The following is a 115,343-nucleotide window of genomic DNA, read 5'->3' as shown; positions in this document are numbered from 1 at the left end:
GTCCCGGCATTCCAGACACGCTGGTACCCCATGTCTTTACCGCCTTTAAACGCTCACAGGAAAGCGAAACAACAGGCAGCGGTTTAGGGTTAGCTGTAGTTGCTGCAATAGCAAGAGCACATGGTGGCGACGCCAGCTGTCATGCAACCGAACAAAGTGGCACTCGTTTTGAAATGCGTTGGCCATACAAAAGCATAATTTAGAGAATAAAAAAACCTCTTGTACCCAGTAGCACAAGAGGTTCTTAATAATCGTCCTTATCGAACGCTAAATACTAAAGCTCGCCCCACACCCACAAGTTGATGTGGCATTAGGATTGCTGACAGTAAACCTTGAACCTTCTAGGTTTTCCTTATAGTCCACTTCCGCTCCAACCAAATATTGAAAGCTCAAGGGATCCACTACTAGAGTGACTCCGTCCCGATGAACCTTAGTGTCATCCTCTTGAAGCTCTTCATCAAATTCAAAGCCATATTGAAAACCTGAACAACCACCTCCTGTCACATATACTCGCAACATCAGACGATCATTTTCTTCTTCTTCAATCAGAGTTTGCAACTTAGCTGCTGCTGCCGATGTAAACTCGATGGGGTTTGCCGATTCAACAACGCTCATCTTGATACCACTTTACAGAATAATTAATTAGGTGAATTATCCTCTTAACCTAGTATTTTAGTCAAGTATAGATCAGTGTTCACGAGTTGCACGGAAGGTCACTTCAGGCCACTTCTCTTCCGCCATCATCAAGTTAACGCGGGTTGGCGCCAAATAGGTTAAATGCCCTCCGCCATCAATTGCCAAGTTATCTGCACATTTACGCTTAAATTCTTCAAAGCGTTTTGGATCATCACAATCCACCCAACGTGCGGAGTTCACATTCACCGCCTCGTAAATACACTCGACTTTATATTCGTCTTTTAAACGGTAGGCCACCACTTCAAATTGTAGCTGCCCCACCGCCCCTACAATCAGCTCATTGTTACGCTGTGGCATAAACAACTGAGTAGACCCCTCTTCAGACAACTGCTGTAAGCCTTTTTGCAAGGCTTTCATCTTCATTGGGTCTTTTAAACGTACGCGGCGGAACAGTTCTGGCGCGAAGTGAGGAATACCCGTGAATTTCAAATCTTCACCTTCGGTAAAAGTGTCACCTATTTGGATCGTTCCATGGTTATGCAGACCAATAATGTCGCCAGAAAAGGCTTCCTCCACACCTTCACGATCACCGGCGGTAAAAGACACCGCATCGGTCACTTTAACGTCCTTACCCAAACGGCAATGGCGCATTTTCATCCCGCGAGTATAGGAACCGGAGCAAACACGCATAAAAGCGATTCGATCTCGATGCTTTGGATCCATATTGGCTTGAATTTTAAAGACAAACCCTGTGAACTTTTCTTCCGTCGCTTCTACCTTACGTGTATTGGTTTCACGATCAATTGGCGCGGGCGACCACTCAACAAAACCATCTAACATTTCACGCACACCAAAGTTAGATAACGCCGTACCAAAAAATACCGGCGTTAGCTCACCCGCCAAATACGCCCCATGATCAAACTCATGACTTGCGCCACGAACTAACTCGATTTCATCAACATAAGCTTCCCAATCATCCCCGAGCAATGCTTTGGCTTCATCTGATTGCAAACCTTCAATACGAATATCGTCCATTAAAGTATGACCACGGCCACGCACAAAAACATGAATTGTATCCGTGTATAGGTTATACACGCCTTTAAAGAAGTCGCTCATACCAATAGGCCAGGTAATGGGTGCCGCCGCAATTTTTAGCACCTCTTCTACCTCATCTAACAACTCAATGGGATCTCGAATATCTCGGTCCATTTTGTTAATAAAGGTCAGAATGGGCGTATCACGAAGACGACAGACATCCATCAACTTAATTGTGCGATCCTCTACCCCTTTAGCACCGTCAATGATCATTAAGACCGAGTCAACAGCGGTTAAGGTGCGGTAGGTATCTTCCGAAAAGTCTTCGTGTCCAGGGGTATCCAGCAAATTCACCATGCGATCTTTGTATGGAAACTGCATTACAGACGAGGTAATAGAGATACCACGCTGTTGTTCCATCGCCATCCAGTCAGAAGTGGCATGTTTATCGCCCTTGCGACCTTTAACGGAACCAGCGGTTTGAATTAATTGCCCTAAAAGCAACAACTTTTCCGTAATCGTCGTTTTACCAGCATCAGGGTGCGAAATGATCGCAAAGGTACGACGTTGTTCAACTTGCTCAAGTAACTCTGTATTTGACATGGGTAAGAATCTTCTAATGTAACGCAGACTGGTGACACCTACTTTCAACAATAGGCAAGACACAAAGCTGGAAGGTTAATTTTCAATGGTGCTATTTTCACCGATCTTAGCGCCAGACACAATAAAGCCATCGAAGATTCCTTTAACCTCACATAAATCTCTGTAGACCCAAGCATAAAAAAGGAGCCATGTAGGCCCCTTTTTGACTTATTATTTTGCTATCCGTGAGTTATGACTCAATCACCTTTTGCTCATCGGATTGATCACTATGACCCTCAAACTGCTTACGCTTAGGAAACACTCTTCTCACCAAGACAAAGAACAAAGGCACAAAGAAAATGGCCAAAACAGTGGCAGTCAACGTGCCTCCAACAACACCAGAGCCAATAGACTGGCGACTATTTGCACCAGCCCCGGTAGACATTGCCAGTGGTAAGGTACCCATAATAAATGCGGCAGAGGTCATCAAAATAGGTCGTAAACGCAACCTCGCCCCTTCTATTGCTGCATCCCAAGCACTCTTACCTCTACTATAAGCCGCTTCCGCAAACTCAACGATCAAAATAGCATTTTTAGATGACAGACCAATGGTTGTCAGCAACGCCACTCGAAAATACACATCGTTTTCCAGATTCATTAAGTGGGCAGCGATAGTCGAGCCAATGACTCCCAGCGGAACCACAAGAATCACAGAGAAAGGCACAGTCCAACTTTCATAAAGTGCAGCCAGACATAGGAAGACCACCAAGATGGAAATCCCGTAAAGCATCATCGTTTGTCCGCTAGACGCTTTCTCTTGATAAGATAGGCCACTCCATGATCCAGTAGCCCCCGGCGGCAATTGACTAACTAGCTTAGAAATCTCATCCATTGCCTGACCAGAGCTTACCCCTGGCGCCCCTTGCCCCTGAATCTCATAAGAAGCCAAACCGTTAAAGCGGTTCAAACTTTGAGGACCATAAGTCCATTTTGCATTGGCAAAGGCAGAAAATGGCGTCATGGTATTATCCTTACCACGCACATACCAATGGGCTAAATCAGAAGGCGTACTACGATATTTTGCTTCCCCTTCGACATATACCTTTTTAACGCGCCCACGATCAATAAAGTCATTCACATACTGACCAGACCAAGCAGCGCTGAGCGTTTGACTAATGTCATTCAACGACAGCCCTAATGCCGACGCTTTAGAACGATCAATATCAATATGCAATTGCGGTGTCTCAGGCTGCGAACCTAAACGAACACCGACAAGAATTTTGCTGGCCCTCGCATTCGCTAACAACTCATTACGTAATTTCAGCAGGGTTGCTCGGGAGGTTCCCGGAGCCGCCTGTAACTCAAAGGTAAAGCCATTACTTTGACCTAGGCCACGAATGGAAGGAGGGATCAAAGTATAGATTTGGGCATCAAGGATACCAGCAAAAGCAGGATACGTTCTCGCCGCAATCGCCGACGCACTATCCCCTGGGCCTGTCCGTTTTGACCAATCTTTCAACGCAACAAAGGCTAAGCCCGCATTTTGCCCAGACCCGGAAAAGTTGTAGCCGGATAGAGTAAACACATATCTAACATCTTTCTTTTCATCCACCATAAAATGATGCTCAATCTGTTTCATCACATCATTCGTTCGACTGATAGAAGCTCCTTGAGGTAAGTTTACCAGTACCATAAGATCTCCCTGATCTTCGGTCGGAATAAAGCCCGATGGTAAATTCATCATCAAGTAAATCAAGCCCGCAATAATGGCAAAATAACCCAGCATCCAACGAACAGGCTGTTTTACCAAACGCGTTACTCGGTTTGAATAACCTGTCGTAGCACGATCAAAGTTACGGTTAAACCAGCCAGCTAATCCTGTACGTTTTACATGGTGATTTGACTTTAACAGCGTCGCACAAAGTGCCGGAGTTAGCGTCAAAGCAACCACAACAGATAATGTCATTGCCGACACAATGGTGATCGAAAACTGTCGGTAAATAACCCCTGTTGATCCTGAGAAGAAAGCCATTGGCAAAAACACAGCCGATAACACAACCGCGATACCAATCAAAGCACTGGTAATTTCCCCCATCGATTTGATCGTGGCTTCCTTCGGAGACAGTCGCTCCTCTTCCATTACCCTCTCGACGTTCTCCACCACAACAATCGCATCATCCACGAGGAGACCGATCGCCAGCACCATGCCAAACATTGTCAAGGTGTTAATCGAGAAGCCAGCCAGCTCCAGCACCCCAAAGGTACCCAACAAGACGACAGGAACGGCAATAGCAGGAATCAACGTTGCACGCCAATTTTGCAAGAAGATAAACATGACGATAACAACCAGAGCGATGGCTTCAAAGAGCGTTTTCACCACTTCTTCGATAGACAGCTTAATAAACTCTGTATTGTCGACGGGATAGGCTAACTTGTAACCATCAGGCATCGTACTTTCGAGGCCATTCATTACCTTTTTCACTTTTTCAGATGTCGATAATGCATTCGCTCCTGGCGACAACATGACCGCTAAACCAGAAGCAGGATGACCATTCAAACGTGAAATGTAAGAGTAGTTTTCACTACCTAACTCGACTTTTGCAACATCTTTTAAGCGCACTGTCGCGCCATTTTTATCATGAGTAAGAATGATATTTTTAAATTGCTTGACCGTGGTAAATTTAGACTGTGCAGTCACTGTCACGTTTAGTTCTTGACCTTTGACTGCGGGTTGATCCCCTAAACCACCAGCAGCAATTTGCACGTTTTGCGCTTTGATGGCATTTTCCACGTCCGATGGCATTAATTTATAAGAGGCCAACTTAAGAGGATCCAACCAAACACGCATGGCATATTGGAAACCAAATACCCGAACATTCCCCACTCCATCCACACGGGCAACAGGGTCTTGTATATTGGAAACCAAGTAATCGGAAATATCACCAAACGTATGCTTATTCTTACTGTCATAAACCGCAGCAACGAGCAAAAAGTCTGACATGGTTTTTTGCACCGTTACGCCATTTCGCTGAACGGCCTCAGGCAAACGGGATGTCACTTGCTGAATTTTATTTTGCACCTGAACTTGAGCAATATCAGGGTCTGTCCCTTGCTTAAAGGTCACCGTAATATCTAATCGACCTGAGGAGGAACTAGAAGAAGAGAAGTACAACAAGCCACTTAGCCCGGTTAACTGCTCCTCTAATATTTGCGTGACACTTTTTTCTAGCGTTGCAGCCGATGCCCCTGGGTAAGTAGCCGTGATACTTATCGCTGGTGGCGCTACATTAGGATACTCCGCTATAGGCAGCTGGGTAATGGACAAAATACCTGCGAGCATAATGGAAATGGAAATCACCCAAGCAAAAACCGGACGATTTACAAAAAAACGAGCCAACATAAATTCTCTTCCTTAATTCGATGAAGAATTGGTAGCAGCGTTTGCTGGAGAGACAGTATCTGTCTCACGGTTAAAATGAACGTTAACGGTCGTGACACTACTACCGGGATGAATTTTTGCTGACCCTTGCATAACCACCTTATCGCCAGCATTAATCCCTTTTGTCACTAACCACTCATTACCAATGGCTCGCTCTGTCGTAATAAAACGTTTTTCAATTTTACTGTTTCCATTCACAAGGTAAGCATACGCATTGCCTTTGACATCATGGAAGACAGCTTGTTGAGGTACTAGAATAGCCGCATCAAACGTCGCTTGATGAATAGTTCCTCGAACAAACATACCAGGAAGCAGCACATTATCTGGGTTCGGGAACACGGCACGTAATGTCACACTCCCCGTTGATTCATCGACATTAATTTCACTTGATTCCAGCACACCCGCGTGACTGTATTTTGAGCCATCTTCCAATACCAAGGTTACCTTATTAGTGCCTTTCTTCACGCCAGGCTGAGATAACAAGTTACGCAATTTTAATTGCTCTAAGCTGGTTTGCGCCAAATCCACATAAACAGGATTTAACGAACGAACCGTCGTCATGACACCTGCTTGATTGGCCGTCACTAAAGCCCCAACGGTGACTTGAGAAATACCAATTCTTCCACTGATTGGTGACGTGATTTTTGTATGGGACAAATTAATTCGAGCATTTTGCAGGGCAGCTTCTGCACCTTTTTGTGTAGCTTTTGCCTCTAAATAAGCCACATGAGCATCATCTAGATCTTGTTGAGACACGTTATTCTGTTTGCGCAGCAAGGTATAACGTCGATCTTTAAGCTCAGCTGATTTTAAACCCGCATTGGCAGACTCCAAATTAGCTTGCGACTGCCTGACAGTAGACAAATAAGAGGAGTCATCAAGTTGATAGAGTACTTGTCCGGCTTTGACATTCTCCCCTGCTTTAAACAAACGCTTCTCAATAATTCCCCCTACTTGAGGCCGAATCTCTGCCACTAAACTCGATGACGTACGCCCAGGAAGCTCTATATTCAATTCAACGTTTTTCTGAGGCTCGATAGTCAATACTCCAACCTCAACCTTTGGTTCCCCCTGATGTGAGCCAGAGGGAGCCGTTGCCTTTTCTTGGCAACCAGCAACAAATAATGCGATAAGTAACGCACCAGAAGCATATTTAAATTTTGACAACATCTAGGGTTTTTCCTTAAGATTCATTGAGAATGAACGTTCATTCTCACTATAATATATGCTAACCTTTCAATATACCGTGCAAAAGTGCAAAAAAATGACATTCAACTTTTCAAAATCTCTCAGTGATGAACGCCGTCAGCAAATTCTTGACGCTACAGAACAAAACGTTATTCATAAAGGCTTTCATAAAACCAGCATGCAGGCGATTGCCAAATCTGCCAAACTCAGTGTTGGGCAAATCTATCGCTATTTTAATGACAAAGATGACATTATATGCGCACTGGTTGAACAGACCACCAAAAGACACTTAAGTTTTATGTCTGAGTTTTTAAATAAAGAAAATTGGCTGACTCGGCATTTCAGTGAAGACAACGAAGAGATCCATTGCATTCGCATTATGACGCTTGAAATCAAGGCAGAGGCATCGCGCAATGCGACGATATCGAAGATCTGTAAAGAAATGAACCAACGTCTTCGATTAAGAGCCACTGATATCATCATGGAAAAATCACCAAGCCTAAGCAAAGCAGAAGCCGTTGCTCGAGTTGAAGCGTTATCCATCTTAGCAGAGGGCATGTTATCCGAATGGGATTACACAACCCGACCTTTTACTCAGGAAACGATTAAACTCTACAACACCCTGCTAGACAGCATTTTACCAGATTAGCCTTGAATTCTTTTCTAGGGCTAACCCTCTTCTTTTCTTGTAAAGCAAACTAGTCCGTTTCAATGGTTTTTAAATATCACCTTAATCTGCTGCCATCGGCTCACTAGCATCGCAACAAAGATCAAGAAACAACCAAACACCTGACCGACACTCATTAACTGTGCAAACCAGATAGAAGCAAATAAAGCGGTCCAAACTGGCTCTAAATTCATGATTACAGCCGCGTGACTTACTGGCGTCAAACTTTGCCCGTAGGTTTGTAGCAAAAATCGTAAACTTGTTGCGATTAAAGTACTCGCTAGAAACCAACCTACCACATTCGTCGGCAAAACATGAGGCACTGTTTCAGTAAGTAAAGAAATAGTGAGTAAAAACACCCCAGCTACTCCCAATTGTATGGCCGTAAGTACCAGCACAGACATTCGAGTGGACTGTCTGGATAACAGATTAAACTGAAATGCCGACATCACTGCCGTGGCCAAAAAAAACAACTGCCCCACTTCAAACTTCAGCCCACCGTCTAACGCTAAAAAGGCTAATCCAATTACCGCAATAGGAAGCGCAACCCAAATACTATTTGGAGGCTGCTCTTTAAATAAAAGCTTGGCGACGATGGGAACCAAAACCACACCTAGGCTAGCAATAAACGCACCAACTCCCAACTCTTGGGTTTTTGATAATCCTTCCACCCAAAACATCATCGTAAGCCCCATTACGCCACCAACGAATAGAGCCGGCCTAATGTCTCGCCATCGCATCCTAACAAAGTACTTACGCCCAGCAAGCACCAAAACAAAGCACGCAACTAAAAAGCGCATCCCCATAAAAAACAAAGGCGGCAGTCCCGTCAAGGCTTCTTTAGAAAAAATCCAACCAAAGCCCGCTAGAATAGTCACTAGGATCAAAATTAGCTCAGCCTTGAAATGCGCCCCTTGCTTCAACATATTGCCTTTTTAAAAAGATATAACATCTTAAAAACACGAAAAACCACCGATTAAGGTGGTTTTTCTCTTAAACATTGTAATGCCAGTCTACCTGCTATTTATTTCACATACGATAGAGGCAAGCCATTCTTTTTCTTAACATTTGGCCAAGCAAGTATGATGGATACTATCGCAGCTACTGCCAAAAGCCAGTTATATTGCACATAACCAATAAGAGATAATGGCGAGACTTTGGCAAGGGACGATGCCAATAAAATCTGTGCACCATATGGCAATAGCCCCTGCGCAACACAGGAAAAGATATCCAAAAGACTTGCACTGCGACGTGCATCCACGTTGTATCGTGTGGCAATGTCTTTGGCGACTGAACCATTAATCAGAATAGAGACCGTATTATTTGCTGTGCACAAATTTGTCAGCGCCACTGACGCACTGATACTAAACTCTCCGGCCCGTGTTGACCCAGGCTTAGCACCAAATACATGACTAATCTTCTCAATCATGCTCACCAGCCAATCCAAGCCGCCTTGCGCTTTCATAAGTGCCCCCATGCCACCAATCAGCAAAGAGAGAATCAGAATTTCCTGCATACTGGTATAACCGCTGTAAATCTCTTTAGCCCAAGTCGCAACAGTGAAATCCGGTAACATTGTTAGCCCAATCCCCCCAGCCAATACAATGCCACTAAATAGCACCAACATGACATTAACCCCCAGCACCGCCAAGGTTAAGACAACGACATAAGGTAGTACCTTGATCAACTCATAGTCCTTTACTTGACCAATATGTGCCACCCCACTTTGGAAATATAACAACACCAAAGTGACCAAGGCCGCTGGCAAGGCAATCTTGAAGTTCATTCGAAATTTATCGCGCATATCACACCCCTGCGTCCGAGTGGCAGCAATAGTGGTATCAGAAATAATCGATAGATTATCACCAAACATGGCACCACCAATGACCGTACCCACCGTCAACAGTAAGGACAAATCTGTTGCATGCGCCACGCCTATGGCAATCGGGCCAATAGCCGCAATGGTTCCCATAGAAGTTCCCATAGAGGTTGCAACAAACGCGGTAATAATAAATAAGCCAGGCAATACAAAAGCTGGCGGCACAACACTTAAGCCAAAATTAACCGTCGCATCGACGCCGCCAACCGCTTTAGCAACACTAGCGAAGGCACCAGCCAACAGATAGATCAACACCATGGTAATAATAGTGTTGTCACCGACCCCACTAATAAAAGTGTCAATACGCTTGTTTAGTGAGCCTTTGGCTAAGATAATCGCCAAAACAATGGCAGGCAAAATCGCAACAGGAGCGGATATTTGATAAAAGGCAAAATTCACACCTTGGGATTGGTACCAAAGCCCACTACCAACGAACAAAACTAGAAACAGCACTAAAGGTAAAAGTGCTAACGGAGATTTAGAAGTCATGTGATCGATCATTTCCATATAGAGATAAATTCCTGCGATGGATAATCGTAGGAAAGAAAATCGCTAATAGCACCCAACTCTCCACGATATGGATAAGATTAACTAATAACGAGATGAATTCGCTATTTATAACAAAATAAACATTTAAATTCATCACTTATACAAAAAAGGAATTAAAAAAACAAAAAAGCCCAGCAGATACTGAGCCTCTTTAACCAATAAAGTATTTAGTGAGTAGGACTTACTTTTTCATTTGTAAGCCTCTACACAATCCTCAAAGGTGACAAAAACGACGGCAACGCGTTAGAACTCAAGCAAAAAAACAGAGAACGATAACGTCTGATTCAATAACTAGGCAACGTCTACGCTTAAGTTATCTAAAATACCTTACCGTCAACACCAAGCAGCCGCCGCCTTTACTACATCATAACCGTATACCGGATCTAACTTACCTTGAATCGCACTCGGGACAAATTGCGACGCCACTTTAACGGCATTTAGCTTCATTTGTCCAAATAGTCCGCCGTGCATGTGATACAAGCCTGTATTGTCTTTAGACATATTCTGAATACGTACCGCTCTGGGTTTACGAAGAATTTCATAAGAAGCAAGAGCATCGGGTAACGGCTTACTCATCAGCGAGGCAACCAACACATACGCATCTTCAATCGCCATGGCCGCGCCCTGAGCCATAAATGGCAACATTGGATGACACGCATCACCAAGCAACACCACCCTTCCCTGAAACCAAGTTCGTAAGCTACTACGCCCATTCAGTGCCCACAAAAATGTGCTGTCAGCGGCTAACAAAAGCTCAGTCACTTCAGGGTGCCAACCCGCAAAAGCAGAACGCAGCTCGTTAATGTCCCCCTCTTCACGCCACGATTCTGATTGCCACCCTCCGCGCTCTTCTACTGCCACAAAGTTCACCCATTCTCCACCACGTAAGTAATACGTCACTAAATGGCGCCCAGGCCCAGCCCAGACACAGGCGTCAGGCTGAACATGAATCGCGTTTAGCTTGGAAACAGGAACCACCCCGCGCCAAGCTACTTGTCCCATAAAATCAGGGGCTTGCTTACCCAACATTTGTTCGCGAATCACCGAGCGAATACCATCCGCTCCTATGACTAAATCCGTTTCATATTGACTACCATCTTGAAGACATAACACTACGGAGTTTTGTTGATCTGACTTCTGATATCCGGTAACCGTAGCTCCTAATTGTATCGTTACCCCGGCCTTCTGGCAGGCTTCTACTAACACATGGTGTAAATCCGCACGATGCAAATGCCAATAAGGTGCGCCATAACGATCAATGGCAGCCTGACCTAAAGGAGCTTTTAAATAATATTCCCCCGATTTGAAATGACGAATAGTGGCTTGTTGTGGTTCAAAGGCGTACGGTCGAAGGGTATCCTCTAAGCCAAATTGGCGCAGCACTTTCATTGCATTTGGGCTCATTTGCAAACCCGCCCCAACTTCAGCCAATACACTAGCCTGTTCAAATATGGTTACGTCCACACCTTGCTGAGCAAGCCCTAAGGCAACAGTCAAACCACCAATACCAGCACCGGCAACTGCCACGTCTTTGATTTTGTTCACAAACCAATCCTTACAGTCATTAATAGAATCACTCAAAAAAAATAATAAACAATTTACAGGTTAATTAGTTGCGCTTTGTCACTGATTAGTGAACCAATAACAATAAATTACTTATTTATTGCTAAACAGCATGTTCATGGCGTGATCTTTGCTGTATTTCTTTTGTACTAATTAACGACTAATGTCATTAATAATAGGCAATAATTCTACTCTATTTGCCTAATAACAATAACAATCACATAGGGGGGTGACACCACAAAGTGCATAGGATCGCATACGCTTGAATCAGTTTTTCCCCAGATTAACGAAAGAACGAGGTTTAGATGGATAACTTGAGTAGCCAGTATCAGTCAAATGGCTTTTTTGACGAATTAATTGATAACAAAGGCAAGCCCAGACCCCCTGCCAAGCAATTACTTGGCTATCTAGATAGTTTATCAGAAGAAGAACTTGAAAAGAGAAAACTCATGGCCGAAGCCACCATTCAAGAAATGGGCATCAGCTTTACCGTTTACACCGAAGAAGGCAACATCGACCGAGCTTGGCCCTTCGACATCGTACCACGAACCATAGATGCAAAAGACTGGCGCGTTGCAGAAGCAGGCCTAAAGCAACGACTCAAAGCACTCAACCTTTTCATCGATGACCTATACCATGATCAACAGGTTATTAAAGATGGCATTATCCCAGAGCACATTATCAAAGACTCCAAAAACTTTCGCCCTGAATGTGTCGGAGTCTCACCCGCTTATGGAGTGTGGGCTCATATTTGCGGCACCGATTTGGTGCGCGATGAAGATGGCGAGTTTTATGTTCTCGAAGACAATTTACGCGTCCCTTCAGGCGTCTCTTACATGATCGAAAACCGCGCGATTACCAAACGTGTGCTTCCGGAACTATTTGAAAACGACAGTATTCTGCCAATCGACTCTTATACATCCCAGTTATTTGATACCTTAGCGGCACTATCCCCCAGAGACATAGAAGACCCAGAAATCGTCGTCATGACGCCGGGGATTTACAATTCAGCCTATTTTGAACATGCCTTTTTGGCTCAACAGATGGGAGTAGAATTGGTAGAAGGTAGCGATTTATACGTCGATAATCATGACGACTGCGTCTACATGAAAACCATTAATGGCCCAGCATTAGTCGATGTTATTTATCGTCGTATTGATGATTTATTCATAGACCCAGAAGCCTTTCACCCAGATTCCGTACTAGGAGTCCCTGGTTTGATGCGGGCTTGGAGAAAAGGCAATGTCGCTTTAGCAAACGCACCAGGTGCAGGAGTGGCAGATGACAAAGTGGTCTATGCCTATGTGCCAGACATCATCCGCTACTATCTCAAAGAAGAACCTATTCTTAAAAACGTTGAGACTTTTTTGTGCGAAGACCCAGAACAACGGGCTTATGTGTTAGCAAATTTGGACAGTTTGGTTGTTAAACCTGCCAACGAGTCTGGCGGCTATGGGATGTTAGTAGGACCTCACTCCACTAAAAAAGATCAAGCCATGTTTGCTGAGCTGATAGAAGCCAACCCTCGCAATTATATTGCCCAACCAACACTGAAACTGTCTACTTCGCCAACATTAATATCCAAAGGCAACTTAGAGCCACGCCACCTAGATTTACGTCCCTTTATTTTGCAAAGCAAAGACAGCTATGTGACCACAGGTGGACTCACCCGAGTTGCGATGAAAAAAGGTTCGTTAGTCGTCAATTCGTCACAAGGTGGTGGTAGTAAAGATACTTGGATCGTCGAAACAAAGGGGCGCTAATTATGTTATCAAGAGTCGCAGAACGTTTATTTTGGGCCGCTCGTTACTTAGAACGTGCGGAAAACACGGCCCGCTTAGTTAGAGTATACGATGAACTCCTTTTTGATCTACCAAGAGACATCAAAATTTCTTGGTATAACCTTATCGAAATCAACAGTGGCACCGAACAATTCGAACAACGCTACAAGGTAAAAGACGAACGTAACGTCGTAAAATTTTTATTAGCGGACGATACCAATGCAAGCTCTATGCTCTCATCACTGAAAATGGTTCGAGAAAACATTCGTACCACCCGTGATGTGGTACCCGAAGAAATGTGGGAACTAATCAACGAGCTGGACATGTATGCGCGTCAAAACATTAAGCAGGGCATCAATCGTTCTGGCCGCCATGACTTTCTCAACACCGTTATTGAAGGCTGCCAAAAAATCATCGGCCTACTTGCAGGCACAATGACTCGAGATTCAGGCTGGCAATTTCTCATCATGGGACGTTATTTAGAACGTGCCGATATGAACACGCGTATTATCGATGCGGCGGTCTCTTTAATGTTGCAATCCGAAGCAGAAGAAAGCGTGCGACTGGGCCAAGTAGTATGGGCTAAAGTATTGAAATCGCAAAGTGCGTATTTGGATTATCGCCGTACAGTGCGAACCTCAATCAATGGAGCCAAAGCCGTGACCTTTTTATTGCGTGGTCGGTTTTTTCCACGCACACTGTCATACTGTCTTGAGCAGATTCGTGAAGCAGCCTCCAAATTACCTCGCTCCGGCATCATTACCGCAAGAGTAGATAAGCTTTACGGCTACGAATACCCAATAGAACGTTCAGAAGATTTGGATGAAAAGTTTCATGACTATCTTAATGACTTTCAGTTAGATCTTATCGAAATAAACTACCAGATTACCGAGAACTGGTTTCATTTTCGGCAAGGAGACGCTGCATGACCATTCGAGTCGCAATACAACACAAAACGACCTACGAATTTGACCGTTTTATCACTGTGTCCCCCCATGTATTACGCTTGCGCCCTGCGGCGCATTCGCGTACAAAAATTCATGACTACTCGTTAAAAGTACTCCCTGAAACCCACTTTATAAACATACAGCAAGACCCATTTGGTAACTTTCAAACTCGGCTCGTTTTTCCAGAAAAGACCAATAAACTGGAGTTCATGGTTGAAGTGATTGCCGATATGACGGTCATCAACCCGTTTGATTTTTTCGTGGAAAGCTATGCCGAAGAATACCCTTTTGCCTATGAAAAATCGCTAAAACGCGAATTAGAACCCTATTTGCAGGTCACCGAATCCTGTCCTTTATTGGACAAATGGCTCTCCACAGTAGACCAAAAAAGCACTCCGATTAACGACTTTTTGGTCGCTATAAACAGCCGCTTATCCCGCGACATAGGCTACGGCATTCGTCTCGAACCAGGTGTGCAGACCTGTGAAGAAACACTTACCTTAAAAAAAGGTTCATGCCGCGACACATCTTGGTTACTTGTACAAATCCTGCGCAGCCTTGGACTCGCCGCACGCTTCGCCTCTGGCTACCTGGTACAGCTTACTGCCGATGTCAAAGCACTTGACGGCCCCTCTGGCCCAGAAGAGGATTTCACTGACTTACATGCCTGGTGTGAGGTCTATCTCCCTGGTGCTGGCTGGGTGGGATTGGACCCGACATCAGGCTTATTTGCGGGTGAAGGGCATATTCCCTTAGCCTGTACCCCTGAACCCGCTTCTGCGGCCCCCATCACTGGGTTTATTGATGAATGTGAGTGCGAATTCAGCTACAGCAATATTGTCACACGTATTCACGAAGACCCCCGCGTCACTAAACCCTACGCGGAAGGGGAATGGGAGACCATAAAAGCCCTTGGTTATGCGGTCGATAAGGAACTGGAAAATGGCGACGTTCGTCTCACCATGGGCGGCGAGCCAACCTTCGTCTCTATTGATGATATGGACTCAGAACAATGGAACACGGGAGCACTGGGCGCAGAAAAGCTTAAGTTAGCAAAAGATCTATTACTCAGGATGAAACAAGAGTTCGGTGCAAATGGCTTACTCCATTATGGACAAGGCAAATGGTATCCCGGAGAAGAGGTGCCAAGGTGGGCCCTTGGGTGCTTTTGGCGCACCGACGGTGAACCCCTATGGGGCGATCCAAAATACCTTGCCAGAGTTGATAAAGATTATCAGCACACTATCGCCGACGCACAGGCATTTGGCGAGTTACTGTGCGACAAGCTCGCGTTGGACAAACAGTACCTACAAAGCACCTATGAGGACACACTCTACTATTTGTGGATGGAGCAATCCCTTCCTGCGGATGCCGACCCCACCAAAGCAGACTTAAAAGACGACTTAGAGCGCCGCCGTCTGGCAAAACTACTAAGCCGAGGGTTAAGTACCGTAACAGGTTATATTCTGCCGCTCGAATTCGATACCCATAACAACCGCTGGAACAGCTCACGCTGGCCGATGCGCAGCGATGTGATCACCCTCATTCCAGGTGATAGTCCAATGGGTTACCGACTTCCCCTGAATTCTTTACCAGCTCAGGCAGAAGAAGATCGTATTCCAGAACGAGACCCATTTGACCCTCGCCAACCGCTGGCAAACAAAAAAGAGAACCCCGTATTAGACAGTGTTGCCAAACAACATTTTGCTAAAAAACCAGTGCAACTGGCGTCTGCAGCAGAACCGTCCACTGTTGAAAAAACACTGAAAAATGTAATTCGTACCACACTGTGTCTTGAACCGCGCAATGGTCGCTTGCATGTGTTCATGCCTCCTATGACCCATCTAGAACATTTTGTCGAGGTACTTGAGCACATTGAAGCGGTTGCCAAAACACTGGACTTACCTGTCGTTATTGAAGGGTATGAACCGCCCAAAGATCCACGCTTGCAAAAATTCTTGATCACCCCAGACCCAGGCGTCATCGAGGTGAACATTCATCCCGCCGCTAGCTGGCAAGAATTGGTTCACAATACAGAAACGCTCTATCATCAAGCCTACCTTTCTCGCCTTGGTGCAGAGAAGTTCATGCTGGACGGTCGGCACACGGGTACGGGCGGGGGCAACCACGTTACCCTTGGCGGTCGCACTCCTGCTGATAGCCCCCTACTACGCCGTCCGGAATTACTGCAAAGTTTAGTGACCTTCTGGCAACATCACCCTGGCTTGTCTTACCTTTTCTCAGGAATGTTCATTGGCCCAACCAGCCAAGCACCGCGCCCAGATGAAGGCCGTGACGAAGCCTTGTACGAAATGGAAATAGCTTTCCAGAATATGCCAGAAGGGTTTGTCGAAGAACCTTGGTTGGTGGATCGCTTGATGCGCAACCTGCTGGTAGATATCACAGGCAACACTCACCGTTCTGAATTCTGTATCGACAAACTTTATGCGGCAGGTACTGCCAGTGGTCGCCAAGGCTTACTGGAGTTTCGTGGTTTTGAAATGCCGCCCCATCCACACATGTCATTAGTGCAGATGCTGTTGTTACGCTGCTTGGTGGCACGTTTCTGGAAGGAACCCTACAAAAAACCATTAGCACGCTGGGGTACCAGCCTACACGATAAATTCATGCTGCCGCACTTTGTTTGGCAAGATGTCAAAGAAGTCGTAGAAGATCTACAAAATCATGGTTTCCCTTTCAAACTGGAATGGCTAGCGCCTTTTGAAGAGTTCCGCTTCCCACATTACGGACGCAAACGCATTGATGATGTGGAAATAGAATTGCGCTGGGCCATCGAGCCTTGGCATGTTCTTGGGGAAGAAATCACCGGATCAGGCACGGCTCGTTACGTTGACTCCTCCGTTGAACGTTTGCAAGTCAAACTCTCCGGTTTGACTGAAGGTCGTTACGTTCTCAGCTGTAACGGCCGTCGCGTACCGATTCGCTCCACAGGTCGCAAAGGTGAATTTGTTGGAGCTGTTCGTTATAAGGCGTGGGCACCACCTTCTGCGTTACACCCAACCTTAGGTGTCGATACTCCCTTAGTCTTTGATTTAATCGATACCTGGAATGGCTTATCCGTTGGCGGCTGCACCTACCATGTCTCTCACCCCGGAGGCCGGACTTATGAGACCTTGCCAGTCAATAGTAACGAAGCGGAAGCCCGACGTGTCAACCGCTTCTGGGATCATGGTTTTACTCAAGGTACCTTGTCGCCACCACCCGCCTTTAGTGCATTACGCTCCTTTTACCCAAATGGAGACGAACCGCGCCCAATGGCACCACCAGAGGAAGAGCCAATAAATGAATATCCGCATACATTAGACTTGCGTAAGCAGTATAATACGCTCTGATATTTTATTTACCTTAGGCTCAACGTATTATGCAATCTCAAACTGGTCTTCTTACCGCGCCAACAGTGGATGCTTCAAGCACCACTAAGGCGCCCACTTTTTCCAGCTATGGTCAACCGACCAATGCCTATGACGAGGCTTTTAAGGAAGATCGTCAACCACGTCCTCATTGGCAGGACGTACTTGCTAGCGTTGAAAAGTTGGGACCTGAAGGACGCATAGCAAGCGAACGACGCGTGCAACGCATACTTCGCGAAGATGGAGCGACTTATAATTTATCTAGCGACCCTCTCTCACCTAGCGTGTGGGAGCTAGACCTTATCCCCAACATCATCACAAGTACTGACTGGAGCGTGATAGAAACAGGGCTTAAACAACGCTCAGCCTTATTTGATTTGATTTATAAAGACCTCTACGGACCACAGGAACTTCTCAAAAACGGCACAATTCCTGCCGAAATTATTTTTGGACACCCTGATTTTCTTCGTCAATGCCACAACCTCACCACACCGGGCCAACACGATCTGTTAATGCATGCTGTTGATCTGGTGCGGGATAAAAATGGACTTTTCCAGGTCATTGGGGATCGTACTCAAGTGCCTAACGGTGCTGGCTATGCGTTAGAAAATCGGGCGGTGATTTCACGAGTTTTCCCGATACTCTTTCGCAATAATCAGGTGCAACGGATCTCCAGTTTTTTCCATGCATTCAAAGGCATGTTATCGAAGCTCACCAGTGCTTGGACGGATACCCCGCGCATTGTTGTATTGACGCCTGGCGCATACAGCAGCAGCTATTTTGAACAAGCCTATCAGGCCAACTATATGGGTTTTCCCTTGGTCCAAGGCAGTGACCTAACCGTTCGTAATGGGGCTGTCTGGATGAAATCCCTCAACGGCCTTGCCCGTGTTGATGTCATTCTACGCCGGGTTGAAGATGCCCGCTGCGACCAAGCAGAACTGCGTGCCGATTCCATGTTAGGCGTGCCTGGTTTATTGGAAGTGGCTCGGGCAGGCAATGTGGTCATAGCAAATCCTCTGGGCAGTGGCTTATTAGAATCGCCTGTTCTCTTGAAATACTTGCCTGCCATTAGTCAATTTTTAACGGGACAACAATTAGCCTTACCTTCTGTACCGACTTGGTGGGCAGGTGATCCCATGGATCTGGAGTATATTACCAACCATATTAACCAGCTTATTATCAAACCGATCGCCAGACGGGCAGATAAAAAAAGTATCTATGGCCACACTCTGGACGAGAAACAATGCCAAGAAACCATCGAAAAGATCAAAAAGACCCCTCACTTATATGTAGCACAAAGCTATATTCCCGGAGCCATGTCCCCTATTTTTGATAATGGCCAATTGCAAGCAGCGCCTACCATGCTTCGCGGATTTACCATGTCCGATCAAGATGGTTACAGCGTCATGCCCGGAGGCTTGTCCCGTGTCAGTCAGTGTGACGACGACATGATTGTCTCTAATTTGTCCAAGTCCAAATCAAAAGACACTTGGGTGCTATCAACGCAACCTCTATCAAATAAAGTCGCCAGTAACGACCAAGCCATTCTGCACGATGAAGCCGTACAAACCAACTTACCAAGCCGTGTGGTCGAGAATTTATTTTGGATGGGACGCTACGCAGAGCGTGCAGAAATCAGCATGCGCCTGTTAAGAACACTCTTTAAACAAATGAATGGCATTGATCCACTCCCCATCGAGAGTCGTCGCCTCTTACTGGAAATGGCTTCCAGACAGACAGGGTGTCTGCCAGGCTTTACCAAAGCCGATGATGAGATGATTACCAATCCGGATAAAGAGCTGATTTCTATCATTATTGATAACAAACGTCCGGGATCGGTTAAAGCGAACCTGCATGCCATGCTCAATTGTGGCGAACAGGTTAAAGAAATGCTCTCAGCGGATACTCGCATCATCATCAATGAACTGCGCGATCATATTCACGAGTTAGACCGTGCTTATACTAATGGCTTGCCCTCAGCACCGGAAGAGTCCTTAGACAGTTTGGTTACCTCTTTATTGGCTCTGTCTGGGTTAAATCATGAGAGTATGCTGCGCGGGTTGGATTGGACCTTCCAAGAAATTGGCCGCCGTACGGAACGGGCAATTCAAACGGCAACCTTGTTGCGCGCCGCCTTAACCAAGTCGCTACCTGAGCCGGAACAGCAGCAAATACTCGAGTCCGTGCTATTAAGCGTGGAAGCCTTAATCTCTTTCCGCCGGCGTTACCGTAATCGTTCACGGGTTGCTTATGGACTCGATTTATTGATGATCGATGGCACCAATCCAAGATCCTTGATTTATCAAGTGGATCAGCTACGCAAATACATTCAAGAACTGCCCCGTAACGATGTCCCCGCTGCGGGTCTCAGTCCGGAAAACCGCCTAGTCATAAAATCGTTAACCGATATTCAATTAGCAGATCTGGAAGTCATAGCAGCAGTGGATAGAACCACCAACACACGGACAGAACTTGAAAGCCTGATGACGCAACTTTTAGAACAACTTGAGCAATTTACCGTGTTAATCAGCGATAAATACTTTGACCATACAGAAGGACCGCAACCTCTTTCCATGGCAAATTGGGAAACCAGCTTATGAGATATCGAGTCAGACACATCACCACCTACACCTATGGCGCCCCCGTTAGCTTGTGCTATAACATGGCCCATTTGTTGCCACGGGACACTCATAATCAGCGTTGCTTAAACCAAAGAGTACAAATCAACCCACCACCAGTGTACCGCAACGAAGGTGAAGATTATTTTGGTAACCAGACCTTTTACTTTTCAATTCAAGAAGCCCATAAAAAGCTGGTTATCGATGTATTAAGCGACTTTGAAATTTTTCCAATTGATCTCACAATGTGGCAACAAAATAACACCACCACGTGCGGTCAGCTGCGGGCGAACTTAAAAATGCCCATGACCCCTCAAATGCGCATGGCAAAAGAATTCCTAATGGATTCTTCACAAATTCGCCGCTCGGAAGAGCTTAAGGCCTATGCACAAAGCACTTTTAGTGATGATAAACCACTGATAAAAGCCGCCTTGGAATTCACCCATAAAATCTTCACTGAATTTAAGTTTGACCCCTCCACCACAACCGTCGCGACACCACTTGAACAGGTATTAAAGCAGCGCAGTGGCGTCTGTCAGGATTTCGCCCACTTAGCCATTGGCTGCCTACGCTCCGTCGGCATACCAGCACGCTATATAAGTGGCTACCTAGAAACCTTACCACCGCCAGGGCAAGAAAAACTGGTGGGGGCCGATGCGTCCCATGCGTGGTTTTCCATCTTCGTTCCCGAACTTGGATGGGTTGAATTTGATCCCACTAATGATGTTATGCCAAACGACCAACACATCGTGACCGCATGGGGACGAGACTATGCAGACGTCACCCCACTTCAAGGTGTCATCTTTGAAGGCGGAGGCTCACAACAACTCGCGGTCTCTGTGGATGTGAAACGTCTTTTATAAGAAGATAAAGGCGGTACTTGCTGCGATTTTCATCAAGGTGATGTTTTTCACCCAAGAATGGCAAGCAAACGCATTGTTACAGGACTCTCATAGCATGTGAGACAGATATAGGGTAAGCTTCGCTCAAATTTGTCGAGCTTGAATGTCAGGCTCGCCCCCGCCTATGATCTAACATGAGTACATCTATGAGTTTCGATACACTTGGGCTTTCTGCCCCCATCCTTAAAGCCATTGAAGACCAGGGCTATACCAAGCCATCTGCGATTCAAGCTCAAGCCATTCCAGCCATTTTGGAAGGGCAGGATGTGATGGCAGCAGCCCAAACAGGTACAGGGAAAACCGCTGGCTTTACACTGCCACTATTAGAGCGTTTGAATCTTGGTCAACACGCGAACAGCAACCAAGTTCGTGCCTTAGTACTGACGCCAACTCGCGAGCTAGCCGCTCAAGTTGCTGCCAGTGTTCAAGATTATGGCAAACATTTGTCTCTTCGTTCCACTGTGGTATTTGGTGGTGTCAAAATCAATCCGCAAATGATGGCGCTGCGCCGTGGAGCGGATATTCTCATTGCCACACCGGGTCGATTGATGGATTTGTACAATCAAAATGCCGTGAAATTCGACAAGCTGGAAGTGCTGGTATTAGACGAAGCAGACCGCATGTTGGACATGGGCTTTATTCACGATATCAAAAAAATTATTGCGGTGTTGCCGAAGAAACGCCAAAACCTATTGTTCTCTGCCACCTTCTCGCCAGAAATTCGTCAGCTTGCCAAAGGCCTGGTTAATAACCCCGTTGAGATTTCTGTAACACCTCGCAATGCTGCTGCGGTTTCGGTTGAGCAGTGGCTTCATCCCGTTGATAAAAAACGTAAAACAGAACTCTTGATAGAGCTGATTGCCGAAGGCCAGTGGAAACAAGTGCTGGTATTCTCTCGTACCAAGCATGGTGCCAATAAAATCACCAAACAACTAGAAGACGCGGGTATTCGTGCCAGCGCCATCCATGGCAACAAAAGCCAAGGCGCTCGCACCCGGGCCCTATCGGATTTTAAAGAAGGCCGCGTTCGCGCCTTAGTCGCGACGGATATTGCCGCTCGTGGTTTGGACATTGAACAACTGCCCCACGTGATCAACTTCGATCTACCCGATGTGGCAGAAGATTACGTTCACCGTATCGGTCGAACTGGCCGCGCAGGCGCAACAGGCCAAGCGATATCCCTTGTTGCGGCAGATGAATTGGATCAACTACGCGCGATTGAGCGTTTAACACAAAAATTGATTGAACGTCGTTATGTGGATGACTTTATACCAACTCACATGTTGCCGGACACCACACTCGATACTCGTCCCATCAAACCTAACAAACCGAAAAAGCCAAAAGCGCCACGCGATCAAAATGGTGGCAAGCAAAACTTTGCGAATAAACCCGCGAATGCGGGTGGAAAAGGCAATGCCAATGGAAAGAATGGCGGGCGCCGCAATGACCGTAATGGCTCACCAAAAGCAGACGTCACACCAGGCCAAGGCATGCGTAGCAAGCCGCTAGCGCCAGCGCGTCGTAACCGCAGACCAGCCGCGTCAAAACAAGACTAACCTCTCTTCGCCCCTGTTATAGAGGGTGTATTGAACACTAAAAAGCGCCTTTTTTGTAAGAGGCGCTTTTTTATGCGAAACACACGTTAAAAATGGCACGATGCCTGCTTGCTAAATAAGTTGTACCCATAGCACATATCCACGCACCAGTATTGATACGACTTAGACCTTTAGTATAGGCGCTGGGTTACAACCTCATGCCTTTAATTGGTGCTCAAGCATCAATAGTGCACATTTTTTGCGCAGCGCGCTCACCTTATCGCACTCGGTCATAGGAACAACGAGAAACATCACCATGTCCGCTTCCCAAAAGATATTTAAGGTAAGACGCCATTACAATAAGTGGGTTGCCGACCAAACATTAGAAGATTACGCCTTGCGTTACACCGCTAAGCAAGGCCACAGCATGAGTATTGAGCGCGTTGCCAATACGGCCTTTGGCGCGACGGCGTTTTTAGCCTTAGAAGGCATTGCGGCGGCCATCACTCTCAATTACGGCTTTACCAATGCCATTAGCGCGATTTTTGTCGTCTTGTTGGTGTTCTTTATTACGGGCTTTCCGATTGCCTATTACTGCGCCAAACATGGCTTAGACATTGATTTATTAACCCGTGGAGCAGGCTTTGGCTACCTTGGCTCCACCGTTACTTCCCTCATCTACGCCACCTTTACCTTTATTTTCTTCGCCATCGAAGCGGCGATTCTCGCCTCGGCACTACAAGTCCTGTTTGGTATTCCTATTTTCATCGGCTATGCCCTGTCTGCCGTATTTGTCATCCCCATTGTGACGCACGGTATCCGCGCCATCAGTCGCTTTCAAGGAGCAACTCAATGGGTATGGCTGATACTGCAATTCACCGCGTTATTTGTCGTTATCGCCAATGAATACGATCGTTTCTCAGACTGGACCCACTATCAAGTGCCAGAACTACCGGAAAGCGGACATTTTAATATCGTGCTATTTGGTGCTGCCGCCTCAGTGATCTTCGCGCTGATGGGACAAATTGGCGAGCAAGTGGACTATCTGCGGTTTATGCCAGAAAAGACCCAAGCCAATAAAAAACGCTGGTGGTTTTGGCTGATCATGGCTGGCCCTGGTTGGGTATTTATGGGCGGATTAAAAATGCTGCTCGGTTCTTTTCTAGCCTACTTGGCGTTTTCCAATGGCGTGCCTTTTATCGAGGCAGCCGATCCAACCCACATGTATCAACGCATTTTTCAGTTTTTAACCAACTCTCCCTCCCTTGCTCTGATTCTAGCGGCCGTCATGGTGTTTATTTGTCAGATGAAAATAAACCTCACCAACGCCTATGCAGGTTCCATTGCTTGGTCAAACTTCTTCTCAAGGCTGACCCATAGCCACCCCGGTCGTGTTGTCTGGTTGGTGTTTAACGTCACCATTGCCCTACTGCTGATGGAACTGGGCATTTACCAAGCACTGGCGGCAGTGCTGGGTGTCTTTGCGATTACCGCCATTAGTTGGATTGGTAGCCTTGCAGCGGATCTGCTGATCAATAAACCACTCGGCTTAAGCCCCAACTATGTAGAATTCAAACGCGCTCATTTATACGATATTAATCCGGTTGGCACGGGCTCCATGCTGATCGCGACCACTCTTGGCTTCGCCAGCTACTTGGGCGTCTTTGGCGACACGGCCAAAGCCCTTTGCCAATTTGTCAGTCTCGCCAGTTGTTTTGTCTTTGTACCGTTAATCGCTTGGCTTACTAAAGGAAAATACTATATAGCAAGACAATCCCCTGAGCTTGTTCCATTGATTAATCTCGAAAACGCTAATCGAGAAAATGCCAGCCCAGAAACACCCAAAGCGCATACCCTAACCTGTGGCATTTGCGAGAATCCGTTTGAAGTGGCCGACATGAGCTTTTGCTCTGCATATATGCAGCCCATTTGCTCCCTTTGCTGCTCTCTCGACGTGCGTTGCTTAGACAGTTGCAAACCTAGGGCAAGAATCGCGGAACAAAGCATTTATTTCTTACGCCTGTTTCTACCGAAGAAAATCGTTCGTTTAATCAATTCCCGACTTGGCCGATTCGTCACCTTATTGGTTGTCATCAATATTCTCAATGGCGTCTTAATGGCGCTTGTTTATCGACAAATGGCACCGCAGACAGTGTCTGAGGCAGCGTTATTACAACAAACCATGTGGATGATTTTCTTTACGTTGCTAATCGTCTCTGGCGTGTTGTCTTGGCTGTTTCTCTTAGCGCATGAAAGCCGTGTGGTGGCACAAAAAGAATCCAATCGACAAACCCGAAAACTCACCAAAGAAATCGAAGCGCATAAAATCACCGACCAAGCGCTGCAATCAGCCAAAGAATTAGCAGAACGTTCTAATGCGGCCAAAAGCCGCTATCTAACCGGAATCAGCCACGAACTCCGCACACCGTTACAATCTATTATTGGCTACGCACAACTGCTCTCGGATCAATCCGCCTCCTTACCTCAACACCAACATGGTCTTGGCATCATCCAGCGCAGTGGCGAATATCTGGCCGATCTGATCGAAGGGTTATTAGATATTTCTAAAATCGAAGCCGGTCGATTGGATTTATATCGCAACGTGGTGGATTTGCCCGCTCTTATCGATCAACTGGATAATATGTTTTCCATGCAAGCCACCAGCAAGGGCGTTCTGTTCCACACGGACATCCGCGATCCCCTTCCCACCACTGTCATGGTGGATGAGAAACGCCTAAGACAAATATTGATCAATCTTTTGTCTAATGCCGTAAAATACACCAAGCAAGGTCAGGTGGACTTTGCTATTCGATACCGCAACCAAGTCGCCGAATTTATCATTAAAGACACGGGGGCAGGCATTCCAGCCGACCAGCTTGATCGTATTTTTGATCCCTTCGAGCGAGTACGTAATGCGGATACGGCGAACCTACCGGGTACTGGGCTGGGGCTGACGATCGTCAAACTCCTCACGGACATCATGGGAGGCGATCTACAAGCCACGAGCCTAGTGGGTTCTGGTAGCCAATTTAAAGTCAGCCTTATGTTGCCGTGGATTAACAAAGAACAAGCCCACAGTGAGAAGCGACAACATATTATTGGCTACCAAGGCTTTCAAAAGAAAATCTTTGTGGTGGACGATGATCCCGTCGTCCGAGGCTTGCTGTCGGATATTCTCGTACCTTTAGATTTTATTGCCTACGAAGCACACGATGCCAAGCATTGTTTGTCGCAATTGGAGTCCATCACACCGGATCTCTTTCTACTCGATGTCTCCATGCCAGGCATGAATGGATTAGAGCTTGCCAAAGCCTTGCGTCAACGTGGTATTAAAAACCCCATCGTCATGCTGTCTGCTGACGCGCAAGAACAACATCGTCAAGCAGATGAAAAAGCCGCCTTTGATGATTATCTTATCAAGCCCGTTAATAACCACACACTACTTAAAAAACTCGGCCAGCATTTGCATTTAACCTGGCTCTATCAAACACCAACAACCGAGGCCCTCAAGTCCAGTACCTTTAAAACCAATGATCTTAAAAACAATGCATCGCCTTCTACAATCGAGCAGTCAGTTGAAAAGCAACTTAAAAAACACACCACACCTGTATCCACTTTGCCCGATCATGACTTGATACGCGAACTCATTGCCTTTGCCGAAATGGGTTATCGAAAAGGTGTGAAGCAAACCCTTAAACAGATAGAAGACGGTCAACTCGTCCCAGCAGAAATGTTTCAGCGTTTGGAAAACTTCTCTAATGCCTTTCAATTTGATCTACTAGTAAACGACTTAAAAGCTCATGCCACAGGGACGGTTTCAGGTAAACAGGATTTGGATGATGACGCAAACAACAGCGACTCAGTAACAAGCAATGAGCAGACTTTGGAGATAAAACCTCATGACGCCAACTAAAAACGATATCGTTTTGGTCGTGGATGATTCTGCCGACGCTTTAAGCCTAATAAACGATACACTAGAAGCGGCCAATATGGATGTACTCGTTGCTCTAGAAGGTAAGCAAGCACTCACCATCGCCAAGCGGATTCGACCCGATATCATCCTACTCGACGCCATCATGCCCAATATGGATGGCTTCGAAACCTGCAAAGCACTCAAAGCTGATGCCAATCTGGCCAGCATTCCAGTGATTTTTATGACGGGCTTAAGCGACACGGATGACATCGTCCGAGGGCTAGAAGTGGGCGGCGTGGATTATCTCACCAAGCCGATAAAACCCAGTGAGCTGCTTGCGCGGATGAAAGTACATCTCAACAACGCTCGTCTAACGAACAGCGCACAGATCGCCCTAGACAGCACGGGGCAACATCTCATGACGGTTTCCGACAGCGGCCATATCCTGTGGGCAACCCCACAAACATACGCCCTGCTCGCCAAAGCCCGAGCCAACGACGAATGGCAACAAACCGACTTTGCTGAACAGCTCAGCCAATGGCTTGCTCACCAGCCAAATGAAGACAGCCACTTACCTCTCACAGGCTTAGATTACCCACTGAGTGTCCGAGTAATCAGTGCCAAAACTGGTCAAGAGCGCCTTCTCAAACTGGAAGATGGTCGCCGTCCAACCGGTCCACATCTGCTCAAACAAGAGTTAGACTTAACCGAACGCGAATCGGAAGTACTCCACTGGCTCGCCAATGGCAAAACCAATCGAGACATTGCACAAATATTGGAGATGAGCCCTCGAACCGTCAACAAGCACCTTGAGCAAATCTTTCCCAAACTAGGGGTTGAAAACCGCACTGCCGCTGCGGGTATTGCGTTAAAGATATTAGCGAGAAGTTAAAGAATATATGCATTACAATGCACATCATTAAATGGAATGAGCGCAGGAGAACAGGCATTGGGTATTACTACTATTCGTCGACTAGAGCCAACAGACCTTGAAGCATTGACTGACATTTATCGCTGTCCATCGGTCGCTGAAAACACTTCTCAGTTACCTTATCTTGACACAGGCACAATCAACGCCCTTTTCTCTGGCGCAAACCAATATACGTTAGTTGCTGAAGTGGATAACCAGCTCCTCGGCCATGTGACGCTTTTTTTGTCGACTAAGTTACGGGAAAAACACACAGCCTCCCTTGCCATTGCGGTGCACCCCGAAGCTCACGGACAAGGTATTGGCCGGCGCTTAATGGAAGAAGCTTTATCTCAAGCGGATCATTGGCTCAATCTTGTTCGCATCGAGTTAGACGTCCATGAAGACAACTCGGGGGCTATTGAACTCTATAAGAAAGTCGGCTTTGAACCAGAAGGAACAAAACGCCTCGCTACCTTCAAAGCGGGCAAGTATATTAACTTGCTCCTCATGTCACGTATCAATCTAGGCTCTACCGACCCGACTTAAAGACAATTCAAGAAAACTAAACAAAACTAGTAAAAAACGATCCTTACTATGATTCTGATCTGCGACAATATGAGATTATGCTTTGGGGTAAGGCACTGAATAAAGACATTCTTCTGTGAATCACTCAGGAAAAGACACTACAATGCAAGCGGTTATCTTCGATATGGACGGTCTTCTTATTGACTCTGAGCCAATGTGGAAAGAGGCTGAACAAACAGTCTTCTCTGCCGTTGGAGTGAAAGTCAATGAATCACTCTCTGCGCAAACGGCCTCGATGACGACACAAGAAGTGACGCAATTTTGGTATCAACATTTCCCCTGGACAGGAAAAAGCCTGCAACAGGTAGAACAAGAAGTGGTTGACCTGGTGGAAAAGCGTATTTCAACACAGGGTATAGAAATGGCAGGTGTAACGGAGACCTTACGTTTTTTTCAGGATAAAGGGTTCAAAATTGGTTTATCAACCAATGCCCCCGCACGTCTCATTCCAGTCGTCCTACATACCTTAGGCATTGCCGATTACTTCCATGCAACCTCTTCATCAGAACAGGAGGTTGAAGGTAAACCACACCCAGCGGTGTACCTATCTACCGTCAAGAAACTAAATGTTGATCCCGCTAACTGCATTGCCTTTGAGGATTCCGCCTCAGGCATTATGGCCGCCAAAGCTGCCGGATTAAAAGTCGTTGCTGTGCCTGCCGAAATGGATTTTGATCACCCAAAGTACGATAACTCGCATCTAAAAATTCGTTCATTAACAGACTTTAATGAGTGCCATTTAGAAAAGCTCCTTCAACCCTAATCACCTAATACCGTTGTATTAGACAATTAAAGTATAGGAAAACAAATATGATTACTTGCTATATACGGTATGTTATTGATCCAAATAAACTCGCGGAATTCGAGCAATATGCACAAATGTGGATCCCCTTAGTCAATAAATTTGGAGGTACACATAATGGTTACTTCTTGCCATCAGAAGGTGCTAATAACATCGCCTTAGCCTTATTTACTTTTCCAAGCCTTGCTTCCTATGAACAATATCGTCAGGATTCCTTGAAGGATACGGACTGCATTGCGGCTTTTCAGTTCGCAGAAGACACCCAATGCATCATCCGTTATGAGCGCAGTTTCTTTCGTCCCGTTTTTGAGTAACAATGCTCTTATTGAATAAAGCCCAAGCAGGCCCTTTATGAAGCCAATCGCTAGCCATCAGCAATATTATGACACGGCCTTTAACAAGCTAACACAAAACGACGAATCGATTTTAGAGTCCGAATTTGAAGACTGTGAGTTTAACGATTGCGACTTTTCCTCCTCTACATTTGCTAAGTGCAAATTTTTAAACTGCACCTTTAGGCGCTGTAATTTGAGTCTGATTGAAGTGCCTTTTTCACGTTTTTTAGAAAGCCAGTTTATCGAAAGCAAACTGGTGGGTGTTAATTGGACAAAAGCCCATTGGCCACCTTATATAACTGACCCTGACCTTAAATTCTCTCAATGTATCCTAAACGACTCTTCTTTTTTTGATTTAACCCTCAATGACCTGAGCTTGTTAAACTGTAAACTGCATGATGTAGACTTTAGAAATGCCAATTTAGCCTACTCATCTATAATTCATTGTGATCTCAGCCATAGCCTATTTATGAAAACGAACCTTTATAAGGCTGACTTAACGGAGTCCTACAACTTCTCAATTAATGTATTAGAAAATAACATTGATAATGCTAAGTTTTCACGATTCGAAGCGCTAAGCTTACTCGACAGCTTAAACATCGAACTGGTTGACTGATATCCAATTAGCCCAATATTAAATACCGCCATCGCTCAAAGGATGATGAAGGTAGATAAAAACATTTAAGTCACAATAATGCGTTAAATGTAAAATTGAATGGTTAATTGATTTAGTTCTTCGGCTAATTTTGCTAACGCTTGCCTAGAAGCGCTGGTTTCGACTGATCGAGATGATGTTTCATTGGAAATAAAAGTAACAAACAGATTATTTTAATGTTTCTCATACTTCCCCTCGGGCTTTATATTTTTATATAAATTTCCATAACAAAACTATTTAATTATTTCCATATAAGAGTAAAGTCTCACAAAAGCAGAAAAAAACAACTAAAGATAAAATATTTTTTATAATGAAATCTACTTCCCTTATTTTAAAACCGAATCACAGAAAAACTATTTCAAACGACTTTTTAATGAATAGATTTAGAAAAGAATACTCCATCCTTTTCTTAGCGCCAGAAAAATAATAGTCGACTTTTTTTAATGACTATGATAGCTAGTTAATAAAGGGCTGTTGTATTCAGAAGGAAGACACTGTGATCTCAAATAAACCTATGAACAAGCGCTATTCAATCAAACTTTTTGTCGCCAATATGTTTCTTATTGCGATTGTCATCACAGCAACGGTGGCCATTGTCTTACAATATCATGCGAGCAAAAAGATAGCTGTCACTCATATGCTATCAAGCCTTGATTTGATGTCGAATCAGATGAGTAACAATCTAAATAAAATCGACATAGATGCTAAACGCACAGTCAATCTACTCTCAAACCTAATCCAACCAAACTTTTCCCAAGAAAGCGTTGAACGCAAAAGCCGCTTATTTTCTTCTCTACTCAAAAACCATTCTGATTTTTATAGTCTCTACGTTGGCGACAAACAGGAACATTTCTTTCAACTTATCAATTTACAAGCTTCCAAAGAAATAAGCCAAAAAATGCAAGCATTACCCGATGACAAATGGGCCGCCATCGTCGTTAAGGATGGTCCGAATGGACGACAACGACATACTTACTATTACTCAAGCACATTCAATTTAAATCACCAATACACGCAAAGCAGTAACTTTTACCCAAGCGAACGCCCATGGTTTAGTACAGCCCCTAAAAATGGGGTCTATAAAACCAAACCTTACCTTTTTCAACACCTACAGATCACCGGCCAAACCTACTCACAACGGATTGGCGATACCAATCAAGTCATCGGTTTAGACATTCTGCTGTCTTCCACATCAAAGCAACTGACAGAGGCGTCTAAAGCCTTATTTGCAGACGGCACTCAAAGCTTTCTGTTTCGACAACACGGTGAGATTATCGCCTCTAACCTGCAAAAGACCCATGCCGTCTCCTTACCAAGGATAGCACCGTTACATCTTAGTAAAGAGCAAAGTGAAAAAGTGGCACACTTAGGCACCTTGAAAGTATCGAACCAAAACGATTGGCGTCCATTTGACTTTAGTGAGTCAGGCTTACCCAGTGGGTACCTTGTCGATTTAATGCAGATCGTCAGTGCCATGACAGGGCTAAAGTTTGACTACATCAATGGCTTTAGCCGTGACGCACTGTTGAAAAAGTACCAGCGTGGTGAAATTGATATTTTATTATCCGTACAAAAATTTGGAAACGATAATATAAAAGGCTTATATAGCTCGCCACTGCTGGACATTCCCTATGGCATTGCCACGAAAAACCGCTCGCAACCGATTACTACCCTCACAGACTTGAATAATCAAACCATCGGTTATCTTAATCGCTGGAATATGGACGTCAGTTTGGAAAAGCGCCTTCCTAAGGTCCATTGGAAAAAGGCTAACAGCCTACAGCAACTATTCTCCGATCTAGAAAATGGACAGGTCGATGCCGTCATTGGCGCATCCCAAACACTAACAAACAGTATCAAAAGTTTGGGGTTAGAAAATATCAAGGTATATAAGAAGATCACAAGCCTCAACGCTACGGTTCCGAATCGCGTCTATCTAGTTAGCCATGAGCAAAATAAATTCGCCATAGGTCTCATTAACTCAGCTTTGGCACACATTACCCCCGCAGAACGAGATGCTTTAAGCACCTCTTGGCTAAAGCCAACCTCCCAAGACCTACAAGATTATCTCAGTATTCCAATCACACAATTGCTGAGTACCGCAGAGCAGTCAACGAAAGAGCCATTTGTTTTGTCTAAGGCAGACAATGGGACGAAATACTACATATTTACGAAAGACGTCGACAAGAAATCAACTAACCAGTCCTACCTTGCCATCATCGTCCCTGAGAAAAAACTCTATGAGCAAGCCACCCAAGAAGCCTACCATTCCGCTTTGTTCAGTGCCGGCTTGATGGTGCTTTTACTGCCCATTATTTGGTTATTAAGTTGGCCCATTGTTCGCCCTATTAAACAACTGCAATTGGAAACAGAAAAAATCGGAAAACGGCAATTTCAAGAAGTTAACCTCATTGACTCAAACATCACCGAGATTTGGCAACTGTCCTGTTCATTCCAAGAAATGGCCCAAGAAATCAAACAACATGAAGCCAAACAAAAAGAATTTATGGACGCTCTGATTCGTCTTATTGCGGACGCCATAGATAATAAATCCGTTCACACAGGCAATCACTGTCATCGTGTTCCTGAACTCGGGCTTATGCTATCAAACGCTCTCGAACAAGCTCAAGAAGGGCCTTACAAGGACTTTAAATTTGCTAATGACAACGAGCGCCGCGAGTTTCGCATTGCAGCTTGGTTACATGACTGCGGCAAAATCACCATGCCAGAGCACATCATGGACAAAGGGGCGAAGCTAGAATGCAACTATAATCGTATTCACGAAATTCGCACTCGTTTTGAAGTGTTATGGCGCGACGCTCAAATAGATTATATGCAAGCCGTTTACATTGAGAAGCAATCTCCAGATGTCGCCTTGAAGCAGTGGCAAGTTCGTCAGGAAGAGCTGCAAGAACAGTTCCAGTTTATTGCTAAGGCAAATGTCGGCTCAGAATCCATGAACCAAGAGAATGAACAAAAAATCAAAGAGATTGGACGTCAAGTATGGACTCGCCACTTTAACAATCGATTAGGATTATCACCCGCAGAAGAACTACTGATCGCGGAGCAAAGTCAGACCAGTGAACAGGATCAACAGGCAACAGAATACGCTTTTGCTCAAGAAACCCTATTGTCCGATAAACCGGAACACATCATTCCACGAATTAGGGACATTGAACTTGACCCTTCACTGGGAATCAACATGGACATACCGAAATACCAGTATAACTTAGGCGAGCTCTACAACCTCAGTATACAAAACGGTACTTTGACCGAAGAAGATCGATTTAAAATAAAAGAACATATGATCAGTACTATTCACATGTTAGAAGGCCTGCCCTTTCCACCAGAATTGAGCCGAGTGCCTCATTATGCCTCCACCCATCACGAGCGTATGGATGGTCAGGGCTACCCGCGTAAACTCCATGCAGAGCAGCTTACTATTCCTGATCGTATACTGATGATTGCTGACGTTTTTGAGGCTCTCACAGCATCCGATAGACCCTATAAGAAAGCCAACTCATTAAGTTCCGCAATTGATCTGATGTATAACATGTGCAAGAAAGGCCACTTGGATATGACAATGTTCCGTTTCTTTTTAGAAAGTGACACCTACCTGCAATACGCAGAGCGCTTCTTACCAGAAAGCCAACGGGACACGGTAGACATTAAAGCCTACTCCTTCGAGTAGGCTTTAATAGTATTCAACGCTTTATATCTTGGATGATGAGACTAACGACAAGCATTCACAGGGGGTCTGTTATTCCACCAAGGTTGATGTTGCTCTAATTGTGCAGCCAAGGCCAACAAGGTCGCATCTTCGCCAAAGCGTCCAACAAAATGCGCACCAAGCGGCAAATTATCTGGCGTCCAGTACAAAGGTACCGACATAGCAGGCTGACCTGTACCATTGAAAATCGCCGTGTATGGTGAGTAAGAATGGCTTAGCTGGATAAACTCCTCAATCGATTTGCTATCGTCTTGCAGATTCAGCTCACCAATTTTCACTGGAGGACGGGTCAAAGTTGGTGTAAGAAGAACATCATAGTCCTGCATAAAGTTGGCCATTATACGGCCTAAGCCATGCATATAAGTCACCGCATCCACATACTGCACCGCCGAAATACTGCCTTTGTCGCGAATAATAATGCGCGTACTCGGTTGCAAGGCCTCATCCGACACAGGAGATCCGCTCATATTACCAATCATTTCCACATAGCTTTTGACATTTGGTCCAATAATGTCGAACGCTCGATCAAAGAAAGTCATGAGATCCACAGGAAGTTTGGCTGTTGTAACATGGTGACCTAACGCTTCACACAACTTAGCCGCATGCTGCTGTGCTAAGTTTGCCTCTTTAGAGTTCGGCCAAGGGGACAAACTATCAATCATTGCAATACGAAGCGGACGAAGCGGTTTACTCAAAGACGAGACAAACGATTCTTCTTGATGGGGAGCGGCATAGGGGGCTCCTAAATCGCTTCCAGCGGCGACATCCAGCAAACCAGCACTATCTCGAACCGACAAGGTCAACGCATGGGCAATACTCATCCCCGCCCAGCCTTCACCCACCATCGGGCCTGATGGCACCAAGCCACGAGTAGGTTTTAGGCCGAAAATACCACAGCAAGAAGACGGTACGCGGATCGACCCACCCCCATCGTTACCATGGGCAAACGGCAAAGCACGAGCCGCTACTAACGCCGCAGAACCGCCGCTTGACCCACCACAACTGTGCTCGGTATTCCAAGGATTGCGGGTCGGACCAAAAAGGCTTGACTCAGTGGTATAGGAAGTACCAAACTCAGGCGCCGTTGTAGTACCAACAAACACACAGCCCGCTCCGCGTAGACGGCTGGTGTGATTGTCGTCAATACCCAAACGCACACCACCAACAGCTAAAGAGCCGTTAGTCGTTTTAGCCTCTTTAATCGGAGCAAATAGATCCTTCACCAATGTCGGAATCCCCATAAAAGGCCCATCAGCGTATGTCGCTTCCCTGGCAGAATCATAGAGTTTTTCCGCTATGCCATTCAGACTTGGATCAACTTTTTCAATACGCTCAATACAAGTTTCCAACAATTCCTTTGGCTGAACTTCTTTTTGTCTGACCAGACTTGCTAATTCTGTGCCATCATATTTATCTAACAGTTCATGAAAATCACTCATTTTTTACCCTTAACATCTAATGTCGATGGCGCTGTTCTCACAGCGCCATCCTAATTGTTGTATACATTTTACTGATGAATTCACACGCTAGCTCACTAACGCATCTTGTTCATTAACGCCTGATCGCAATTAAGCGGCTGTCTTGCTATTAGTCAGAATAGCAGGCTTTTCTCGAGAGAAAACCCAAACAGACAGCCAAAAAACGGCAAGAGCAAGTCCAAAGTAGCCCATATATGCCACGCCAATGTTGATACTTACCCCGGTCACTGCCAAGATAAAACTGACAATCAAAGGGCTAACAAACTGCCCCAAATACAAACTTGACGTAAAGCCACCGATACCACGTCCACGGGCATGTTTTGACAAACTTTTCATCACAGAGGCCATCACGTTGGGCACTAACAAGCCTGCGCCTACGCCATGTATGATGACGCCAAGTAGCATCATTTCATAAGTTTTTGAGACAGAAAGGATCCAAAGCCCAAGACCAAGTGTGCCAAACAAAAGAACATTACAGCCATTAATACCAAGTATCTTACGGCATAGAGTCCAAATCAGAGAGCCAACCAAGGTGGCTAATAAAGCAACCCCTGCAGTAGAACCAATTTGCGTTGTCGAGGTGATACCAATATGCACCTGTAAAATCGGTGCTTGAATGGTTTCGACAAAGACTAAAACCATGCCAAAGAAGATCATCAAATAACTAATGACCAGAGAAACGACATTCATTCCTTCCTCATCATCGGAAGAAACCGCCACCTTCTCAGCCTCTCTTGCCTTTTTCGCTGGCTCCCACAGTACTTTCATCATAAGGGGCACTAATACAAGAGGTAACAAATACAAGAAGAAGGGTGTACGCCAAGAGTGCTCGCCCATGGCGCCACCTATTGGAAAGAATACAGCCCCCACCACACCGATAGCGATGACCTGGTAATTGACAAACCTCAGTCGCTCATCATCCCGCCAATAATCGGCAATCAAGGTCGTACAACAGGTCATAATGGTGGCTTCCGCCAAACCAAATAACAAGCGAGACAACACAATATTGGAAAGGTCATTAAGAAGCGCTGGTGCCATCCCCAAAAAAGCATAGAGAACGGTAGCGATAATCAACAGGTTTTTACGGCCCACCTTATCCGCCAGCCAACCTGCTAACGGAGCAAACACGGCAATTGCTAAAGCTGGAATCGAAATGGCTAAGGGAATCAATACATCGGCATGAGGTTCTACGGGACCAAAATGGGCCCCCAGTTTAGGGATAATCGGTGCGATCATCACCGAGCCAACAATGGTCAAGCTACTGCCTAACGCAATAACCAAACCTTCCCGGCGACCAGCTGGTGCATGCTGAGAAGAAGTCATATTAGACATAGGCCTTCTCCTTCAGCGTAATATCCAAAGAAAGAGTGTTCAAAAAAAAATCGAAGAGAAAAAGAAGAAAGAGTCCCAAAAGCTGATCTCTCTTTACTTTCATCAATTGCACTCGTATGAAGTGAATACATCATCGTTTGCTCCTATTGTGTTTTTGTAATGTCAATTTACATTACAAAAAGAAGCAGGTCAGGGTTATCCGTTATTAGCAAAAATGATGTAAAGAAGAAAAATAAAATCAGCAGTCAGGCTCACATTCCAAGTTATACATACCGTTTCTTTAAAGTATCCGAAGGTAGCTCGCCAAACAATTGACGGTAATCCCCTGCAAAACGGCTCAAGTGTAAAAAGCCATTTTTCGCTGCTGCGTCCTGTACAGAGGTCACATCAGGAGACAATAATAACTCACGATGCACAGCATTAAGTCGAAGAATGCGTAAATAGGTAACAGGATTGATGCCTAAAGTTTCTTGAAAGCAGTATTGCAATTTACGTCGGCTGGCCCCTATCAGGTTACAAAGCTCAAAAATAGTCGGCGGCTCATCCATTCTAGACAGTACGTAATCCCGCGCCCTGTCTACGACTCGCTTACGTGCAGTTGGATCGATCACATGAGGCTCTTCCTTATCCACTATTTCCAACAAATGCTGAAAAATAGCATCACGAACGCCTAAGCGCACTGGTTCATGGCTCAAAAAATCTAAGCTACCATTCGGTGCCATCACTGTACCTAATAAACCAACCAGCTCGCGGGTATTGTGACAAGGTGTTAATCGGTGGCAATAGGCCTGCTCAGAAAAGTCAAAAGCAATTTTTTGTTCTTGCAGTATCTGCTGAAACATATTCGTCGGGACATTAATCACAACAACATCCGTATTTTTAGGGGTCTTTAGCTCAGGAAAGCACCCGCTGGACACCAATAAGTGATTAAATTCAAAGGCATGCCCATCACAGTAAAACGCCTCATGCTGCTCCATCAATGGCACACTAAATGAGACGAAATCCGCATCCGTCACACCATTTTTTATCACTTCCTGATTCACCTTCTCTCGCTGAAGTAGCATTCCTTCCAAGGAAAGTTCCGTTAAACTGCCTTCAAATGCACCAGAGGAAATCTGGTCATAATCCGCTTCCCAACCGTTAAAGTTATTAACGTGCTCTTCAATGTCATTGGATTGAAAAGAGCACAAAAAAGAATCAGAAAAGGTACTATTAGTAACAGTTTTAAGCATGGAACACCTTTATTTATGGTTATTATTGAACACTTAATAACCAATGCAAAGGTTGTACCCAGAAAGCACCAAAAAAGAAAACTTTACCAAAAACGGATAGTCCTTAATGGCCCCAACGACTGTTAGCATGCCAAAACAGACAGAAAATTCTGAAAGAGACCTATTTCAGCCACAGCTTTATAATGAGAGATATCAAAAAATATAGATGATTAGAGCAATGAACGCCATTTTAGAAACAAAAAAGCCCCAGCAAGTACTAACCTGCTAGGGCTTATTTTATATGGTGGGCCTGCCCCGACTTGAACGGGGGACCTGCCGATTATGAGTCGGATGCTCTAACCAACTGAGCTACAGGCCCTAAATGCGAGGCAGATTATATCGACATGCGTCGACCTTGCCAAGGAGCAACTGACATTTTTATGCAATAAATCTGTGAAAGTCATTGATTCTCTGGCTATTTATTAACCACTCGCCTTTCTGCATTAGAAAATGCCGGTTTACACACAGCATGAAGCGCTTCATGCCGTGATATTAGTTAGGACGTTCGAAGGCGTATTTCAGATCCGTAAATTTTACTTTTGTTTTGATCGCATCCAAGGCAATTAGATGCAGCAGCTCTTCACGGGTCGTGCAGGCATCCGACAGAATGCTAACTTGATAAGGGTCGGCATCATCTGAAATCGCGGTGTGTGTCACACAGTTTTGTGTCATCATGCCGCAAACCACCAGACGATCCACTTCTAAATCGTTTAACAGCTCGGTTAAGTTGGTGTCTTGGAAAGCATCGGCATGTTCTTTGGTGACGATGGGGGCATCTGGAGCTGCATCTAGAATGGCTTGATGGAGCTTAACGCCCTGCGTATCTGCCACAAAAAAAGGCGATTCCTCATCCGATACATGCTGAACCAGTACAACAGCGGCATCTTGTTCTTTTGCAGCATGAATAGCACTTACTATCTCGTTTAGTGTGTTGTCAGCATTCCAAAGTGGAAACTTCCCATTATCGAAATAATCGTATTGTGGATCGATGACTAATAAAGCAGTACGGCTCATATTACGCTCCTATTGATGGTAAATTCATAGCGTCTCAAAAAGATCGGTTCCATTGCAGTGTCAAATTTGCCATATTAAGGGCTTAAAATGACAAAATGAATCTTCTCTATGACACAGTATCATATTGCGGTGGTCGCTTATCAAGACTGCCTATTATCGGCGGCCTATGGCTTTGCTGAAATATTCGAGCTTGCCAATGAAGCCTGTCAGGCTGCCAGCTTACCTACTCACCTTACGACTCACCAATTAAGTGAGAAAGAAATCCAAGCGGCAAGTTGGGACAAGCAATACAAGGATGCCTTCCATGCCATCTTATTACCACCCTCTTTGAACCAGGCAAGCTATAGTCAGACAAATCCAATAATTAAGGATTTTCTAATCCACCAGCATAGGCATGGTGCCATACTTTGCAGTGCTTGCGCGGGGGCTTTTTTCCTAGCGGATACAGGGATCACCGATAAACGAGTGATGACAACTCACTGGGCACTGGAAAGTGCACTTAGAGAGCGTTTTCCTAAGCAACCAGTGGATACCTCTAAGATTCTGATCAATCAAGGAGATGTTATTACCGCAGGCGGAATGATGTCTTGGGTGGATTTAGCGCTAGAACTGGTGCAAGCATTAACCAATACACATATTGTTCGTCAACTTGGTAAAACCTTAGTCATCGACACAGGCAAAAGAGAACAACGCTATTATCAGCAGTTTCAGCCAAGTTTTGATCATGGTGATGGGGCGATTCTCAAGGTCCAGCACCATTTACAAGGAGACTACGCACACGTTCAGCGCACCGACACCATGGCGCAATTAGCTAAGCTCACCCCCAGAACCTTTTTGCGTCGTTTCGCTAAGAGCACAGGGCTGAACCCAAATGAATATTTACAACGCCTTCGGATTCAAGTGGCCTGCGATACCTTGGAACAAACCACACTACCTTTTGAGACCATTGCCCTACAAGTTGGCTATGACGACGTTGGCAGTTGCCGAAAAGCGTTTCGCAAAATAACAGGCTTAACGCCTAGTGCTTTTCGTCAACGGTTTGTATCACCCTTAACCCATTGACTCAAAGGCGGGCTTGGCGACCAATGTCACCCGGTGTTACGCCAATGACTTTTTTAAAGGTCCGACGAAAAGCCGCTTCACTTTGATAACCCAATTCATCACTTAAAATAGCGAGATTTCTATCACCATTTTTTATCCGTTGCGCTGCGAGGCGCATACGCCATGACGTTAAATAAGCCATGGGAGACATTCCCATCGTACTTTTAAACAAGCCACTAAATACCGAACGCGACATACCGGCTTGATCGGCAAGGCTAGCCACCTGCCAAGCTTGCTGAGGCTGTTCATGGATGGCAACGATTGCCCGTGCCAGCCTGGTATCACTTAAGCCAGCTAATAAGCCCAATTCGATTTTTTGATGTTGTATAAACAATCTAAGCATTTGCACTAAATAGGCTTCGGCTAATCTTTCCGTCACCACTTGAGAGCCACAACGGGGCTGTAAACTTTCAGTGAGCAATATGGTTTTCAAGGGCGCCAATTGCTGAGCAATCTCATCGCCTTTATCGACTTTCACCCATTGCCATTCTAAATCCAACAATGGATTAAGTGCTTTTGTGGCAAAATCAAATTCACAAACCAATAATGTGCTTTGACCGTGTATACCTTGGATAAGGGATACGCTGAGATCCTGCCCCGTCGCAAGCCACACGCCATCCCCCTCTTTCAACTCGGTTCGGCTATTCTCTTGCGCGGTTAACGAAAGCCCCCCAGTCACTAGGTAAAGCCAATAGCTTGAATCAGCAGATAAAGCCAAGTGCTCACCTTGACGAGCGCAATGAAGAGCACTTATCGAAGTCGCCTTAGGACGAAAGGCACTTAATACCGATGAAAGACGATCCATGATGATTTCCCTCTTAAGATAAAGTACGATCTGCAATATTTAAAACACAATTAATCATCAATCGTATCATATTTCATCATAGACTATCCTCATCAAAACCAATATCAAATTATGAGGTAAGCGAAATGGTCATCCTAAAACCAAGAACAGCAACCCCAGATCTCACTATTAATACTCTAAAGGGGCCTTGGTCGCTTGCGCAACAAGCACCAGAAAACTTCATCATGGTGGTTGTTTATCGTGGCTTGCATTGCCCTATTTGTAAAAATTATCTGAGAGAGTTAAGTCGCCTAGCGGATGACTTTAGCGCGAAGGGGGTGGATATTCTCGTACTGAGTTCCGATACGGAAGAAAGAGCAGCACAGGCATCAAGGGAATGGGAGATTGAAAACCTAATGATGGGTTACGGCCTTAGCGCTGAACAGTCTCAAGCTTGGGGATTACACAGAAGTGCTGGACGAGGCGTCACCAGCATTGGTATTGAAGAGCCTAGTGAGTTCACTGAACCAGGCTTGTTCTTAGTTCGACCTGATCACACTCTCTATTGGAGCAACATTAGCACCATGCCTTTTGCTCGCCCGCGCTTTAAAGAAGTACTTGGCGCAATTGAATTCGCCGTTAGCAACCATTATCCAGCACGTGGTGAACTTGTTTAGCCACTAGACTCTTTTCACTACCATTAAGAAAAATAAGTGCATTGAAGCCTTATACCCCCTCACATCCCCCTTAGTAAGGGGATGTGTTTTACTGCGGTATATCCAGTTCCCTTATTTAAGGGGAGGGTTAGGGAGGGGTTTAAGACGTTCGAACGTTTATATTCCGTTTATCTTTCGTTTTGTCATGCGCATTAATTAATCTCAACCTGATAACGAAACGTGTCGGCAGAACCTCGCGACACACGATATTCGATGGGGGTTTTATCGAACCCTAAAGCAAGACGTTCGATCACCGCAACAGGATAACCTGTGTCTATTTTTAAAGCACTTGCGGTATCGGCATCCGCACATTCTATGGTCAAAGTTTCCGTTGCCGATGCGACTAGTAAACCACAGTGCTTTTCATAAAAGGGATAAAGCAGGCTACCAATCTCATTACTATCAATATCCACTAAATTGGCAAACAACATTTCAGGCAGCCAAATATCCTCTGTTAATACAACCACGCCTTTTAGAAATCGCAGTCGCTTCAAATGTATCGCTAATTGATTCGCTTGTAAGTTCAGAGCAATGCTAGCCTCTTCAGGCGGCATCTGTAATGCTTTTAACAGGATAAGGCTTTCAGGAACAATAAAGCTACCATCGGCAGGTTGCTGGCGAAAAAATCGAAATAAAGAGGTATTGAAATCAGGGCGTCGTACAAAAGTCCCCCTGCCTTGACTTCGATAGAGCAGCCCATCGTTCACTAAGGTATCCACCGCTTTACGGATGGTACCAATGGCAACACCATATTGTTTAGTTAACTCAGCTTCTGTTGGAATTGCGCTATCAGGCAACCACGCTCCTTGACTGATTTTCTCAAGAATTTCTTCACGAACTTGTCGGTAGAGCGGTAGTCGCTCATCACGCTTTATAAATGCCATAACAGTATCCACGACCTTGAATCTGTATATTTTAGTCTTAGAGCAGATAGGCGTCTATGACTAAATATTGTCTAAAACACTCAGCTTTTTGCTTTTCACTGAACAATAAATCACCTAATTCATATATATGAATATTGACTTGATCAAGACTCAGACCTATAGTCACGGCTTAATTCATATATATGTTTATAAAAAACCGACATAGCATACGTTATTTTTACCAAATGAGCCTTTTTTATGAGCTATTCTTCTTTGCCCATTACCGGTATAGACACCCATGCACATATTTTTCGTAGCGACCTACCGTTAACGCAAAACCGTCGCTACGCTCCAGAGTACAATGCACTGGATACTGAATTTATCGAACTTTTTGAGCGTCATCACTTTTCACACGGCGTGTTGATTCAGCCAAGCTTTTTGGGCTCAGATAATCATTTCATGGTCGAAGCGCTAAAAGCAAACTCAGAGAAATTAAGAGGTATCGCTGTTGTTGAGCCCAGCATAAGCGATAGCGAATTAGATGAATTAGCAGATGCAGGTGTGGTCGGTATCCGACTAAACCTAATAAAGAAAACACTAGCAGAGTACACCACCCCCGTGTGGCGAGCCCTGTTTGGTAAATTGGAAAAGAAAGGCTGGCAAGTCGAGATACAGCGTGAAATTGATGATCTTCATCAGGTTTTACCTATTATCCTTGACTCAGGTGTGGACGTCGTCATAGACCACTTCGCGCGCCCAACCCATGGTATTCATGTTGATAACCCAAATCATCTTGCGTTCTTGCAGTTGTTAGAGCACGCACCTATTTGGATGAAACTGTCTGCCACCTATCGGGCAAATGCCACTCTTGAGCAAGCCAAGGAGATGTTAAGCCTATTGCGAAAAGCCTATGGTCATTCAGAGCGCTTTTTGTGGGGTAGTGACTGGCCACATACACAGTTTGAAACTCGCACTCAGTACAGTGATCAAGTCGATATCGTTAATGCACTGCTAAGTGATCCAGACGAACGTCGAAAAGTCCTCATAGAGAACCCGACACGCTGTTTTAAGTTTTAAACATTCGATAGTAAAAGTTAGGAACTATAACAATGATAAGCTTATTAGTAGTTGGTAGCATCGTGCTTGCCATCATACTTGGATATAAAACTCGAATTAATATTGGTCTTTTCGCAATTGCTTTTGCTTATTTGATTGGTTGTTTTGGCATGGGGTTATCACCAACAGCCATTATCAAAATGTGGCCCTTAAAAATTTTCTTTATCATCTTCTCTGTATCACTCTTCTACAGTTTTGCCACCATCAACGGCACACTAGAAAAGTTGGCGGAGCATTTGATGTATCGTTGCCGTAATGTCCCCCACTTGTTGCCATACGCCATCTTCGCGACTTCGACTCTCATCTCTGGATTAGGAGCTGGCTATTACACTGTATTGGCTTTTATGGCACCTATTACGCTATTACTTTGCCAACGCACTGGCATGAGCATGATTATCGGAGCCATGTCCGTAAGCTACGGAGCCTTAGCGGGTGCTAACTTTATGTCGAGTCAAAGCGGGATCATTTTCCAAGGGATTATGATGAATGTGGGCATTAGTACAGAACAAGCCTTTATCAACTCTATTGGTATTTTTATTAGCACCGCCATTATTCCAGTTCTGGTTATTACATCACTTATTTTCTTTACTAAGCATCGTCACAACATGCAACATAGTGCCTTCAATATAGAAGTGCCAACGCCCTTTACCAGAGAGCAAAAAACCACTTTGTGGCTAACAATCATTATGATGGCTTTAGTATTGCTTGCGCCAATTGCTCATCTTATTGCACCACATAATGACACTATTGCTTTTATCAACTCAAAAATGAACATTGGTCTAATTGCCAGCTTGTTTTCGGTGATTGCACTGTTATTAAAACTTGGTGACGAGCGTAAAGCGATTGCCTCGCTTCCTTGGGGCACTCTCATTATGATTTGCGGTGTAGGCATGTTGATTTCTGTGGCCATCAAAGCAGGCACCATCAACTTGTTAGCCTCTTGGATTGGTACATCTATACCGTCTTATTTAGTGCCCGTTGCCTTTGGTGTGGTGGCCGCGTTTATGTCACTATTTGCCAGCACACTAGGGGTGGTTACGCCAGCTTTATTCCCCATTGTGCCATCCATTGCGCAAAGCTTATCTATTGATCCTATGATGCTGTTTATTTGTATCATTGTAGGCGCTCAAGCAACCGCTATTTCGCCTTTTTCTTCAGGTGGCAGCCTTATTCTAGGAGCCTGTCCCAATGAGAAAAGCCGCAGCAAGCTCTTCCCGCAACTATTATTCCGTGCGGCGCCAATTGGCTTTATTGCGGCCCTTACCTATAACCTTGTCATCACTTTCGCAATTTAATTTATCAACAAAACATGGCGCTAGCCGCGCCATGTTTTATCTGGAGCTTTGAATGACTCTTTCTCTACGCACTCGCCTATTGAGTGTTAGCATACTCTCACTGGTCATCACCGCAGGGTATCTTGTATCAGAAACCGCCTCTTCGTTAACTGATCAAATGCACAACACCCTTTTGTCGGATATTAGTCACACGGCCAGTGCCTATGGCAACAGTGTCAGTGACTGGCTAGACAGTCACAAAAAAAACACGGCGTCACTCGCTCATACACTTGAAAACCATCCGGACTTGTCTCCTTATCCGGCTATTCATCAAGCCTATGAGTCTGGCGGGTTCTCCATCGTCTACTACGGTAATAACGATGGTAAAATGTATCGCCAAGACCCAGCTTTAGATGCAAAGCGGCCAGATTACGACCCTAGACAAAAAAGCTGGTACAAAGAAGCGATGGGCGTCGGTAAAGCGGCGACCTATGGTCCAACGATGAGCTCGACAACGAAAAAGCTGTCTATTCGACTGGCTGAGCCAGTTTATAAACAAGGAACCTTATTTGGTATCGTTGGTGCCAACCTAACTCTGAACCAATTGTCCCAACAGCTCGCAGCTATGACCATTCCAGGCGATGGTAAAGCCATGATTGTCTCTAGTAAGAATGACATTATTGCTGATCCGAACCCTGAGCATGTCATGCAAAAAGCGGCATCCATTGCTCCCTTTTTTACCTCAGCGTCTTTAGAAAAAATGGATGCTGAAAATAAACTGGAAGAAGCCGATCTCAATGGCCAAACTGTTTTTACCTATGTTCATAAAATTCCGAATACTGATTGGATGCTGGTCTTTAGCATGGACAAAAAAATGCTAATGGAGCATGTATACAATGTTATTACGCGTCAATTAATTATTGCTGCAATCTTGATCATCGCCTTTATCGTCTTCTTATATTGGTTGTTTAAAGTATTATTCCGTGATTTGAATCGTGTCTCTACAGCCTTGCAAGAAATCTCAAAAGGAAAAGGCGACCTACGGGCTCGTATCGAAGTCAAACATATGGATGAAATCGGTATACTTGCAACAGGGTTTAATGACTTTGTTAGTCATATGCATGGCGTGGTTGAACGCCTCAAAAGCATGTCTAATGGCTTGGCGGCGGAAGCGAAAAACGTTGCCCATTCTGCGACAGAAAGCGCCTCTCGAGTCAATACGCAACAACAAGAAATTGATATGGTTGCATCTGCAGTCACCGAGATGGCCGCTGCGACGCACGAAATTGCTGGCAATGCCGAACAAACCGCGAAAGCCGCCACCGAATCCGTTAAATTAGGTGAAATGGGCAGCCAACAGGTCCAACAAAGTCGTCATTCGATTTACGAACTGGCCAATGAAGTCAATCTCGCGACGGAACAAATTGCCGCTTTGGATCATCATGCTCAGCAAATCAGCGGCATTCTTTTGACTATTACGGGAATTGCCGAGCAAACCAACCTATTAGCGCTTAACGCTGCCATTGAGGCGGCCCGTGCAGGAGAACACGGCCGTGGCTTTGCCGTTGTCGCGGACGAAGTACGTACTCTGTCCCAGCGCACCCATGCATCGACAGAAGAAATTCAAAAGATGATCGAGCTGCTGCAAGAGCAAACCACGAAAGCCGTAGGATCCATGGAAAATAGCAGCAAAAAGGTACAAACCAGTGTACACGACGCGGACGCCGCAACAGAATCGCTGAAAGAAATTTCCAGTGCCATTATCAGTATTTCTGACATGGCGACTCAGATTGCCACCGCAGCAGAAGAACAAACCGCTGTAACGAATGAGATTAGCCAAAACAGTGAAGTCATTCGTCAAATGGCCTCGCAGTTGGCACAAGAAAGTAAGGTTGGTGAAGATCAGTCTAAACGCTTAAACCACTTGGCTAGCCAAGTGGATCACGAAGTCGGGCAGTTTCAGATTTAACCTCCAGCCCTAAACGGACTAAGCAAAAAAATGAAGCAATAGATCCTAAAAGCATCGTGACAGGGCTGTCATGATGCTTTTTTTGTTGGCAACAGCTCTTTATTAGCAACCAGGCTAGGTTAAGTCTTCAATATTCGTTAGCACCCAAGCACTGTTGTGCTGAGTAAAGCCGACTTTAGGGTAGTAGTTAACAGCCTGAGGCGCCGATAACAGAATCAGTGAGCATTTAGGCTGTAACGCTTCTTTGGTCATGCGTATCAGCGTTTTACCAATACCAGACGTTTGTACAGCTTCATCCACCGCCAAATCAGATAAATAACAACAGAATGTAAAGTCCGTCATGGATCGCGCCACTCCCACCAATTTCCCCCCTTGCCAAGCCGTAACTAAAAGGTTGGTATATTTGAGCATAGCCTCAATGGCTGCCACATCCTTAATAGGACGACGAGCACCTAAGCTTGTTTTGGATAACAGATCGATAAACTGAGTCGCAGTAATAGCCTGATTCACCTTGTATGCAATTGTCATTGAAGCCCCCTCATAGCAACATGCAAGCCAACAGCATAGAAGATTTTTACCACAAGAGGTATGAATAACCCCTTACTACGAACAAAGACAGGCCTAGAAAAGAATAGCCCAGGACAAAAAAACAGCCATATATTGTAATTTATTCATTGATCCAAATATTATTAGATGTCCTTTCCTTAAAGAAACAGGGTCTTTATGTTGCTACTAAAACTGCTTTTCTCCTTACTCATACTGTTAGCTATTTTAGTGTACGTGGTCAATATGACCCTTGTTGCCAAGGTCAAACTGCAAAACGCGAACACGGCTGCTCCTTACCAGCAGGGACGTTTTCGCAATCACGCCCCATCCACGCCTCGATCTTTATTGGACGCCGCTCGCTTGTGGATTCGCTTTTTCACAGAGAAAAAAGTGGATACTAAACCCGATATCAAAATTCCTGTTCGGCCACTTCGCCAACAGCATTTAACTAGCCTCAGTGACAACACCATACATATCGTCAAACTCGGTCACTCATCGATTTTGCTCAAGGTGTATGGTGAATATTGGCTATTAGACCCCGTCTTTTCTGAGCGAGCCTCCCCTTTTCAGTTTATTGGCCCAGAGCGCTTTCATACCCCTCCACTCTCTTTAGCTGAATTGCCTAAACTGGATAAAGTACTCATCTCCCATAATCATTATGATCATTTAGACAAAGCCAGTATCAAGCTGCTAGCAGGGAAAACAGAGCAGTTCTTTGTGCCAATCGGGGTAGATGGGGATTTAGAAAAATGGGGCGTCCCGACCAGTAAAATCAAAACCTTCGACTGGTGGCAAGAAGAACCAACCAGCCAAGGTATGATTGCCTTTACTCCCTGCCAGCATTTTTCTGGTCGCGGTATCGGCGATAGTAACAGCACGTTATGGGGGTCTTGGGTCATAAAAACCCCACAACACAACCTCTATTTCAGCGGGGATTCAGGCTACTTTTCAGGTTTTAAAGAAATCGGGGAGACCTATGGCCCATTCGATCTCACTATGATAGAAACGGGCGCCTACGACAAAGACTGGGCCACTATTCACATGAAACCAGAAGAGAGTGTTCAGGCACATATCGACCTTAAAGGAAAGGTGATGATGCCGATTCATAATGGCACCTTCGATCTGGCGTTTCACACTTGGCATGACCCTTTTGACCGTGTCGTTGCCGCCGCAAAACAACAGGATGTGGACTTAACCACACCCGAGTTTGGGCAGATATTCTCGATTAATGACCCAGCCAAACTTCAGATATGGTGGACAGCAACAATAAACGATAAAGGGGAAACGTCCGTCACTTCCACCTAGGCTAACTTAGTGCTCCATGTCTCACATTGAGACCTTTGCACCATGTCACGAGCGACGCCAAGACGTGGCAAAAGTCTCACATTGTACGGCTCTACTCTCTATGCCATAAAGTTTTTGTATGCGGTTAAGGGCCGCTGTATGCGTGCCTGTTTTTATCCTTTTTGTATGCTTACTTCTTCCCTATAACAATTTGTAATGATTGATGTCGGTCAATTTTATTCCTTCTGATCTGAGTACTATTTTAATCGAGGATACTGATGATAGGTATTGAACGGACGCTCTTAATACCAAGTCGTTGGATTTCTTAGGTTACTAACTTTAGCGCATAAATTTTAGTAGCTGTCCAATTCATCATTGTCTTAAGAAGAGACCTTTGCACGATCGTGCAAAAGTCTCAAAAAATTGAATTCAGCCCATAAGGATAGATAAGATGAAAAGTTGTGCATCGGAAAGTGGTACGAATCAAAAAGCCGAGGTGTATTTGCCATGACAGAGACACCTGCCTCCAAAGACTTCACCAAACTGCCTATAGAAGAGGTTCTTAGCGAGCTGAATGTGGATCCTGATCAAGGATTGACTCAGCAGGAAGCACAGCAACGTTTGTCTTCCTATGGTCCCAATGCGCTTCCTGAGGAAGAAACCCGTTTCTGGAAAAAAATCATCGGCTACTTTGTTGGCCCCATTGCCTTTATGATTGAAGCCGCTGCTCTGGTGTCTTTATTTTTGGGTGATTGGGCCGATTTTTTCATTATCTTTGGCCTACTGCTATTTAATGCGGGTCTTGAGTTGTATCAGGACAGTAAGGCCAGTAATGCATTATCGGCACTAAAAAACTCTCTGGCCCCTCAAGCCACTGTACTGCGTGATGGTAAGTTTCAGGTAATCGATGCGGCAACTCTGGTGCCCGGAGATATTGTAAAAATCCGTATAGGAGGCATAGTACCGGCGGATTTAAGACTGGTCGGTGGGGATTACGCCTCTATTGATCAATCGGCCCTGACTGGGGAGTCCTTGCCCGTCAGTAAGAAAGTGGGCGACAGTGCCTATTCGGGCAGTGTGGTCAAACAAGGGGAGATGACCGCTGTGGTCATCGGCACTGGGCTTAATACCTTCTTTGGTCGCACCGCGAAATTAGTAGCAGGTGCCGGCTCAGTCAGTCAAGCGCAAACCGCCATGTTCCAGATTGGTAATTTCCTGATCGTGGTGGCGGTGATTTTAGCGCTCATTATGGTGGCGGTGCAGGTATATCATGATGTGGTGATAACCAGCACCTGGAATGTGAAAGATGTCTTAAGTATTTTGCAATTTGTGCTGGTACTTTTGGTAGCCTCCATTCCGGTGGCCATGCCAGCGGTATTTTCTATTACCATGGCACTTGGTGCGTTAGCGCTTTCCAAAGAAAAGGCCATTGTCTCGCAGCTTTCTTCCATCGATGAAATGGCAGGGGCCGATATTCTCTGTTCTGATAAAACCGGCACGTTAACGAAAAATATTCTGACCCTTGGCGATCCGATTGCGATGAATGGAACGGACCCTGAAGCGATTATTCTGGCTGGGGTGCTTGCTTCCCACGCAGAAGACGGGGATGCCATCGATAGCGCTGTGATGAATGCTTTACCCGATAAATCATTATTAGCGTCTTATCAGGTTGAATCCTTTACCCCGTTTGATCCGGTATCTAAACGAACCATGGCAAAAGTCGTGGATTCTGAGGGTCAGCATTTTTCAGTTTCCAAAGGCGCTCCCCAGGCCATTGTGGCACTGTGCCAAGCCGCCAAAGAGATCGAAGAGACGGTCAATAAAGAAGTCTCTGCTTTAGCGGCCAAAGGTTACCGAGCTCTTGGTGTAGCTCGCTCGGATGAGAGCGGTGCCTGGACGCTGCTGGGTATCCTGCCGATGTTTGATCCGCCACGGGACGACTCCAAATCCACCATAGAAAGTGTGCGCGAGAAAGGCGTTGCGGTGAAAATGATCACCGGCGACGATACCGCGATTGCAAAAGAAACCGCCCGTCAGCTGGGATTGGGAACCAATATACTGACAGCGGCGGATGTGTTCCCCCCCGATATGGACCCAGATCATGTGCCAGCCCCGATTGCTCAGCAGATTCTGGCCGCTGATGGCTTTGCCCGGGTATTTCCTGAACATAAATACGCCATAGTGAAAACCTTTCAGAAAAATGGCCATCTGGTGGCCATGACTGGCGATGGCGTCAACGATGCTCCCGCTTTGAAACAGGCCGATTGCGGGATTGCCGTATCCGGTGCCACCGACGCGGCTCGCGGCGCAGCAGCGCTGATTCTGACGGCTCCCGGTTTGTCGGTGATACAAAATGCCATTGATGAAGCTCGACGCATCTTTGAGCGTATTACCAGTTACACTATTTACCGGGTCGCACTGACTATGGATATTATGTTTCTAGTAGTACTGGCGACTATTTTCCTGCATTTTCGGGCGTTAACACCGATTATGATCGTCATTATGTCGTTACTCGATGATATTCCAATCATGACAGTGGCCTATGACAATAATAAAGTCTCGCCCAGTCCGATCCGTTGGCGTATGTCCAGATTGTTGACCGTATCCGCAGTGTTAGGCTTTTTCTCTGTGGTACAGTCATTTGGTTTACTGCTGATTGGTATGGCCTTAATGCATGGGGCCCACGCCCAGTCATTGGGTTTAATCGACGAGGCTCATCTGCAATCGATGATGTTCCTGCAGCTGGTCGCTGGTGGCCACTTACTCATGCTGGTAAGTCGCAAGGACGACTGGTTTCTGAAACCGCCTTATCCGGCCACTCCTTTACTGATTGCCATTATCTTGACCCAACTGGTGGCGGTATTCATGTGTGGTTTCGGCATACTGGTGCCACAAATCCCTTGGTCTTTAATTGGCCTAGTTTGGGTTTATCTACTGGTTTGGTTATTTATCATGGGTGGCGTGCGAGTCGCCATTGACCATGTACTGGATAACCGCAGCGCTCGACGCGCCCGATCCATTAAATATGTTAATACACCTCTCAATCATTGAATGATGTACGCCCAGAAACGACTTGGAACGGGCTTTACAGCCTGCTCACGGTAAAAAAGCTGAAATCATTACAATCCAGGGAGCCGGAATGGCTCCCTTTTATTAAAAACATCTCTTATCGTTGCGATATTTTGAAAGCCTAACACTTAGACGGTTTATCCCCCTTCCCTAGGCCATTAAACGATTATGACTTAGGCCATAAAGAAGGTACATGGAACCGTTTATCCAATGAGTTGCTAAACCAACGACCATTCAATACTTGATCAATCATCTCCTGCTTTGCCTGATCGGAAAGACGATGGTCCTTCGCCATGGCATCCAGTAAAACGGCTTCGTCATAGGATTTGGAAGACATCTGGATCAAGGCTTTATGTCGATTGGCATTCAGGACCAATAAGGATTGACCTTGATTGTCATGCTTAGGAGACCAAGGTAGCCAACGAACCAAGTGCTGGCCATTGGGGTTCCCTGTACGGATAAAATGGGCTAAATAGCGACGAAACTGCTTAGATAAATCCACCGCACCGGGTTGCTGGAAAACCTTACCAAGTAAGGCTTGACGCCATGTTCGATCCAGTAATGGCATGAACACACCGTGAAATGCCCCCAGCAATGCCATCTGTTCGTTTCGGGTGACCAAAGGATCATTTCCAAAGGCCACTTCTGTGGCGTAAATGGGGGCTTTATAGTGGGCAAACATTCTCTGGGCAGACTGCTGCACATTAAATAAACTATAAAGTTTTCCGCCGTAGTGATAAACGAACTGATATTTCGAAAGCATATCAGGATCATTCACTAAGCTGCCATCATGCCATGCTTTAACAAAATAGGGATCCGTCAAAGCAAAGATCGAAAACTCGGTTTGTCCCGATAACATAATGACTGGCACACTGTTGTAATCTGTGGATGCAAAACCTTGCTTAGGGATCACCGCCCCATCTCGATACAAATGCGGGAAATGGCTCATGCGAATCCCTGCACCTTTCATTAAGGGCGCTAATCGCTCAGCAGGCAATTGCTGTAAATAATCACGAACCGCTTTGCCACCATTGGCGAGCCATGCCTGAGCAGAGGCGATATTTGGTTTGATATGATCATGAACGACCAATGGCGCAAATGCCTGACGAAAGACTTGCTGGCTTGGTGCAACGGGGGCGGTGGTCATACCACCACTAAAGACAATGGCGTGCTGAAATTTTCCTTTGAATAAAGGCGAAATCAACATTGTCATCACATCACGTCCGCCTGCCGAAAATCCAGCAACGGTCACTTGGTCGGCTCGTCCACCAAAGTGTTGGATGTTTTGATGTACCCACTGCAGAGCCGCCAGTTGATCTAACAAACCAAAGTTACCTGAGGCTTGTATTGGCTGCTCTGTTTTTAATGCTTTGAGCGGATTAAACCCTAACACCCCTAATCGATAATTCACTTGTACGATGACCGCATTCAATGCTTTGGCCAATGCTTGAGGTTTAAACTCATGGGCTTCGCCCGTTTGGTTATTACCGCCGTGAATATACACTAAAACGGGCAGCTTATGCTTAGCGTGTTCAGGACGATAAACATCTAGATTCAAGCAATCTTCTTCACCTTTAAACTTCCCTTGTTGCCACTGGGGACAAATCGCCCCCTCTTGTGTTGCTTGAAAAGTACCTTGAATGGGTTTAGCTGGCTGGGGTAATTGCCAACGGAGTGCCTCTACAGGAGCTTGAGCATAAGGAATGCCTAAAAAAGCATCCACCCCTTGTTCACTTTTACCAACTACCTTAGCCGTGTCTGAGAGCGAAACAACAGGATCCGCGCATAAAGCGCCCGCAAACATTGCCATTAATCCAATGAATAGCCCGCGCTTAAGAGCGTATTGAATGCGCATATTTTATTCTTCCATGTTTATTGTGAGACTTTTGCACGACTACTGCGCTTGCCAATACTTTGTTAAAAACAGACTCAAAATGCTCATTTATAGCGATAAACTCCGCTTTCTCGCCTGTTTTTGCCACGTCTTGGCGTTGCTCGTGACATCGTGCAAAGGTCTCATTGTTTTTCTTTTATTTAAAATAGAAGTTTGCCAAATGCAATCTAGCCAGACTGCATTTGGCAATGAGCAAAATTCCCCCGCTATATTAATGGCAAATAAATGACGAGGCACTCATTTGATTCCCTCCTTCATAAACTGCCATCGTAGGGTATGGGCACAGTGGGCGTTTTGCCTTTAACAACGGTTTAGACACTTCTGGATTATTGGCTCTCGCTTGGCTAATCACTCGACTAGGAGACTGGCCTTTTTCAACCCAAGCCACTAAGGGTGATAACACATCAAACTGGTCTAAAGATGGGCCGCCTTGTCCGTGTGGCATACCAGGAACTTCATAAAAGGTCACGAAGTCACGAGCTTTACCATTTTGGTTTTGGTTCAACTTGTTGTACCAATTAATCGTATCCAAAGCAGAAAATACTGGGTCACTATTACCGTGGAAAATGATCATTTTACCTCCCGCTTTTTTGAATGCTGACATGGTTGGATTCGCAACATCTGGCGGTGTCATAAAGTCCATTGATGACTCAGGAAAGGCTTTTGTTTTGGCATAGATTTTAGCTGCATCAGTATCAAAGTTAAAACTCAACAAGTACTGAACTAAACCATCAGGCGTGCCTTCGACTTTGGTTGGCGGTGTGGTGAAAATCTGTGCCAAAGACGACGCCCCCATGGTCGCGATAATAGAGTTGTATCCCCAAGCAGGGACAGGACTTTCAATTTTCCAAGCACGCCAACTACTAGAGTCGATCCCTGCATCGTAGTACCAGCGACTGTATAAAGCCTTACCTTGGCTATTATGCGGTCCATTATGCATAGCGACTAAAGCATTGACTTTGCTTTGGCTCAAACAGTCTTTTTGCCCTGCATGACAGACTAAGTCTTGCAAGTTTACGTACTTTTGGCACTGTTTAGCATTAAAAATAAGGCCATCCTTTAAACCATCAAGATCATCACACTGTTTAAGAATATAGTGGCTCACTAAAGACAGGTCTTTTGGGGTAAGAGATTGCTTTAAATCACTGTTAACCGCATGAAAATGCTGAATATCCCAAGCATGCTGTATAGCCGCTTTGGGCAAATTAAAACCAGGGAAACCTACAAGAATACCATCAAACATAGTTGGGAAGCGTGATGCAGACACCATGGCCATACGGCCACCATTTGACACCCCAATACCGTAGCTGTATTCAGGTTTGCTGCCGTAAAACTCTGTCACCAGTTTTTTCGCTACTGGACCAAGCTTTGCAACGGCTTCATAGCCGTAAAGAGATCTTGCTTTGGCATCCCAGCCAAAACCACTACTGCCAGCCAGCCCCATGTCCGTAAATTGTCCTTGGTCGTGCCCTCCGTTGCTCGATACAACGGCCATGCCACGATTTAAAGCATACTGGCTAGGAATTAAACTTGATACACCACCTAACGCGGCTTTAACAATGCCATCGTTACCACCATTAAATTGATAAGCAAAATCGTGGTGCCAATTTTTTGGCAAACGAAGTTCAAAACCAATACCATAAGCCCGACCATCCATGCCTTCATAAGGATCTAAGACCCCTTCTACCCGACAATTCTCAACCAACACATCACCGGCTGGTGATTGCCATTGTGCAGACTTTATAGTCAGCCCTGGTGCATGAAAGGTTGATGGATCACAAGCCATTACGCCAGCCTTGGCAACCATAGGTAAAGCCAAACAAAATAACCATGCTTTATTCATTATAGTATTCCCTTTTAATTGTTTTTATTTTAAACAGTTAAATGCTAGTATTAATTTTTTTATTTTGCATACAAAAATATTCAATGAATAAGCAACGCCTCTATGGTAGAAAGATATGAGTGAAGCCATAAGGAAGGGTAATCAATATGCAGCACGTCATCTCATCAGCACTGCCATTAGAAAGTGCGCTTCATAATAGATTAAAGACAACAGACTTTCTTGACTGCTACTCGGTTGAATCGAATCTATCACCGCGTCATGCCGCAGACATTATTACAAACTTTCCTGGATGGGCTCAGTGTTTGATTGGCATGAGAAATATTATCACCGCCCCTTTTGGGCTGTTAAAAGAGGGGCCGGAAACGCTAAATAAAGTGGGCTTTTTTCCAGTGGAATCTGAAAATAGCGATGAACTTATCGCTGGGTTTAACGACACTCATTTAAACTTTAGAATTTCGGTTATGTCACAGCATGGACGTGTCTTTTTAGCCACTTGGGTACATCCCAATAACTCAGCGGGCCAACTCTACCTAAAAGCGATTCTTCCCTTTCATGTGCTTATTGTTCTTAATGCTTTAACCCGCGTCAAAACGGCAAGTAAGACCGTATAATAACAAAAAAGCCGCAACGACTGAGCGTAACGGCTTTCAGTGTTTGTCTTATAACAAAGACAATAACGTTTTATTAACCACTATTAATTTTGGTTAATAAAGTAATTGACTACATAAGCAGGCAACTCTGCCGCTGGCACAACAATTTGCTCCATGGTATCACGGTCACGAACCGTTACTGGCGCACCTTCTTTCTCGATAGAGTCAAAGTCGACCGTTACACAGATTGGCGTTCCCACTTCATCATGGCGGCGGTAGCCTTTACCCACGTTGCCTGTATTTTCATAAAGAATACGACCCAAGCCTAATTTCTGTAGTTTGTTTTTCAACTCTTTAGCAAGCGCTACGATTTCAGGCTTGTTCTTCTTAAGCGGCATAATAGCCACCTTGATTGGTGCTAGATGCGGTTTGAACTTAAGCACAGTTCGTGTCGAACCGTTTGGCAATTCTTCCTCTGTATAAGCTTCTGTCATCACCGCCAATAAACCACGATCCAGACCAGCAGAAGGCTCGATACAGAAAGGCACTTCCCATTTGTTTGCTTCAAGGTCACGAATAGCTAACTTAGCCGTTGAATGCTCATTCTGTTTCACTTTCGCAGATAGGCCAAACTCTTCTTGCGCTTTGGTGTGAGAGCCCAAATCGTAATCAGTACGGTTAGCAACGCCTTCTAATTCTTCAAAACCATGTGGAAACTTGTACAAGATATCAACAGTAGATTTTGAATAGTGAGCCAAGTCGTCACCTGTGACATATTCAAATTCAATATTTTCTTCCGCTAGACCTTGATCCAACCACCATTGCTTACGCGCACCAACCCAGAATTCATGCCATTTTTCATCTTCACCTGGCTTACAGAAAAATTCCAATTCCATTTGTTCGAACTCGCGAACACGGAAAATGAAGTTGCGCGGCGTGATTTCGTTACGGAAAGATTTACCAATTTGTGCAATACCAAAAGGCAAAGTGCGAGAAGTTGAGTCGACGACGTTTTTGAAGTTCGTGAAGATACCTTGTGCCGTCTCAGGGCGAAGGTAAGTGTAAGACTCTTCATTCACCATCGGACCAACATTGGTTTTAAACATTAAGTTGAAATCTCGTGGCTCGGTCACATTAGTTGAACCACAATTGTCGCAGACTTTAATGTCTTTCATGTGATCGGCACGCATACGCGACTTACACTCATGGCAATCAACCATTGGGTCAGTAAAAGTATCTTCGTGACCAGAGTATTTATAGACATTTTTGTTTTGAATGATCGCTGCATCCAAACCTTCCACGTCGTCACGCTCGTACACCATCGCACGCCACCAAGCCGCTTTTAGGTTGTTTTTTAATTCAATACCTAACGGACCGTAATCGTAAGCACCTTGCATACCACCGTAGATTTCACTGCCTTGGAAAATAAATCCGCGACGTTTACAAAGGGAGACGAGTTCATCCATTGTTTTAGCTGGCATTTCTAAACACACCTTAAGCAAATTGAAATTGGTTAGATATACACTCAACAGACCGTTAGCGTACATCTGAGGAAAGTTAAATTCTAGCCAGACATTGTACTCTGAGCCTGAATTTCGCTCAATGGCGAATGACGGCTACCAGCCAACTAAAGCAACTTAAGACCCTTAATAACCGTAAGTTATGGCAAGAATATGCAATTTATTCGGAAGTTTACGTATTTTTTTTTGCCATTTTGTTAGATAATTCTTTTTTTTTACACAAAAAATTTGTGTTTTCAGCTAAAGGTTTTTTATGCGATATTCTGCCACTCCCATGCTTCTATTAGGTCTGTTTGCGCTGGCTCCCTTTCTTGTCCTGACCATTCTGACGCTGACAGACATACACATCATGGGATACTCGGGACAAGCACTTTTTGCTTCCTACAGCGCCATTCTTTTAAGCTTTGTTAACGGAGTGCTATCTGGGCAGGTACTCGAAGGTAAGCAACAAAAATACAGCAGACGGACAATGCTATTAAACCATTTGATTATGTTGGTTGCCTGGGGAAGCCTGTTTATGAAAGTACCAGAGCTATCTATTGGTATCTTGCTACTAGGCTTTATTACCACCTTTTGGCTAGATGGACGTTGGTTAAGGCTGGTCTCTCAATCCTATAAAGCCTATTCAAAGATCCGTTTTGTGCTTACTGTCGTATTAAGTGTTCTGCATGTGATTGTACTCTTCCCCATCTATTAGAGAACGCCCTAAGGAAGAACTGACAATCCTAGCCAATAGGAGACACAGTTATGTTGACCATTTTTTACGACGGTTTTTGCCCACTTTGCTTTGCGGAAATGCGAGAGCTAAAAAAATTCGATATACATCAAAGACTTACTCTAGAGAACATTCATCATAACGATTTTGCCCAGCGTTATCCCCATATTGACCCCATTAAGGCAGACAGAATCCTTCATGGACAGTTAGAGAATGGCAAAGTCATCCAAGGTTTAGATGTTACCTGCATGGCATGGAAGCTAGTAGGCAAACACCGATGGATGCAGATATTACGCTGGCCAGTCATTCGCTTATTTGCAGATATTGGCTATCGTTGCTTTGCAAAATATCGTCACTCTATTTCAGCTTTCGTAACGGGTAAACCACGCTGTACCTCTTGTGACAAAGGTCAATGTGATCTGTAGTAACAAACACAAATCCCTCTTAAACTTTAATGGGACATAAAGTACACTGGTTGAGGATGCATTTGTCGACTTATGATCGCAGACGGTCAATCGCACAAGGAAAGTTGCAAAGCTTAGCGACGTTTTTGAACACGTCACTCTTGTCTATCATAAGCTATAAATGCATCCCCCTTCACATCATGCCCGTTATTAAGGAAAATACGCCATGCAATTTGATGCTCTCGTGATTGGCTCCAGTAGCCGCATCGCTCAAGCAGTCATAGCACAGCTTTCTAATCAGAATGATTGCCGAATAATTTACACGGTTAGCCAGTTTCCTCCTCGCTTTTTCAGTCAAAAAGTCAGGCCATTATTAAGCAACTACTCCCAAGAGAGCATTGAAGAGATCTGCCAGTACCTGCAACAACACACCAATAACCTTACTAAGGTTATTATCTGTAACGGTGTATTGCACAACACGCAGTATACTCCGGAGAAAAAGTTGGAAGACATTCAAATCGACCAGCTAGCTGGGTTGTATAGGAGCAATGCGATCGTTCCTATGATTTGGTTGAGTCGGTTGATTCAAGTTCTCAAGGGGAAAAGAAATACGCAGGTTGCCCTGTTTAGCGCACGAGTTGGCAGTATTTCAGACAATAAAATAGGAGGCTGGTATGGCTACCGAGCCTCAAAAGCAGCATTAAATATGCTCATACAAACCAGTGCTATTGAGTACGCTAGACGCGCAAAGAATGTCAAATTGATGGCCTTTCATCCAGGAACAACCGATACCCCTTTATCCAAGCCCTTTCAGAAATCCGTTCCAGAAGGCAAGCTCTTTACACCGAAGTTTGTTGCACAAAGATTATTATCCATCATGGACAACGCCAAGATGGATAATCAGGCCAGCTTTATCGATTGGGATAATAAAAAAATTGAGTGGTAACAGCCGTATTTCCGTGACATTACGATAACGGCTAAATCATATCCAAACTGAGAAACAATCTTGGCGAATCCACCGATGCACTGGGTGATCGGTGAACCACCCCTCTCCCCATGGCAGTAGGCCAGGTATTGCCTTTCATTAAGGCCACATCTCCAGCATCTAGTTGATTCACCGTTCCAAAAGAAGCCAATCCCGTATTTTTCTCAGTCCATTTAACCAAATGACCTAACTCGGAGCGGACCGCATGCGCATCATGAAGCCACTCAGAACCCTGCCCTAAATAGGTGGTAATCAGCCGACACGGAATATTATCCACATGAAAACGCGGACACATGGCTTTGGATAGCACGGCCAATCTCAACCCCACCTCTGACAGGTCAAATAAACAGGCAAACATATCCATTAATGTACGCACATCTTTAATAAAGATCTCTTTATTGTTGTCGTCGGGTAGAATACGAACCAATAACTTTTCAATGTGCTCTGGCGCACCTTGGTCTTTAATATTCAACTGCGGTGCAGAGGCTATTAGGCTTGTACAGTAAGTACCAACTTCCTCAAGCGACCGCTTCCATACCACCATATTGAACGAGTCTTGGTAAATATCCCCAAAAACATCTGGCTCTTTCGACTTAACAACAGACAATAATGTTCTATCTGCTTCCAACGATTCCAATGGTGCTTGCCGTGCCGTGTTCATATTGCTTTAAACCTACTTTGTATTTTGAAATGATATAACATTACAATAATAAAAAACAATTTGTCCATAAAAATGTAAAAAAGTCAGTAACCAGCAATAAAAATGCCGTCATCAAGACGGCATTGGCACTAGCGAAAAGCCACTGGCGTTAATAAGACAGAGCTATTTCAACAGAGGATCATCTTTAGGCAAGAGCTTTTGAATCCATAAAGCCAATTTATGCTTCATGGCAGGAAGGTTCTCTTTATCAGCAGGCACCCCGACCACAAGCTTATCCAGTACCAACAAGCGATAAATTGCCTCAACTTTTTCATTGGCTGACATAGTGGAAGAAAAACCGGCATAGCCTCTTTTTAAAGCGTAGTTCTCTCCCACTTGTAATGCTCTCTTGCTCAGAGCCGCTTCATTTTTGATCTTCTTCATATGGCGATCCTTTCTCAACATGGAAGGAGGAAATAACATTGCGATGACAAGGGAAGATTTGTATAAACCGCACGCCCTCACCGTCTTTAACTTTCAGCAAACATGAAAGCAATAAATGCTTTAAAGAACAAGCTTCTATCAAACTTTTCAGTCTGTAAAGCAAAAACCATTAATAGAGAAACGATTGGTGATGGTTGTGAAGGCCTAAGATGACAGGTTAGCAAGCTCTAAAAGTATAAGTAATCAAACCTTAACACTTTCAATTTAAGTTGTTACTTATATTGTTTTTCACCATTACAATTTTAAAAAACAACAGTTTTTTACATTAAGTTGTTTCTACATACAGCTTAAGACAACTGAAATTTTAGAGGCGTAAATGCAAGATATTGATTTATATGAAATAAAAATCATTTTTCTCCCTACCTACTTCATTTAAGACAGAACAAAAGCTAACCCTTCTATCACTGTTAAGGATCTTTCAATCTATGTTGTCATTTCTAAAAAAATCACCCCTGCCAAGGCAACTTGGTATCGCAACATTGATCTTTGTCACGATCATTTTTGCAACCTTAGTATTTATTATTAACTCTCAACTGAATGAACATATCAACAGAATCGTAACAGACCATGAAAAAAAAGAATTAGAACTGGTCACTAGACAATTAGAAGAAAAATACCATTCTTTAGAGAATAGCATCCAGCACAATGGTGCACTTCTGGGCACAATGCTAAAAGAGGCAAGAATCAATACAAATCAAGCAGATAATGTTAACGACCTAACACTCCCTTCGGTACAATTAAACGGTAAGACCATCAGCGGTCAAAGCCATTTCATGCAACAATTCGCTAACGCCACAGACCTGAATGCAAACCTCCTAATCAAGAAAAATAATCAATTTATTCGGATTGCCAGCTCTTCAGAAAACCCATCCATGTTAGGATCTTTGTTGCAGGAGAATAATAAAGGCTATCAAGCATTAGAAGGGGATGAAAATTTTATTGGCGTCGACACCATAAATGGCCAGCAATACTTTGCTAACTACAGCAAGGTTCTAGGCCAGAGCAATTTATATTACGAGCTGCTCATCCCTTTTAATAAGATAACAGGAGCATTAGCCCAATCATTAAATAAACTCACATTTGGTAAAAGTGGCTATATTTTTATCACGCAAGCAGGCGACCACCCAGGCACATTTGTTCTTCACCCCAACATGCAGATGGTTGGGAAAAATATTTTTAGCGTTTTCCCAAGCCTTAAAACGACGTTCTCGAAGATGTATAAAAAAGATCGAGGCATCATTCATTACAACCTGAAAATCCCGGGGGTAACCACTACTCCCCGTCCTGCTCTTGCTCTATTTGAAAGGGTCAAAGACTGGAACTGGGTCGTGGTGCTAAAAACCTACGACAACGAATATCAAGCAGAAATTAATGCCACGTTATGGGTTGTTGGTGCAGCCTCTGTAATTTTTGGTCTTTTGCTTGTGTTATGCCTATGGCTATACATGCGCCGCGCACTTAAACCGTTAAAAGAAATCTCCAAAGGCTTACATGAATTAGGGGAAGGCAATTTGGCTTTTCGTTTTCATGATAAATTGACCCCAGACTCCAACAATGAAATCGACTTATTACGTAATGATACGATCCTCATGCGTAACAATTTGATTCACCTTATTCAAAAGGTTCAAGGTTCAAGTATTGAGCTCCTTCACTCCAGCCACGAGATTTCCAACGTCAATAAAGCATTAATCGACAGTGCGAACTACAGTCAGGACATCAGCATGCAGGTAGCCTCAGCTATTGCTCAGATATCAACAGCCATAGAAGAGGTTGCACACAATGCAACTGACGTCTCTTCCGAATCAGACAATGTTCAAGCTATTACACAAAATGGCAATCAAGCAATGCAACGTGTTGAAGAAACCGTGGGCAAGCTTTCCAATGCCTTTAGTCAAGCATCAGAAACCATCGAGGATGTTGAAAAAAGTTCAACAGAAATAGGCAAGGTAATTTCTGTTATCAATGAGATTGCTGAACAAACCAACCTACTGGCACTGAATGCCGCCATTGAGGCCGCTCGCGCAGGAGAACAAGGACGAGGCTTTGCGGTGGTTGCCGACGAAGTAAGGGTGTTGGCACAACGCACGCAACAATCCACAGAAGAAATTCGCAAAGTAATTGAGGCACTACAACTAAACAGCCGCTCAGCCGTGAAAGAGATGGAGCAAGGAAGAAACCAAGTTGACAATAGTGTCAGCCAAGTCTTAGAAACACGCAATATTTTGTCTAATATACTGACGTCAATGAAAAAAGTTTCGCTTGGTACAACGAATGTAGCCACAGCAACAGAAGAACAAAGTGTTGCTGCCACGCAAATTCGTCAGAATGCAGAAACACTTAGTGAAGCCTCGAACGACACATTAACACAAGCGGACACCTCACAAGGCCATAGCCAAAATATTCAAAAAATGGCCACTGACCTTCAAGAAGATCTCACCGCTTTCACATTGCCATAACTCCTCTTTTTACCCACTCTATCTGTTTATAGAGTGGGTAGTCCCAAACCCAGTTAAAAATTCATTTACATGAATTTATCTTATTTAATTAAATAGCATTGCTGTATACAAATCTATCACTATAATACCCAACCATTACAAAACAATACACAGTAATAAAAAAAATATTACTTTCTTCATAAGATCGTTATGAAACACTTCTCTTTTAAATGACTCAACTAAGATATCCCCTGAACTAAGGATCCATGAGATGCTCTCATCTTTCAAAAAATACCCGTTACCAAGACAACTTGGTCTAGGAACACTCGCCCTTGTGGTTATCATTTTTGTTGCTTTGACTTTTATCATCAATGTGCAACTAAAACAGCAAATCAGTGACATTGTCATCGGCCATGAAAAAAAAGAAGTCGAGTTGGTCAGTAACCAACTTGAGGACAAGTATCACTTGATGCAACGTGTTATGACTCGCAACGGTGCTATCTTTAATAATATGCTGGAGCAAGTAACTGTCGACTCAAATACACCAATAAATATTAATGGCACTCAAGTTCCATCAATTAAGTTAAATAACCAAGTGATTAATGGGAATAGCCATCTTATTCAACAGTTCGCCACATCGACAGAATCTGAAGTAAGCCTACTCGTCAAGCAAGGAAGTCAAATCGTTCGTGTTGCCAGCTCCGCGAACAACGCTTTGGCTACTGGTACTGATCTAGAAGACAATACAGAGGGCTACAAAGCCATCCAAGATAACACCAGTTATTTGGGCGTAGATACACTCAAAAACAAATCCTACTTCACTTACTATAAAAAAGTATCAGGACAGAGCAATCTCTATTACGAACTGCTTATTCCTATTACAAGAATCACGACACCAATCGCCAATACACTCAATAAAATGGTATTTGGCAAAACGGGGTATATCTACGTCACGACAGCGGGAAAGAATAAAGGGAACTTTCTTATTCACCCAAGCAAGGCCTTAGTCGGGCAAAATATTCTAAAACGAAATCCACAACTCGCTAGTACATTCGAGAAACTGTACCAACAACAGTCAGGCATCATCCACTACTCGTTAAAAGTAGAAGGAAAAACCACCACTGCTCGTCCTGCTATTGCCCTGTTTAAGAGAGTGAAAGGCTGGAACTGGGTTGTGGTATTAAAAACTTATGATGATGAGTATCAAGCTGAGATTAATAAAACCTTATGGGTTGTCAGTTCAGTATCCGCAGTATTCGGTCTGACTCTGGCAATAGCATTATGGCTGTTTATTCGTCGTGCCCTTTCACCAATAAAAGAAATTTCTCAAGGCTTGCATGAGTTAGGAAGAGGCAATTTGGCTTTTCGCTTTCAGAATAAATTAAGCAAAGACTCCAATAATGAAATCGATTTACTGCGCAATGATACGATTCATATGCGTGACAGTTTGATTCAGCTTATCCAAAAGGTTCAGGATTCTAGTATTGAGCTTCTCCACTCAAGCAATGCCATTTCTGACGTCAATAAAACATTAATCAACAGTGCAAATTACAGCCAAGACGTCAGCATTCAAGTGGCGTCAGCCATTGTACAAATATCAACAGCAATAGAAGACGTCGCACACAATGCGACCGATGTTTCAGTTGAATCAGACAAGGTTCAAACCATTACACAAAACGGCAATGAGGCAATGCAACGTGTTGAAGAAACTGTTGCCAAGCTTTCTAGTGCCTTTAGTCAGACCTCAGAAACCATTGAGAATGTTGAAAAAAGTTCGACAGAAATAGGTAAAGTAGCCTCCGTTATCAATGAGATTGCTGAACAAACCAACTTACTGGCTCTGAATGCGGCCATCGAAGCGGCTCGCGCAGGCGAGCAAGGACGAGGGTTTGCCGTAGTCGCTGATGAAGTGAGGGTCTTGGCACAACGCACACAACAATCCACAGAAGAAATTCGTAAAGTAATTGAAAAGCTACAGCTAAATAGCCGCTCTGCCGTCGAAGAAATGGAACAAGGGCGAAGCCAAGTAGACAGTAGTGTCGGCCAAGTATCTGAAACACGTAATATTTTGTCTCTCATATTTACGTCGATGAAAAAAGTCTCTCTTGGTGTCACCAATGTAGCCACTGCAACAGAAGAACAAAGTGTTGCTGCCACACAAATTCGTCAGAATGCAGAAACGCTACAAAACGCCTCTAGCGACACGTTAGCACAAGCGGATGCGTCGCAAGATCACAGTAACAATATCTATCAATTGGCTAACGGTCTTCAAGAAGACCTTAAAGCCTTCAAATTAAAGTAAATTGAAAGACTAGGGAAGGTTGTAAAAAGCCTTCCATTTTTTGTGCGCTCTTCTTTATGTTACGTCCGCAAATTATGGACTTACTATAGCACTCAGTTATAGACAACGTTGGCTATTGCTCATGGTCACAGTATCATATCGTGACCATGAGGAATGATTATGTCGAATCCAGCCAATTTAAATCACCGCCACTGCTATCTCTTCACAGGAAATACCGCGCAAATTTACGCGGCTTTTTCCTTGGTTTCCAATGGACAAGATTCAATCCTCATTTGTACCCACGATGAAGCGATTTATCGCGACCTCAATAAACGACTAAACACAGATATTCGCTTATTTAAACAAATAAAGAATACCCTTGGGCAAACCTATGACGCCATTTTAATCGACGTAACGTCAGGAGTCTCTGCTAGTGTGATCGCCATATTAGCTGGCGCAGTAAGAGGTGATGGAATATTTGCCATTGGCTTACCGGATCAGCCTGAGCAAAATTGGCTAAACCAAGAAGACCAAGAAATGCCCCGTTATCTACCTTGGCCTTATCATCCTGATCAGATAAAGTCGCACTTTAAACGCTATATCCTCAACCAGCTTATCCATCCACACAGCCCCTTCCAATACATCCGTCCTCAACAGATTGATAGACTTACACCGCCACAAAACCATACAGTGCAACAGCCCCAGCACGCGATGACTCTGACACAAGAACAAAAAGTCGCACAAAAATCTTTATTAACGTCTTCTAACGTTACTCATGTATTGATCGCTTCACGGGGACGAGGAAAGTCCACCTTACTTGGTGATACCCTAGCCAAGTGGGTAAAAGCGGGTAAGAAAGTCGCCGTTACCGCTGCCACACCAGACGCATTGGTTGCCCTTCGCAAACAATATGATGATCAATTCAGCTCATTTAACGTGTCATCTGATAACAAGGACGAGGCATCAGAGATGCCTTTTTATGCACCGGACACCCTGCTATTGATGGAAGACCAATGGGAACATCTGATTATTGATGAAGCCGCTCGTCTTTCCATTCCTGTACTAACCGCTCTGCTGGATAAGTCTAAGCAATGTATATTCAGCACAACAGATTATGGCTATGAGGGGGCCGGACGAGGCTTTGGTATTCGCTTCTGTCAGACTTTAGACGCGCCACGTCAAGGAAAATCAACCCCCTTAAAAAGGCTCTCTTTAACCCAGCCCATTCGATGGGGGGAAAATGACCCACTTGAAAAATGGGTTAATAACACATTTTTTCTATGTCCACCGTTTGAAGCCCATTCCAATACTTCAGAACAGAGTGCAACACAGCTCATCAGTACCCAACAAGGGCAAGAGTGGCTACAGGAACCTGAGCATCTAAAAGTGACTTTTTCGTTATTAGTGAATGCTCACTATCAAACTTCGCCAGATAATATTAGATGGATGTTGGATGACCCAAGTGTCACCACGTGGTTATCTCAATCAGACTCCCCCAACAAAGCCGCTAAACCAGCGCAGACAGGGATCACCTCGATAACGACAAATCCTCAGGTAATAAATAATATGACCATTAACAGTGTGGCAATTGTTACCGAAGAAGGTGAGCTTCCAGATGATCTAAGCCAAGCCGTGCTAGAAGGCTCCCGCCGCCCTAGAGGCCACCTCGTTCCTCAGTCATTAATGGCTCATGAGGGCTTCATCGAAGCGGGACACTATCATTATTGGCGTATCAGCCGCATTGCTACTCAACCTAATCTGCAAGGTCAAGGACTAGCGAGCCATTTACTCGAACAGATCACAGAAGCGGCTCAAACCAAAGCCGATTTTCTTTGTACCAGCTTTGCCGCTAGCCCTGATATCGTTGCGTTTTGGCAAAAAAATGGCTTTATCAGCGTGAGATTGGGTACGAGCAAAGACAAAGCCAGCGGCAGCTACTCTTTGATGATGGTCAAACCTCTCAACTCAATCGCAGAGCAACAATCCAAACAGTGGTACACCCTTTTTCTGAAGCGTTTTCAAACGAATTTACTACTCTGCTATCAAGACTTATCCGCTGCGCTTATTATCCAGCTTATCCAATGCCCTCATCAGACAATTTCCCCTGCTAATCTATTAATAAGCGAACAGGACAAACAAGACCTACATCTGTTTTGTTATGCACATCGCCCTTTTGACACTATTCGAGCAGCCCTTTATAACGCGTTTTTCCAGTTAGCCTACCAAGACAAACTAACAGCACGATCATCATTAGACACTCTGTTGTTTGATGCCGTATTAGGTAGAGAGACCCCATTTCAATTGAAAGCAGCCAAACTGACGGGGCGAAAAGATCTTCACTTAGCTTTGAAGCAAACACTCAAACGAGAAATATTTGCCTCGCCTAAGAGCCAGTCCTAGTTAAGCCTTAGTCTCTCTTTCTTGATCTGCCAGCCAATCTTTCTTGATCTCTCGCTACGCCTACTTCAATCACAATAAAAATTGGCGGAAATCCACCCATATCCATTATTTGATGTGTGATTTTCCACACTTAATACCTCCACCAGCTCTCTAACTGTTTTGATGGAAATTTATTTTATCCTATTAAATTCAATCACTTAAAAAAATATTAAAGACTTGGCATAGAATGTGTAAATACTAAGACAGCAACGCTTAAATGTGCTGTCCTCGTTTGGCTAAGATCAAGCGATAACAAGAATAATTATCTCGTTTTGGAGTTTTAAAATAATGAAAAAAATCAGCCTAGCCTTGACCTCTATTGCCCTTTCCTTTGCCACCAACGCAGCCTTTGCTGATTCTTCAGCCTGTGATCCTGGCGAACGCGTTGTAAAATTCAGTCACGTTACAGGGGGAACAACTCACCCTAAAGTGGTAGCCGCGAATAATTTTGCTGCGCGTGTTAACAAAGAAATGAATGGCAAACTCTGTGTTGAAGTCTTCCCGAACTCAACATTATTTGGCGACTCAAAAGAATTAGAAGCCTTGCTTTTAGGCGATGTTCAATTGCTTGCCCCTTCTCTTTCTAAGTTTGGTTCTTACACTCCTAAATATGGTGTATTCGACCTACCTTTCATCTTCAAAAACATGGACCAAGCCATCCGCTTTACGAACAGCCCTCAAGGTAAAGACCTGCTCTACGCCATGAAAGACAATGTTGGCTTCGTTGGTCTAGGTTACTGGATGTCTGGTATGAAATACTTCTCTGCCAACAAAAAGCTGATCTTACCAAGCGATGCAAAAGGCTTGAAATTCCGCGTCCAAACCTCTGATGTAGCCAAAGCCATGATCAAAGCCATGGGCGCGTCACCACAAGCTATGGCGTTCTCCGAGGTCTATGGTGCACTGCAAACAGGTGTTGTGGATGGGCAAGAAAATACATGGTCTAACATTTACACCAAAAAATTCTACGAAGTGCAAGACAGCATCACACAAACCGACCACCAATTGTTGGCTTACTTGTTCATGACGTCTCAAGACTTCTTAGACAGCTTATCCCCTGCGGATCGCAAACAATTCCTGCAAATTGCGGATGAAGTAACACAGGAAGCGAACCAGTCTGTGAAAGCGAAAGAAGCTGAAAACCGCGCCAATATTTTAAAAGCAGGCGGCAAAATCAATACATTGACACCAGAGCAACGTCAAATTTGGGTTGAAACGATGAAACCTGTGTGGAAAAAATTCCAAAATGACATCGGTGAAAACCTAATTAATGCCGCAGCCAACTCATAATCCCTTTGTGTTATGCAGAATGTTGGCTCTATTGAGCCAACATTAGGGCTTTCCCTTCACGGTTTACCTATCTCATATCCTATGTATAAAGGGGTTCGTCTTGCTGTGTCTGCGTTGTGCTTTTAGATAGACAGGTCCACTTATTCAGGAGACCACCATGGCATACTACTGGCCACATTTATATTTATTGTTTTTTATCGTCATCCTTTGGGTGCTGGAAAAATGCTTTCCCAAAGCGATGGAACGTGCAGAAGAAAACCTATTAATCATCGTCATTTCTTCAATTATGGCAGTGTCTTTTGGTCAAGTGATTGCACGTTACGGATTTAATACTGGCTGGGACGCCGCATTGGAATTCAACACTGTCGCATTTTCATGGTTGATTCTACTGGGTATGAGTTATGGCATTAAAACGGGTATTCATTTAGGAGTGGACATTGTAATAAATGCCGTACCTAAACCTATTGCCAAAGCCCTATCTCTGTTTGGCGCGTTTGCTGCCATTATGTATGGCTTAATCCTGTTAGATGCAACTTGGTTATCGATGTTAGGCATTGATGCTCGTGGTGGGGCCATCGAGTATTGGACAAAAATGTTCAAAATCGGTATTGGTACTGAAGAGCTGCGTTACCCAGTCTTTATGCAAGAAATGTTTGACCTAAGACCCCGTGTTCAACGCTGGTTAGTGCTTATTATCTTGCCGATCAGTTTAGCCATGCTGTCTTATCGCTCGTTGCAAGCCTTTATCGATATTGCACGAGGAAAGCGTGACATGTTGATCAGCGGCCACGAGGCGCAAGATCTCGTCAACGCCAACAAAGACTCTTTAAAAGACTAACGCAGGAGCTTTATTGTGGAATCTATTATTTTATTCGGTCTCGTACTGACCCTGCTGTTTATCGGCCTGCCGGTTGGCATCTCGTTGGGCTTGTCGTCCATCTTATTTATTACCTTTTTTTCCCACGACTCCTTGTCGTCGGTGGCAATTTCTTTATTTGGAGCGGGCCAACATTATACCTTGTTAGCCATCCCGTTTTTCATTCTCGCTTCGTCTTATATGTCAACTGGCGGTGTCGCAAAACGCTTGATTAACTTCGCCATTGCCAGTGTTGGACACTTCCGTGGCGGTTTGGCTATGGCGTCCGTTTTGGCGTGTATGATGTTCGCAGCCTTGTCGGGTTCTTCTCCCGCAACCGTAGTCGCGATCGGCTCCATTGCCATTGTAGGGATGCGCCAAGTCGGTTATTCAAAAGAGTTCGCCTCTGGCATCATCGCTAACGCAGGTACATTGGGCATACTCATCCCTCCTTCTATCGTAATGGTGGTGTACGCAGCCGCAACAGATGTGTCTGTTGGTCGTATGTTCTTGGCAGGGGTGGTGCCCGGCTTATTGGCTGGCGTGATGTTAATGATCGCCATCTACGTGGTTGCCCGCATAAAAAACCTACCAGCAGAAGAATGGAAAGGCTTTGGTAATCTTATCCGTGGCGGTAAAGAAGCAGGATGGGGGTTATTTCTTGTCGTTATCATCATGGGCGGGATCTATGGTGGTGTGTTCACGCCAACGGAAGCCGCGGTGGTTGCGGCGGTGTACTCAATTTTCATTGCACTCTTTGTCTATCGAGATATGGGCCCCCTAAAAGGCCAAACCTGGACAAATGATGATGACGCACCTCATGCTCGTGTTGGTTTTAACGGCACCGTGTATGGCGTGTCTTTCTTCCTCGTCTGGGAAATTTTGTCCTTCTTCGCCTTTGCGGACAGCAAAACCGTAACAGGTGGTGATCGCGCTCTTTGGGGAGGCGGCTTCTCTCTGTTACTCGCGATCTTCTACGTCTACAAGCGCTCTTCCCATCTGAAGGAGTCCATCGTAACTTGTTTACTTGCCGGCTTGCCTATTTGGGGACGCAATCTTTCATTGATGCTACGAGGCTTTTTCCCTGCACTGTTTGGTGAAGAGTCTCGCAAAGTAATGCTGGAAGGCACAAAAACCACCATCATGCTGATGTTTATCATCGCCAATGCCCTGTTGTTTGCTCATACCTTATCAGCAGAGCGTATTCCGCAAATGATCACGGAATGGATGTTAAGCGTTGGCTTTAACTGGTTTACTTTCTTGATTGCGGTGAACATTCTTCTGCTCATTGGTGGACAGTTTATGGAACCATCTGGCTTACTGGTCATTGTCGCCCCAGTTGTCTTCCCAATCGCGATGGAGCTAGGAGTGGATCCGATTCACCTTGGTATCATCATGGTCGTCAACATGGAAATTGGTATGATCACGCCACCCATAGGACTAAACCTCTTTGTGACCTCAGGCATCACAGGCATGAGTTTAGCCCGCGTCGTAAAAGCAGCGACACCTTTTATGTTGGTATTAATGGTGTTCTTGATTCTGGTGACCTACATCCCAGAGCTTTCCACCGCCTTACCCTATAGCATCATGGGGCCAGAACTAGTGAAATAATAAAACGGTTTTAATGCATTAAAAAAACGCCCAAATCGGGCGTTTTTTTGCTCTTAGAGCCATACATTGTGATAAAGCTCCTAGGTGTTATGAATCGGACAAAAACCAACGGGCCAGTTTTAGTCGTCTTCGAAATGACCTGCTTTGGCAAATGGACCACCTTGAAAACGTACCGCTGGATCGCTCGAATCGACCACCTCTTCTCGTAGATAAGCTTCCTGCTCAAACACTTCCGAAGAGTCTTTTGGCGTCCACCCTAGAAATTTTGCATGCTTGTTGTCCCACCAAGTGCTTGGGTTATCGGATACACCATACACAACGGTACAACCAAGGCGATCAGCAGCGTACACTTTTTTAATCAGCTCCGCTAAATCGCTTTCACTTAGCCAAGTCGACAACATACGACGATTCAGCGGCTTCGGGAAGCATGAGCCAATGCGAACCAAGGCCGATTCTATTGAAAATTTATCGAAGTAATATTGCGCTAATAACTCGCCAAAGCCTTTCGAAACCCCGTATAGACTGTCCGGTCTCATTTCGCTTTGCGCATCCAGCAACGCCTCCCTGTCATGGAAGCCAATAACATGATTGGAGCTGGCAAAGAAAATGCGCTTAATACCATGTTTACGCGCCGCTTCGTAAAGGTTGTAGGCGCCTTTAATATTGCCATTGAGAATATTATCGAACGTATTTTCCGTGGACACACCACCAAAGTGTACAATTCCGTCACAGCCTTCGACTAACGCCATCACACTGTCGTAATCAGCAAGGTCGCATTGCACAAAGGTTTCACCTGCCCCCAACTCGCTGATTGGGTTTAAATCCGACAATATGACTTCATCCGCCCAACCCGCCAATTTTTTACGCATAGCAGTCCCTAAATTTCCGGCGGCACCTGTTATTAAAACACGTTTCATGGATGACTCCTTAAAGCAAAACTCATCTAAAAAGGAGCGTGAAAATAGACCGCTCCCACCCGTAAAATGTAAAGTTAACTGGTGATCCAATTAGGCAGGGCTAGTGACACAGAAGGAATAAAGGTCACCAATAGCAGGGCAATCAGGATAGCGATATAGAAAGGCCAAATCGTTTTCACAGCTCGTTGGATTGGCACTTGTCCGATGGCGCAACCAACAAATAAACAGCCTCCAACGGGTGGCGTACACAACCCTAGCCCCAAGTTCATCATTAACATGACTCCAAACTGAATCGGATCCATCCCTAAGCCTGTTGCCACGGGCAAAAAGATCGGCGTACAAATCAGAATTAAGGCCGCCATGTCCATAATCATGCCTAATATCAGCAAAATCAGATTCATTAGTAGCAATATGACAACTGGGTTACTAGATATTGATGTCAGCGCATGAGCCAATACTTTAGGGACTTCATATAAGGCCAGCATGTACCCAAATGCTCCCGCACAGCCAACCAACACCATCACCATCCCCGTGGTTCTAACAGAGCGTACCACGGCCACCCAAAAGTCTTTTAGACTCAGTGAACGGTAGACTAACCCAGTAATAACAATGGCATAAATTGCCCCAATGGCACCAGATTCAGTCACTGTGAAGACTCCGGATAAAGAGCCCCCCACGACAATAATTGCGGTGACTAACCCAGGAAAAGAAGCCAAGAAGGAGATAAAAATCACTTTCCAGCCAGCAAACGCTTCGGTTGGGAAGTTCTTTCTAATAGAAACCCAGCGTGCGGCATAACCCAATAACAAACACATTAACATCCCAGGAACCACACCGGCCATAAATAGACTGGCCACCGAAATCCCACCGCCTGCGGCGACCACATATAAGATCATATTGTGACTGGGAGGAATCAAAATACCCGCAATGGAAGACGTCACCGTCACGTTTACCGCGTAATCGTCGTCGTAGCCTTTTTCCTTCATTACAGGAATCAACAAGGACCCCAACGCCGAGGTATCCGCCACCGCAGAGCCAGAGATACCCCCAAACAGCATACTAGCGAACACGTTAACCTGTCCTAAGCCGCCACGCATCCATCCCACACTGGCGGATGCCAGACGAATCAGTCGTGCAGCAATGCCCCCATGCAGCATCAACTCACCGGCAAAAATAAAAAAGGGAATCGCTAACAAAGAGAAGGATGACATACCAGAAATAATTCGCTGAAAGCCAATCATCAATGGAATACCTTCATACCAAAAGGCCCCTAAGGCCGCCATGCCTAACGCAAAAGCAACCGGAACACCAATAATTGTTAAGATACCGAAAACACCCAATAGTAATGCTAAGCCCATATTATTGTCCTCCATTGGCAACAACTGATTGCTTAGCAAACAATTTTTGAATGCCAACTAAGATACGGTATAAAGAAAAGACAAAGATAAGCCCGCCTGCCACCATAACGGGAGCATAACGAAGGCCATCGGGAATACCTAATAAGGGAATTAAGCGGTACCAGCCAAACGTCATCAGTTCGTGGCAATAATAGAGCATGGCTGCACCGAACCCTGCAAGAGAGGTGTCGATCAGTATATCAATCACACGATTGACCTTTTCTGGCAACAGTAAAGAGACCATATCAACACTAAGATGGGTTCTTTCATGGATTCCGACGGCAGCCCCCAAAAAGGTAATGGTGATGATCAATAGCATGGCCATTTGTTCCACCCAAGTGGGTGTGTTGTTTAATACATATCGACCATAGACAAGCAACCCAAACGACATCACCAGTACAATCATACATAGACCAGAGATCGTCATGGCTAAAAAAGCAAGTGCGTCCAAAAAACGCTTAACAAAAGAGGCCCTAATTGAAGCAGTCATCACATTACTCTTCTACAAAGTCAATGATAGCCACTGACCAGTAAAGGACAGTGGCTCCCAACATTGAGAGACCTTTTCTCGTAACATCTTTCCAAGGCCTCAATAGCTTAAGGTGTTTCTTGAATTTGTTTGATCAGAGGAGTAAGTGCAGGGGTCGCTTTTTCCGCCTCGGCATAGACAGGCTTCATCTTCGCTTGGAAAGCAGCTTTGTCTTTTATTTCATTAACAATCACACCGGCTTTGAGCAATTTGGCACGGCTTTTCTGTACACGCTCTGCCCACAGTTTACGTTCGAGTACAGCACTGTCCTGAGCTGCTTTTCGAACAGCCTTTTGATCCGCTGGCGACAAGCTATTCCACGCGGCTTTGCTCACGGCCAATACTTCAGGAAGAATCAGATGCTGCGTTAACGAGTAATATTTAGCCACTTCATAGTGGTTGCTGGAATCGTAAGAAGGCCAGTTATTTTCTGCGCCGTCTACAACGCCCGTTTTCAAGGCTTGATAGACTTCGGAATACGCCATGGGCGTCGCGTTACCACCTAGCTCCTTGACCATGTCAACATACAATTCGTTGTTCATAACTCGGAATTTCATGCCCTTCATATCAGCAGGTTTCGTGATCGGATGCTTAGTGTTATAAAAAGAACGAGAACCGGAGTCATACCAAGCCAAAGCAATAATCCCTTGTTTTGCCATAGCTTTAGCCAACTCTTTCCCTACTGGGCCATCCATTACACGATGCATATGGGACTCATTTTTGAAAATAAAAGGCAATGACACCACATTGACTTCTGGCACCATGGTACCAATTGGCCCAAGGTTAAACTCCGCAAATTGAATGCCGTTTACTTGCAGCATTTGGATCGCATCATTTTGATCCCCTAGGATGCCACCGTTATAAACGCGCCCTGAGACACGCCCATCGGTGGCCTTCTCAACATGCTTCATAAAAGATTCAATCCCCACCGTGACGGGATAGCCAGCCGGGTGAACATTCCAACCTTTCCAATCAGCATGAGCTAATGGCGCCAAGGTTAAAGTCGCGGCAATGGAGCCAGTTAACAGCAATGCTGAAGTCAGTTTTTTAATGGAACATTTTTTTATCATTATTTTAATCCCCTAATATGTCGTTGATAACGAGCTTATCCAAAAAGCGAGTTTGTCATACAAGCAAAGACTTTTTTAACACAAAAGTAATTCATCATACAACAGTCATCATATGTTTTATTTTTCTAAAAAAGTAATGCCTGTCCTCATACCTTTAGAACAATAGAAGTAACAACGAAAAATAGCTAAATTTAACCGACGGGGGTTAACAGTGGTTTTTGATTAAAATGGGCCGCCAAATTGTCCACTACCAGCTGCGCCATAGCCGCTCGTGTTTCATGGGTGCCACTTGCACAATGGGGCTGTAGAACCACATTGTCTAACGTGGATAAGGCTTCTGGTACGTTTGGCTCATCAACAAAGACATCTAATCCCGCCCCTTTTATTCCACCGGCTTCGAGAAGCGCGACCAAAGCCTGCTCATCGACCACCGAACCACGAGCAATATTGATAAAATAGCCCTGCTCACCTAACGCCTCTAGCACTTCTCGGGTAATCATACCTTGTGTTTCGGAACCACCAGGAACGGCGGCGACCAAAATATCCACATTGTTCGCCATCTCCTTTAGATTCGAAAAATAGGGGTAGCTCACATCCGCTTGCGGACGCCGGCCAAAGTAACTAATCTCCATGCCAAAGCTTTCTGCTCGTTTCGCAATGGCTTTACCAATTCGTCCAAGACCGATAATCCCCATACGCTTGCCTTCGATCCTAGTATTAAGCTGGATCGGACCATCTTGTTGCCATTTCCCTTGACGAACCCAGTCCATACCTGGCACCAGACGGCGTACCGTAGCAAGCGTTAACATCAAGGCCATATCGGCAACATCATTGGTCAAGACATCCGGCGTATTAGTTACTGCCACACCTCGCTTGATACACTCTTCAACACAAATAGAATCAAAGCCAACACTGCCGCAGGCAACGATTTCGAGTTTAGGGAGCTGGTCCAACAACGACTCAGAAAAGCCACCGCCTCCCGTTGTTATAACCGCACGAATGGCTTCTCCATGGGATTTGATTATCTGCTGTTTATCAGCTTGATCCGCTAAGTCATAACGATGTAATTGATAACGTTCTGCTAGCACGGCCATTTGAGTTGGGTAGCCAGGTGCCACAACCAATACTTCTATTTTCCCCATAGTAACCTCCTGTTTCGTTCACCCATAAAAGTACGATGTTAACCGCCAGTCATGGCAATAATCATAGGGATACAAACCACGATCACCACTGACGAGAAGACGGTAGAGGTGGCAATCGCATTGGCAGTCGACTTGCCATCATCGCCTTTTGCCACCGCCGTCACATAAGCGGATGCCGCTGTTGGCGCGGCCAAAAAGACAAACAAAAACAGTAACTCTTTTTGCGAAAAGCCAAGGAAAAAAGCCACTAAGGTAAACAACGCTGGGCTAATAATCACCTTACAGGCTAAAGCAATCGGAAAACGTTTTGGTAACGCCCACCCACTGGTCACCAGTGCGCCACCAATACAAATTAGGGCCAAAGGCAAAGAAAGGTTCCCCACCAAATGCGCCGTTTTGAGAACAAATAAAGGCAGTTTTAAACCCATAAGATTCGCAACCGTTCCCAAGACAATGGCAAGAATCAGCGGGTTCTTTACCAGGCTTTTCAACAATGACACCAGATGCAAATGCCCTTTGCTATAGCGCGTCAAAATCACTTCTGCCAGCACATTAAACAGCAGAATACTCAGACCCGCCATAATGCCGCCTATCGCTACCCCCTCTTGGCCAAACATATTCACAACAAGGGCAAGACTAAAAATGCCACAATTGCCACGAAAGGCAATTTGCACAAATACCCCTCGCTGCATAGAAGGCAAATCAAGCCTTACCGCGAGAAACCAAGCAAATAAAAAGGTCAGAACGATCGACGAGGCAAAGTAAAGGGCAAAATCCAAACTGATCAGGCCACTTAAATTATTCGACAGCATGCCTAAAAACAGCAAGGTCGGCATCGCCACTTTAAAAACAAAGCGTGAGCTAATGAGAATAAAATCATCGTTTAATAAACGAATCCGCCGCAAAAAAGCGCCGACAGCAATCATTAATAAAACGGGAGCCGCCACCTCTAAAATAACGCCTTTGGTCTCTAGTAACATATTTCTCTCAATAAAGGGCATACATTTCAATGCATGCCCTATCAGCTCGTTGTAAAAACCGTTACTTTACACGATGAGCTTACCATCGACTAGCTGAGGAATAGACATAGGGTTACTGTCTTTAATCGCACAAGGAATTAGGGCTTCGGGGAAATCTTGGTAACAAACAGGGCGCAAGAAGCGGTCTATCGCAGAGCTACCCACTGACGTTGAACGACTATCAGAGGTAGCAGGGAATGGGCCACCATGCACCATGGCTTGACATACTTCCACCCCCGTCGGGTAGCCATTACACAACAAACGACCCGCTTTGCGCTCAAACACTGGCAACAAAGTACGCACCGCTTCCACATCCTCATCATTCATCTGAATAGTGATCGTCAACTGGCCTTCCACATGCTCCGCAACGGCTTTGTATTCTTCTAAGCTACGGCATTTTATAATCAAAGAAGTCGACCCGAATACTTCATCCTCCATTCCCAGATCAGCAAGAAAAGCGCTAGCTTCCGTCACAAACACATGGGCTTGGCACTGGTTTGGCGTATAGGCTTGCTGTCCTTTCGCCACTAATGTCACTTTATTATTGGCTTCAAGGGCGGCAACACCGGCACAGTAAGCATCGTAAATCCCCCCCGTTAGCATCGTTTGACTGTTCAATGCACGGGTGTCTGCGACGACTTGCGCTAAAAAGTCATCAAAACCGTCACCTTCTAATGCAACCACCAAACCAGGATTAGTACAGAACTGCCCTGCCCCCATGGCTAATGAGGTAACAAAACCGGAGGCCACTTTTTTCGCCTGGGTCGCCAATTTACTGGGCATCACAAAAACCGGATTAATACTGCTCATTTCCGCGTAAACCGGAATCGGTTCAGGGCGACGTTGAGCAATATTGACCAGCGCCAGTCCCCCTTTGCGCGAGCCAGTGAAACCAACAGCTTTAATATAAGGATGAGCCACAAGCTCACCAGCTATTTGATTATCTGAAACAAACAGTAAAGAGAAGACACCTGCTGGCATAGCCGATTTTTCCACAGCGCTTTGAATTGCACGACCGATCAGCTCCGATGTCCCAGGATGAGCCGGATGGGCTTTCGCTACCACTGGGCACCCCGCCGCCAGTGCTGACGCCGTATCGCCACCCGCCACAGAAAAGGCCAATGGAAAATTACTGGCACCAAATACGGCAACCGGGCCTAAGGGAATTTTTTGCAAACGTAAATCAGCACGAGGAAGCGGTGTACGATCCGGCATCGCAGGATCAATACGAGCATCACTGAATCCTCCCATGCGAATGACCGAAGCAAACAAACGAAGTTGCCCCATCGTACGACCTCGCTCCCCTTCAATACGCGCCTTTAGCAGACCACTCTCTGCAACAGCACGCTCGACTAAGGTATCCCCTAGAGCAAGAATCTCATCCGCAATACATTCTAAAAAGCTCGCTCTTTTTTCAATGTCCAAAGCACGGTATAGGTCGAAGGCTTGCCAAGCCGCATCAACCGCTTGATCCACATGCGCTTTGCTACACCCTAAATAGCCAGGCTCAAGAGCCTCATTAGTCGCTGGATTAATGCCATGGAGCGCCTTGTCCGAGCCTAATACAGCTTGACCTGCGATGAGTGATGTTCCCTTAAGAATGGTATTGCTTTGCATGCTATTCCCCTAGTTTTTTATAAAAACACTCATACCTAGTTGCTAGGCCTCGATTAAAGCGAGTTTGGCTTACTCTAATCGAATTTATTGTTGTCCTGGTATCGCTGATACAAATGGTAAGCACGATACAAATGATTGTGCATGGCTTGTTTGGCCCCTTCTGCATCTTTGTTTTTAATACAGTTAAGTATCTCAAGATGCTCTGAGCGCACACGCTGTAAATAGCTGTCCGTTGCGACCTGTTTTAAATCACTGTTTACTAAATTCGCTCGTGGTATCACGTTCTTATTAAACTGCTCATAAAATTGCTTTAAAAACGGGTTGCGTGTTGCGGTACAAATGGCCAAATGAAATTCATAGTCTTCCTTGCGAGCCAACTCACCACGACTAAGTGCCTCATCAAACGCTTGAAAATGAGCTTCTAACAGGGCTACTTCTTCCTCTGTACGACGCAATGCCGCCAGCTCACACGCCGTGGTTTCCACGCTAATACGCATTTCTAAAATGTGCAAAATATCATCGATGGCGGTTGGATCAATTTGATAGGCAAACAGGGTTTCTGCGGCTTGCGTTCTCAATACACTGGTTCCAACGCCACGCTTAGTCTCCACCAAGCCTAACGACTTTAACTGTGTAATCGCTTCACGAATAACCGTTCGACTCACCCCAAACAAATCACACAACTCATTTTCTGTCGGCAGCTTATCTCCTACGGCTATGGCACCTGCAGCAATTTGTTGCTCCAGTTGTTTTGCCACATTACTGGCTAAGCTATCGCTTTTGCCCACCCGTTCAATTTGAAATCGATTTACCAATTTACCCTCGCTATTCATGATAAACATGCATCTTTGTCTGAAAATAAGAACATTACCCTAGGGTTCCAGCTCCCACAAGCAAAGGTTTTCATCTGTACACATTACCCATCACTCATCGAACCAATGCCGGTTTTTTCGGATCAAATGTCCAACCTGGGATCAAAAACTGCATCGCCAAACTGTCATCACGCTGCCCCAATGTGAGCGTTTTGTACAATTCATGGGCTTGTATTAAGTTATCGCGATCCAGGTCGATGCCAAGGCCCGCTTTTGTCGGTACCTTGATTTTGCCTGCGCGAATCTTAAGCGGCTCTTTGGTGAGACATTGCCCATCTTGCCAAATCCAATGGGTATCAATGGCGGTCACTTCACCAGGACAAGCCGCTGCCACATGGGTCATCATTGCCAAAGAAATATCAAAGTGATTATTACTGTGTGAGCCCCAGGTCATGCCCCATTCGTTACACAACTCACCAACCGCCACCGCCCCTTGAATAGTCCAAAAATGGCAATCCGCTAAAGGAATATCGACCGAGTCCAAACGCACAGCGTTCTTCAATTGCTGCCAGTCAGTGGCAATCATATTGGTGGCGGTTTTCAATCCGGTACGACGCTTAAATTCGGCCATGGTTTCTCGACCAGACCAAGCCCCCTCTTGCCCGCAAGGGTCTTCAGCGTAACTCAGCATGTGTTTCACTGGTGTTAAATAGTCTATCGCTTGCTGAAGAGTCCAAGCCCCATTGGGATCAAGTGTCAGGCGGGCATCAGGAAAAGCCTCATACAAAGCAGCAATACACTCTGCTTCTTTATGCCCATCCAGCACCCCACCTTTTAATTTAAAATCTTTAAAGCCATAACGGGCATAAGCCGCTTTTGCTAGGTTAACAATAGCCTCAGGCGAAGTGGCTTCCTTAGCGCGAACCACATCCCAATCGTCCAGAGGGTAATCGTAGGCAGGGTAAGGTAAATCGGTTTTTGTACGATCCCCTAGAAAGAATAAATACCCCAGTGCTTCTATGTCGTCACGCTGTTTACCATACTGGCCAAGCAAATCGACAACAGGCAATCCCATATTTTGCCCCGCCAAATCCAACAGTGCCGATTCAATCGCAGTAATCACATGGACCGCGGTGCGCAAATCAAACGTTTGATTACCACGCACATCGTCAGATTGGCCTGATATGGCATGACGAACCTGACTAATAATCGACTTCCATTTTCCAACGTTCTGACCTTCAACAATGGCACGACACTGCTCTAGTGTGTTGATAATTTTATCGGTTGCTGGAACTTCACCCAGACCGATATTGCCATCATTATCCTCTAAGACAACAACCGTGCGGATAAACCAAGGAGCATGGCCTCCGCTTAAATTTAATAGAAAACTATCGTAACCGGCGACAGGAACAACCTGCATTTTTTTTATTGTTGTAAACATAATACGGGCCTACTTTGTCCATAGAGGCCTTTTAATGCTGTATTAGCATCCACAGCCGTTGTGAAAAGGTCTCTCATAAAAAAAAGAGAAGGCTGACACAAAACCCCAACCTCCTTAAGGGAGTTAGCTGTTTTTCTTAATAAGCGCTTCTAGTTGGGCATACTCCGCCGCATTGGGCATAGTCAAAGGCGCACGCACAGCTCCCGCTGACTGACCAGTGATGGTCGCCCCTGCTTTGATCAAGCTTACCGCGTAACCTTTTTTCGTATCTCGCAAGCGACAAAAAGGAATGAAAAAGCCTTTAATAATGGCGGTAACCGTATTTTTCTCACCGGCACGCAATGCTTTGTAAAACTTATTGGCCATCTCCGGCATAAAGTTAAACACCGCAGAGGAGTAGGTATTCACACCAATAGACAAGTAAGCTTCAGCGAAAATTTCCGCCGTTGGTACGCCACCGATGTAAACCAAACGATCACCAACGGTTTTAATGGTGTCATTCAACGCGGCAATATTACCCACACCGTCTTTCAAAGACACCATATTCGGGTTACGAGCCGCGAGCTCTTTTACACGCTCAGCGGACAAACTGCCATTGGCACGATTGTAGTAGATAAAATGGATGTTGCTTGATGCCATTACCTGACTAGCGTACTCCACAATACCGTCTTCAGGACATTCCGTCAGAAATGGCGGCATCAACAAAATACCATCACAACCGGCTTTATCAGCAATGCTAACGAATTTCTTAGCGTCTGACACACTCCGTCCTGCAGAAGCAATAACTGGCACACGGCCCTTTACTGTCGCAACGGATAACTCAACAATTTGGCGATAATCCTCTTCATCCAGAGAGAAAAACTCACCCGTTCCCCCCGCAACAAAAATAGCAGACACACCATGCTCAATAAACGACTCTAAGCGCTGACGGAATGTCCCAGCATTAAATTTACCACTGGCATCAAAATCCGTCACAGGAAACGACAGCAGCCCATCACTCAACGCCGATCTCATTTGTTCTACAGAAAAAGCCATGCTTTCTTCCTCATTATTTTTATCGTTGAAAGTAAAGCCTTAAAAAGACTATTTAAATGATTTAGGAGGTAGCAATTTAACCTATATAATGTATTACATCATACAACAAAGATGGTAAATGGCAACCTGTATATCGACTCACTGTGATCATCAAGTCACCGGCGCTGGATTAAATAACACCAAATCGTTATGTAACCCCAAACGGTCAGCCGCTACTTGCTTACGGCCACTGGCCACGTCAATAATCAAATGAAACAGCTCCCAACCCGCTTCTTCTAAAGTAATCTCTTTGGTGGCAACACGACCGGCGTCTAGATCGATCAGATCATGCCAACGATGACCTAGATTACTGTTGGTTGAGACTTTAATGACTGGCACCACCTCAAGACCATAAGGTGTGCCACGACCCGTGGTAAACACATGCAAGTTCATCCCGGAAGCGAACTGTAAGGTGCCACAAATAAAATCGCTTGCTGGGGTTGCCGCAAAGTTAAGACCGCGCTTACGAATACGTTCGCCGGGACTTAACACATCAACAATTGGACTGTTGCCAGACTTCGTAATCGACCCAAGGGACTTTTCAACGATATTATTTAACCCCCCTTTTTTATTACCGGGCGTGGTATTGGCGCTGCGATCCGCTTGACCCAAGCTCAAATAATCGTCGTACCACTGCATTTCACGCAACAAGGCTTTGGCTACCTCTACGCTTTGGGCACGCGGCGTTAGCAAATGAATCGCGTCGCGCACTTCAGTGACCTCAGAAAACATCACAGAACCCCCAGCGCGAATAACCAGATCGGAGGCATACCCCACAGCGGGATTGGCGGTAATACCTGAAAAAGCATCGCTGCCACCGCATTGCACACCCACAACCAATTCAGACAAAGGACAGGGTTCGCGACGACGTCGGTTCAAACGCTCAAGGTGGGACTCTGCCATTGCCATAATGCTATCAACCATGTCTTGAAAACCGTGATGTACTTCGTCTTGCAGGCTAACCACATTGTCTTTTAACCATTGAGCTGCATCAGAATTCGGCAAAATATTCACCGCTTGCGCATCGTCGATATCAAGTAAACGATGAGGTTGGAGTTTTTCACACCCCAAACCAATGACCATCACCTCACCACCAAAATTGGGATTTTTCGCCATGTTTTGTAAGGTACGAATTGGCACAATCGCCGCAGGAGCATTGATAGCCACGCCACAACCATAACTATGATTGAGAGCGACCACCCCATCGACGTTCGGATATTTTGGTAACAAAGTATGCTTAATGAGCTTTACTAGGTATTCCGTTACACCAGAAACACACTGCACACTCGTACTGATACCGAGCAGATTTTTTGTTCCCGCAGAACCGTCTGAATTTCTATAACCATCAAAGGTATAGCCTTCTAGGGGGGCAATGTCTGGCTTAACGCGCGTCGCTAATGGCAGCTCATCCAACTTAGGTGGCGTAGGCATAATCATTAACGCTTCCGACACCCAACGCCCGACTGCCAATGGCTCCTTTGCGTACCCAATCACTTCGTTGTAACGAATGATGTCTTGCCCTTGATCAATCGCTGTTAGTGTCACTTTATGACCCTGTGGCACTGCTTCTTTTAATACAATACCACCTTCTAACTCTGCTCCCGCTGGGGCCCCACCTTGATTAACAATAATCGCCACATTATCGTTCGCGTGGATTTTGATTAGCACATATTCATTCATACCTGCCCTCAACTGCATTCAAACCTTTGGTTTTATCATTATTTTTATGCCACTAATGAAAGCTTTCAAAGCAGCCAAGAATCTCAAGCAAATACTGTCTATATTCACTACCAAAAATCATACATCATACATTTGTCTTTTCAAGAAAGTTTTAGCTATTTCGCTTTTAACTAAAAATGCCGCTCATTTGAGCGGCATTTGATTTAATCTATCCATTTGTTTTTAAAGTAATTACGGCATTATAAGTCCTATAAGAACACACTAACCAATGCTGCGATTAATCCGTAGATGACCATAGGTACCACCGTACGTTTCATAATAAAGCCCTCTTTATGGCTAATACCCAATATGGTCGATACTGCAATGATGTTATTCAAGCAAACCATATTCCCCATCGCTCCACCAACTGACTGCAAGGCTAAAATCAGTGTTTGCGGCAAGCCAACGCTCACTGCAATACTTTGCTGAATGGCACCAAAGGTTAGGTTAGACACGGTGGCCGAACCTGAGAAGAAGGCCCCTAATGCTCCTAAGTAGGAAGCAAAATAGGTCCATTTATCACCAGTTAATTCGGCAAAGGAGTGGCCGATAACTAGCACAGGAGAATCTAACTTACCCAGCATCATGAACTTCACCATGACTAGGGCCCCCATTAACGAAATAGACGGCCACAGAATACGACGTCGACAATCCGAAAACGCCTCAAACACTTGGCCTTTAGACATTTTGAGAATCGGAATAGAAATAAGCACAACCACTAAAAATGGAATCAAGGCAGGCACGTAGAGCGTCTTATAAGCCCATGACACACTGGTTCCAAAAATGTGTGTCAGAGAAATGGCTAACGAATCCGTTACACTTACCTGAGTACTACCAAGGCTACCATGTAACCAAGGTGTCATGTCCGTCAAGATCTGCTTTATACCTAGCTGCTTAATCCGAGTAATGATCAAGATCCCTACTAAGAGAATCATCGGGCTAATGGCGATCGCCAAAGCTTTACCGCTTACCCCTTTACGCTTTTCACTATGTCGCGTCTCATTCGACAAACCAATATGGTGACGAGCCAGAAAGACACTGATGACTAAGCCAATTACACCACCTAACAACGAAGGGAATTCATAATTCCATTGGGCAATCAGTAAATAAGGTAAAGTACAGGACAAAACACTCAACAAGATAAAAATAATGTTACGACGGATATCTTGCCAGCTCACCACAAAGCGCAACGCAATAATCGGAATGAAAAAAGCCGCAATGGTATGAACAAGAGCGGTATATTGAGAGATACTTAAAATTTCCGCATCTTTTAAATTTAACGGTGCAAAACCAAACCAAGTCGGCGTGCCAACAGCCCCGAACGATACCGGTACCGAGTTCATGGTTAGCGTCAGCAAAATCACTTTGATGGGATTAAAGCCTAACCCCACCAAAATGGGCGCGGCAATCGCGGCAGGCGTACCAAAACCCGAAGCACCTTCAATCATAAAGGCAAACGCCCAACCAATAATCATCAGCTGAGCAACGGCATTCGTACTGATGCTCTCTAACCAATGACGCACGATATTCTCAGCACCAGACAATACCATCACTCGGTTCAACAATATTGCCCCCGCGATAATTGAAATCGGGGTGAGAGTCGATAACACGCCAGAGATTGCGTTGGCTAACAGAAGGGTTTGATTCGCATGAAAATAAAAAACCTGAAATATGCCGACCAGTAACGCCGTGGCGGGTAACGCAATATAGGAAGGGACAGGATGCTTTTTTGTCATTGCATAGATTAATAAAACAATAGGGAATATGGATACCAGTAAATCCATTGTATTTCTCCACTCAATGTCCTGATGGACGTCATATTATTTTTGTTTTTTGCAGCCGATGGCTGCAATTGGGAATGCGCCAATTATTAGGGAGAGAAGAAACAAAGACCATCTAGTACTTTTTCAGAAACAATCTAATAGAATTTGACAAAACACAAAATCACTACTAAATGGAAAAATTATTACATAATAATCAATATGTTATATTTTTATTCACAAAAACCTCTCTTCACTATTAGTGTGATTTTGGAATCAATGAATTCTTCCTTAGTGCATAATGAAATAACAACAAACACTTTATATAAAATTTTCTTATAACAAAATCACCACTACATCATAGAGGCGCGCTTAGCTCCTCCCTATGTTCTCTCATCCACTGGGCCAATGAATCCAATGTTGGTTTTAAGGTTTTGCCAAGCTCCGTCACTTGATATTCCACTCGTGGCGGCATTTCTGGGTACATGGCTCGTGTCACCAAACCTATCGATTCAAAGGCTCTTAATTGTTTGGTGAGTTCTTTCTGTGTGATAGGCGCTACCGCTCTTTGCAGTGCACCAAAACGAATCGCATCATCCACCACGATTAAACGATAGAGAATCGGAATGGCCCATTTTCCTGAGACAAGATTGACAAAATCCACCATAGGACAAGGTTCAGTAGACTGAGTAAATAATGTGGTCATTAATATTTTCCTCTTTAGTATCTATTTGGTACCTACTATTAAAAACATACTAATATACTGATAATGCGACCACTTAACCAACACAACAAGGTGGTATTTTATATGAAACGTCTATTAGACAAGCATGCTCTGATCACGGGTGGCACCGCAGGAATAGGATTAGAAACCGCCAGACAGTTTTTACAAGAAGGCGCTCATGTCGCTATTACGGGTCGTAGCGACATCGGATTAAAAGCGGCAAGGGAAGAATTTGCTGGCCGTCTCTTAGTGTTAAAAAGCGATGCGAGTATTGTCGCGGAACAAACGCGTCTTGCTGAGCAGATCAGCGTATCTTTCCCTAAATTAGACATAGTGTTTATTAATGCCGGCGATGTCACTCATCAACCACTAGAAAAATGGGATGAAAACACCTTTGATCACGTTCTCAATACCAATTTAAAGGGGCCGCTTTTTCTTATCCAGTCACTTTTGCCACACCTCTCCGCGTCTGCTTCCATTATTCTTTGTGGTAGTGTTTCCGCCCAAATAGGTTTGCCACAAAGTAGCGTTTACGCTGCCAGCAAATCCGGACTCATTTCTTTAGCCAGGACATTATCCGGCGAATTAAAAGATCGAGGAATCAGAGTTAACGTCCTTAGCCCAGGTCCAACACAAACCGATGCCTTTAAAAAATTTGGTCTAGAACAAGAAGAGGAGAACGCTCTGCGAGCGGAGGTAAGCAATCTTATTCCTTTAAAACGCATGGGATCGGCAATCGAACTAGCAAAAGCAGCCGTGTTTTTAGCCTCAGACGAATCCGCTTACATGCTCGGCTCTGAGTTATTGATGGATGGCGGCATTGGCAATGTCTAAGTAGACACCTAAACAGGCCCGACCCAACGTCGTCTTCGATACCTATCAAAAACGTGCTTTTTCTCCACTCTCATTTCAGGCATATGCTGTTGAATTAAAGCTATTGTATCGGCAATCAAACTCTCCATCATTTCAGCGCCTTCTAAAAAAGGCGCTTTATAAATCGCCTCAAAGCGCTGCCAACAGTTTTCAGGTTGAATAGGCAGCTCCTTTAAACTCTGTTCAAGGCTCTTAAAATCTACAGAGAACATACCGTTTAGGGCAAATAACAAAAGTCCCATGCGTTTTTGAATACCTGAGATCAAACCATAATAAATGGGTAAGTCTTGACGGTGGGCATATAATTTCAAATCTGGTGAGATAATAGCCGCTAGATGTAGAGCAACCACTTCTTGGCGTTTTTTCAGTGGAAAATGTAGATCATTACGCCACTGTATTAATTGCGAGGAGGTTTTTAACACCATACCATTTTGAATAACCCATAAGGTTTCCTGAATGGCATTGGTCAGTGAAGCCGTTTCGATAGACCGAATAAAACCATCAATGACTTCCTCCGAGCAATGCCAAAGATCGATTTTTAGACCATCAACATAAAAATAGTCGGTTATCAAACCATTCCCATCAGGCCTTGAAAAAGTAGCATCGGTGCCCGCCGTCCTTTTTACCATCTCCTGTCTATCACTAAGAGAAGGTAAGCTTGTATAAAACAGACCTATTTCAATATCAGAGTAATCATCCGCCCAACCTTTGGCGACAGAGCCGCCAATAAGAGCCGTGTGATAATCCATAACGCACAGACGAGAGAGCAATTTTCGTGCAAATTTAACTCTAAGGGTGATAGCTTGATTCATTTTGTTACCACTCTACAAAAATGGTACGACAGGTAAGCTGCTGTACAAAGAACACACTGTAAAATACAGGGAGGATAGAGTCTACTGGCATTCATTTAATTGCTGATTCTCTGTACAATGACAATCAACTCATTAATTTAGAAAAGGAAGTCTTTGTGAAGAAGCTACTTGGTATACTCGTTATTGTGCTTGCCGCTGTGTGTATTATTTCTCCCAAAATCATTGCGGGTCAATATCAGAAACAGCTAGAAAGCTTTATTGCCTACCTAAATCAATCAGCAGGTTATCATGCTAAAATCGAATCAATGGATAACTCCTGGTTTGGTTCAAAAGCCAATATTTCGGTGGAGCTTGATCCGTCAACGATTGATCCTAATAGTCCAATCGGCCTCATCAAAGCTAATATCGTTCTCGAAACACACTATGGCCCGCTATTATTCAATAAACAAAGTCTTATCGGACTGTATTCAACACAGGCCAGCATCCCAGCCGACAAAGCACGCGACACCTTGGTTTGGGATGATAACAAGCCCTTATATCAGCTTAATATAACCCGAGGTTTAACAGGTAATTTAACCATGACGGATGCCATTCCAAGCTTTACCGACAAGGCAAAAACCTTGTCGTTTAGCGGGTATTCTGGGTCAGGCGAGAATAAAAACAACACCTTTCACTATCAAGGTGCACTAAAAAATATCAATATTGATGACCAACAACCGGCATCGTTAAAAGACCTTTCCGTTAAATTATCAATGGACACCAGTGTTGACCTGAATAATGGCGGTTTGCGTGACAGCGACATGACATTGAAAGTCGGAGACATCCAAGTAGCATCAAAGATGGCGATAAAAGGTCTCTCTATTAACACCCACTCAGATCTGGATAAGAAAACACAGCTAGGTGACATAAAAATCAGCTATGGCGCAAACTCGCTTAGTCTCCCTTCGGTTCAAGTAAGTAATCTTTCGCTTGTTACGGAACTCAAAAACTTAAACAACGCTGTCTTAACCAAAATCTACAAAGAACTTAATAACGCTCCAGACAGAACGGATCCTACAAACCAAAAAACCATAGCGGTTTTACAAGACAACCTTAGCCCATTTTTAGCCAGCAAGCCTGAATTTAATATTTCTGATTTCAGTGGTACCCTGCCCGAAGGCAGTTTTAAATCTAGCCTAACCAGTAAACTTGCCGATGTTAATGATCCTAAGTTAGTGGACCTATTTAACCCACAATTTTGGAAGTATTACACCATTGCTAAAGCAAATATTCTGGTTGATGCACCGCTTGCCGATAAACTAGCGCAACAATTTGTCGCCAAGCAAGCGCAAATGCCAGCACAGTCACCACAAGTCAAACAACAAGCACAGATGATAATAGGGAATTTCGTACAACAAGGTTTGATCAAAAAAGAGAAAGATCAGTATAGAACAGAGATATCCATTAAAGGTGGACAGGCTAACATCTTCGATATACCGCTACCGATGTAATACAGTAAGCAGCTCAATAAAAAATGCCACCCAAAAAAATGAGTGGCATTTTTTTATAAAAGGCAAAATGCATTTCGCCTTTCAATCAAATTCAACTTTACAAAAAAAAGAGCAAGCCTTGAAAAGACTTGCTCTTTTTTAAAATAAAATTCGCTAGATATTATAGCGCAGTAATATTTTCTGCTTGTGGGCCTTTAGGGCCAGTCGTCACAATGAATTCTACTTTTTGGCCTTCAGCCAAGGTTTTGAAACCAGAGCTGACAATAGCGCTAAAATGTGCGAACACATCTGGGCCAGACTCTTGCTCGATAAAACCAAAGCCTTTTGTTTCATTGAACCACTTAACAGTACCTTGAATAGGGGTAGACATAATAATCACCTGATATATTAGTAATAGCCATATATGATGGCTGGAAATGCAAAAAATAGACTGTTACTTAAAAACTTTCAGGACGAGAATTATGAATAAAACTACGTAGATCAGAGTTAATAATTAGAGACTTCTTTCTAGCTGGAGAGTGCATAGTATAGACATATAGAAAGAATAGCCACCTTTATTCCTCTTATTTTGTAATCTTATGTTCTGTTGATCCAATTTTATTTTAGAATAACCCGTGCATTTATAGGCTGTACCGGACGATTATTGGGCGCGCCAACAGTACGTTCAAATGTCTCTAACTGAGCTTTGGATGCGGTTATATAATGTTTCATGACTAACCAAGCAACACCTTCAGAGCAAGGGGGCGTCGTCAAGGAACCATTGAATCGATAATAGGTTTTGTCTTTGGGTAACAACCCCATCGCATTCACACTTTGCGATAAGTGTTTTTCTTGTAGCATCTTCTTTGGCATCTCCCGCCAAATTTTTTCCAACGTAGAATTGGCTGTTCCCTGCTTAAACATAACGGCTACAACCGCAAGATTCCCCTCTTTATCGGCGTGAACAAGATGCGCTTCCATTGGGTAGGAATTGCCCTCTATGGTATTTTCACTCGGCGCATGAAAATGAAATTGCCTTAATTCATAGTGATGCCCCTCCAGCTTCAATACGCTGCCCTTTTGATAGGTTACTTGAATCGTATGACCATTATTAATCACATCCTTACCACCATACCGATAGGAAAAAGATAAAGGCGACAACTTAGCCTCAATCATCTTAGTTAAATTAATAGGCGATTGATTTTTCCCTTGCGAACAGATTGAAAAATCACCTGATAAGGCACTCCAATGATCTGGTCCTTGCTGACCTTCATAGCTCCAATGAGCTTGTTCGGATGCTAATAAAGCCGGTGATGTGATGCCTGATAACAGCACAAGAAAAAGTCCCTTTTTAAACATGGTAAAACTTCCCTATCGTTATAAATACCGTTTTTTAGTACGTGAAAATTAAAGCGGTGAATTAATAACATCATTTTAGGGGATGGGGCAAACTAAATCTAAACCACTGTTCCTAAACTAATATATCGCTCTTTAGTTTTATGACAGCCGCTCATTTCTCAACTGCCGTGTAATCTCATAAGTGGCAATGGAACACGCTGATGCAACATTCATTGAGGAATTCACACCAAACATGGGAATATGCACAGTGATGTCTGATAAGGCAAGAATCTCATCTTTGATTCCATAATTTTCAGATCCTAATACCAAGCACACTTTATCAGTTGGGAGCATATTCAAAGCAGCTAAATCTATGCTTTCTGAGGTAATCTCAAGACTAACGATTTTATAACCCAATGATTTTAGAGATTCTATAATCGTGACGGGATCAGACGAATATTCATATGGTACATACTTTTCGGTGGAGCGAGATGTTTTTTTGATCTTTGCATTAGGAGGCACCACCGTACTTCCTGTAAGAAATATCTTCTCCACCCCCAGAGCATCTGCCACTCTAAAAAAACTACCGACGTTCATCGGCACATCTATATCATGGGCTAAAAAACAGACAGGGTATCTTGTTTGGGTTGATTGATGAGCTTCATGGCTCAATTGTATATTACTCATACAACGCTCGATGATAAAAAAGGGACGGATTTACTAGTTCAGCACCAGATTATTATACTTAGCCGATCACTTTCACAAGTAAACTAATCCCTTAACAGGTAAGCAACATCAAGTGATTCTGGTTAAAGAACCGTTGAAAAGCCTTCGAACTTTGGTGGCCCAAGATATAGACCTCTAGATGACGTGGCATTTGCATGAGCCTTACGAAAGGCCTCAGATTTAGTCCAGTCGCGGAACGCCTGCTCATTTTCCCAAATAGTATGAGAAGCAAACAGAGTGAACTCTTCATTGGTTTCACCCTGTAATAAATTAAATGAATCAAAGCCAGGTACGTCTTTTAAGTGAGTATCTCGGCTACGCCAAATATTGATAAATTCCTCTTCACGTCCTACAGCAATACGGAAACGGTTCATTGCTACGTACATAGTGATTCTCCTGCAACATAATGCATTCTATAAAGTAATCAGTCTTACCAAGGTTATAATTAACAAAATGACCTGCCACCTGACAAGGCCATCCAGCCAAAAGTCCAATTCATTACCCATTAGGGAAGGTGTTAATAAGTCCTCTTGACTCAGCATGGAGATAAAAGCCTGCTATTTGCGGCAAGCATCGAATGTGAATAGTGAACCTATTGACGAGATGCTTAACAAAGAATACGAAACATAAAAGAGCACTTATGGTCTTTCTATTATCCGCATTATTTGTTCTGATTTGAGTACACGGTTTAAAAACGTGTATCAGAACAAGAGACTTTTGCACGACTACTGCGCTTGCCAATACTTTGTTAAAAACAGACTCAAAATGCTCATTTATAGCTATAAAATCCGCTTTCTCGTCTGTTTTTGCCGCGCCTTGGCGTCGCTCGTGACATCGCGCAAAGGTCTCAACAAATAGCAATAAATAAATGACAAACAGGTGAAACACTCTCTCAACTGTATACATAAGGACAGCCAAATGTACAAACGACAGACACCGCAACGATTGTTACTGCTTTCATCACTCTTTCTTAGTCAGAGCCTCTTTGCCTCTGGTCAAGTGACCGATGCCGTTGCTCCAGAGCAAACGAGTGCCATCTCTGAAAAAAAACTGGTCACAGCTCAACACGAGATGGTAGCAACCGCCAACCCTATCGCCACTCAAGTAGGTTACGATGTGCTCAAATCAGGAGGCTCTGCTATTGATGCACTGGTCGCCGTGCAAATGACATTGGGCCTTGTAGAACCTCAGTCTTCTGGTTTAGGTGGTGGCGCTTTCGCCGTTTACTACGATGCAAAAAACAAACAGCTCACCACCTTTGATGGGCGCGAAACCGCCCCCATGAAAGCCACTCCAGAACTGTTTCAAGACAACAATGGCAAGCCGCTCAAATTCTATGATGCGGTTGTCGGAGGGCGCTCTGTTGGGACTCCTGGCACCATTAAATTGATGGCTGAATTGCACAAACGCTATGGTCGAAAACCTTGGTCGGACCTATTAAAACCAGCAGAAAAAATAGCCCTCGATGGCTTTATCGTTTCGCCTCGACTCGCCCACTCTGTTGAAAGCAACAAAGCGCATCTATCTCGCTACCCAGAAACCAAAGCGTACTTTTTCAGCTTGGATAACAGCCCCATCCAAGCGGGACAACGCCTGAAAAATTTGGCCTATGCCAGAACCTTAAGTGAATTGGCCATGCATGGCCCTGATATTTTTTATCATGGGAAAATTGGCAAGGACATCGTTCGGCAGGTCAACCATGTGGTGGATAATCCAGGGGTTCTGTCCGAAGCGGACCTGGCTAACTACCAAGTCAAACAAAGAAAGCCCGTGTGTCTGCCCTATAAACAATATGATATATGCGGCATGGGGCCACCCAGCTCAGGTGGCTTAACCGTTGGACAAATCATGGGCATCACCGAACAATTTAATCTTGCTAAGATGGGTCCCAACTCACCCGAAGCTTGGCAAATTATAGGCGATGCATCGCGTTTAGCGTTTGCGGATCGAGGTCGATACATGGCCGATACCGATTATGTGCCTATGCCACAGGGCTTATTAGATCCGAGCTATTTAAAGGCCCGAGCCCAACTTATCCCCCCCGGCAAAGCACTTGCTCATGTTGCAGCGGGAGAACCTGAATGGCGTCATCCGTTCAAACAGGCAGACGATATCGCTATTGAATTTCCCAGTACCAGTCATATTGTCATTATCGACAAAGATGGCAACGCCGTTTCCATCACCACCACCATTGAAAGTGCTTTTGGCTCGAAGCTAATGGTCGATGGCTTTTTGCTCAACAATGAGCTAACAGACTTTTCTTTTAAGTCTTACGAAAATGGTTACCCAATCGCCAATCGATTAGAACCGGGTAAACGTCCACGCTCTTCTATGTCACCAACCATCGTTATGAAAGAGGGTAAACCTTACTTACTGATTGGCTCACCAGGCGGCTCAAGTATCATTGGTTATGTGGTCAAAACGTTGATTGCTAATCTGGAGTGGGGGATGAATATTCAGCAAGCCATTTCTCTGCCCAACGCCATTAATCGTTTTGGTACTTTTGAACTAGAGAAAGGCACAAAAGCAGAAGCCCTAAAAGAACCATTAGAAAAAATGGGGTATAAAGTCGCCATAAAAGATTTGAATTCAGGAGCGCAAGGTATTGAAATCCAATCGGGGAAGCTCTACGGCGGAGCCGACCCAAGGCGTGAAGGATTGGTTTTGGGAGACTGATGAAGCCCCATCTTCCCTTATTTACATCCTCCCTATGATTACAAACCACCATCATAGGGGGGATAACCCCTAAGTAAGATCAACGGCTTTCCAGTGCTCCAACAATATATTGATAAATAAATCAGCGGCAGGTGATACAGAAGTAGAGCTACGCTTTACCAACCCAATTGAGCGATCAATTTTCTGCCCTTTGAGCGGCCTAAATGTCAGTGCTGATGCAGAGCTTAACGGCATGGCTAATTTCGGTACAATGGAGATGCCTAATCCCATTTCCACTAACCCCAATGAGGTTGAAAGGTGCTGAACCTCATAAAAACTGTTCAATTTCACCTGATCTCTGGCTAATGATTTATCCAATAAAATACGATTACCGCTAGCTCGCCCAACACTAATTAATTTATAGGACTCCATATCAGCCCAAGACACTTCATCCAATTCGCATAATGGGTGATCTTTCCTCAGACAAACCACAAAAGGGTCATCTAGAAGTGGTGTAAAAACTACCTCCGGGTGCTGTGCAATAGCCATATTAATGCCAAAGTCGGCATCCCCTCGAATAACGGATTCCAGCCCCTGATTGGCACTTTCGTCTAAAATTTGAATTCGAATACCAGGATAACGTTCATTAAAAACATTAATAACACTGGGCAAAAAGTAAAACGCTGCGGTTGGAATGCAGGCAATAACAACCTTACCTTTTTGCTGGGACGCCATGTCTTTAATGCCCAAAATGGACATTTCGAACTCTTCCACCATCCTTCTGGCTTTGGGTAAGAACTCTCTACCAACCGATGTTAACCAAGTTTTTCTGGTGGTTCTTTCGAACAATTGTGCTCCAAGTAAAGACTCTAATTTTTGCATTCTACGGCTTAATGCAGGCTGCGACAGAAAGGTTAATTCTGCTGCATCATGAAAGTTTCCCGTCTCCGCAATCCGAATAAAAATAACCAAATCTTTGAACTCTATTTGATGCATGACCCCACCACTGATAACAATTTTGCATCATTTATAACTTATTTTTGCATTTGATGCACCAATCCTCATTATGAGATCTTAGCGCCAGTACCAATAACAATAAGGTTTTTATAATGTCACAAACCATATCCTGCATGATTATGCGTGGTGGCACCTCTCGAGGCCCATACCTAAAAATTTCTGATCTACCTAAAGAGAGAGATGCCTGTGCGGATGTTCTTTTGAAAATAATGGGATCTGGTCACGAACTTCAAATAGATGGCATTGGCGGAGGCAATAGCTTAACAAGCAAGGTTGCCATGGTAGGACCCTCAACTCATCCAGAAGCGGATGTGGATTACCTATTTGCTCAAGTGGGCATACTCGAGAAGAAAGTAGACTTCGCACCAAACTGTGGAAACATGTTAGCGGGCGTCGCGCCCTATGCAATTGAAACAGGACTGTTTCCGGCCTCAAACGATAAAACAACCGTACGCATTCATAACCTCAATACCGGCAAGATTATACACGCTACGGTATCGACGCCTAATGGTAAAGTTAAATATTCTGGAAACACCATCATTGCTGGCACTAACTCGCCAGGAGAACCCATCCATTTAACCTTTATCGATGTTGAAGGTGCTAAAACAGGAAAATTACTACCAACGGGGAATAAAATAGATGTCATTGACTCGGTCCCAGTTACCTGTATCGATGCCGCCACCCCTGTTGTTTTGATTAAAGCTTCTGACCTTAAAAAAACAGGTTATGAGTCCCCATCGGAGTTTGATAACGATGTGGAGTTCATGAGCCGATTAGAAAATATTCGTCTTCAAGCGGGTCGATTAATGGGCTTAGGCGATGTCTCTAATTCTGTAATCCCTAAACCTATTTTGCTGTCACCCGCTGTGCACGGTGGCACTATTTCAGCGCGCTATTTCGTACCAAATAAATGCCATAAAGCGCTAGCTGTCACAGGCAGCATCGCCATTACAACCGCCTGCTGCACACTCGGTACCATCGCATCAGAACTGATCAATAATGACAGTGACGATTCTTCTTTTGTTCTTGAGCACCCATCAGGAACAATAGAGCTGAGTGTCACACGCAAAGCTGATGACAGCTCTGTCATCGAAAGTGTGTCGCTCATACGAACCGCTAAACGAATATTAAATGGCACCATTTATCTCGATTAGCACACTTAATGATCTCAACGACTACAATAAAAGCTCTATAAAAACAAAAAAGGATAAAACCATGAAAAAGCACTTGAAGCTCTTATGCGCCTCAACCTTGATCTTTGGTAGCTTGCTAACAACAGCAGCGAAAGCAGAGACAGCCGATATTCCCTCAACGATTAATTGGACCATACCCTTTGGTGTTGGCGGTGGTACAGACGTTTGGGCACGCTTTATCGCTCCCTATTTAACAAAGTATATTCCCACTCACCCAACGGTTGTCATTAAAAACCAGCCTGGTGGTGGCTCTATTACTGGTACTAACTTATTTTATAAGCGTGCTAGAAGCGATGGCTCGGATATTTTAGGGACCTCGGCATCAACACTTTTTCCGTTCATGCTGGGTGATAAACGCGTCCGCTACAACTTCGATAAATGGATGCCATTAATGGCGAGTCCAACAGGTGGCGTAGTCTATGTCCAGCCTAACCTTGGCGTTAAGTCCGCTGCCGATATCGATAAGCTAAACGGTGTCACACTCCCTTTCGGATCCCAAGGTCCAACTCGACTTGAGTTGCCTGTACTAATGGCTTTTGAAATGCTTGGTCTTGACGTCAAGCCAGTATTCGGTATGAAGAGCCGTGGCGCGGGTCGTCTAGCCTTCGAACGTGGTGAAGCAAAAATAGACTTTCAGACTACTTCGGCTTATATCAACTCGGTAGAAGACTTGGTTAAAAACCACAAAGCGATTCCGTTATTCTCTTTAGGGGTGATGAACGAAGATGGGAAGATAGTACGCGATCCAGCCTTTCCAAATTTACCTACATTCCAAGAGGTCTATTTCCAGAAGTATGGCAAGAAACCATCTGGTAATGAATATACCGCTTACTCTAAGTTCCTAGCGGCAGGCTTTGCTTTCCAAAAAGTGATCTTTATTCCCGCAAATACGCCAAGCGACATTATTCATGCGTACCAAAAAGGGATTAAAGAAATGCTGAAAGATCCTCAGTTCATTAAAGACTCTATAGTGCAAATTGGTCCCTATAAAAATATTGTGGGAGTCAATGTCGCTCAACATCTTCAAGAAGCCACCAAAATTTCTCCTGAGCTATACGCTTGGGTAGCCAAATGGCTAAAACAGAAATTTGATTATTCACTCTAATCCATAGCTGTCATTAGGAGTTATTCATGGCCGTGCTTCTTAGTGCCTTAGACCAAATTTTATCGTTTACGCACTTTATCTATTTATTAGGTGGGGTCTTAGTTGGTCTTGTGGTAGGTATTATTCCAGGACTCGGTGGTATTGCTGGTATGTCCTTACTGTTGCCATTCATATACGGAATGGAACCATCTGTTGGCTTAGGGATGCTAATGGGACTGGTTGCAGTGATACCTACCGGTGATACGTTCACCTCCGTTTTAATGGGAATTCCTGGATCGAGTTCTTCCCAAGCAACGGTCATGGATGGCTTCCCTCTTGCGAAAAAGGGACAAGCAGCGCGAGCGTTATCCGCTGCTTTTATGTGTTCGATGATAGGCGGTGTAGTAGGTGCTATCGTTCTTAGTGTGTTCATTCTAGTCGCACGACCGATTGTACTGTCTTTTTCATCTGCCGAATTATTTATGCTGACCTTATTGGGTTTAAGTGTGGTGGCTGCATTATCTGGCGGCAACATTTTTAAAGGGTTGGCGGCTTGTGGACTAGGTTTATTGGTTGGTTCTGTTGGTTCAGCCCCCGCTACAGGCGATTTTAGATTTACGCTTGGCATCGACTATCTTTACGATGGTATTCCTTTGGTCGTCGTCGGTTTAGGTATTTTTGCCTTACCAGAAATCATTAGCCTACTTGTTCAAAATAAAGCGATTGCGTCCACTCCCAATAAATTGGGACATGGCCTAAAGCAAGGGATAAAAGACGTTTTTCAAAATCTTCCTCTTGTAGGCAAATCGTCTATTTTTGGCAGTCTTGTTGGGGCTATTCCAGGCTTAGGCGGCTCAGTTGTCGATTGGATGACTTACAGCTTTGCCATGAATTCAAGCAAAGACAGCTCGCAATTTGGTAAAGGTGAGATCAAAGGGGTGATCGCACCTGAATCAGCCAATAATGCCTGTGCTTCTGGTAGTATGATTCCAACGCTATTATTTGGTATACCTGGCTCGGGTTCGGCGGCGGTATTTCTAGGTGGTATGTTATTGCTTGGTTTACAGCCAGGCGTCTCTATGATTACCACTCATCTAGACCTAACCTACACCATCATTTGGTCTTTAGCTTTAGCGAACATTTTGGGCGCAATTTTTTGTATTTGTTTTACACGTCCAATTTCACTGCTGACTTACGTTAAATTCTCAATACTTGCTCCCATCATTTTAACACTTATTCTGTTTGCTGCTTATCAAGCAACTCGCAGTCTAGGCGACTTCATCGTCCTTGGCGTCATTGCGACTATAGGTGTCTTGATGAAGGATGCGGGATGGCCACGTCCAGCATTTTTAATTGGCTTTGTATTGTCATCTGGTGCGGAGAATTACTTTTTCCAAAGCATTCAGTTCTATGGTTACTCTTGGTTTGAACGTCCTGGCGTAATTATCATTGCTTTGTTGATCATACTGGGCTTTGTTCTTCCTCCTATTCTTAAAAGCAGAAGAAAAGCACAAAAAGACGAGGGTCAAGTCACAGAAAAAGAGTTGCCAATCACCTCTATTACCGATCTGGTACTGATTCTGCTAATTACTGGTGCAGGCACATATGCTTTATTTAACATATGGGACATGTCCACGTTAACTAAGGCATTTCCTCTGATTGCTATTGCAATCGTGCTGTTCTCTTGCATAGCATTGCTGATACAACGCTATAAAGTAAAACATCGCAAAGTGGTCACCAATATTAGGCTAGAGGCTTGCTATATTGTTGGTTTCTTTGTCATTGCGTGTGGGTACTACTATTTAGGTTTTATCTCCACTACGTTTGTTTTCTCATTGCTATTTTTGTCTTATTTGGCAAAAGCATCATGGACTAAGTCGTTTATTATCGCTTTTTGCTTAGTAATTTTCTTATTAGTTATGCGTCATATCATGCACATCGACTATCCAGAAGGTTTTTTAGATCCCTATATTTTAACGCCAGTCGATAAAATATTTTAAAACACATTGGTGAGGTTGCCCCCCGCCTCCTCACCTTTTTTATTAACACCAGAATAATAAAAGGTTACAGATATGTCTGATACATCCAGTAATACACCTTTCAAAAAGTCCTATATTATAATCACTATAGCATTGGCACTATCAGGCTTATCGGAGTTAGCCTCTTTATTTTTTATTCAACCTCTTCTGCCGACACTATCAAAGCTGTATCACATTCCTACTGACCATATTAGTGAGATTCTATCGGTTGAAACGGCTATGCTGGCAATAGGTCTATTAGTCACCGGAAGCTTGTCAGATCGCTTTGGAAGAAAAAGACTCATTGTCACGGCACTCTTTTCCGGTGCGGTTATCACCTGTCTATGCTCTATGATCCACTCTTGGGATCTTCTTGTTGCCATGATGGGATTGCTTGGACTAACGTTAAGCGGTATTGCCGCTGCGGCAACAGCTTATATTAGTGAAGAGGTTCCCTCTGCTGTGGCCAGTATTGTCACAGGCTATTTTGTCTTTGGTAACTCAATGGGTGGAATGTCTGGCAGGGTATTTGCCAGCCAAATGATTGCACACACACAACTTCACAATATTTTCTTAGGTTTTGCATCACTGCTATTTGCTATTTCATGCTTAGTGCTATTTTTACTTCCTTCTTCTAAAAACTTTAACCCGACACACAACCTAAAATTAAAAAATATTGTGAGCGGCATGGGCTTTCATTTAAGGAATAAAAAAATCCTACCTGTCTATTTTATTGGCTTTATTATCTTTGGGGTCTTTACATCACTTTATAGTTTTTTAACCTTCCATGTTACTCAATCGCCACTAAATTTATCTCGTTCTGACGCAGGCCTTATCTCTATCTGTTTTGCCTTAAGTGTTATAAGCGCCCCACAAGCGGGAAGACTGTCCAATAAATTAGGTAGCTGCCCTGTTTATATTGGCCTATTCATTACAATGATTGTTGGTATTGTATTATCACTATCAAACAGTATATACACCGTTTTAGCAGGCGTTATCATCTTTACCTGCTGCTTCTTTGGGTGTCATTCTATTAGCTTAAGATGGGTAAACAAGCATGCAGAAAAAGATAGAGGCCAAGCGACCTCGATTTATCTATTTTTCTATTATATTGGTGGCTCTATTGTGGGTTATATCAATGGCTATATTTACTCAGATTTAGGTTGGAAAGGCCTTGTTATCTTTGTCGCAGCACTGCTTTTAGTCGCGATAATCATTGCTGGCTACCTAAGACACATTCCATCGGAACAGGCAGAAGCCGCTGCTGCTTCTTAACGTATTGGCCTATTACTTATAAATATCTTTATCTAGGCCGTATTTGCGCATTTTGTCGTAGAGTGTTTTACGGGGTAAACCAAGGGCATCCATGGTGTCCTTGATAGACCCTTTCTGGCGTAGTAGCTCTTGTTCTAGGAGCGTTTTTTCAAAACGCTCCATTTGCTCCGGTAACGTCATCACCCCAGGATTATTTTCATTAATAATGATCTGATCAAACTCAAAAGACCCCGCTTCCCCCATCAAGACATAGCGTTCTGCAAGGTTACGAAGTTCCCGTACATTGCCAGGCCAATCATAACTTAACAGGCTGTGCATCCGCGCTGCGGATAGCGGTTCAGACTCTCGCTTATATTGAGCAATAGCCACCAATGAAAAATGCTGCCAAAGCAAAGGAATATCATCCTTTCGATCACGCAGTGGAGGAATATCCACACGGACAACATTAAGTCGGTAGTATAAATCTTCTCGGAAGGTACCACTTTCACTTAAGTGTTTTAAGTCTACTTTGGTGGCCGCTAAAATACGTAAGTCCAAGTCAATCCCTGTGTTGGATCCCAAACGCTCTAAACGGCGCTCTTCCAAAACTCGTAATAAACGAATCTGCATAGACATGGGCATGCTTTCAATTTCGTCTAAAAACAAGGTGCCGCCATTGGCATGTTCCAGCTTACCTATACGCTGAGTTTTCGCATCGGTGAACGCGCCCTTTTCATGGCCAAATAATTCGGATTCCATAATTGAATCTGGCACTGCCCCACAGTTAATTGCCACAAAGGCTTTACCGCGACGCAAACTGTGCTCGTGAATAAAACGCGCCACCAGCTCTTTCCCAGTCCCTGTTTCGCCTTGAATCAAGATATCAGCCCCCGTATCGGCGACTTGGAGTAAGACCTGACGTAAACGATGAATGCCTGGAGTATTGCCAACAATACGCGGACCGGGTGCATTTTGAGCGACTAACTCTAAGCGTAATTGGCGGTTTTCGATGGTTAAACGGCGCTTTTCGGTGGCACGATGAACCACCTCTAAAAAATCCGTATTGGAGAAGGGTTTTGCGATAAAATCATAAGCACCATCACGGATTGCATTAACGGCCATACTAATATCGCCATGGCCTGTTATAAGAATAAAAGGAATCTCTTTATCAATCTTTTTAACGGCTTCAAACAGTTCTAAACCACTCATTCCCGGTAAGTTAATATCGCTTACAATAATACCAGGCCAGTCAATTGACAGCTGATCAAGTACCCCTTGCGCACTGGCAAACGCATTAACTTCAAAGTCTTCCAACTCTAATGTTTGCGAAATAGCCATGCGAACGGATTTTTCATCGTCGATCAATATCACTTGATTGCCATCTGTCATTGCGTTTCCTTTGTTATTTTATTTTTGCTATTTATTCATTGTTGAGGTCATGACCCCTAACTCAGCGTCGACTGAAAACGTGTTAGCGTAACACAAAACTCAGCCCCTCCAGAGTCCAAGTTCTGGGCTTGAATTTGCCCATTCATTGCCTCAACTATACGCTGGCTAATGGACAAACCAAGCCCCAACCCCACCCCTGATGCCTTAGAAGTAAAAAATGGTTCAAACAAATGCTTTTGTGCGTCTTCACTAAGCCCTTTACCAGTATCTTGGATGGCGATCAGCACCTTATCAGCGCTTTCTTGTATGACAACACAAACCTGTTTATCAACACTGGCGGATTCCTGAATGGAATCAGCAGCATTCGCCAGTAAGTTAACCAACACTTGCTCTAAAAAGACGGTATCACCCACGACCATTAAGCCTTTGTCTTCGGGTAACTCAATGGCAATGTCTGCACCTTTATACCGTGATTCCATAATACGCACTGCAGCGAGCATCGCCTCATGAACAGGAATCGGCCCTTGTTGTATGTCTCCCTTTCGCGCGAATACTTTAAAGCGGGCGATGATATCTCCCATATGACGACCCAGCTGGCTGATTTGCTCCAAGTTGGCTTTCGCTTGGGGGTATTTATTACGCTCTAAAAAAGTCAAACCGTTTTCTGCAAACGCTCGAATGGCCGTTAATGGCTGATTCAGCTCATGATTGAGTCCCGCACTTAATTGCCCCAGCACTGCCAATTTCGCCGTCTGAATCAGCTCCCGCTGCGTGCCTTCATGCTCTTCGATTTCATGGCGAAGGCGGCTGTTTGCCTCTTCCAGCTCTGATGTTCTCTCCTTCACCCGAGCTTCCAAGGCATTTCTCGCATGAGTGATTTCTTGTTCATAACGCTTACGTTCTGTCATGTCGTGGAAAGTCACCAAAAAACTACGACGGTTAGGGAGTTGCATTTCACATAAAGTCATCTCTACAGGAATACTCTGCAACACCGTCTTATCGTTTTCTAAATAACACAAAGTTCCCTCTTGCGTGAGTACCTTAACCCCCATAGATTCAACGCTTTCTGTGTTTTGCTCATAATCTTGCTGATTGTCGATAGGCTGAAATAAGACACTAAGCGGCTGACCTACTAGTGGAGCCAATGATTGTCCTAGCAATCTCTCAATAGCAGGGTTAAAGGACTCTATTTGATAACTGTCATCTAGAGTCACTAAGCCTGCTTGTGTATTCTGAATAACTTCACGGATATAAGCTTGATTATGGCGGGCCATTTCATTGGCATCGGAACGTTCTCGCAGCATACGAGTGCGCAGCATAGCTAAGCCAAATAGCAAAGCCGTAATAATCACTCCACCGACAAAAATAGCTCGCCATAGAGCGATGTCTTCATTAATGGTTTTTAGCGGCGCAAAAATCGCAACGCGAAAATTCAATAACCGAATCGGACGACTCATCTGTAAATAAGCATGTCGCTCTAGCTGCACCTTACCATTCGGTAACGTCATTTCTTCTAACACATCAACAATGGTAGATTTACTATCGAAGGGTTTACTGTAAGCAATGGCAAGCTTTTTAATGTCTTTATCTTTATAGCGCTGGCTCTCGGCGATACGCTGTAGTTCTTGGTGAGATAACTCCCCAAGTAAATGATACAACCAATCAGGATGGGAACTACTAAAGACGATCCCATCGGGGTCGATTAGCAAAAATTCATAACTTTGATTATTAAAGCGTTTTTCAAACTGTGTTAGATCCACTTTAACGACTGCTACACCAATAATCTTGTCACCACTGTAGACAGGATAAGAAAAGTAATAACCACGACGATTCGATGTGGTACCAAGCGCATAATAACGCCCCGCCTTGCCAGACATGGCCTCTTTAAAATAAGGCCTAAACGCAAAGTTTTTGCCAACAAAACTGGTTTTCTTTTGATAGTTAGAAGCCGCAATGGTCAAGCCATGAGTGTTAATAATATAGCTGTCTGAGGCCTCCGTGATGAGATTGATTTGCTTGAGCTCTCGATTAAGCTGCTCAATATCCTTATCGGTTTCATGAAGTAACGCCTGTTTGACCCTATCATTAGACGCCAGCAACGTTGGCATGTGTTGATACTTTACAATCGCATTTTCTAATACACTGGCCAGCTGATTTAACTGATCGGATACCTCATAACGTAGTGTTTTGATTTGCTGATGACGAAGTGCATCGCCGCCTTTTAAGATCGCCCACACAACAAGCAATAAAGCCAATAAATACAGCCAAATAAGCCGCTTTGGCGCGCCGCCAAAAAGACCATTTTTGAGACGCGTACGAAACATTAGATGACGATCTTTCAAACAGATGTCCTATTCTTCTTATTTGATATCAATTCAGTATTAATGCCTAATCTATCCGCCAAATAGCAATAAACGCTCGCCATTTAGCACTCAAGTAAGCCCATACGCTCGTTAAGTCCCTCATCCCCTCCTATTTTCAAGCACGGCGATGAGCAAAAGGAATAACCTGTTCAATGTGTTGCTGTCCCGTCAGCAGCATAAGCAAACGGTCTACTCCTAAGGCGACACCGGCACACTCAGGCATACCAGCCTCCAATGCCGAAATCAAGCGTTCATCAAACTGCCGATCAGCTAATCCCATGTGTTTGCGTGCCTGTTTATCTTCAGCAAACCGTTTGGCCTGCTCCTTTGGGTCCGTCAATTCATGATAACCATTCGCCAACTCCATACCTTGCCAATAGAGTTCAAAGCGCGCAGCAACTTCTTGCCCTTGCTCATTCAGATGTGTGGTCGCCAATGCGGCCTGACTTGCTGGATAACTGTGAATAAAACATGGCTGATGTTTCCCGATAGCAGGTTCCACCACAGACGCAAACACTAACTCCAGCAAGGTATCTCGATCCGTTTCTTGCAAGCCGTATTCGGTCTGTTGATGGGCATACTCCTGTAATGCGCTTAATTCACACGACAATGGATCAAGCCCCGTGTGACGCAAGAAAGCCGCTTGATAACTCAGGCGTTCACAGTCAAGCACCTCGCCTTTCAATTGGGCCTCTTCTGGTAAACCAACCACCTTGATGATGGTCTTTAATAACGCTTGGATTTCATCCATTAGTTGCCAATGATCCAAGCCCACTCGATACCATTCCAACATAGTAAATTCAATGCTATGACGACGGCCTATTTCTTCAGCGCGAAACACTTTGCCAAGCTGGTAAATCGAACCAGAACCCGCACATAACAAACGCTTCATAGCAAACTCAGGAGACGTTTGTAAATAATAGACCAGATTTTGTCCTTGCGTTCTAGCCTCACAGGTCAACACTTCAATATGAGGGTCGGTCATGCTGGCAAGGGACAAACTCTGAGTGTCCACCTCCATCACTTCTCGTGCTTCAAAAAAGGTACGAATACATTGCAATAAGCGGGCGCGCTTTCTTAATGTTTCAAGGTTAGCACTGGGCTGCCAAAGGGCAGAATCATACATAACAAATACTCAGAAAAATAAAAGACATCATAACAAACCTAACAAAGAAATAACGCGGATATAACCTCCTCCACATCACCATACTCGCCGATACAACTAATCACTTAATGGGTTCCATAAAAGTTTCAACCCCTCCATCCCAAAAAGACAGTAAATACACCATCAAACAGGCGTTTCAATTTGAAATAAGTACCACGAATTTTAGGATTAGAGAACAGCAATGCGTAACCAAAAACCACTATGGCACTTTGTAACCCTAATAGTAAAATCAAAGGCAGAAGTGCCAAAATATGGCTATTTTTTGGGCTAGCCAAAGCCTAAACGCCATCAGCCAAATTGACATTGAGCGAGGGTTTAGCTTTCATCTGTCCGATAAAGAGACCTAATAATATGAAGCCAGCTGCCATCACTTCATTGAAGGACACCACCTCACCGTAAAACCAATAGCCACCTAATATACCAAATACAGGTACAAGCAAGGTCATCGGAGCCACGCTCGACATAGAATAGGTCATCATCATTTTATTCCAAAACCAATACCCTAGTAAGGTCGTTGGATAGGCTTGAAATACAATAGAAAACAGGGCCCATCCATTGAACCGTTCAGGTAAAAGCGTGACGGCTTGCACACCATGGCTCAACATCGCTAATACCAATAAAGGCAGTGGCGCAAACATCATGGCCCAAACATTAAAAGCAAAAACCGATTGAGTATTGGCACGTTTCACAATCAAGCCATTGACACTCCAAAAGACGGATGCCACGAGAACAAGAATAACGCCTTGCACCGTCACTGATCCCCCTTTAGAAAGCATAATCAAGAGTAACCCAAACAGTGCTAAGCCTGCTCCACATAGCTTATGGCGTGTAATCGTTTCATTCAAACACAACCAGCCCACCAGCAAACTGCTCACCACACTCATATCCAACAACAATGATGCCATTCCTACCGACAAACCTGCATAAATGGAGAGAGTGGTCATGCCCCAAACACCAACACCAAAGCTCACCCCATAGCCAAACAAATAGCGCCATTTCACCTCAGGCCGCTTGATAAAGAAAATCACGGGGAAAACCGCAAAAGTGAAACGCAGTGCCGTGAGTACCAATGGGTCAATCTCGTTGGTACCCAGCTTAATCACACTGAAATTGAATCCCCACAGTGCCATCAAAGCGACCAATAAAAATACATTTTTTAATTTCATTCTTCTCTCCGGTTCACCAAATAATGGGAATCAGTATTGGAGAAAGAAAGGGAAGAGAACAGATTCAATTTTTAATAAAAATAAGAGTACAATCTTAAGACAGCTTGCTAATCGGTATTCTCGACCATGACACTCTACGAAACACTGGCTCAACAATTTATTGCCGACATTCGCTCGCAAAAGCTTCCCATAGGGAGCCGTTTGCCTGCCCTTCGTGTCTTGGCCAAACAGCACCAAATCAGTATGACCACAGCGACAAAAACCTATGAGTATTTGCAACAAGCAGGCTACATTTTTTCTCAACCTCAATCGGGATATTTTGTCGCCAGTCAATGGCAGGATGTCGCTTTTCCTGCCCCTAATCTGATTGACAAACAACGTCGTGACCCAAAGCAATTCGCGCCTGACAAAGGCTACAGCCCAACGGTTGCTTTTTTTAACCCCCTTGGTACTTGTCGGGTTTCATCTGAGTTACAACCTCTCGCCGAATTACAACGCTGTATCAAACGAGTCACCAGACGGTCAGAAAGCCGCCTCTTTCAATACCCTGAAAAACAAGGCGATAGCCGATTACGACATGCCCTTGCTCAGCATTTCCTTCAAGATCACTTCCCTTTTTCACCAAATGATTGTGTGATTACTCACGGTTGTATTGATAGCATTCGCATTGCTATTGAAAGTCTCACCAAAACTGGGGATACCATTGCTATCAGCTCTCCATGTTTTAGTGGTTTGCTTGATTTATTAGCGGCGTTATCCAGAAACATTATTGAAATTCCCTATACTAGCCAAGGGATGGATTTAGCATTGCTCGAGAAGGTAATGAAACAGGGGGAGGTTCAAGCCTCGCTATTTAGCACCACCCATATAAACCCAACAGGTCAGAGCTTACCTGTCGAACAAAAACAAGCTTTAGTGACACTCGCGACTAAGTACCAGATTCCCATGATAGAAGACGATGTGTATTTTGAACTATCTCATCAAAAACACCTTCCACTGCCCGCTAAGTATTGGGACAAAGAAGGTTATGTGGTTTGGTGTGGCTCGGTCTCAAAAACATTAGCCGCAGGATTAAGACTTGGCTGGAGCTTACCTGGGCGCTACCTCACTCGATATCTACAACACTCGTCACATACTTGCTTTGGGGTAAATAGCTTAATGCAAGCCTGTCTTGCAGAATTTATGTCAACCGGTGAATACCGTTCGCATGTGAATAAAATTCGTCTCACATTGCATCATCAAGTTCATGCTTATCGACAATATTTGATTGAGCATTTGCCTGCCGACTCATTGGTTAGCCTACCCGATGGAGGCCTCGTTTTATGGGTCAAAATTCCTAATGTAAATACTCAAAAACTGGAACAAGAAGCCCAGACATTGCATATTGATATTCGTAGCGGTGCCTGTTTTAGCACCCACGATGCCTACCACGATTGCTTTCGTATTAACTGTGGTTGGTCACTGGGCAAAAAGGAAGCAGACAATACCGCCCTTCAGCAATTGAGCCGATTATGTGAACTCATCAATGATCACAAGAGCCGTCAATAAACAATCTGTATAGAATTTACATCCATCTCTTTGATCTATTGACAATATTATCTATAGTGAGCACTAGTCTTTTTGAATTGGAAGCTCATAATGGTGAAACGTAAAACAAAAAGCTTTATTGCTCTTATCGTCTTGATTGCAATTATCGGCGTAGCGATTTTGCAGTTTTCTGGACTAAAAGATTTTGATTTAAGCGACGCAAACGTCACAAAGATCTCATTTGCTTCCAGCAATAATACCTTGCAAGGCTCTTTAGTCCTGCCTAAAAATGTCACCGCTCCTCCTATTGCTCTAATCGTCCATGGCGATGGTGCACAGACACGTTTTGAGAACTCCAACTATTTGCCTTTAGTGAACAGTTTATTAAAGGATGGGATTGGCGTGTTTAGTTGGGACAAACCTGGAGTAGGCCAAAGTACTGGTGCTTGGCTTCAACAATCTATGTCTGATCGAAGTGATGAAGTAAGAGCAGCATACAACAAGATACATTCTCTGCCCGCCTTAAAAAATAGTCCGATTGGCTTTTTGGGGTTTTCGCAGGCGGGCTGGGTCTTGCCGATTACTGATAACGAAATAAAGCCTGCTTTTACTGTCATCGTAGGCGGAGCCGTCAGTTGGCGCCACCAAGGAGCCTATTACACTAAGCGTCAGTTAGAGGATCAAGGCCTCAGCCCCGAGCAAGTCTCTCAAAAAGTGGCGGCGAACCTAAAAAACAACGATGAGACATTTGGCAACCCCAATACTGCCACCCCTGGCATGCGCCCTAAAATGAACCCGGATCGCTTTGATTTTGTCGTCCGCAATTACAATAGTGATGCCAGCCCTTATCTTGGTTCGATGCAAGGACCTGTCTTAGCACTTTGGGGAGCAGACGATAAAAATGTCGATCCACTTTATAATCAGGCAATCTACAAGCAAAAACTTCATCCGGATCAAGAACAAGTCACCGCAATTATCAAACATGCCACCCATGGTTTATTAAAAGCGCAGTGGTTTAATTATCAACTGCCCTCAGAATGGCCTCTCTGGCGCAAAGGGCTGTTTATTTTAATGGGGCGTGATGCTTATGCACCACGCGCTTTGGATACCATTGGAATGTGGATAAACAAAGTGACGCACCAACAAGCAAACTAATTAACGCTAGTAAATGGCTTCGCAACCGTTTTGCGGTATCGAACCTTCCTTGACCCAAGATGCCAAGGTATGAATGGCTTCTTTGTTGTCTGGCGTTAAACCATAGCCATAGTTGATTCGAAAGCTTAGATCATTGCTTCTTTCAATGACAGTGCCTATTTTGGCACTGTCTATGTCAACCAAAGAAAAAAGATAGCCAGGCACAATGCTAATCCGCTCAGCATACGCTTTTTCGAATAACACTCTAGTAGATGGGCTTCCCTCTTTTAATGTGACCCATAAGACATAACCACCTTGTGGTTGTGATACTTGTGTACCCACTGGAAATGCCTTGAGGATTTCTTCCCTCATAACCTGACAATAACCTTTTAAAAGAGCACGTAACTTTCTCATGTGCACATCATAGCCACCATTTTTTATAAACTCAGCGATGGCGGCTTGCGGGAATTCGGCGGTGACTTTTGAAGAGGTGCGTTTCAAATTATAAACCGCATCTTGCCAACCCGCGCAAGCTAGCCAGCCGATTCGCAGTCCTGGAGATAGCGTCTTAGTAAAGCTACTGCACAAAATCACCTGATCGTTAAATGCCCGTAATGGTCTTGGCCGAGTATTGCCAAAATAGATATCACCATAGACATCATCTTCAATAATGGTGACTTGCTTTTCTACCATCAAATTGACTAACGCTTGTTTGTCACTATCAGACAATAAACAACCATCAGGATTATTAAAATTAGCGGTATAGACCATGACTTTGATTTTATGACGATCAATCGTCTCCTCTAGTTGAAGCGTATTTAACGTCATATTGGAGCTTGCAATTTCAATGACTTCTAACCCTAAATCTTTGAGTAATTGCAGCAACAAAAAGTAGGTAGGCGATTGAATTAAGACCTTGTCACCAGGCGACGTAGACGCTTTCAAGGCGAGCGATAGGGATTCCAACCCGCCATTGGTCACCAGAATTTCGTCCTCCACAAGAGAGCAGCCATAGTCCATGGCACGACGTACAATCTGTTGAATCAACGCAGGCAATCCATGTCCACCCAAATGAGAACCTAATAAACTAGGATTCTTATAGATTAACTGGCGCATAATTTGGCTAAACCGTTTCACCGGATAAAGTTCTAGGTGCCCATCTGCTAATCCCAAACTGGTAATCTGGTTACGACCAATTAGCGAAAGATGTCGGCTTCTTGTATCTAAACTAGGCACTGGCGAGTTAATGGTGGACTTTTGTTTAGCCAATGACGGGAAGAGATTATTAGATAAGGGATGACGTACTTTGACGAAAAACCCCGAACGAGGTTTTGCTTCAACGACGCCTTCATTTTCTAATAAACGCAAAGCATTTAAAGCCGTTAAATGGCTAACATTATGCAAGCTTGCGATTCGCCTAACCGAGGGTAATTTCATCGCTTCAGTTAACCGACCTTGCTGAATATCGGTTCTAATATGCGTTGCAATTCGTTGATATAATGCTTCGTCCACCATACGTTTTTTCCTCTACTTTCCATCTGTTATACAACAGATAGAAAGTGTCTGTATATAACAATTCGCGCTCAATAGAGTAAATTAAGAAACAGAAAAACCTAGTGTTAAAACAAGCATTTCATCATTCAGACCATTAATCATAGGACCAAGGAATGACCTTTTCCATCGAACTACTTACACTGTTTTTTTTCGTAGCCATGATTGCAGGTTGCATTGATGCTATTGCTGGCGGGGGCGGGCTAATTACCATTCCAACCTTATTACTTTGTGGGGTTCCCCCCGCTCAAGCAATTGCCTCTAATAAAGTGGGCGGCGTGGGGGGCTCTATGGCATCTACCCTTCATTTTATTCGCATGGGGCACATCAATTTGAAAAGCGCTAAGCTGATGATCGCCACCAGCTTTATTGGCTCTTTTTTGGGTAGTATATTACTTACAAAAATTGACAGCAGCTTTCTAGCGGTTTTTATTCCCTTTTTATTGATCGGTTTTTCCTTGTACTTTTTGTTCTCGCCTAACCTTGGCACTCTGGATAGAAAGCAGCTTATTACAGGACTCGTTTATAGTGTGTTTGTCGCCTCCGTCATTGGTTTTTACGATGGCTTCTTTGGCCCGGGTACGGGCGCCTTTTTCGCTATTTCTTTTACCTTACTGCTTGGTTATAACTTGGTCAAAGCCACTGCCTATGCAAAACTTTTAAACTTCTGCAGCAACTTAGCCGCTCTGATTTACTTTATCATGTCTGGTTCGATCATTTGGGAAATAGGTATTGCCATGTTTCTCGGTCAGGTAATCGGCGGTATGGTAGGTGCCAAACTTGTTATCAATAACGGTAAAACGCTGATTAAAATCGCCATGGTCATTATGACAATGGCGGTTTCCATTAAAATGCTGTTCTTCAGTTAATGATGGAATCATGGTCGATGCCAAGCGCTACATCCCCATTAAACGGCGAATATGGCAATAAGCTGCACGGCCCAGTGAGTCTAAGTTATAACCCCCCTCAAGAACCGAAACGATACGTCCTTGGCAATGGCGGTCAGCTACCGCCATAAGCTGGTCCGTCACCCAAGTATAATCACTGTCATCCAAGCGAAGCTGCCCCATCGGATCCGCTTTATGCGCATCAAACCCTGCCGAGATCATAATGAGTTCTGGTTGAAACACTTCTAATGCCGGAAAGAGTTGCTCGGTATACATTTGACGGAACACCTCTCCTGTTGAACCCGCCTCTAGCGGCATATGCAGAATATTATCGTGAGAATCCCCTGGGTCGCTGTAAGGATAAAACGGATGCTGATAGCTCGAGGCATAAAGCACTCGATCATCACCCGAAAAAATCTGTTCTGTACCATTACCATGGTGAACATCAAAGTCGACAATGGCAACACGACTTAAGGCATGTTTGTCCAAGGCATGTTTTGCCCCAACTGCAATGTTATTGAAAAAGCAAAAACCCATGGCGCGATCATGTTCAGCATGATGCCCTGGTGGTCGAACGGAACAAAACGCATTGTTCATTTCGCCCCCCATCACCAAGTCCACCGCTTGAACCAAGGCCCCAGCGGCATGCGTTGCCGCTTCCAGAGTATGGGGCATCATCAAGGTTTCTGGCTCTAATTCCACAGAGCCTTCTTTCGGTGCTTTGGCAAAAATCGCATTTACATAGTCCATATCATGGGCGGCGATGATCTGTTCGAGCGTAGCTGGCTTTGCCTCAATCCACCGCAAAAAATCCAGTAATTGCCCAGCAATCAGGCGATCTTGAATCGCAGCTAAACGCATCGGTGATTCTGGGTGCTCATCACCCATATGGTGTTTATCACAATGATAGTGAGTCAGGTAAGCGGTGGTCATATCTCTTCCATATTTTAGAGAGCACTGTACAACGATAATCATATCATCGAGGGCAACGTTCACTTTTTATTATTTTTTAAGTGGCTGTAGCAATGCGTCAGATCAAAACGCTATATTGATCAAAGCACTGCATAGATCAAAGCATAATTCATAGTCAATAGACTATGCTACAAAAGTCTATTGTGTCATAAAGTTTATAATGAGACCGTTACAATAACGCCACCTACACTATCAGGCTTTACGGTTGCTAAATAAAGCTAATTTGGAGGTTCCCTTGCCACATCACGCCCTACAATCACTTCTTGCCCCTCGTTCTGCGGTCGTGTTGACAGGGGAAGATCCACACGACCCGATTTTATTAGCCCTACTAAAAGCCTTAGCCTCTACCAGTAAACGCCCAGAAATTTGCTTGGTTGGCGTCGCTCCCGACGTCCCTGAAGGGAAGCTGTTTGAGCAGAAGCTCACATTGAATGAGCTGAATAAACCCTATGATCTTGCCATTCATGCTGGCACCACAAACGAGTCTATCGAAGACATCGTTGCCGCTTGTGCCAAAATGGGCATTCACACCCTATTAATGCTGTCTTGGACAGGAACGAGTGACACCGTGTTACGAGATTGTTTGCGTCAGCATAAGGTACGGCTATTAGGCCCTAACAGCTTTGGAATCTGTCGCCCTAAACAAGGCTTATTTGCCTGGCTTGGCTTAACTCAACCCATTCCAGGTCGGCTGGCCCTAATGTCCCAATCTGGTACGGTCGCAAGCGCCTTGGTAGATTGGTCGACCTGGCAAGGCATTGGCTTTTCTCAAGTGGTTTCCATGGGGGCTCCTGTTGACGTCATGCCATCACAAATCCTCGATTACCTGTCCAACGACTTTGAAAGCCAAGCCATCTTGATGTATCTACAAAGCGTCGGGAAACCTACTCGCTTTCTTAGCAGTTTACGAGCAGCCAGTCGTAGTAAACCCGTCGCCGTTGTTACCGAACATAACCTTGGTGCCGATCCTCGAGTTTTAGATGCGGCGCTTAACCGTACCGGCGCAGTTCGTGGTCGTCGGCTGAATGACCTAATCGGTGCCGCCTCTGTCATGACCAATGCTCGACGCATCAAAGAAGGCTCGTTGATGATTATAGGTAATGGTGCAGGACCAGGTGAACTGGCATCACAACGGGCATCGGAGCTGAATGTTGCCCTGTTAGCCCCCCAAGAAAACCTACGACACAAACTCGAAAACATTGTTTCTGGTCGTGGTCATGTCGGCCCCGTCAGTACGGTTTGGGCCAGTTGCGCCAGCGATGTTTTTGTTGATATGGCACGTACCGCACTGGAGGATGAACAATGTTGCGCTGTGTTGCTCATGCTCAGCCCCACCGCCCTAATCGATCTCTCTTCGTTCTACGAGCAAGTGATTGAGCTACATCGACAACAGAAAAAATTAGTGATGGTATGCTTACTGGGTGGCGGCGAAATGGTCACCATGCGCACTCGTATCAACGAAGCGGGCATCCCCACTTTTCGGACTCCCGAAACGGCACTCGAGGGCTTCCAATTTCTAGAACAATTCCAACGTAATCAACGCCTTGCCAAACAATCCCCAGACAGTAATGCTGCGGATGAGACATTCAATGTCGAACAAGCCAGACAACGGCTACAAGATTATGTGGCCGCCAACAAAACACGACTGGAAGGGGATGAGTTAAAAGCGGTTCTGTCTCTCTTCCATCTAGAAATGGTCTCTTTTTCACGCAACGACAGCATCATTCATGCTGCTTTGCATGTGCGTATTTTCCAAGACCCTATTTTTGGCACGGCCATAGGTGTGGCACTTGGCGGATCTGAACAAGGCGCCCCGCAAAAAAGTGAAGTGGTTGGCTTACCGCCTCTCAATACGCTATTAGTACGAGACTTACTAACGCAACTACTCCCATTACCATCACAACACTCTTTCACCTCAGACAACAAGAAACAAATCCATCCACACATTGAACGCTTCTTATTAAATGTTTCCAGTTTAGCCTGCGAATTACCAGAATGTCAGACACTGCAACTCAGCAAGCTATACGTCAATAAACACGGCCAACTCAATGGGGAAGCCTTTGCCACACTCACCTCTTGT

At 44.5% G+C, this 115,343-nt stretch carries 87 protein-coding genes and 1 tRNA gene (2 of these 88 cut by a window edge); 43 read left to right on the top strand and 45 right to left on the bottom strand.

Features of this window, described 5'->3' with window-relative positions:
- On the top strand, positions 1–203 hold the 3' portion of the coding sequence (locus tag MSP8886_RS04855) for an ATP-binding protein (protein WP_067013331.1). It extends 856 nt beyond the left edge of the window; only the last 203 of its 1,059 coding nucleotides appear in the window; the start codon falls outside the window, past its left edge; the stop codon is at positions 201–203.
- 64 nt (positions 204–267) lie between these two features.
- On the opposite strand, the gene erpA is transcribed toward MSP8886_RS04855, so the two are convergent.
- From erpA to MSP8886_RS04835, 4 genes are all read right to left on the bottom strand, one after another.
- On the bottom strand, positions 268–615 hold the full coding sequence (gene erpA, locus MSP8886_RS04850; protein WP_067013329.1) for an iron-sulfur cluster insertion protein ErpA: 348 nt from the start codon (positions 613–615) through the stop codon (positions 268–270).
- 72 nt (positions 616–687) lie between these two features.
- Positions 688–2,274, bottom strand: coding sequence for a peptide chain release factor 3 (locus tag MSP8886_RS04845; protein WP_067013327.1), 1,587 nt, complete (start codon positions 2,272–2,274; stop codon positions 688–690).
- 229 nt (positions 2,275–2,503) lie between these two features.
- Complete coding sequence (locus MSP8886_RS04840) at positions 2,504–5,653, bottom strand: efflux RND transporter permease subunit (RefSeq protein WP_067013325.1); 3,150 nt, start codon at positions 5,651–5,653, stop codon at positions 2,504–2,506.
- 12 nt (positions 5,654–5,665) lie between these two features.
- Positions 5,666–6,862, bottom strand: coding sequence for an efflux RND transporter periplasmic adaptor subunit (locus MSP8886_RS04835; RefSeq protein WP_067013323.1), 1,197 nt, complete (start codon positions 6,860–6,862; stop codon positions 5,666–5,668).
- A gap of 94 nt (positions 6,863–6,956) precedes the next feature.
- Between MSP8886_RS04835 and MSP8886_RS04830 the strand changes: the two genes are divergently transcribed.
- The gene (locus tag MSP8886_RS04830; RefSeq protein ID WP_067013321.1) at positions 6,957–7,529 is read left to right on the top strand and encodes a TetR/AcrR family transcriptional regulator; all 573 of its coding nucleotides are present in this window, start codon (positions 6,957–6,959) and stop codon (positions 7,527–7,529) included.
- A gap of 59 nt (positions 7,530–7,588) precedes the next feature.
- Here MSP8886_RS04830 and MSP8886_RS04825 read toward each other — a convergent pair whose 3' ends face one another.
- From MSP8886_RS04825 to MSP8886_RS04815, 3 genes are all read right to left on the bottom strand, one after another.
- Positions 7,589–8,473: a DMT family transporter gene (locus MSP8886_RS04825; protein WP_067013319.1), complete on the bottom strand. Its 885-nt coding sequence runs from the start codon at positions 8,471–8,473 to the stop codon at positions 7,589–7,591.
- Positions 8,474–8,571: 98 nt separating this feature from the next.
- The gene (locus tag MSP8886_RS04820; protein ID WP_067014450.1) at positions 8,572–9,915 is read right to left on the bottom strand and encodes a Na+/H+ antiporter NhaC family protein; all 1,344 of its coding nucleotides are present in this window, start codon (positions 9,913–9,915) and stop codon (positions 8,572–8,574) included.
- Between the two features lie 393 nt (positions 9,916–10,308).
- The gene (locus MSP8886_RS04815; protein WP_067013317.1) at positions 10,309–11,520 is read right to left on the bottom strand and encodes an FAD-dependent monooxygenase; all 1,212 of its coding nucleotides are present in this window, start codon (positions 11,518–11,520) and stop codon (positions 10,309–10,311) included.
- Positions 11,521–11,843: 323 nt separating this feature from the next.
- Between MSP8886_RS04815 and MSP8886_RS04810 the strand changes: the two genes are divergently transcribed.
- The 13 genes from MSP8886_RS04810 to MSP8886_RS04750 all read left to right on the top strand — a co-directional run bounded on the left by MSP8886_RS04810 (position 11,844) and on the right by MSP8886_RS04750 (position 33,586).
- On the top strand, positions 11,844–13,301 hold the full coding sequence (locus MSP8886_RS04810) for a circularly permuted type 2 ATP-grasp protein (protein WP_067013315.1): 1,458 nt from the start codon (positions 11,844–11,846) through the stop codon (positions 13,299–13,301).
- 2 nt (positions 13,302–13,303) lie between these two features.
- A complete protein-coding gene (locus tag MSP8886_RS04805) occupies positions 13,304–14,248 on the top strand; it encodes an alpha-E domain-containing protein (protein ID WP_067013313.1) in 945 nt (314 codons plus the stop codon).
- Entirely contained in the window at positions 14,245–17,619 is a 3,375-nt protein-coding gene (locus tag MSP8886_RS04800; RefSeq protein WP_067013312.1) for a transglutaminase family protein, read from the top strand. Before MSP8886_RS04805 ends, MSP8886_RS04800 begins: the two co-directional genes overlap by 4 nt.
- A gap of 29 nt (positions 17,620–17,648) precedes the next feature.
- Positions 17,649–20,240, top strand: coding sequence for a circularly permuted type 2 ATP-grasp protein (locus MSP8886_RS04795; protein ID WP_083200829.1), 2,592 nt, complete (start codon positions 17,649–17,651; stop codon positions 20,238–20,240).
- Positions 20,237–21,121, top strand: a complete 885-nt coding sequence (locus MSP8886_RS04790) for a transglutaminase family protein (RefSeq protein WP_067013309.1) — start codon at positions 20,237–20,239, stop codon at positions 21,119–21,121. The genes MSP8886_RS04795 and MSP8886_RS04790 overlap by 4 nt, the downstream gene beginning before the upstream one ends.
- 185 nt (positions 21,122–21,306) lie before the next feature.
- The gene (locus tag MSP8886_RS04785) at positions 21,307–22,716 is read left to right on the top strand and encodes a DEAD/DEAH box helicase (RefSeq protein ID WP_067013307.1); all 1,410 of its coding nucleotides are present in this window, start codon (positions 21,307–21,309) and stop codon (positions 22,714–22,716) included.
- 295 nt (positions 22,717–23,011) lie between these two features.
- Positions 23,012–26,608 (top strand): hybrid sensor histidine kinase/response regulator, encoded by a 3,597-nt coding sequence (locus tag MSP8886_RS04780; protein WP_083200828.1) that lies wholly within the window; start codon positions 23,012–23,014, stop codon positions 26,606–26,608.
- Positions 26,595–27,500, top strand: a complete 906-nt coding sequence (locus MSP8886_RS04775; protein WP_067013305.1) for a response regulator transcription factor — start codon at positions 26,595–26,597, stop codon at positions 27,498–27,500. Before MSP8886_RS04780 ends, MSP8886_RS04775 begins: the two co-directional genes overlap by 14 nt.
- A 57-nt stretch (positions 27,501–27,557) precedes the next feature.
- Positions 27,558–28,064 carry a GNAT family N-acetyltransferase gene (locus MSP8886_RS04770; protein WP_245659030.1) on the top strand — a complete coding sequence of 169 codons (507 nt, stop codon included), beginning with the start codon at positions 27,558–27,560 and terminating at the stop codon, positions 28,062–28,064.
- A 142-nt stretch (positions 28,065–28,206) separates the two neighbouring features.
- Positions 28,207–28,866 (top strand): hexitol phosphatase HxpB, encoded by a 660-nt coding sequence (hxpB, locus tag MSP8886_RS04765; RefSeq protein ID WP_067013301.1) that lies wholly within the window; start codon positions 28,207–28,209, stop codon positions 28,864–28,866.
- 47 nt (positions 28,867–28,913) lie between these two features.
- On the top strand, positions 28,914–29,219 hold the full coding sequence (locus MSP8886_RS04760) for an NIPSNAP family protein (RefSeq protein WP_067013299.1): 306 nt from the start codon (positions 28,914–28,916) through the stop codon (positions 29,217–29,219).
- A gap of 37 nt (positions 29,220–29,256) precedes the next feature.
- Positions 29,257–29,856: a pentapeptide repeat-containing protein gene (locus MSP8886_RS04755; RefSeq protein ID WP_067013297.1), complete on the top strand. Its 600-nt coding sequence runs from the start codon at positions 29,257–29,259 to the stop codon at positions 29,854–29,856.
- Between the two features lie 535 nt (positions 29,857–30,391).
- The gene (locus MSP8886_RS04750) at positions 30,392–33,586 is read left to right on the top strand and encodes an HD domain-containing phosphohydrolase (RefSeq protein WP_083200827.1); all 3,195 of its coding nucleotides are present in this window, start codon (positions 30,392–30,394) and stop codon (positions 33,584–33,586) included.
- A 41-nt stretch (positions 33,587–33,627) separates the two neighbouring features.
- Here the strand turns inward: MSP8886_RS04750 and MSP8886_RS04745 are convergent, their stop codons facing one another.
- From MSP8886_RS04745 to MSP8886_RS04725, 5 genes are all read right to left on the bottom strand, one after another.
- Positions 33,628–35,064: an amidase gene (locus MSP8886_RS04745; protein WP_067013295.1), complete on the bottom strand. Its 1,437-nt coding sequence runs from the start codon at positions 35,062–35,064 to the stop codon at positions 33,628–33,630.
- A gap of 129 nt (positions 35,065–35,193) precedes the next feature.
- A complete protein-coding gene (locus MSP8886_RS04740; RefSeq protein ID WP_067013293.1) occupies positions 35,194–36,435 on the bottom strand; it encodes an MFS transporter in 1,242 nt (413 codons plus the stop codon).
- Between the two features lie 263 nt (positions 36,436–36,698).
- A complete protein-coding gene (locus MSP8886_RS04735; RefSeq protein WP_067013291.1) occupies positions 36,699–37,667 on the bottom strand; it encodes a helix-turn-helix domain-containing protein in 969 nt (322 codons plus the stop codon).
- Between the two features lie 281 nt (positions 37,668–37,948).
- A tRNA-Ile gene (locus MSP8886_RS04730) sits at positions 37,949–38,025 on the bottom strand.
- A 173-nt stretch (positions 38,026–38,198) separates the two neighbouring features.
- Entirely contained in the window at positions 38,199–38,720 is a 522-nt protein-coding gene (locus MSP8886_RS04725) for an isochorismatase family protein (RefSeq protein ID WP_067013289.1), read from the bottom strand.
- Between the two features lie 108 nt (positions 38,721–38,828).
- Between MSP8886_RS04725 and MSP8886_RS04720 the strand changes: the two genes are divergently transcribed.
- The gene (locus MSP8886_RS04720; RefSeq protein WP_067013287.1) at positions 38,829–39,782 is read left to right on the top strand and encodes a GlxA family transcriptional regulator; all 954 of its coding nucleotides are present in this window, start codon (positions 38,829–38,831) and stop codon (positions 39,780–39,782) included.
- Position 39,783: 1 nt separating this feature from the next.
- Here MSP8886_RS04720 and MSP8886_RS04715 read toward each other — a convergent pair whose 3' ends face one another.
- Complete coding sequence (locus MSP8886_RS04715; RefSeq protein ID WP_067013285.1) at positions 39,784–40,626, bottom strand: AraC family transcriptional regulator; 843 nt, start codon at positions 40,624–40,626, stop codon at positions 39,784–39,786.
- 125 nt (positions 40,627–40,751) lie between these two features.
- On the opposite strand from MSP8886_RS04715, the gene MSP8886_RS04710 reads away from it, so the two are divergent.
- Complete coding sequence (locus MSP8886_RS04710) at positions 40,752–41,282, top strand: peroxiredoxin-like family protein (RefSeq protein WP_067013283.1); 531 nt, start codon at positions 40,752–40,754, stop codon at positions 41,280–41,282.
- A gap of 191 nt (positions 41,283–41,473) precedes the next feature.
- On the opposite strand, the gene MSP8886_RS22660 is transcribed toward MSP8886_RS04710, so the two are convergent.
- The gene (locus tag MSP8886_RS22660) at positions 41,474–42,205 is read right to left on the bottom strand and encodes a GntR family transcriptional regulator (RefSeq protein WP_067013281.1); all 732 of its coding nucleotides are present in this window, start codon (positions 42,203–42,205) and stop codon (positions 41,474–41,476) included.
- 237 nt (positions 42,206–42,442) lie between these two features.
- Between MSP8886_RS22660 and MSP8886_RS04700 the strand changes: the two genes are divergently transcribed.
- The 3 genes from MSP8886_RS04700 to MSP8886_RS04690 are packed head-to-tail and all read left to right on the top strand — an operon-like array spanning position 42,443 to position 46,543.
- A complete protein-coding gene (locus tag MSP8886_RS04700; protein WP_067013279.1) occupies positions 42,443–43,261 on the top strand; it encodes an amidohydrolase family protein in 819 nt (272 codons plus the stop codon).
- Positions 43,262–43,293: 32 nt separating this feature from the next.
- On the top strand, positions 43,294–44,595 hold the full coding sequence (locus MSP8886_RS04695) for an SLC13 family permease (RefSeq protein WP_067013277.1): 1,302 nt from the start codon (positions 43,294–43,296) through the stop codon (positions 44,593–44,595).
- A 52-nt stretch (positions 44,596–44,647) separates the two neighbouring features.
- Positions 44,648–46,543, top strand: a complete 1,896-nt coding sequence (locus MSP8886_RS04690) for a methyl-accepting chemotaxis protein (protein ID WP_067013275.1) — start codon at positions 44,648–44,650, stop codon at positions 46,541–46,543.
- A 114-nt stretch (positions 46,544–46,657) separates the two neighbouring features.
- Here the strand turns inward: MSP8886_RS04690 and MSP8886_RS04685 are convergent, their stop codons facing one another.
- Complete coding sequence (locus tag MSP8886_RS04685; RefSeq protein WP_067013273.1) at positions 46,658–47,071, bottom strand: GNAT family N-acetyltransferase; 414 nt, start codon at positions 47,069–47,071, stop codon at positions 46,658–46,660.
- A gap of 195 nt (positions 47,072–47,266) precedes the next feature.
- Between MSP8886_RS04685 and MSP8886_RS04680 the strand changes: the two genes are divergently transcribed.
- A complete protein-coding gene (locus tag MSP8886_RS04680; protein ID WP_067013271.1) occupies positions 47,267–48,394 on the top strand; it encodes an MBL fold metallo-hydrolase in 1,128 nt (375 codons plus the stop codon).
- A gap of 486 nt (positions 48,395–48,880) precedes the next feature.
- The gene (locus MSP8886_RS04675; RefSeq protein WP_067013269.1) at positions 48,881–51,424 is read left to right on the top strand and encodes a plasma-membrane proton-efflux P-type ATPase; all 2,544 of its coding nucleotides are present in this window, start codon (positions 48,881–48,883) and stop codon (positions 51,422–51,424) included.
- A gap of 184 nt (positions 51,425–51,608) precedes the next feature.
- Here the strand turns inward: MSP8886_RS04675 and MSP8886_RS04670 are convergent, their stop codons facing one another.
- Positions 51,609–53,297: a carboxylesterase family protein gene (locus tag MSP8886_RS04670; protein ID WP_067013267.1), complete on the bottom strand. Its 1,689-nt coding sequence runs from the start codon at positions 53,295–53,297 to the stop codon at positions 51,609–51,611.
- A 250-nt stretch (positions 53,298–53,547) separates the two neighbouring features.
- Positions 53,548–55,179 carry a tannase/feruloyl esterase family alpha/beta hydrolase gene (locus MSP8886_RS04660; RefSeq protein ID WP_067013263.1) on the bottom strand — a complete coding sequence of 544 codons (1,632 nt, stop codon included), beginning with the start codon at positions 55,177–55,179 and terminating at the stop codon, positions 53,548–53,550.
- Positions 55,180–55,325: 146 nt separating this feature from the next.
- On the opposite strand from MSP8886_RS04660, the gene MSP8886_RS04655 reads away from it, so the two are divergent.
- Positions 55,326–55,790 carry a DUF2867 domain-containing protein gene (locus MSP8886_RS04655; protein WP_067013260.1) on the top strand — a complete coding sequence of 155 codons (465 nt, stop codon included), beginning with the start codon at positions 55,326–55,328 and terminating at the stop codon, positions 55,788–55,790.
- Between the two features lie 83 nt (positions 55,791–55,873).
- On the opposite strand, the gene MSP8886_RS04650 is transcribed toward MSP8886_RS04655, so the two are convergent.
- Positions 55,874–57,250 carry a glycine--tRNA ligase gene (locus MSP8886_RS04650; RefSeq protein ID WP_067013258.1) on the bottom strand — a complete coding sequence of 459 codons (1,377 nt, stop codon included), beginning with the start codon at positions 57,248–57,250 and terminating at the stop codon, positions 55,874–55,876.
- A 292-nt stretch (positions 57,251–57,542) separates the two neighbouring features.
- Here MSP8886_RS04650 and MSP8886_RS04640 point away from each other — a divergent pair, with 292 nt between their 5' ends.
- The 3 genes from MSP8886_RS04640 to MSP8886_RS04630 all read left to right on the top strand — a co-directional run bounded on the left by MSP8886_RS04640 (position 57,543) and on the right by MSP8886_RS04630 (position 59,354).
- On the top strand, positions 57,543–57,986 hold the full coding sequence (locus MSP8886_RS04640; RefSeq protein WP_083200826.1) for a DUF3429 domain-containing protein: 444 nt from the start codon (positions 57,543–57,545) through the stop codon (positions 57,984–57,986).
- A 50-nt stretch (positions 57,987–58,036) separates the two neighbouring features.
- The gene (locus MSP8886_RS04635; RefSeq protein ID WP_067013251.1) at positions 58,037–58,429 is read left to right on the top strand and encodes a thiol-disulfide oxidoreductase DCC family protein; all 393 of its coding nucleotides are present in this window, start codon (positions 58,037–58,039) and stop codon (positions 58,427–58,429) included.
- A gap of 205 nt (positions 58,430–58,634) precedes the next feature.
- The gene (locus tag MSP8886_RS04630; protein ID WP_067013249.1) at positions 58,635–59,354 is read left to right on the top strand and encodes an SDR family NAD(P)-dependent oxidoreductase; all 720 of its coding nucleotides are present in this window, start codon (positions 58,635–58,637) and stop codon (positions 59,352–59,354) included.
- A gap of 31 nt (positions 59,355–59,385) precedes the next feature.
- Here MSP8886_RS04630 and MSP8886_RS04625 read toward each other — a convergent pair whose 3' ends face one another.
- Positions 59,386–60,054 (bottom strand): DUF1826 domain-containing protein, encoded by a 669-nt coding sequence (locus MSP8886_RS04625; RefSeq protein ID WP_083200825.1) that lies wholly within the window; start codon positions 60,052–60,054, stop codon positions 59,386–59,388.
- Positions 60,055–60,216: 162 nt separating this feature from the next.
- The gene (locus tag MSP8886_RS04620; protein ID WP_067013247.1) at positions 60,217–60,477 is read right to left on the bottom strand and encodes a DUF5062 family protein; all 261 of its coding nucleotides are present in this window, start codon (positions 60,475–60,477) and stop codon (positions 60,217–60,219) included.
- Between the two features lie 485 nt (positions 60,478–60,962).
- On the opposite strand from MSP8886_RS04620, the gene MSP8886_RS04615 reads away from it, so the two are divergent.
- From MSP8886_RS04615 to MSP8886_RS04590, 6 genes are all read left to right on the top strand, one after another.
- Positions 60,963–62,993: a methyl-accepting chemotaxis protein gene (locus tag MSP8886_RS04615; protein ID WP_067013245.1), complete on the top strand. Its 2,031-nt coding sequence runs from the start codon at positions 60,963–60,965 to the stop codon at positions 62,991–62,993.
- 250 nt (positions 62,994–63,243) lie between these two features.
- Complete coding sequence (locus tag MSP8886_RS04610; protein WP_067013243.1) at positions 63,244–65,274, top strand: methyl-accepting chemotaxis protein; 2,031 nt, start codon at positions 63,244–63,246, stop codon at positions 65,272–65,274.
- A 159-nt stretch (positions 65,275–65,433) separates the two neighbouring features.
- A complete protein-coding gene (locus tag MSP8886_RS04605; protein ID WP_175365268.1) occupies positions 65,434–67,653 on the top strand; it encodes a GNAT family N-acetyltransferase in 2,220 nt (739 codons plus the stop codon).
- 327 nt (positions 67,654–67,980) lie between these two features.
- The gene (locus MSP8886_RS04600) at positions 67,981–68,982 is read left to right on the top strand and encodes a TRAP transporter substrate-binding protein (protein ID WP_067013239.1); all 1,002 of its coding nucleotides are present in this window, start codon (positions 67,981–67,983) and stop codon (positions 68,980–68,982) included.
- A 157-nt stretch (positions 68,983–69,139) separates the two neighbouring features.
- Complete coding sequence (locus tag MSP8886_RS04595; protein WP_067013237.1) at positions 69,140–69,820, top strand: TRAP transporter small permease; 681 nt, start codon at positions 69,140–69,142, stop codon at positions 69,818–69,820.
- A gap of 15 nt (positions 69,821–69,835) precedes the next feature.
- On the top strand, positions 69,836–71,449 hold the full coding sequence (locus tag MSP8886_RS04590; protein ID WP_067013235.1) for a TRAP transporter large permease: 1,614 nt from the start codon (positions 69,836–69,838) through the stop codon (positions 71,447–71,449).
- A gap of 119 nt (positions 71,450–71,568) precedes the next feature.
- On the opposite strand, the gene MSP8886_RS04585 is transcribed toward MSP8886_RS04590, so the two are convergent.
- From MSP8886_RS04585 to MSP8886_RS04525, 13 genes are all read right to left on the bottom strand, one after another.
- A complete protein-coding gene (locus MSP8886_RS04585; RefSeq protein WP_067013233.1) occupies positions 71,569–72,366 on the bottom strand; it encodes an NAD-dependent epimerase/dehydratase family protein in 798 nt (265 codons plus the stop codon).
- Positions 72,367–72,440: 74 nt separating this feature from the next.
- On the bottom strand, positions 72,441–73,724 hold the full coding sequence (locus MSP8886_RS04580; protein WP_067013231.1) for a TRAP transporter large permease: 1,284 nt from the start codon (positions 73,722–73,724) through the stop codon (positions 72,441–72,443).
- Position 73,725: 1 nt separating this feature from the next.
- A complete protein-coding gene (locus MSP8886_RS04575) occupies positions 73,726–74,253 on the bottom strand; it encodes a TRAP transporter small permease (RefSeq protein WP_067013229.1) in 528 nt (175 codons plus the stop codon).
- 107 nt (positions 74,254–74,360) lie between these two features.
- Complete coding sequence (locus MSP8886_RS04570) at positions 74,361–75,362, bottom strand: TRAP transporter substrate-binding protein (protein ID WP_067013227.1); 1,002 nt, start codon at positions 75,360–75,362, stop codon at positions 74,361–74,363.
- Positions 75,363–75,553: 191 nt separating this feature from the next.
- The gene (locus MSP8886_RS04565) at positions 75,554–76,504 is read right to left on the bottom strand and encodes a 2-hydroxyacid dehydrogenase (RefSeq protein WP_067013225.1); all 951 of its coding nucleotides are present in this window, start codon (positions 76,502–76,504) and stop codon (positions 75,554–75,556) included.
- Positions 76,505–76,542: 38 nt separating this feature from the next.
- A complete protein-coding gene (locus tag MSP8886_RS04560) occupies positions 76,543–77,484 on the bottom strand; it encodes an AEC family transporter (protein ID WP_067013223.1) in 942 nt (313 codons plus the stop codon).
- Positions 77,485–77,550: 66 nt separating this feature from the next.
- Positions 77,551–79,140, bottom strand: coding sequence for an aldehyde dehydrogenase (NADP(+)) (locus MSP8886_RS04555; protein WP_067013221.1), 1,590 nt, complete (start codon positions 79,138–79,140; stop codon positions 77,551–77,553).
- Positions 79,141–79,214: 74 nt separating this feature from the next.
- Positions 79,215–79,973 carry a FadR/GntR family transcriptional regulator gene (locus tag MSP8886_RS04550; protein WP_067013219.1) on the bottom strand — a complete coding sequence of 253 codons (759 nt, stop codon included), beginning with the start codon at positions 79,971–79,973 and terminating at the stop codon, positions 79,215–79,217.
- A gap of 94 nt (positions 79,974–80,067) precedes the next feature.
- The gene (locus MSP8886_RS04545) at positions 80,068–81,393 is read right to left on the bottom strand and encodes an enolase C-terminal domain-like protein (RefSeq protein ID WP_067013218.1); all 1,326 of its coding nucleotides are present in this window, start codon (positions 81,391–81,393) and stop codon (positions 80,068–80,070) included.
- 123 nt (positions 81,394–81,516) lie between these two features.
- Positions 81,517–82,428: a 5-dehydro-4-deoxyglucarate dehydratase gene (locus MSP8886_RS04540; protein ID WP_067013216.1), complete on the bottom strand. Its 912-nt coding sequence runs from the start codon at positions 82,426–82,428 to the stop codon at positions 81,517–81,519.
- 150 nt (positions 82,429–82,578) lie between these two features.
- Positions 82,579–84,147 (bottom strand): galactarate dehydratase, encoded by a 1,569-nt coding sequence (gene garD, locus MSP8886_RS04535; RefSeq protein WP_217491116.1) that lies wholly within the window; start codon positions 84,145–84,147, stop codon positions 82,579–82,581.
- A 248-nt stretch (positions 84,148–84,395) separates the two neighbouring features.
- Positions 84,396–85,970, bottom strand: coding sequence for an L-lactate permease (locus MSP8886_RS04530; protein WP_067013212.1), 1,575 nt, complete (start codon positions 85,968–85,970; stop codon positions 84,396–84,398).
- 334 nt (positions 85,971–86,304) lie between these two features.
- Positions 86,305–86,652: a winged helix-turn-helix transcriptional regulator gene (locus tag MSP8886_RS04525; RefSeq protein WP_067013210.1), complete on the bottom strand. Its 348-nt coding sequence runs from the start codon at positions 86,650–86,652 to the stop codon at positions 86,305–86,307.
- 102 nt (positions 86,653–86,754) lie between these two features.
- On the opposite strand from MSP8886_RS04525, the gene MSP8886_RS04520 reads away from it, so the two are divergent.
- Positions 86,755–87,504 carry an SDR family oxidoreductase gene (locus tag MSP8886_RS04520; RefSeq protein ID WP_067013208.1) on the top strand — a complete coding sequence of 250 codons (750 nt, stop codon included), beginning with the start codon at positions 86,755–86,757 and terminating at the stop codon, positions 87,502–87,504.
- A gap of 8 nt (positions 87,505–87,512) precedes the next feature.
- Here MSP8886_RS04520 and MSP8886_RS04515 read toward each other — a convergent pair whose 3' ends face one another.
- Positions 87,513–88,355 (bottom strand): hypothetical protein, encoded by an 843-nt coding sequence (locus MSP8886_RS04515; protein ID WP_067013206.1) that lies wholly within the window; start codon positions 88,353–88,355, stop codon positions 87,513–87,515.
- 155 nt (positions 88,356–88,510) lie between these two features.
- On the opposite strand from MSP8886_RS04515, the gene MSP8886_RS04510 reads away from it, so the two are divergent.
- Complete coding sequence (locus MSP8886_RS04510) at positions 88,511–89,845, top strand: YdgA family protein (RefSeq protein ID WP_067013203.1); 1,335 nt, start codon at positions 88,511–88,513, stop codon at positions 89,843–89,845.
- Between the two features lie 160 nt (positions 89,846–90,005).
- Here MSP8886_RS04510 and MSP8886_RS04505 read toward each other — a convergent pair whose 3' ends face one another.
- From MSP8886_RS04505 to hmuQ, 4 genes are all read right to left on the bottom strand, one after another.
- On the bottom strand, positions 90,006–90,215 hold the full coding sequence (locus tag MSP8886_RS04505; protein ID WP_067013201.1) for a cold-shock protein: 210 nt from the start codon (positions 90,213–90,215) through the stop codon (positions 90,006–90,008).
- 227 nt (positions 90,216–90,442) lie between these two features.
- Complete coding sequence (locus MSP8886_RS04500) at positions 90,443–91,183, bottom strand: carbonic anhydrase (RefSeq protein WP_067013198.1); 741 nt, start codon at positions 91,181–91,183, stop codon at positions 90,443–90,445.
- 138 nt (positions 91,184–91,321) lie between these two features.
- Positions 91,322–91,849: a TrmH family RNA methyltransferase gene (locus MSP8886_RS04495; protein WP_083200822.1), complete on the bottom strand. Its 528-nt coding sequence runs from the start codon at positions 91,847–91,849 to the stop codon at positions 91,322–91,324.
- Between the two features lie 122 nt (positions 91,850–91,971).
- On the bottom strand, positions 91,972–92,274 hold the full coding sequence (gene hmuQ, locus MSP8886_RS04490) for a heme-degrading protein HmuQ (RefSeq protein ID WP_067013197.1): 303 nt from the start codon (positions 92,272–92,274) through the stop codon (positions 91,972–91,974).
- Positions 92,275–92,806: 532 nt separating this feature from the next.
- On the opposite strand from hmuQ, the gene ggt reads away from it, so the two are divergent.
- Positions 92,807–94,564: a gamma-glutamyltransferase gene (gene ggt / locus MSP8886_RS04480; protein ID WP_067013193.1), complete on the top strand. Its 1,758-nt coding sequence runs from the start codon at positions 92,807–92,809 to the stop codon at positions 94,562–94,564.
- Between the two features lie 69 nt (positions 94,565–94,633).
- Here the strand turns inward: ggt and MSP8886_RS04475 are convergent, their stop codons facing one another.
- Positions 94,634–95,539, bottom strand: a complete 906-nt coding sequence (locus MSP8886_RS04475) for a LysR family transcriptional regulator (protein WP_067013191.1) — start codon at positions 95,537–95,539, stop codon at positions 94,634–94,636.
- A 113-nt stretch (positions 95,540–95,652) separates the two neighbouring features.
- On the opposite strand from MSP8886_RS04475, the gene MSP8886_RS04470 reads away from it, so the two are divergent.
- The 4 genes from MSP8886_RS04470 (at position 95,653) to MSP8886_RS04455 (ending at position 101,130) form a co-directional block, all read left to right on the top strand.
- Positions 95,653–96,714, top strand: coding sequence for a 4-oxalomesaconate tautomerase (locus MSP8886_RS04470; RefSeq protein ID WP_067013189.1), 1,062 nt, complete (start codon positions 95,653–95,655; stop codon positions 96,712–96,714).
- 61 nt (positions 96,715–96,775) lie between these two features.
- Positions 96,776–97,858 carry a Bug family tripartite tricarboxylate transporter substrate binding protein gene (locus MSP8886_RS04465; protein ID WP_067014436.1) on the top strand — a complete coding sequence of 361 codons (1,083 nt, stop codon included), beginning with the start codon at positions 96,776–96,778 and terminating at the stop codon, positions 97,856–97,858.
- A gap of 26 nt (positions 97,859–97,884) precedes the next feature.
- The gene (locus MSP8886_RS04460) at positions 97,885–99,837 is read left to right on the top strand and encodes a tripartite tricarboxylate transporter permease (protein WP_067013187.1); all 1,953 of its coding nucleotides are present in this window, start codon (positions 97,885–97,887) and stop codon (positions 99,835–99,837) included.
- Between the two features lie 72 nt (positions 99,838–99,909).
- Complete coding sequence (locus tag MSP8886_RS04455; RefSeq protein ID WP_067013185.1) at positions 99,910–101,130, top strand: MFS transporter; 1,221 nt, start codon at positions 99,910–99,912, stop codon at positions 101,128–101,130.
- Positions 101,131–101,142: 12 nt separating this feature from the next.
- Here MSP8886_RS04455 and MSP8886_RS04450 read toward each other — a convergent pair whose 3' ends face one another.
- From MSP8886_RS04450 to MSP8886_RS04430, 4 genes are all read right to left on the bottom strand, one after another.
- Complete coding sequence (locus MSP8886_RS04450) at positions 101,143–102,498, bottom strand: sigma-54-dependent transcriptional regulator (RefSeq protein ID WP_067013183.1); 1,356 nt, start codon at positions 102,496–102,498, stop codon at positions 101,143–101,145.
- Positions 102,499–102,554: 56 nt separating this feature from the next.
- A complete protein-coding gene (locus tag MSP8886_RS04445) occupies positions 102,555–104,840 on the bottom strand; it encodes an ATP-binding protein (RefSeq protein ID WP_245659029.1) in 2,286 nt (761 codons plus the stop codon).
- Between the two features lie 136 nt (positions 104,841–104,976).
- Positions 104,977–105,987: an EF-P lysine aminoacylase EpmA gene (epmA, locus tag MSP8886_RS04440; protein ID WP_067013177.1), complete on the bottom strand. Its 1,011-nt coding sequence runs from the start codon at positions 105,985–105,987 to the stop codon at positions 104,977–104,979.
- Between the two features lie 317 nt (positions 105,988–106,304).
- Entirely contained in the window at positions 106,305–107,192 is an 888-nt protein-coding gene (locus MSP8886_RS04430) for an EamA family transporter (RefSeq protein ID WP_067013174.1), read from the bottom strand.
- Between the two features lie 126 nt (positions 107,193–107,318).
- On the opposite strand from MSP8886_RS04430, the gene MSP8886_RS04425 reads away from it, so the two are divergent.
- Both MSP8886_RS04425 and MSP8886_RS04420 read left to right on the top strand, forming a co-directional pair.
- Entirely contained in the window at positions 107,319–108,740 is a 1,422-nt protein-coding gene (locus MSP8886_RS04425) for an aminotransferase-like domain-containing protein (RefSeq protein WP_067013172.1), read from the top strand.
- 90 nt (positions 108,741–108,830) lie between these two features.
- Positions 108,831–109,874, top strand: a complete 1,044-nt coding sequence (locus tag MSP8886_RS04420; protein WP_083200821.1) for an alpha/beta hydrolase family protein — start codon at positions 108,831–108,833, stop codon at positions 109,872–109,874.
- 6 nt (positions 109,875–109,880) lie between these two features.
- Here the strand turns inward: MSP8886_RS04420 and MSP8886_RS04415 are convergent, their stop codons facing one another.
- On the bottom strand, positions 109,881–111,368 hold the full coding sequence (locus MSP8886_RS04415) for an aminotransferase-like domain-containing protein (RefSeq protein ID WP_067013169.1): 1,488 nt from the start codon (positions 111,366–111,368) through the stop codon (positions 109,881–109,883).
- A gap of 152 nt (positions 111,369–111,520) precedes the next feature.
- Here MSP8886_RS04415 and MSP8886_RS04410 point away from each other — a divergent pair, with 152 nt between their 5' ends.
- On the top strand, positions 111,521–112,273 hold the full coding sequence (locus MSP8886_RS04410) for a TSUP family transporter (protein ID WP_067013167.1): 753 nt from the start codon (positions 111,521–111,523) through the stop codon (positions 112,271–112,273).
- Between the two features lie 27 nt (positions 112,274–112,300).
- Here the strand turns inward: MSP8886_RS04410 and MSP8886_RS04405 are convergent, their stop codons facing one another.
- The gene (locus MSP8886_RS04405; RefSeq protein ID WP_067013165.1) at positions 112,301–113,224 is read right to left on the bottom strand and encodes a histone deacetylase family protein; all 924 of its coding nucleotides are present in this window, start codon (positions 113,222–113,224) and stop codon (positions 112,301–112,303) included.
- Positions 113,225–113,498: 274 nt separating this feature from the next.
- Here MSP8886_RS04405 and MSP8886_RS04400 point away from each other — a divergent pair, with 274 nt between their 5' ends.
- Positions 113,499–115,343 carry the 5' portion of a bifunctional acetate--CoA ligase family protein/GNAT family N-acetyltransferase gene (locus MSP8886_RS04400; RefSeq protein WP_067013163.1) on the top strand. It continues 603 nt past the right edge of the window, so 1,845 of the gene's 2,448 nt are visible here — the first part of the coding sequence; the start codon lies at positions 113,499–113,501; its stop codon lies off the right edge, out of view.

The organism is Marinomonas spartinae (assembly GCF_900089775.1).
GTDB classification, from domain to species: Bacteria; Pseudomonadota; Gammaproteobacteria; order Pseudomonadales; family Marinomonadaceae; genus Marinomonas; species Marinomonas spartinae.
This window is presented reverse-complemented; position numbering and strand designations above follow the sequence as displayed.

Bases quoted from the DNA above. Each gene is read 5' to 3' on its own strand.
- erpA (WP_067013329.1), bottom strand. From the start codon at position 615: ATGAGCGTTGTTGAATCGGCAAACCCCATCGAGTTTACATCGGCAGCA.
- MSP8886_RS04845 (WP_067013327.1), bottom strand. From the start codon at position 2,274: ATGTCAAATACAGAGTTACTTGAGCAAGTTGAACAACGTCGTACCTTT.
- MSP8886_RS04840 (WP_067013325.1), bottom strand. From the start codon at position 5,653: ATGTTGGCTCGTTTTTTTGTAAATCGTCCGGTTTTTGCTTGGGTGATT.
- MSP8886_RS04835 (WP_067013323.1), bottom strand. From the start codon at position 6,862: ATGTTGTCAAAATTTAAATATGCTTCTGGTGCGTTACTTATCGCATTA.
- MSP8886_RS04830 (WP_067013321.1), top strand. From the start codon at position 6,957: ATGACATTCAACTTTTCAAAATCTCTCAGTGATGAACGCCGTCAGCAA.
- MSP8886_RS04825 (WP_067013319.1), bottom strand. From the start codon at position 8,473: ATGTTGAAGCAAGGGGCGCATTTCAAGGCTGAGCTAATTTTGATCCTA.
- MSP8886_RS04820 (WP_067014450.1), bottom strand. From the start codon at position 9,915: ATGACTTCTAAATCTCCGTTAGCACTTTTACCTTTAGTGCTGTTTCTA.
- MSP8886_RS04810 (WP_067013315.1), top strand. From the start codon at position 11,844: ATGGATAACTTGAGTAGCCAGTATCAGTCAAATGGCTTTTTTGACGAA.
- MSP8886_RS04805 (WP_067013313.1), top strand. From the start codon at position 13,304: ATGTTATCAAGAGTCGCAGAACGTTTATTTTGGGCCGCTCGTTACTTA.
- MSP8886_RS04800 (WP_067013312.1), top strand. From the start codon at position 14,245: ATGACCATTCGAGTCGCAATACAACACAAAACGACCTACGAATTTGAC.
- MSP8886_RS04795 (WP_083200829.1), top strand. From the start codon at position 17,649: ATGCAATCTCAAACTGGTCTTCTTACCGCGCCAACAGTGGATGCTTCA.
- MSP8886_RS04790 (WP_067013309.1), top strand. From the start codon at position 20,237: ATGAGATATCGAGTCAGACACATCACCACCTACACCTATGGCGCCCCC.
- MSP8886_RS04785 (WP_067013307.1), top strand. From the start codon at position 21,307: ATGAGTTTCGATACACTTGGGCTTTCTGCCCCCATCCTTAAAGCCATT.
- MSP8886_RS04780 (WP_083200828.1), top strand. From the start codon at position 23,012: ATGTCCGCTTCCCAAAAGATATTTAAGGTAAGACGCCATTACAATAAG.
- MSP8886_RS04775 (WP_067013305.1), top strand. From the start codon at position 26,595: ATGACGCCAACTAAAAACGATATCGTTTTGGTCGTGGATGATTCTGCC.
- hxpB (WP_067013301.1), top strand. From the start codon at position 28,207: ATGCAAGCGGTTATCTTCGATATGGACGGTCTTCTTATTGACTCTGAG.
- MSP8886_RS04760 (WP_067013299.1), top strand. From the start codon at position 28,914: ATGATTACTTGCTATATACGGTATGTTATTGATCCAAATAAACTCGCG.
- MSP8886_RS04755 (WP_067013297.1), top strand. From the start codon at position 29,257: ATGAAGCCAATCGCTAGCCATCAGCAATATTATGACACGGCCTTTAAC.
- MSP8886_RS04745 (WP_067013295.1), bottom strand. From the start codon at position 35,064: ATGAGTGATTTTCATGAACTGTTAGATAAATATGATGGCACAGAATTA.
- MSP8886_RS04740 (WP_067013293.1), bottom strand. From the start codon at position 36,435: ATGTCTAATATGACTTCTTCTCAGCATGCACCAGCTGGTCGCCGGGAA.
- MSP8886_RS04735 (WP_067013291.1), bottom strand. From the start codon at position 37,667: ATGCTTAAAACTGTTACTAATAGTACCTTTTCTGATTCTTTTTTGTGC.
- MSP8886_RS04725 (WP_067013289.1), bottom strand. From the start codon at position 38,720: ATGAGCCGTACTGCTTTATTAGTCATCGATCCACAATACGATTATTTC.
- MSP8886_RS04720 (WP_067013287.1), top strand. From the start codon at position 38,829: ATGACACAGTATCATATTGCGGTGGTCGCTTATCAAGACTGCCTATTA.
- MSP8886_RS04715 (WP_067013285.1), bottom strand. From the start codon at position 40,626: ATGGATCGTCTTTCATCGGTATTAAGTGCCTTTCGTCCTAAGGCGACT.
- MSP8886_RS04710 (WP_067013283.1), top strand. From the start codon at position 40,752: ATGGTCATCCTAAAACCAAGAACAGCAACCCCAGATCTCACTATTAAT.
- MSP8886_RS22660 (WP_067013281.1), bottom strand. From the start codon at position 42,205: ATGGCATTTATAAAGCGTGATGAGCGACTACCGCTCTACCGACAAGTT.
- MSP8886_RS04700 (WP_067013279.1), top strand. From the start codon at position 42,443: ATGAGCTATTCTTCTTTGCCCATTACCGGTATAGACACCCATGCACAT.
- MSP8886_RS04695 (WP_067013277.1), top strand. From the start codon at position 43,294: ATGATAAGCTTATTAGTAGTTGGTAGCATCGTGCTTGCCATCATACTT.
- MSP8886_RS04690 (WP_067013275.1), top strand. From the start codon at position 44,648: ATGACTCTTTCTCTACGCACTCGCCTATTGAGTGTTAGCATACTCTCA.
- MSP8886_RS04685 (WP_067013273.1), bottom strand. From the start codon at position 47,071: ATGACAATTGCATACAAGGTGAATCAGGCTATTACTGCGACTCAGTTT.
- MSP8886_RS04680 (WP_067013271.1), top strand. From the start codon at position 47,267: ATGTTGCTACTAAAACTGCTTTTCTCCTTACTCATACTGTTAGCTATT.
- MSP8886_RS04675 (WP_067013269.1), top strand. From the start codon at position 48,881: ATGACAGAGACACCTGCCTCCAAAGACTTCACCAAACTGCCTATAGAA.
- MSP8886_RS04670 (WP_067013267.1), bottom strand. From the start codon at position 53,297: ATGCGCATTCAATACGCTCTTAAGCGCGGGCTATTCATTGGATTAATG.
- MSP8886_RS04660 (WP_067013263.1), bottom strand. From the start codon at position 55,179: ATGAATAAAGCATGGTTATTTTGTTTGGCTTTACCTATGGTTGCCAAG.
- MSP8886_RS04655 (WP_067013260.1), top strand. From the start codon at position 55,326: ATGCAGCACGTCATCTCATCAGCACTGCCATTAGAAAGTGCGCTTCAT.
- MSP8886_RS04650 (WP_067013258.1), bottom strand. From the start codon at position 57,250: ATGCCAGCTAAAACAATGGATGAACTCGTCTCCCTTTGTAAACGTCGC.
- MSP8886_RS04640 (WP_083200826.1), top strand. From the start codon at position 57,543: ATGCGATATTCTGCCACTCCCATGCTTCTATTAGGTCTGTTTGCGCTG.
- MSP8886_RS04635 (WP_067013251.1), top strand. From the start codon at position 58,037: ATGTTGACCATTTTTTACGACGGTTTTTGCCCACTTTGCTTTGCGGAA.
- MSP8886_RS04630 (WP_067013249.1), top strand. From the start codon at position 58,635: ATGCAATTTGATGCTCTCGTGATTGGCTCCAGTAGCCGCATCGCTCAA.
- MSP8886_RS04625 (WP_083200825.1), bottom strand. From the start codon at position 60,054: ATGAACACGGCACGGCAAGCACCATTGGAATCGTTGGAAGCAGATAGA.
- MSP8886_RS04620 (WP_067013247.1), bottom strand. From the start codon at position 60,477: ATGAAGAAGATCAAAAATGAAGCGGCTCTGAGCAAGAGAGCATTACAA.
- MSP8886_RS04615 (WP_067013245.1), top strand. From the start codon at position 60,963: ATGTTGTCATTTCTAAAAAAATCACCCCTGCCAAGGCAACTTGGTATC.
- MSP8886_RS04610 (WP_067013243.1), top strand. From the start codon at position 63,244: ATGCTCTCATCTTTCAAAAAATACCCGTTACCAAGACAACTTGGTCTA.
- MSP8886_RS04605 (WP_175365268.1), top strand. From the start codon at position 65,434: ATGTCGAATCCAGCCAATTTAAATCACCGCCACTGCTATCTCTTCACA.
- MSP8886_RS04600 (WP_067013239.1), top strand. From the start codon at position 67,981: ATGAAAAAAATCAGCCTAGCCTTGACCTCTATTGCCCTTTCCTTTGCC.
- MSP8886_RS04595 (WP_067013237.1), top strand. From the start codon at position 69,140: ATGGCATACTACTGGCCACATTTATATTTATTGTTTTTTATCGTCATC.
- MSP8886_RS04585 (WP_067013233.1), bottom strand. From the start codon at position 72,366: ATGAAACGTGTTTTAATAACAGGTGCCGCCGGAAATTTAGGGACTGCT.
- MSP8886_RS04580 (WP_067013231.1), bottom strand. From the start codon at position 73,724: ATGGGCTTAGCATTACTATTGGGTGTTTTCGGTATCTTAACAATTATT.
- MSP8886_RS04575 (WP_067013229.1), bottom strand. From the start codon at position 74,253: ATGACTGCTTCAATTAGGGCCTCTTTTGTTAAGCGTTTTTTGGACGCA.
- MSP8886_RS04570 (WP_067013227.1), bottom strand. From the start codon at position 75,362: ATGATAAAAAAATGTTCCATTAAAAAACTGACTTCAGCATTGCTGTTA.
- MSP8886_RS04565 (WP_067013225.1), bottom strand. From the start codon at position 76,504: ATGGGGAAAATAGAAGTATTGGTTGTGGCACCTGGCTACCCAACTCAA.
- MSP8886_RS04560 (WP_067013223.1), bottom strand. From the start codon at position 77,484: ATGTTACTAGAGACCAAAGGCGTTATTTTAGAGGTGGCGGCTCCCGTT.
- MSP8886_RS04555 (WP_067013221.1), bottom strand. From the start codon at position 79,140: ATGCAAAGCAATACCATTCTTAAGGGAACATCACTCATCGCAGGTCAA.
- MSP8886_RS04550 (WP_067013219.1), bottom strand. From the start codon at position 79,973: ATGAATAGCGAGGGTAAATTGGTAAATCGATTTCAAATTGAACGGGTG.
- MSP8886_RS04545 (WP_067013218.1), bottom strand. From the start codon at position 81,393: ATGTTTACAACAATAAAAAAAATGCAGGTTGTTCCTGTCGCCGGTTAC.
- MSP8886_RS04540 (WP_067013216.1), bottom strand. From the start codon at position 82,428: ATGGCTTTTTCTGTAGAACAAATGAGATCGGCGTTGAGTGATGGGCTG.
- garD (WP_217491116.1), bottom strand. From the start codon at position 84,147: ATGAATGAATATGTGCTAATCAAAATCCACGCGAACGATAATGTGGCG.
- MSP8886_RS04530 (WP_067013212.1), bottom strand. From the start codon at position 85,970: ATGGATTTACTGGTATCCATATTCCCTATTGTTTTATTAATCTATGCA.
- MSP8886_RS04525 (WP_067013210.1), bottom strand. From the start codon at position 86,652: ATGACCACATTATTTACTCAGTCTACTGAACCTTGTCCTATGGTGGAT.
- MSP8886_RS04520 (WP_067013208.1), top strand. From the start codon at position 86,755: ATGAAACGTCTATTAGACAAGCATGCTCTGATCACGGGTGGCACCGCA.
- MSP8886_RS04515 (WP_067013206.1), bottom strand. From the start codon at position 88,355: ATGAATCAAGCTATCACCCTTAGAGTTAAATTTGCACGAAAATTGCTC.
- MSP8886_RS04505 (WP_067013201.1), bottom strand. From the start codon at position 90,215: ATGTCTACCCCTATTCAAGGTACTGTTAAGTGGTTCAATGAAACAAAA.
- MSP8886_RS04500 (WP_067013198.1), bottom strand. From the start codon at position 91,183: ATGTTTAAAAAGGGACTTTTTCTTGTGCTGTTATCAGGCATCACATCA.
- MSP8886_RS04495 (WP_083200822.1), bottom strand. From the start codon at position 91,849: ATGAGTAATATACAATTGAGCCATGAAGCTCATCAATCAACCCAAACA.
- hmuQ (WP_067013197.1), bottom strand. From the start codon at position 92,274: ATGTACGTAGCAATGAACCGTTTCCGTATTGCTGTAGGACGTGAAGAG.
- ggt (WP_067013193.1), top strand. From the start codon at position 92,807: ATGTACAAACGACAGACACCGCAACGATTGTTACTGCTTTCATCACTC.
- MSP8886_RS04475 (WP_067013191.1), bottom strand. From the start codon at position 95,539: ATGCATCAAATAGAGTTCAAAGATTTGGTTATTTTTATTCGGATTGCG.
- MSP8886_RS04470 (WP_067013189.1), top strand. From the start codon at position 95,653: ATGTCACAAACCATATCCTGCATGATTATGCGTGGTGGCACCTCTCGA.
- MSP8886_RS04465 (WP_067014436.1), top strand. From the start codon at position 96,776: ATGAAAAAGCACTTGAAGCTCTTATGCGCCTCAACCTTGATCTTTGGT.
- MSP8886_RS04460 (WP_067013187.1), top strand. From the start codon at position 97,885: ATGGCCGTGCTTCTTAGTGCCTTAGACCAAATTTTATCGTTTACGCAC.
- MSP8886_RS04455 (WP_067013185.1), top strand. From the start codon at position 99,910: ATGTCTGATACATCCAGTAATACACCTTTCAAAAAGTCCTATATTATA.
- MSP8886_RS04450 (WP_067013183.1), bottom strand. From the start codon at position 102,498: ATGACAGATGGCAATCAAGTGATATTGATCGACGATGAAAAATCCGTT.
- epmA (WP_067013177.1), bottom strand. From the start codon at position 105,987: ATGTATGATTCTGCCCTTTGGCAGCCCAGTGCTAACCTTGAAACATTA.
- MSP8886_RS04430 (WP_067013174.1), bottom strand. From the start codon at position 107,192: ATGAAATTAAAAAATGTATTTTTATTGGTCGCTTTGATGGCACTGTGG.
- MSP8886_RS04425 (WP_067013172.1), top strand. From the start codon at position 107,319: ATGACACTCTACGAAACACTGGCTCAACAATTTATTGCCGACATTCGC.
- MSP8886_RS04420 (WP_083200821.1), top strand. From the start codon at position 108,831: ATGGTGAAACGTAAAACAAAAAGCTTTATTGCTCTTATCGTCTTGATT.
- MSP8886_RS04415 (WP_067013169.1), bottom strand. From the start codon at position 111,368: ATGGTGGACGAAGCATTATATCAACGAATTGCAACGCATATTAGAACC.
- MSP8886_RS04410 (WP_067013167.1), top strand. From the start codon at position 111,521: ATGACCTTTTCCATCGAACTACTTACACTGTTTTTTTTCGTAGCCATG.
- MSP8886_RS04405 (WP_067013165.1), bottom strand. From the start codon at position 113,224: ATGACCACCGCTTACCTGACTCACTATCATTGTGATAAACACCATATG.